Consider the following 115343-nt stretch of genomic DNA (forward strand, 5'->3'; position numbering starts at 1 on the left):
CATTCACATGTACCGCTATTCTCTGAACGAAACGGGACGCGACTTCCTCCGTTTTCACGAAGTCGACTTCGGGCTGGGAGAGCGGGCCATTTTGCGAATGAACGAGGAAAACTCCCGCTTTCTTGAACTGGTATCCACCATCCTGTACTTCAGCCATTTGCCCTACGAAGAAATGAAGGGCAAAATTTTTACTTTTAAGAGCAAGCAGCGCTACACCGAGGAGGAAATCCAGAAGGGTCAGGCGTTTATTGAGGAATTGCGCTCATTGGTGCAAGGAGACGGCACGAAACCGATGTAGCCGATTATGCATAGACCGACCAGCACGGCGTACGAACTTACTACAGTTGTGGTACGTCATTTTTTTTGTCTTTTTTCAACAGAATCCGTTTTTTTCTTGCAGTCGACCACATCGCGGGTCGGCTTTTTTTGTCTCAGGGCGTCGCTGCATAATACGAGCATCGTTCTTTGACAAAAGCATAGCGATCATTTTTGTGCTGATTCAGTAGTATCTAGGGAGGGAAGATGATGAAAGGAAGCAAGCAATTGTGGCGGTGGAGCCTGTTTTGCGGCGTTTTTGTGCTTGTCGCGCTGGCCTGGCTGGCCGTTGCCAGCGCGCGGGAGGCGAGGATCGTTTACGTTTTTAGCGAAAACTGTGGGTATTGCACGGCGTTTACACCTACATTCGATAAAGTGATGGCTGACTACCCCGACTGGCAAGTAGAAAAGCTGGATGTAAATAAACAAGCAGATTTGGATAAAGCGACAGAAATGGGGGCTACAGCAACTCCAACAGTTTTTTTGCTCAAAGATGGGAAAGTGATCGATAAGCTGGAGGGCGACGTCCCAGAGAGTGCGTTCCGGGAATACTTGGAAAGGAACATGCGCGATTGACCATGCAGTATTGTCCGAACTGCGGTTCCAAACTGAAGAATGAATTGAGAGCTTTTGCTTACTATGGCTGCCACTTGTGCAATGCGATCGGTTCAATTCATATATTTCCGGATTGAAAAAGATGGTAAAATAAGGAATGGGGGGAGTGTTCAATGCTGAAAAGAAGATGGGTGTCCTGCCTGTTCGCAAGTGTACTCACGTTTACGAGTGTTACTGGCGTCGTCTTTGAAAATTCCGTGCAAGCTGCTGCGACAAATAAAGACTATGAATCGCATGCTGCTAAAGCGGCTATTGATTTCGGCATACAGAAAGGCTACTTGTGGTTGAGTGGCGGTAAGTTCTATCCCAATAATCAAATTACGCAAGGTCAGTTTGTGGCCAGCCTGGTTGCCATCAGAGGCGTAAAGGAAACGGCAGCAGTACCGCAACTACCTGCAGGGCACTGGGCCAAATATAGCTATGAAAGAGCTGTAAAGGCAGGCATACTGAACAATGTAAAAATTGATCCGAATAAGCCGCTCACCAAAGAAGAAGCAGCTCTACTTGTTTTTAATACTTGGAGGCCATATAGAGGTGAAAAAAGTCCCGATTTAACAAACACTGGTGCTTTGATAACATGGGGCTGGATGAAGCCCGCACCAAGAGGCCAACCGAAATTTCGCGAGGATCTGCCTGTGCTGCGAAGTGACGCTGCTGAAATCTTACAATTCATGTGGCAGGATAAATGGCAACTTGAACAAGGAAAAAAATACGCCGATGAGTTCCATAAAAGCTTGAAGGTGGTCAATGGAAAAATCACTGGAAAAGTTCCGAAAGGAGATGGAAACTTTCTGATAAGAGCCATGTTTAACACAAAAGCTGATGGATTAAACGGATTTTTAAATAATGAATCATTCGCGGTTCCTGTCAATTCAGTGAAATCATTAACCTTTCAAGTAATTAACGCGAAGGACTCAACATCAGCGGGTGGATATTGGTATCCCAACCTCCCCAAATTTGATCGGGAAAATCGCACAAAAAAATTCTATCGCTAGTTGAGGGTGCTGACATGAGAAATATTATGTGGAGGCATAGGAGAATCATTTTTTCTATACTTTCTTTTTGTCTTTTCATAGGGCTATTGGGTATACAACCATCAATGACAGAAGCTGCGCCTAACTTACACGGAATCAAACTAGCAACTATTGATTCCTACAAGCGACTTGCTCCAAAAAATGGATTCACTATAGTTTCTATTGAAGGGATCCCAGGGCAACTAGGAGCAACATTGGCACAAGTTGAAGTGAATGGGAGTGTTGATGGGCAATCCGTTTTAGGATTTGCAGATATAGACGAAAAAGCGGATAAGGGTTGGTATTTCGTAGATGGTGATGAAGCTCCACGCTGGATACAGCGGTTTGGAGGAAATCCCAACTTTATTCTCGGTGGATCAGCTAATGTGTACAGTAAAAAAGTAACCAATGAAACAAATTATGAAATCCCACCCTATCAAGCCTACAATCTCGCGGAACTGGCTGCTGCATCTGGTGGTGCCGGTTATACCAAAGGCGATAACCTGATACCAGATGGAAATGGCGGTTACAAGTCACTAGGCCACTTCCGGACAACGCCGCAGCCGACAGGCGCGGTAACGACCGACAAAACAAAATACAACGTCAACGAAACAGTGACGATCAGTGCAAATGCCACGGACTATTCTTACTATGACCGCGGCATTTTTGTTTGGTCGTTAAGCGTAATCAATAAAACGACAGGCCGTGGCTATAAAAGCTTCCTGTCCAACAAAGATTTCCGCGATCCAAGCGGCACCGTTCCTACTGTAAGTGAAACGAGCAATCCGCCTGGATACACTTGGACCTACAGAAACACCGAGTATAAGCCGACGGAGCCAGGAGTGTACGAAGTATCTTTGACGATTACCGATTTGCACCAGCGGAGCCGTCAAGGTTCGAGTAGTATAAGCGTTTCTACTCCATATATAGCTCAATTTACCGTTGGGGAAGTAACACCCGGCCCGGAAGAACCTGATCCAGAAGAGCCAGATCCAAATCCATCCTGCTCCATAGAAACAACGAAAACAAAAATGGATATTCAGGTAGTTGGCGACAAAGACATAAAAAATCATACGGCTGTTTCCAGCGGTGGATCGGATATCGTGGTAGAGAAAAATGCAGAGATCACTGTTTTTGCGAAGAAAAACGGCACATTCACGATGAATGGTTCACCAATGGCTACTGGTTCCGGAGGGAACAAAAAGGTCGGAACAGGCAGTATAGGCTCATCTGGACGAGTAAAGGTAGTTTACAGAAGCGACGACGGGACCGAGTGTTGGGAAAAATACTTTCGCGTAGAAGCCAAAGACGGCGAAGATAAATGCCCCATCATCACCCTAAACAATTCTGTTATTCGTAACGGGCATACGATTGAAATATTGCCGATAGACACTCTGTATTTCAAGGCCAATTATACAGATAAGAACGGTGAAACGGGGCCGGCAGAAATCATGTGGGACGTTACGAAACCAAATGGCAGCGTCGTCACTTTGCCTGGCCAGTACGACGATAAAGACAGGTGGCGTCCATACAACGCTGAAAAACTAAATATGCCATATCCTCCTGAAGTCGTGTTTGAAAAAGGAAAAACATACAAACTCAGGTTAAACTACTCCGCATCGCAATGGAATGGTAAACCTGAATGCGACTTCGAAATAACAATCGTTGTAAAAGATGCATCCTGCTCTATAGCTGATCTTCGAAAAGTCGTGTTTTTTGTCCATGGGCAATACCCGAATCCTTTTTCACCCGAAGGAGACGCGCTGGATAGTTCTCCTAACGGTCCAAGCACACTCACTGAACCTGTCTATATGAGGTACTTCACTGATGCAGGAGATCACTACGAGACAAACATGGGCTTCTCCACGAAGCTGTCGGGAAAATGGTACTTGAAACGGGATGGACAAAAGATACCTTTGACCGATCGTGTAGTACCTGCCAATCAAAAGTTCGATCTTAAACTACCAAGCGATGTTGACGTCGGTGATACCATACTCATCATGTTTGAGTCCGAGACTGGATGTGTAGGTGAGTTGACCTTCCCTATCGTATCAGATCGCAAATGCCCGGAAATTCTTGTATCCGTTGAAACGATGTTCCATGACGAAAAATGGAGCAAAAATATAAAGCGAGGTGAAACGATTGAACTGGCTGCGGATGAAACACAAGGCGGGTACAGGTTTCGCATGTTTTTGAGCCAAGATAGCTCGTACATGTTGAAGTGGTTCGATCAAAGCACAGGCAAGTGGGAAAGAACACGAAATGGAAAATCTCTTTCCAGCTCAGGAAAACCTGGCGAGGATCACTGGATTACTTTTCCATCTGAAAACAATTTACTTCTGGATGGACTGTACAAAGTCGAAATCGACTCATACGAAGATGAAAATTGCCACGGATTCTTTTTTGTAAAAATTGGTGAGGGTAGTTCGGGTCCAGATGGAGAGAACCTTTTGATCGTCAAGAGCAGCTTCGACATTGATCCAGGCGATCCGCAAGCGCCAGGAACGGAAGCGACGATTACTTTCAGCGTGAAAAACGCTGGTAAGTTGACACACGATACAAAATTGGCGATCAGATGGGAAAGTTCAACAAAAGAAACAATTCTCGATGTAAATGACTTTAAAGCAGGCGAGGTTCGCAAAATCACTGTACCAACCAAGTATCCGCAAAAAACAGAGGATTTCATTGCGAATATCAATCCGTCCAAGAACAAACCGGATAACGAAACGATCTGGCCAGATAACCGCGCCCAATGGCCTGTGAAGATCGTCGGCGGAAATATCCCGCAGCCTCCCGGGGGAGGGGAGAATTACGATGGCGGCGAAATCGGGCTGGAGATATACGACAGCGAGAATCGCCAGTTACAAAAGCTGCCGGTACAAGCAGATGGCGTATGGGAACGCGAGCCAGCCAAAATTCGCGTAGTGATCGATCAGGCGAAAATCAACGAAGGCTTTCAAAAGACGCAGCAGCAGATCAATCAAAAAATTACGGAATACAAGCTGCAACTGGAGCAGGCGGTCAGCGGGGAGGACGTCAAAAACATTGCCGTTACGGCCAGCCCCGGCTGGATCACAGACGCCAAAAGCCTTGCTGTCTACACGCCCGCTCTGCTGGATTTACAAGTGACAGGTCCGGGAATCCCGCAGCAATGGCAGGTAGCCAGTACGTCCATGGGGGGAGACTTTTTGTACACGGGCACGCATGTCCCCACCCAAACGACGTGGAGACAAGTGCTGCAAAATCAGCCATACAAAGCGCAAATCAACGGCTTTGTCATTGCCATGGATTACAAAATTGATTTTACGCTGACCTACGATGTGTGTTCCACAAACGAGGAGGACGAGGAAACGTGCGAAGCGCAAACTGCCGTCCGCTCGATGACGGGTCGCTACACGATTACGGTAAAAGGGGGAGAGCGCAGCTTTGAGGTGTTTGAGCCGAATGCGACAAGCTTCATTCAGCATACGCCGGAATGGTCAGAATACCATGCGCGCGACCGTTATAAGGACAGTGCGCCCAACGATTTTTATGCGGGCGAGCGGATTTTGGCGCGCGTGGAACTGCAGGAGCGTCACCGCCATCCGGTCAGCGGCCAGTTTCCGCTGATTGTTTCGGCAAAAGCATGGATATCCGAGACGGGACGGAGGCAGACGCCATTGCAGTCTTTGCTTTCGTTGCAAGCATTTTCAAACCAGCGCTGGGACGGACAGTCCTTTTCAGCGTCCAAGCTGGGGACGCGCGAGGTGGGCGTAGATACACCGTTGATGGGAGACAAGCAGCACGGCTTTGCAAAGGGCGGCTCCTATGCGGTTTACTATCAGGTGCAGTTTCGGTTTGGCGTTGACAAAGGCTTTCCTTATTTGAACAAAACGGCCGGGCAAGGCCATGAGCAGGCGGATTACCGGGTGCCTTTCCGGATTATCGCCAATGCCTGGGAGCGGCAAGGAATCCGCAACCACACGACGCAGTAAATATATTTGCACCCCTTATCTGTCTTTTTTTACTGTTTTAGGTAGATGGAGGATGAGGGGGAGTGTTACGATGAAAACGGCCAAGCGCCTGTCTTATTTCCTTTTTTTGTTGGTGATGTGCTGGACGAATGCTGTCGGGACCGGATGGGCCAGAGAGCGTGAGCTTTTCGTCGAAGCGGCGTGGGCTTGGGTGGAAAAGGGCGAGGTGCGCATTCAGGCGCAATTGTCAACAAGTCCTGAGCGGATCGAGCTGGAAATTGCCCAGGATGGCGAAAACAAGAGCCGCACCTTTCGCAACGATTCACGTATATCCGCCGCTGTACAGCCTACAGGAGACAGCCCTTTACTGATAAGCCTGCGCGAGCCGGATGAGGACGAGCCATTGGTAAGCTGGCAGCTTGATCTGGCTGGTAGAGACATGACTTACGCGGAAAAGCTGACGGTGAAGAAGGCGTCCTGGGGCAGACGTGCAGAGGTGAATGCGGAGTTGCTGGCGTTAACCACGCTTTTCGAGCAGAGGCAAGGGCAAACGACAAGCCAGGCAGACGAGGTTGAAGCAGTCAGCCACAACGAGGATGAGTCCGGCATAGACGAGTCTGACTCCAACGATGCCGACCAGACGCTGGACGAGTTGGCGCAAGAGTTTTACGCCGACTTTGCAGCCAGCGGCAAGCCGGAAGAAATCGAGCTGCGCAGCAGAGAGGTTATTTTTGAACTGGAGCCTAACGATACGTTTGGAAAAGCCGACTGGCTGTTTGACGGAAAGGATGCCAGAGGGAAGATCGGGGCGGTAGGCGACGTGGATTATTGGAAGATCAAAGGGACGAAGCACGGGCGGATGAATGTTTCCTTGCGCGAGATTCCATACGGTCAAGACTATCAACTGTACGTATTTGATGCAGAGCAAAACGAGCTTGGCCGTTCCGAACGCCCAGAAGAGAGCGACGAGTCCGTCGAAGGCATCGGACTGGAAAAAGACCAATGGTATTACATCGCAGTAAAAGGGCAGCGGGAATCCCACCATAAAGATTTCTACTACCGTCTGCGGGCTGATTTTCTGGCTGACCAGTCGGATGCAAAAGCCGATGGGTACGAGCCTAACAACACGCTACAGGAGGCGCATGAGCTGCCCGCCGATTTTTCCGCGTCGCTCACGGGGAATCTGCATGCGAACACAGACGTCGATTACTACCGCTATTCCTTTTCGCTGACATCGACTTTCATGGTCGATCTAAAAGACATTCCCGCGGGGATGGACATGGACCTGTATGTGCAGGATGAACAAGGCAAAGTACTGGCGAAATCAGAAAAACCGAAAAACGCCAACGAGCAAATCATCATGAACGTCAATCCCGGAAGCTACATCATCAAAGTAATGGCCAGCAAGCGATCCGGCTTCACGCCCAATTCCTACAAGCTTAACGTGGCTGCGAAGACGATTCCGGTCATCTTGATCCCGGGGATAGGTGGCTCCCGTCTGGTTGCAGAGGAAAACGGCAAAGCCTCAGAAATATGGCTTGGCCTTGGCGACAGTCTGCTTGGAATCAATGACCCTAAGCATCGGCGCCTGCTCTCCCTGGAGCCGACGAGGCCGAACAGTGTCGAGGTGCGGCCGAGGGAAACGGGCGTCACTATTTACCCGGAACGTGACGATGAAGGATTCAGCGCCATTGAGTATCTTTCCTATTCTCCGCTGGACCCTGTCCGCAATATGACGGAGCAGTATTACAGCATGGTAAAGGAACTGGAGAGGATGGGCTACAAAAAGCACCGCACCATTTTCGCCATGCCGTATGACTGGCGATACAGCAGTACGAAAAATGCGACCGAACTGAAGAAAAAAATCGATCTCGCCCTGGAGCGGTCAGGGGCACGGCAGGTTCATTTGGTCGCGCACAGCATGGGCGGCTTGCTGACGAGAGAGACGCTGCTTGCAAACGTTTCGTATCAGCCAAAAATCAATCGCATCGTCTACATGGGTACGCCGTTTCTCGGTTCCCCGCGAGCTTATCAGGCGATCAAGTACGGGTACAATTTCTCGATTCCGTGGATGGATGAGGAGACAGGAAAAATCATTTCGGAATACGCTCCGGCTGTGTACGAACTGCTGCCGTCCAAAAAGTACTTTGAAACGGCTGGTTTCCTGAGAAAAAACCGTAACGATACTTACAGCTACACAGAATTTTTGCAGGACAAAAAAATTCGCCTGGATTACGCTCCGCTGGTCAAGCAAGGCGGCTCGCTCCATGAAAAATGGGACAAAAAGACGATCAATGTGCCGCAGTATTCCATTGTCGGCACAGGTCAAACGACTTTTTTAGGCTACTTCTTCGACGCGTACCACAACGAATGGGTGCCTTATTACGACCAGGGACTGGGAGACGGAACCGTCCCCTATATCAGCGCCAACTACGCCCAAAAAGACATAAAGAAAAGGTATTATGTGACAGGAGAGCATGCCAAGCTGCCGACCATTCCGGAAGTCATGAAGCAAGTGACCCAACTGCTGAAAGGAATCGAGGAAACACAGCCTGGGCTGCGCAATCAAGTCCCGGGGAAAAGCGCCAAGTATTTGTACTACATTATTTCCAAAGAGGACGGAACGTTTCCTGAGCTGACGTTCCACAAAAATGGCAGTATCATCACCCTTGCTGCCGACGAAAAGGAAGTGCGGGACGATCTCGCTATCGAGTACCACGGCAACATTGTCGTCATCCATGTGCTCGACCAAGAGGAGCTGGAGTTTGAAACGCCTCCACCGCAACAGGATGAAAACTCGCCGAAGTTTATCATCAAACGTTTTTCGTCAGAAGATTCGCGAGACGATGAGGAACACGGCAAGCGCTACCGCCTGGACGAGCATTGCCTGTCGCAAGAAAAGCACTCAGTAGACTAATCGCATTCCATAGAACGAAGCGGAGAACCACTCATACACAACAAACGAAGCTAATACAACGAACACAGAGAACCATTCGCAAGCAACAAATGGTGCCCAGTAAAATAACGCAAACAGCTACAATCCGCAACCGCAACAAGCGACAACATTGCGCCGGGAGCGGACGACAGGATCGTCCACCAGTATCAGGCGACAGCCAAAAAGTAAAGCCAAAAAGTAAAAGTTTAGAAAGGACCTGAAAAATGGACAACTTATTTGTCTGGCTATTTCTCGGCCCGTTTATGTATTCCATTGAATTGGGAGGACCGATCATCGGGCTGATTGTGACAGGCTACATGTGGGCGGTGTTTGGGTTTCGCGGCTGGCCGACGTTTGGCGCGGCGTTTCTCACCAGTTTTTTGTACTACATGATAGCCGTTCCTTCCAATACGATGCTGGGCTCGCTGCTGATTATCAAAGCCGCGATGGCGGTTCATTCTGCTCTGCTTCTTACCTTGATAATGTGGCTATTCGACAAGGTCATGAAGCGATACCGAAGAAAGCAGGCGGCGGGCAACGAACCGCTCGAAAAATGAACGGGAAATAACCGGGCACATGGGCAAATTGCGTCGCTGTTGGTTTCCGAGTAGAATAAAGAAAGGAGAATCTGTGTCTGGAGGGCGTGTAAATGGATATTTTTGATAACAAAAAAGGCGGCTTTACGATCATGAGCGGCAAAACCGATGTTCATGGCGGGTTTGGTCAAGGTGTACTCGACTTGAATGCGGTATCGTCGGTCATCATCGACGGCGACGAGGCGTACATCGACATGGGCGCTTTGCATGCGAAAAGCTCGGTTGAAAAAGGGATCAAATGGACGACGAACAAAGAAGAAGTGCCGAACGGAAAGCCTTATTGGCTCGTTTGGGTAACCGTTGACCGCAACGAAAATGGCCCGTACTATGCTGGTGCGACTGCGTGCTATATGGAAATTGATCGGGAAGCGCGCCGCGGATACAAAATTTTGGCGGATCATGTGAATCGGATGGACTACTCCATGAAGCGCCGTATCATGCTCGAAGAACTGGGCGAAAAGGAAAAAGCGGCGCTGAAAAAATTGTTGATCGACAACAATGCGGCCATGTTTGAAAATTCTTCAGAGGAATTAAAGCGAAGTTTGTCCTAATGCTGGAAATCGTGAACGGTCTGTGAACAAATTGTGAAATCAATTGTTACCAGAATTGAAGTCAGGTAAACTTATTTCTATATCTGTGTACATGTACACTGGGTCAACAAACAGGGAAAGAGCCGTCACTCTTTCCCTGTTTGTGTTCATGCTGCCGTTGTGATTCAAGCCAATGGCGCAAGCATGCTCCCCTCAGCAAATACACATTGGAGTAAATACACATCAGGCTTTTTTTACAGGTCATGCTTTGTGGCGAACGCGGAACACTAATGAGGCTCGAACCAAACTGTCTGACGGAAGGGGCGGTACGAATGAGTGAAAATCCGCGTGAGCAGGAGCAGTCCCATGACCATTTTGTGAAGCACGGCGGCGTCCATTTCCGCACGCATGTGTCACCTGTTGAAATCAACAACTTCGTCCGGAAGCTCCCGGCGGGCAAACGGGAAAGCTTGTTTGAAGTATTGGAGCAACTCGATCAGGCCGGGCTGATTACGGTCGTCAACGACCACGTCTTCGCAGATGGAGACGGCGTTGTAGGCGGCGGAGACAACAACCAGTCGTTTTCGTGAATGAAAAAAAGGACGCAACTCCTCGCGAGTGCGTCCTTTTCCTTGTGCGCCCTTATTGCTCAGGCTTCCACCAACTGCCCATCCGCTGCCAAAACGTCGACGAATCAGGTGGAGTGAGCGGTGTAGGCGCCTGGTGGTCGGCCGGAATGTGATCGGTGCAGTAATCGTGCGGTTCTGTTCCGCTGGCGAAATAAAACAACTGGGGGTTCGGGCAATGCTCGGTCGCCAATTTCCCGGATGCCGGATCAATGTAGACGGACACGACGCCTGCCGGCATGTCAAAGAGGGCGGGTGGTTGTCCTTTTAGCGCGCTTTCCATGAAGCTGGCCCAAATTTTTTTGGACATATAGCCTTCTTTTACATCGTCCACTTTTTGATTTTTGTCGTATCCTACCCAGACCGTCGCTACCAGTTGAGGCGTGAAGCCGCTCAGCCAGGCATCATAATCGGTAGAGCCTGTCTTTCCGGCCACGGGCCGATTCAACTCGTTTGCGACTCGATACCCGGTTCCGCCGCGCTCAAATACGCTTTGCATCATATTGACCAAGAGCGCTGAGGCGACTGGATCGGCTACACGGGTTTTTTCCGTCTTTTCTTCGAGCAAAATGTTGCCTTCGCTGTCCTCAATCGAGGTGATTGCGATTGGTTGAACAGCTTCTCCCTTGTTGACGATGGCCGCATAAGCCGCATTCAGCTCCAGCGGGGAGACGGGAGACGTTCCCAGCGCCAGAGAAGGTACGGCTTGCATCGGGCTGGTAATGCCCAAGCTTTTGGCTTGCTCGACGACTTTTTGCGGACTGAGAAAATCAATGGTTTTCACTGCGTAAATGTTGTCGGAAGTTTTGATGGCTTCGCGCATGTTAATCATCGCGTTTGCATACCGTCCGCCGAAATTGCTCGGAATGTACTGCTTGTTATTGTCGTAGGTGAACACGGTCGGCTCGCTTTTCATCATCGTCAGCGGCGTGTAGCCGTTTTGCAGGGCTGCCAGGTACATGATCGGCTTGAAGGAAGAGCCCGGCTGTCTTTTGCCGAGTACGCGATTGTACTGGCTCGTTTTGTAATCCCGTCCCCCGACCATTGCTTTGATATGACCGGTAGCAGGGTCCATCGCAACCAATGCGGCTTGCAGGTTCGGATTGTCCTTTGGCAGCGTCGAAGCGATGATTTCCTCCGCCTTTTTTTGCATGACCGGGTCGAGCGTCGTATGGATTTTCAAGCCGCCGTGGATGAATTTTTCCTCGTCAATGCCGTACTTGTTTTTCACCAGATTCGCGATGTAATCACGGAAATACGGGGCCTGCTCGGCGATATTTTCCGCAGTGCGCTGTTTCAGCTTGATCGGCTCCGCATAAGCTTGTTCGGCTTCTTTGGCCGTGAGCATCCCGTCGCGTTCCATCGCTTCGAGAATGAGCTTTTGCCGCGATTTTGCCCGCTCAAAATCAACGAAAGGAGAGTAGTAAGTAGGGCCTTTCGGAATGCCTGCCAGCATCGCGCTTTCGGCTACGGTCAAGTTTTTGGCGTCCTTGCCGAAATACGTTTGGGCGGCCGCCTGGACTCCATAGGCAGAGTGACCGTAATAAATTTGGTTCATGTACATTTCCAAAATTTCATCTTTGCTATAATTCAGCTCCAACTGAATAGCGAGCAGCGCTTCCTTGATCTTTCTTTCCCATGTCTTGTCCAACGTCAAATACAGATTGCGCGCCAACTGCTGGGTAATCGTGCTGGCTCCCTGGCGCATGTCCATGTTGATGACGTCGACGTAGGCGGCCATGGCCAGCCGTTTCCAGTCGAAGCCGTAATGCTCCCGAAACGAACGGTCTTCGATGGCGATTGTCGCGTTGATGAGCGCAGGCGATATTTCCTGGATCGGGACAGAAATGCGGTTTTCTCCCCGATGCATCGTGTCCAGCACTTCTCCATTAGAGGCGTAAATCGTTGTCGTCTGCTTCACGAATGTCTCGGGAAGCGGTTGGGAACGCAAGTACAAAATCAACAGCAAAATGGCAAAAGATAAGCATAATAGGCTGAGTATGGAAAATTTTACAAATTTCTTGACCCAGCGTAAATAACGGAGCAGGGAGTGCTCGCGCATGACTTCCATTTTGCCTCTCCTCCTTTCTATCGTTTGAATGAGCAAAACGGTGATGGTCGTTTTGCTGACTGACTGGCGGTCCCATCTCCTTTTTTTGAAAAAACAGCGAGACGTTTTTCGCCCAAAAGAGGACATACTAAAGGACGCATGATACTTCTAGTATGGGTAAGCCGTTTGCTGGATAAACTTGCCTGTCGCCTGAAAAACGGCAGGGAGAGCAGCTTTTTCGGCCGCACAGAAAAAAAACTTGCTTTTTGATTGGCAGCTACTATAATTTTCTTGTTATATTGTATTTTCATGCGGTTAATTGAAGGAGGTTACATAACCATGAATATGGAATTGTGGTACACCGAAAAACAAACGGAAAATCACGGGATAACAACGAAAATTACTGATACCCTATACAGTGAGAAATCCGAGTTTCAACAAATCGACGTCATTACTACGAAGCAGTTTGGTCGCATGTTAGTACTTGATGGCATGGTTATGACCACCGATGTCGATGAGTTTGTTTATCACGAGATGATTTCTCACATCGCTCTCAATACGCACCCAAACCCGAAAAAGGTTCTGGTTGTCGGTGGCGGCGACGGCGGTGCAATCCGTGAAATCGTGAAGCATGCGGCTGTGGAAAAAGCAGTTCTGGCCGAAATCGACGGTGGCGTAATTGAATCCTGCAAAAAATACTTCCCTGAAATTGCAAGCGCACTGACCGGCAATCCAAAGGTCGACGTGCAAGTAATTGACGGGATCAAGCATATCCATGACCACAAAGGCGAGTACGATGTGATTATGGTTGACTCGACAGAGCCAGTGGGACCAGCGGTAGGTCTGTTCGAAAAAGGCTTCTACCAAGGCATTCACGATGCGCTGAAACCGGACGGCATCATGGTGGCGCAAACCGAATCTCCATGGTTCAACCGCGATCTCATCAAACGCGTATTCAAAGACCTGAAATCCATCTTCCCGGTTACTCGTCTGTACACTTGCAGCATCCCTACTTATCCATCCGGTCTGTGGAGCTTCACCATCGCTTCCAAGCAGTACGATCCGTTGGAAGTAGATCCGGCGAAAATCAAAGACCTGGGTACCAAATACTACAATGCGGAAGTTCACCACGCTGCTTTCAAACTGCCAAACTTTGTGGCTGAGCTGACCCGCGACTAATCGGAGGAGGACAACCCTGATGCGTTTTGACGAAGCATACTCCGGCAATGTCTTCATCCGCAGCCACAGCAGCTATGAAGAAAGCCAAGCAGTGATTTACGGCATGCCGATGGACTGGACAGTCAGTTTCCGTCCGGGGTCCCGTTTCGGCCCTGCCCGTATCCGCGAAGTGTCGATCGGTCTGGAAGAGTACAGCCCGTACTTGGACAGGCTGCTCGAAGACATCAAATACTTTGACGCAGGCGACATTCCGCTTCCTTTTGGAAACGTCGAAGGCAGCCTGGATGCAATCCGCACGTTCGTGGCAAAAGTGCTGGAAGACGGCAAGTTCCCACTCGGACTGGGCGGCGAGCATCTCGTGTCTTGGCCGGTATTCCAGGCCGTTTATGAAAAGTACAAGGACATGGTAGTCTTCCACTTTGACGCGCATACTGACCTGCGCGACAACTATGAAGGATACCAGTATTCCCACTCCACGCCAATCAAAAAGGTGTGCAACCTGATCGGCGGCAAAAATGTGTATTCTTTCGGCATCCGCAGCGGCATGAAGGAAGAGTTCGACTGGGCGAAGGAAAACATGCACCTGTACAAATACGATGTGCTGGAGCCAGTGAAGCAAGTGCTGCCGACGATCGGCAACCGTCCGATCTATCTGACCATCGACATTGATGTTCTGGACCCGGCGCACGCACCTGGCACGGGCACAACCGAAGCAGGCGGCATTACTTCCCGCGAGCTGTTGGACACCATCCACTACATGGCGAAAAACGGCGCCAATGTCATCGGCTGCGACCTGGTGGAAGTGGCTCCTGTGTACGATCACAGCGAGATGACGCAAATCGTGGCATCGAAAATCGTGCGCGAGCTGCTGCTCAGCTTTGTAAAATAACAATACGAACAACAGACAAGCCTCCGGTTTTCGCAAAAAGCCGGGGGCTTTTTTCATGCTGTCCCGCCTGGAGGTAACTGGAGGCAGTCCTATCATCCAGCCACTTAAACAACATTTTTATTTACAAAGTATATAAAAATAGATAAAATTGCCATACAGAGTAAAAAGCTGCCGAAGCTTTTTTCAAGGGAGTTGTTTCGTATGAGAGAGGTTTTTGCTCACGTCCAGTTTCGCAAGCTGTTTTTCTCCAATCTTTTTTCCGGCTTCGGTCAGGGCATGACGATGATCGGGATTGCCTGGTATTTGGTGGAGACGACAGGCTCTGCACAGCTTTTGGGTTCTACCATGTTCAGCTCTGCGGTCCTGATGTTTTTCATCGGGCCGTACATCGGGACGCTGATTGACCGTTTTTCCCGCAAAAAAATGCTGCTCGTGGAAAACCTGATCGGCTTCGGCGTGCTCGGGATATTGGCTGCCTGGGGATTTTTCGGAGAGTACTACGAGTGGATGCTGATTACGATTTACCTGGTGACGACCTTCATGTACCAGATTCACTATCCGGCACAGTCTGCGCTTGTCCAGGAAACGTTTGAGCCAAGGCACTACAGCGATATCAATAGCCTGCTGGAGATCGAGGGGCAGACGGCGTCTGTACTGGCAGGGGCTTTTTCCGGCATTTTGCTCGGCCACTATGGCTTGCACATCGTCATTTTGTTCAACGCGCTGACGTATCTGTTTGCCTTCTGTCTGCTCTCTACGATGAAATACACGTTCACGCTGGAGGGCGAGGCGAAGCTGAGCCAGGGCGTATCCTGGGTCAGCCAGTTCGGCCAAAGCTGGCGCTACATAAAGGAGAAAAAAGGCTTTCTCGTCTTCGGGATTTGTGCGCTGATGCCGTTTATCGCCGTCATGGCGAGCAATCTGCTGAAGCCTGTCTACGTCAGCCAAACGTTGAAGGCGGATGTCTCGGTGTATTCCTTCGGGGAGATGGCGTATGCGCTGGGAGCGGTCGCAGCCGGCATCCTGGTGTCGGTCGTTGTGCGCAAAATGGGACAGCTTGCGGCCATGGTCGGAAATACGCTGCTGTTTGCCGTAGTGATTGTGGCGATGGTGGCTTTGCCCTACGGCTGGGCTTTGATCGCTGCCTACACGTTTTACGGCTGGAGCAACGCCTCTGCCCGCCTCATCCGGCAGTCGCTCTACATGACCGTCGTGCCGAAGCAGTTTATGGGGCGAGTGATGAGCTTTTTCAACTCGCTTGGCATGATGATGCGCCTTGTGCTCATCGGCGTCTTTACCGTCATGATCGACTACACGGGAGCAGGTGCAGGCTACCTCGTTCTCGCGGGATTGCTCTTGCTGGCGGCGATCGGTGTCGCGGCGACGATGCGCTTCCTTTTGGCTGACGCAAAAGAACAGGCGGTTGCAACCCACGAGGGATGATCGTAAAATGAATGGATGATTTGCGGACAGAAAGTAGAAATCATGGAGTGTGGAAGTCGTCATGCAAGAAGTACAGATGAAGCTGTCAGCCAGACATCGCGTCAACGGCGAATGGGATGAATCGACGCATCAGTACGAAGGGAAGCTCGTGCAAAAAGCCAGCGCCTGGTATTTGACGTACAAAGAACAGTTGGAAGGCGTGGGGGAAGTCAGCACGACGCTCAAGCTGACGGACAGAGCCGTTACACTCGTGCGCCAGGGAGGCGTGTCGACCAGACAGCATTTTGAAAAAGGGGCCAGCACGCACGGTACCTACCAAAGCCCGTACGGCCCGTTTGCGATGGAGACGCACACGAGCAAGCTGCGCATCCGCTATGCGGAGGAAGCGCCGGTGCAGGTGGAAATTTTTTACCAGACCTGGATGAACGAGCAGTACGCGGGCGAGCACGAACTGAAAATCGAACTTGGAAAATAAGCCGCTCTTTGCAAGGGCGGTTTTTTGCACGTACAATAGAAGGACTCGCGGCAGGATATGGAAGGAGGGCACAGGCGTGTTCGTACTCGTAAATGGCCTCATTGCCGGGCTTGGTTTGGCTGCCTTTTTGGCGCTGGGGGACGGTTTGTTCGAAACCAGTACGTTTCCTGTGCTGATCGATGTCAGCTACGTCCCGGGCATGGAAAATTTGCCGTCGATTGCAGAGCTGTTGATTCACCTTTTCATCAGTGTCATCATCGCCTTTTTTCTCATGTATTTTTACCCGCGGGATAATCGCGGCAAAACCATCCGCTATTTGCTGTGCTGGATGCTTGCGTTCGCGGTCGCCTTTTTGCCTTTTAGCCTGCTGAGCAAGGTGCAAATGACGTGGACCGCGTTTTTTATATGGGTTTTGGGACATTTGCTGTACACGATGATGCTCTCGATTCAGGTCGCGCGAAATCGGTAGGCTGATGCGCATTTGCCGAATTTTCGGCATAGTGATGGTTTTTTGGCAGCAAGGTTGAAAGGAGTGGAGGCCAGCATGCCGTTGTCTGATACGGTGGAAATGTTGCAGGCGATACTGGGGGCAATTGATGAGGGGATTCACGTAGTCGATGCGGATGGAATCACGATTTTCTATAACCACGTCGCGGCCAGGCTTGACGGGCTTACGCCAGAGGAAGTGCTCGGAAAGCCGCTTCTGGAGGTGTTTCCGTCGCTTGATCGGCATTCGAGCACGCTGCTGCGCGTAATCGAGAGCGGGGACGCGATCTACAATCAGACACAGACGTATAAAAACTGGAAAGGGATGCGGGTCGAGACGGTCAACACGACGCTTCCGGTACGCGTCGGCAAAAGGCTGGTCGGCGCAGTCGAGGTCGCCAAAGATATCGGCAAGCTGAAAGAGCTGTCGGAGCGCCTCGTCGACTTGCAGGCGAAGATCAGCAAGCCGAAGCGCGCCAAGCGGGGAGCGGAGGAGCTTGCCTTTCACTTCGACGACATTTTGACGAAGAGCGAAAAGATGAAACGGCTGAAGGAACGGGCGAAAAAAGCGGCGCGAACGACTTCGCCCGTGCTGATTTACGGCGAGACGGGGACGGGGAAGGAGCTGTTTGTCCAGTCCATCCACCAGGCGTCTTCGCGCAGCGGCAAGCCGTTTATCGCGCAAAACTGTGCGGCGCTTCCCGCGTCTCTCCTGGAGAGCCTGTTGTTCGGCACGGTGAAGGGAAGCTTTACGGGAGCGGACGATCGCCCCGGGCTGTTTGAACTGGCAGACGGCGGCACGTTGTTTTTGGATGAGTTGAACAGCATGCCGCTCGATTTGCAGGCAAAGCTGCTGCGCGTGCTGCAGGATGGGCAGATTCGGCGAATCGGCGGAAGCCAGTCGACCAAAGTCGACGTCCGCGTCATTGCGGCCGTCAACGAAGCTCCGCAATCGCTTGTGGAGCGCGGCCTGATGCGAACCGACCTGTACTATCGGATCAATGTCGTTTCCTTTGAATTGCCGCCGTTGCGCGAGCGCAGAGAAGATGTGGAACTGCTGGTGGAGCACTTTTTGAGCAAATTCAACCGCGAGTTCGCCATGAATGTGCGCGGAGTCAGCCAGGAGGTGGCCCAACTGTTTGCGCGCTACGACTGGCCGGGTAACGTCCGGGAGCTGGAGCACGTCGTCGAGGCTGCGATGAACATGGTCGAGGGCGACATGTTGCTGCTGGAGCATCTGCCCGCTCATATGCTGGAGCGTGCGCTGCCGGAAACGCCTCTGCACACACTCTCGTCAGACCCGGTTTCCTTGCTCGCGGAAAAGGAAGGCTGTACACTGCCCGAGCTTCTGCGCGAGCTGGAGGAGCGGATCATCGGGGACGCACTGAAAAAGACTGATGGCAACGTACTGCGCGCGGCGAAGCTTTTGGGAATCCCCAGGCAAACGCTGCAATACAAGCTTTCGCAACGGATGATCCCGCCCTGTTGAATGCCGAAAATTCGGCAGCCCAAACAGACGGACTAGACGAGCGAAACGCTTACAAAACGATCTATTTCTTATTTTCTAAATCTTTAGATTTGATTGGCACGACCCTTGCATCTTTACTTGGTCGAGTGAAACGCATGAGGGTTCACTACAGACGAGAGGAGATGTGAAGCAGATGACAGTAGCGACAAGACGTGACTGGCGTTCCATTGAGCTTTGGAAGGACGTGCCGGAAGAAAAGTGGAATGACTGGATGTGGCAGTTGACCCACACCATCAAGACCGTAGATGATTTGAAGCAGGTCATCAACCTGACGCCGGAAGAGGAAGAGGGCGTGCGCATTTCGACGCAAACCATTCCTTTGAATATTACGCCGTACTACGCTTCCCTGATGGACGTGGACGATCCGAAAGATCCGGTGCGCATGCAATCCGTACCGCTGTCTTCGGAAATGGTGCGCACGAAGTACGACATGGAAGACCCTCTGCACGAGGACACCGATTCTCCGGTTCCCGGCCTGACGCACCGCTATCCGGACCGCGTGCTTTTCCTTGTCACGAACCAATGCTCGATGTACTGCCGCTATTGCACGCGCCGCCGCTTCTCCGGCCAGATCGGGATGGGCGTGCCAAAAAAACAGCTCGACGCCTGTATTGAATACATCCGCAGCAGACCGGAAGTGCGTGACGTGCTTCTCTCTGGCGGAGACGGACTGTTAATCAACGACCGCGTGCTGGAATACATCATCAGCAGCCTGCGCGCGATCCCGCATGTGGAGATCATCCGCATCGGTACCCGTGCGCCTGTTGTATTCCCGCAGCGGATTACGGAAAACTTGTGCAACATCCTGAAAAAATACCATCCTGTATGGCTCAATACACACTTCAACCATCCTAAGGAAATTACGCCGGAAGCGAAGCAGGCTTGCGAAATGCTGGCAAACGCGGGCGTGCCTCTGGGCAACCAGGCCGTCATTCTCGCCGGAATCAACGACTGCCCCAACACGATGAAAAAGCTGGTGCAGGATCTGGTAAAAATTCGCGTCCGTCCGTACTACATCTATCAATGCGACCTGTCTGAAGGGATCGGCCACTTCCGCGCTCCCGTCAGCAAAGGAATCGAAATCATCGAGCACCTGCGCGGCCATACTTCCGGCTACGCCGTACCGACCTTCGTGGTGGATGCTCCGCACGGCGGCGGGAAAATTCCGGTCAGCCCGAACTACATTATTTCCCAGGCGTCCGACAAAGTGGTGCTGCGCAACTTCGAAGGCGTAATCACTTCGTATCCGGAGCCGAAGCAGTACCATGAGCACGACGAGGAAAACTGCGAATACTGCATCGCGGCAAAAGGCAAGGCAGTCGGTATCGCCGCGCTCATGCAGGATGAAGCAGACAACCTGGAGCCGGCCGACCTGCCGCGCAACAAGCGCATCAAGGCGACAAAAGTCAAGTCGCTGGCCGATGTGCGCATGGAGCAAAAGGCGAAAAAGGAACAAAGCGCAGTAGAAACAAAAGAAGCGTCCGGCAAATAAAGAGAGCAAAAAGGAACGTAAAGCGGCTGCCTGCTACGAACAGGCGGCCGCTTGTTTTTTGTACATCCGAAAAAAAGGGCAGCATAGCGAGAGCGAGACTTCCGAACTCCGAACTCCACACTCCGCATGAAGTGAGACAGCAATGCCGGTACGAAGGCTGCGCTAAACAGCCTGGCGCCGCCCACTTTTCTAATGAGAATATTTCCAACTTTATTTGGAGGATGGTTGATTTGCCACTTATGTGATAAGATCAGATTACAGCAGTATGAGCGAACGTTCAGTCGGTTTTATTTCATTCTTTTAAAAAATCAAACTTACCGACTGAATAGTCATTCATTTTTCTTTTTGATTCTGATAAGATAGAAAGTAAAGACAACTCGTGAAAGTGGGGGAGTAGAAACATGCTGGCACTTATCAATCTGATCGCGTTTTTCCTGGTGCTCGCTTACGGGCTGTATCTGGCCGGACATGTTGTGTACAGCAGATATTTGTTCATCAAGCTGGGCAAAAAGCCAGATGTGAAAGATGACTTTGGCGCACGTATCAACCTGATGCTGGACAACGTCATTTTCCACAAGAAGCTGTTGAAGGACAAAAAGAGCGGGATCATGCACGTCGTGATGTTTTACGGCTTCATTATCCTCCAGTTCGGCGCGATTGAGCTGGTTATCAAGGGGCTGTCCAAAGGCTTCGAGCTTCCGTTTGGCAGCGCTCACAAATATTTTTCGCTCATGCAGGAGATTACTACGTTTCTGATCCTGGCCGCCGTCGGGTACGCCTTTTACCGCCGCTATATCGAGAAGCTGAAGCGGTTGAAGCGCGGCTTCAAGTCAGGGATCGTCCTGCTTCTGATCTCTTCCCTGATGGCGACCGTGCTGCTTTCCCTCGCCTTCGAGCAAATCTGGCTCGGCCATGAAGCATCCGTCTTTGCGCCGATTTCCTCCGTGATCGCGATGGCGTTTTCCGCGATTGGCGTAGGGACGACAGGTGGAGCGGTTCTGTTTTACGTATTCTGGTGGGCGCATCTGATTATTTTGCTGGGCTTTGCCGTCTACGTGCCGCAGTCCAAGCACGCGCACTTGCTGTTTGCTCCGGTAAACGTCTGGTTCAAAAAGCTCGACCCGCCCGGCAAGCTGTCCAGCATCAACTTCGAGGACGAGACGCAGGAAGTGTTCGGCGTAGGCAAGATCGAGGACTTTACGCAAACGCAGTTGATCGACCTGTACGCCTGTGTCGAGTGCGGACGCTGTACGAATATGTGTCCGGCATCCGGTACCGGAAAAATGCTTTCGCCGATGGACCTGATTACGAAAATGCGCGACCATTTGACGGAAAAAGGGGCGGCTGTCACCTCCCGCACGCCGTGGATGCCGAACTTCGCGTTTTCGCAAACGACGGCCAACCAGATCGCTTTGCAAGCGTCCGAAGTAGCGGCCACAGCCGAAGAGGCGACATCTGTCTACGAGAAAAACTTGATTGGCGATGTGATTACCGAGCAGGAGCTGTGGGCTTGTACGACCTGTCGCAACTGCGAGGATCAATGCCCGGTCATGAACGAGCACGTGGAAAAAATCATCGACATGCGCCGCTACCTGGTGATGACGGAAGGCAGCATGCCAGCCGAAGCGCAACGCGCCTTGAACAATATCGAGCGCCAGGGCAACCCGTGGGGAATCAACCGCAAAGACCGGATGAAGTGGATCGAAGGTCTGAACGGGCAATACGAAGTGCCGACGGTCAAACAGGTCGAGGACTTCGAGTATTTGTTCTGGGTAGGCTCGATGGGGTCGTTTGACTTGCGCAGCCAAAAAATTTCCCAGGCGTTCGTGAAGCTCATGCACGAAGCAGGCGTCAAGTTCGCCATCCTCGGCAACGAGGAAAAGAACTCGGGAGACACAGCGCGCCGCATCGGAAACGAGTTTTTGTTCCAGCAGTTGGCGCAGGAAAACATCGCGCTGTTCGAAGGCTACGAAGTCAAAAAAATCGTGACCTGCGACCCGCATGCGTACAATACGTTCAAAAACGAGTATCCGGAGTTCGGTCTGACTGCCGAAGTGTACCACCACTCCGAGCTGCTCGCCCAGTGGGTGAAGGAAGGCCGCCTGAAGCCGGCCAAGGAAGTCAAGGAGCGCATTACGTATCACGACTCTTGCTATTTGGGGCGCTACAACGAGATTTACGACAAGCCGCGCGTCATTCTGGAAGCAATTCCTGGCGTGGAAGTAGTCGAGATGAAGCGCAGCGGCTGCGACAGCATGTGCTGCGGAGCGGGCGGCGGTCTGATGTGGATGGAAGAGCATGAGGGCACGCGGGTCAACGTGGCGCGCACAGAGCAAGCGTTGGAGGTCAATCCGACCGCAATCGCCAGCGCCTGCCCGTACTGCCTGACCATGATAAATGACGGCATCAAGACCAAGGAAAAGGAAGACGACGTCAAGACGCGCGATGTAGCGGAAATTTTGGCGGACGCGATCTAAAACAGAGAGGATCGGCACCGCGAAAACAGCCTGATACGAGGGAAAACTCAGGCTGTTCTTTTTTTCCTAATTCATTGACTAATCGAACAGAAGACGGCAAAATGAAGATAGCAGATAAAATGAACGAACGCTCGATCAATTTATTTTTCGTTAATAAGCTACGAAAAAGCCGAATGGAGGGCATGCGATGAAAACGGTGATTGTAGGGGCGGCACGTACCCCGTTTGGTAAGTTTGGCGGCTCTTTGAAAGCGTTGTCTGCGGTAGAACTCGGCGCTGTCGTCATCAAGGAGGCAGTGGAGCGCTCCGGCATTTCCGGCGACCAGGTCGACGAAGTCATCATGGGAATGGTCGTACAGGCAGGCGCGGGTCAGGTGCCTTCCCGCCAGGCCGCTCGCAAAGCCGGACTGCCCTGGAATGTGGCGAGCGAGACGATCAACAAAGTATGTGCCTCCGGGATGCGCGCCGTCACGATGGGCGACCAGATTATTCGCGCAGGGGACGGGGAAATCATCGTCGCAGGCGGGATGGAGAGCATGAGCAACGCGCCGTACGCTCTGCCGGATGCGCGCTATGGAATGCGGATGGGCGATGCCACCGTGCGCGATCTGATGATGTACGATGGCCTCACATGTCCGTTTGACCAGGTGCCGATGGCGATTCACGGCAGCAACGTAGCCGAAGAGTACGGAATTACGCGGGAAGCGCAGGACGAGTGGGCGCTGCGCAGTCAGCAGCGGGCTGCCAAGGCAGTGGAATCCGGGCTTTTTGCCGAAGAGATTGTCGCCGTCTCTATTCCGCAGAAAAAAGGAGAGCCAGTGCTGGTCACAAAAGACGAGGGACCGCGCCCGGATACCACCAGGGAAGGACTCGCCAAGCTGCCTCCGGTCTACAAGAAGGACGGCACAATTACGGCAGGCAATGCGCCGGGAATCAACGACGGAGCGGCAGCGATGGTGCTGATGTCCGACGAAAAAGCGAAGCAACTGGGCATCAAGCCGCTGGCGACGATTCTCGGGCATGCGCAGGTGGGGGCCGAAGCGCCCTACATCGCGACAACACCGGGTCTTGCGATCAACAAGCTGCTTGAAAAAACAGGGGTGTCGCTCGGCGAGATTGATCTGTTCGAGGTGAACGAAGCGTTCGCGGCCGTGACGTTGACGAGCGGCAAAATCGTCGGCTGGGACGACGAAAAAGTGAATGTGAACGGGGGAGCGATCGCGCTCGGTCACCCGATTGGCGCGAGCGGAGCGCGGATTATTATGCACCTCGCTTACGAATTGAAGAGACGCGGTGGCGGATTGGGGATCGCGGCGATTTGCAGCGGTGCCGCACAGGGAGACGCTATCCTGATTAAAGTGGAATAGGGAGGCCTTTTACATGAACGTACAAACGATTATGGTCATCGGAGCAGGACAGATGGGCAGCGGGATTGCCCAGGTAGCGGCGCAGGCAGGCTTTCGCGTTTATTTGAACGACGTGCAGCAGCCGTTTGTGGAGAGCGGTCTGGCGACGATTGCGAAAAACCTGTCGCGCAACGTGGAAAAAGGCAAGCTGAGCGAGGACGACAAGCAGGCGATCTTGTCCCGTCTCGTCGTGTCGACGGACTTGGCGGACGCTGCGGAAGCGGATTTTGTCATCGAAGCTGTGACGGAAAACATGGCGGTGAAAACAGGAATTTTCTCCAGGCTGGACGAGGTATGTCCGCCGCATACGATCTTGGCGAGCAATACTTCGTCTCTGCCGATTACGGAGATTGCGGCTGTGACGAAGCGCCCGGAAAAAGTGATCGGCATGCACTTCATGAACCCGGTTCCCGTGATGAAGCTGGTCGAGATCATCCGTGGACTGCAAACCGCAGATGAGGTGTACCAACTGACAGAGGATTTGTCCAAGCAAATGGGCAAAGTGCCTGTAAGCGTCAATGATTTTCCGGGCTTTGTCTCCAACCGGGTGCTGATGCCGATGCTCAACGAAGCGATCTACTGTGTATATGAGGGTGTGGCGACGCCGGAAGTGATCGACGAAGTGATGAAGCTCGGCATGAACCATCCGATGGGCCCTCTCCAACTGGCGGACTTCATCGGTTTGGATACGTGCCTCTACATCATGGAGGTGCTGCACGAAGGCTTTGGCGATTCCAAATACCGTCCTTGCCCGTTGTTGCGCAAATATGTAAAAGCGGGCTGGCTAGGCAAAAAATCCGGTCGAGGATTCTACGTGTACAACTAACTGATGATTCGGCAGAAAGGTAGGACGGACATGGATTTCAGGTTGAATGAAGAACAGGAAATGATGCGCCGCATGGTGCGCGACTTTGCGCAGAAAGAAATTGCGCCGTTTGTTCCGATTATGGAAGAGAAGGATGAGTTTCCCCGCCAGGTCATCAAAAAGATGGGCGAAATGGGGCTGATGGGAATCCCGATCGCCGAAGAATGGGGCGGTGCCGGAGCGGATTTTGTCTCTTACATTTTGGCGATTCACGAAATTTCCAAAGTGAGCGCAACGGTAGGAGTGATTCTGTCCGTGCACACCTCTGTAGGGACCAATCCGATTTTGTACTTCGGAACGGATGAGCAGAAGCGCAAATACGTGACAAAGCTTGCCCGCGGCGAATACCTCGGCGCTTTTGCCTTGACCGAGCCGCATGCCGGATCGGATGCGAGCAGCATCAGGACGACCGCTGTGCGAAAAGGCGACGAATACATCCTGAACGGCAACAAGGTGTTTATCACGAACGGTGGCGAAGCGGATACGTACATCACGTTTGCCGTCACCGATTCCACGAAAGGCACCAAGGGCATCTCCGCCTTCATCGTGGAAAAAGATACGCCAGGTTTTACCGTCGGCAAAAAGGAAAAGAAGATGGGGCTGCACGGCTCCTACACGACCGAGCTTGTTTTCGACAACGCGCGTGTGCCTGCTGCAAACCTGCTGGGGCAGGAGGGAGAAGGCTTCTGTATCGCGATGGCCAATCTGAATACGGGACGCATCGGGATTGCCGCACAGGCGCTGGGCATCGCCGAGGCTGCGGTTCACTACGCGACAGAGTACGCCAAGGAGCGCAAGCAGTTCGGCCAGCCGATTGCCAAGCAACAAGCGATCGCCTTCAAGCTCGCGGACATGGCGACCAAGGCGGAGGCAGCCAGACTGCTCGTGTACCGCGCGGCGTCGCTGTGCAGCCAGGGAATCTCCTGCGGCATGGAAGCCTCTATGGCGAAGCGGTTTGCAACGGACACGGCGATGGAGTTGGCAACAGAAGCGGTCCAGGTGTTCGGCGGCTACGGCTACACCCGGGAATACCCGGTTGAGCGATTGTTCCGCGACGCCAAAGTAACGCAAATTTACGAAGGTACGAACGAAATTCAACGAATCGTCATCGCCAAGCATTTGCTTGCTGATTAATAGAGCCTGTTGTCCGGTCAGAGTTGTGTAGCCTGACAAGGACCGGCGCAAAGCACATGGGGGAGTGAAAAACATGAATTTCCAGCTTACCGAAGAACATGACATGATGCGCAAAATGATCCGCGACTTCGCAGAAAACCAGGTAGCTCCGACAGCAGCCGAGCGCGATGAGGAAGAGCGCTTCGACCGATCCATTTTCGAGCAAATGGCTGAGCTTGGCCTGACGGGCATCCCTTGGCCGGAAAAATACGGAGGCGCTGGCGCGGATTACTTGAGCTACGTCATTGCAGTAGAAGAGCTCTCCCGTGTGGATGCGTCAATCGGGGTAACCTTGTCCGCGCAGGTCTCGCTTGCTAGCTGGCCGATTTACAAGTTCGGAACGGAGGAGCAGAAACAAAAGTTTCTGCGCCCGTTGGCAGAGGGCAAGAAGATGGGGGCCTACTGTCTGACTGAGCCAGGCTCCGGCTCCGATTCGGCAGGAATGCGCACAACAGCGGTGCGCGACGGCGATCACTACATTTTGAACGGCAGCAAAATTTTCATCACCAATGCGGGCGAAGCGGAAATCTACATCGTTTTTGCCGTAACCCAGCCAGAGCTGAAGCACAAAGGAATCACCGCTTTTATCGTGGAAAAAGGCATGGACGGCTTTACGATGGGGAAAAAAGAGAAGAAGCTGGGCATCCGTTCCTCGCCGACGCTCGCTGTCAATTTCGAAGATGTGCGAGTGCCGGTAGAGAACAGGCTGGGCGAAGAAGGCCAAGGCTTCAAAATCGCGATGATGACCTTGGACGGCGGACGGAACGGAATCGCCGCTCAAGCGGTCGGAATTGCCCAGGGCGCCTTCGAGCACGCGCTGAACTACGCGAAGGAGCGCAACCAGTTCGGCAAGCCGATTGCCTCGTTGCAGGCGATCCAGTTCAAGCTGGCTGACATGGCGACCAAGATTGAAGCGGCGCGCCTGCTCACCTATCAGGCGGCGTGGCTGGAAGATCAGGGACTGCCTTACGGAAAAGCATCGGCCATGTCCAAAGTATTCGCGGGCGATATCGCGATGGAAGTTACGACCGAAGCGGTGCAAGTGTTTGGCGGCTACGGCTATACCCGCGAGTATCCGGTGGAGCGCTTCATGCGCGATGCGAAAATCACGCAAATTTACGAAGGCACGAATGAAATCCAGCGTGTCGTCATCAGCAACTACCTGCTGAAAGAGTAGCGAGGCGCCAACCGGCAGCCACGATCAATCCAACTAGCTGAAAGCAAAAAGATTTTTTGATAGGGCCTGCGGAAAAGAAAGGTTTGGCTTTGCGCTCTTCCTCGCGTATAATGGTGTGCGAAAAGATACGCAAGAAGAGCGTTTGCTCCTTTCTTTTCCTGAAAGTGTCTGACTAAACGCTCAGTCGGTTGGAAAGGTGGATTTGTTGTGTCCGAAAAGAGAAAAACCATACCGTCCTTGGTAAAGGACCCGAAACTGATTGAAAAACGGCGAGAGCAAATTATTGAGGCTGCCGTTCATCTCTTTATCAATAAAGGTTTTCACAAGACGACGACAAGGGAGATTGCCCGGGCTTCGGGGTTCAGTATCGGAACCTTGTACGAATATATCGAATCCAAGGAAGACGTACTCTATCTCGTTTGCGATGCGATTCATGCCGAGATGGAGACGCGCCTGCGCGAAGCGATCAATTTTAACGGCACAGGGCTGAAAATTTTAAAGCTCGCCATCCGCAGCTTCTTTCGTGTGATGGATCAGATGAGCGACCGCGTCCTGCTCATTTACCAGGAGTCGAAGTCGTTGCCAAAAGAAACGCTGCGCTACGTTCTCGGACGTGAGGAAGAAATTGCGCAAATTTTTGTCGAGATCCTGCAAAAAGGGATTGCCGACGGCTCGCTGCGCCTCGATGAGAAGCATGTCAAGCTGATGGCTGACAATATCATGGTGTTGGGCGAAATGTGGGTGTTCCGCCGCTGGGCTCTGCACAAGCACTATACGTTGGAGGAGTACACCGAGAAGCAGATTACGCTGCTGCTTCGGGAAATCAGTGTCTCCGACTGACGTCAATTAATTGAATCTCGGGGGAGAGTGGAACGATGGAAACCGAAGTGTATCGTCCGCAAAACAAGGTTCGCTTCGTGACCGCCGCCAGCTTGTACGACGGTCACGACGCCTCGATCAATATCATGCGCCGTATTTTGCAGTCTTCGGGAGTGGAAGTGATCCATCTGGGTCACAACCGCTCTGTCGATGATATCGTGACCGCCGCCATTCAGGAGGACGTGCAAGGCATTGCCATCAGCTCCTACCAGGGCGGCCATGTGGAATATTTCAAATACGTGATTGATCTTTTGCGCGAACGGGGAGCTGGGCATATCCGCGTCTTCGGAGGCGGAGGCGGTGTCATCGTTCCACGCGAGATCCGGGAGCTGGAAGAATACGGCGTCTGTAAAATTTACTCGCCGGATGACGGCAGACGCTTGGGCTTGCAAGGCATGATTAACGACATGATTCGAAACAGCGATTTTCCGACAGTCAAGCAGTTGGAAAACGAAGTCGCTGGCTTGCGCGAGCAAAACCACAAGGCGATTGCCCGCCTGATCTCTGTGGCGGAGTACGCCGTCGATCAGCCGGAGTGGAAGGAACCGCTCAAGGAGTGCGTGCGGGAAGCGCGAGACTCGATTCCGGTGCTCGGGATCACAGGCACAGGTGGGGCCGGAAAAAGCTCGCTGACAGATGAGCTTGTTCGCCGGTTTATGCGCACGTATCCGGAAAAAACTGTCGCGATTTTGTCTGTCGATCCGTCCAAGCAGAAATCGGGCGGAGCGCTTTTGGGCGACCGCATCCGTATGAATGCCAACAATACGCCGCGCGTCTACATGCGCAGTCTGGCGACGAGAAAGTCCGGCATGGAGCTGTCCGCCGCTTTGAAGGACGCGATCCAGGTTACCCGTGCGGCTCAGTTTGATCTCATCATCGTAGAGACGAGCGGGATCGGCCAGGGCGATGCACAAGTGACTGAGGTGTGCGACGTTTCCATGTACGTCATGACCAGCGAGTTTGGCGCGCCGTCCCAACTGGAAAAAATCGACATGCTTGATTTTGCCGACGTGATCGCGATCAACAAATTTGAGCGAAAAGGCTCGGAGGATGCCTTGCGCGAGGTGCGCAAGCAGTACCGCCGCAACCACCAGTTATTCGATCTGCCTGACGAGAAGATTCCCGTCTACGGAACGATCGCCAGCCAGTTTAACGATCCGGGGACAAATGTGCTGTTTGCTGCCCTGATGCATCGGATCGTGGAAAAGACAGGCGTGGATTGGCCTGTGGAGAATCTGGATACGACTCCGGTAAAAATTCATAAAACTTCGTTGATTCCGACAGAAAGAATCAACTACTTGCAGGAAATCGCCAACACGGTCCGCCAATACCGCGCGTACACCGAGGAGCAGTCTGCCATCGCCCGCAAGCTGTATCAGTTGCACGGCGCAAAGGAGACGCTGCTCGCGGCGCAGGAAGAGGCAGCGACAGAGCTGGTTGCGGTGCTCGACAAGCAGATCAGGCTGTTTGAGGAGAAACTGCATCCCGAGTGCCGGCGGATTCTCGACAACTGGCCGAAGCTCAAGGAAGCGTACAGAAAGGACCAGTTTGTCACGAAAATCAGGGACAAGGAAATCATCACGAAACTGTTCACGGAATCGCTGTCGGGTACGCGCATTCCAAAAGTAGCGGTGCCGGACTACGAGGACTGGGGCGAGATTTTGAAATGGTCGCTGAAGGAAAATGTGCCGGGCGAGTTTCCTTACACGGCAGGCGTGTTCCCGTTCAAGCGGGAGGGCGAAGATCCGAAGCGGCAGTTTGCTGGCGAAGGCACGCCTGAGCGCACGAACCGGCGCTTCCATTTCCTTTCGCAAAACGACGAAGCGAAGCGGCTCAGTACGGCTTTTGACTCTGTGACCTTGTACGGCGAAGACCCGGATTACCGCCCGGATATTTACGGGAAAATCGGGACGAGCGGAGTGAGCGTCTGCACGCTGGACGACATGAAAAAGCTGTACGCAGGCTTCGACCTGTGCGCGCCGAGCACGTCTGTGTCGATGACGATTAACGGCCCGGCACCGATGATTTTGGCGATGTTTATGAACACGGCGATTGAGCAGCAGATCGAGAAGTTTGTCCAGCGGGAAGGCCGCCAGCCGACCGAGGAAGAAGCGGAGCAGATCAAGGCGTACACTTTGTCGACTGTTCGCGGAACCGTTCAGGCGGATATTTTGAAAGAAGACCAGGGGCAGAACACTTGTATTTTCTCGACAGAGTTTGCCCTGCGGATGATGGGCGACATTCAGCAGTATTTCATCGACCATAAAGTGCGCAACTACTACTCCGTGTCCATTTCCGGCTACCATATCGCGGAGGCGGGGGCTAACCCGATCACGCAGTTGGCGTTTACGTTGGCGAATGGCTTTACGTACGTGGAGTATTACTTGAGCAGAGGCATGCACATTGACGATTTTGCGCCGAATTTGTCGTTCTTTTTCTCCAATGGCCTCGATCCGGAATATACGGTCATCGGCCGGGTGGCGCGCCGCGTGTGGGCGACTGTGATGAAAAACCGCTACGGCGGCAACGAGCGCAGCCAAAAGCTGAAATACCACATCCAGACCTCTGGACGTTCCTTGCACGCGCAGGAAATGGATTTCAACGACATTCGGACGACGCTGCAAGCGTTGATCGCGATTTACGACAACTGCAACTCGCTGCATACCAACGCCTACGACGAGGCGATTACGACCCCGACAGAGAACTCTGTGCGCCGGGCCATGGCGATCCAGATGATTATCAACAAGGAGATGGGGCTCGCGAAAAACGAGAACCCGCTGCAAGGCGCATTCATCATCGACGAGCTGACCGATCTGGTGGAGGAAGCCGTCATGCAGGAGTTCGAGCGGATCAGCTCGCGCGGCGGCGTGCTGGGAGCGATGGAGACGCAGTACCAGCGCGGCAAAATCCAGGATGAGTCGATGTACTACGAAATGAAAAAGCACACTGGCGAGCTGCCGATCATCGGGGTTAACACCTTTATCAATCCGAACGCGTCCGAAGAAGATTACGAGATCGAGCTGGCGCGGGCGACAGAGGAAGAAAAGGAACAGCAGATCATCAATCTGCGCGCGTTCCAGGAGCGCAACCGCCACGTAGCGCCACAAGCGCTGCGCCGCTTGCAAGAGGTGGCGATGGCAGGCGAAAACATTTTTGCCGAGCTGATGGAGACAGTGAAGGTCGCTTCGCTCGGTCAGATCAGCGCCGCTTTGTACGAGGTCGGCGGCCAGTACCGGAGAAATATGTAACAGGCTAGAGCAAGGCAAAACGATACAAGGACCACTTCTTTTTGCAGAGGCAGTCCTTGTATCGTTTGTTTTTACGGGGGAGCCGCGGAAAAAGGGCCAATGTAAACGCGTATATTCTTCCGTTAAATATTCAAGACTAATGTAGGCACAAATTCTAAATTAAAGTTATTATAATAGAGGTTGACAAACGGAAAGTTTTGAATGATAATTGTTATCAAGTTAGAATTATTACATTTAATAATTCTTAAAACAATCATGTAGGAGGATGTTCACTATGTCCCTTATCGGAAAAGAAGTACTGCCTTTCAAAGCTCAAGCTTACAAAGCAGGCAATTTTGTAGAAGTTACCGAAGCAAACTTTAAAGGTCAATGGAGCATTGTTTGCTTCTATCCAGCAGACTTCACTTTCGTTTGCCCGACTGAACTCGAAGACCTCCAAAACCAATACGAAACATTGAAATCCATGGGAGCTGAAGTTTACTCCGTTTCCACAGATACTCACTTCACTCACAAAGCATGGCACGATACTTCCGAGACAATCGGCAAAATTACTTACACCATGATTGGCGACCCAACTCACACGCTCTCCCGCAACTTCGATGTACTGATTGAAGAAGAGGGACTGGCTGATCGCGGTACTTTCATCATCGACCCAGATGGTGTTATCCAAGCAATCGAAATCAACGCAGGCGGCATCGGTCGCGATGCAAGCGCCATTGTAAGCAAACTGAAAGCAGCTCAATACGTTCGCAACAACCCAGGCGAAGTTTGCCCGGCGAAATGGCAAGAAGGTGCTGCTACCCTGAAACCAAGCCTTGATCTTGTTGGTAAGATCTAAGGAGTGGGATAAATGATACTGGACGCAGAAATTAAAGCGCAACTAGGGCAATACCTTCAGCTTATGGAAGGCGAAGTGCTGCTGAAGTACAGCGCTGGTTCCGATAGCGTATCTCGTGACATGATGCTTTTGCTGGAAGAACTGGCAACCATGTCACAGAAAATAAAGCTTGAAGAAACCTCCATGCAGCGTACACCTAGCTTTAGTGTCAATCGTATCGGTGAAGATACCGGATTAACTTTTGCGGGCGTACCATTGGGACATGAGTTCACTTCCTTGGTGTTAGCTTTGCTGCAAGTGAGCGGCAGACCTCCAAAGGTTGACCAGAAGCTCATCGATCAAGTGAAGAGTCTGAAAGGCGAATATCACTTTGAAACGTATGTCAGCTTGAGCTGCCACAATTGTCCTGATGTAGTTCAAGCACTGAACGCGATGAGTGTTCTCAATCCTGGTATTACACATACTATGATTGACGGTGCTGCGTTCAAAGAAGAAGTCGAAAGCAAAAACGTCATGGCAGTGCCGACGGTTTTCCTGAACGGGGACCCTTTTGGCAGCGGCCGGATGACGCTCGAAGAAATTCTCGCCAAGCTCGGATCTGCTCCAGATGCAGCCGAATTTGCGAACAAAGAGCCGTACGATGTGCTCGTTATCGGCGGCGGCCCGTCCGGAGCAAGTGCGGCCATCTACGCCGCACGCAAAGGCATTCGCACCGGCATTGTGGCTGAACGCTTCGGCGGCCAGATCATGGACACTTTAGGTATTGAAAACTTTATCAGTGTCAAATACACCGAAGGTCCGAAGCTCGCAGCGAGTCTGGAAGAGCACGTCAAAGAGTACAATGTCGATGTCATGAACTTGCAGCGTGCCAAACGTCTGGAGAAAAAAGACCTGATCGAGATCGAACTGGAAAACGGTGCTGTGCTCAAGAGCAAAACCGTTATCCTTTCGACGGGTGCGCGTTGGCGCAATGTGGGTGTGCCTGGCGAGGCCGAGTTCAAAAACAAAGGCGTGGCGTATTGCCCGCATTGCGACGGTCCGCTGTTCGCCGGTAAGCGCGTAGCCGTCATTGGCGGCGGCAATTCCGGCGTTGAAGCAGCGATCGATCTCGCGGGTATCGTCAAGCACGTCACGGTTCTTGAGTTTGCTGCAGAGCTGAAAGCCGACTCCGTCTTGCAAGATCGTCTGCACAGCTTGCCAAACGTAACGGTTATCACCAATGCGCAAACGACGGAAATCACCGGCACCGACAAGGTCAACGGCATTTCCTACAAGGATCGCGAGACGGAAACGGTTCATCACATTGAACTGGAAGGTGTGTTTGTCCAAATCGGTCTTGTGCCGAACACCGATTGGCTGGGAGACACAGTCGAACGCAATCGGATGGGCGAAATCGTTGTCGACAAACACGGCGCTACTTCCGTTCCGGGCGTATTTGCTGCAGGCGACTGCACGAATAGTCCATACAAGCAGATCATTATTTCGATGGGATCAGGTGCAACCGCAGCCTTGGGTGCATTTGATTATCTAATCCGAAACTAATGAACACGAGAGCCGCTTTGCTATCTGTACGGTAGCGGAGCGGCTTTCTTTTTTTGTGCTGCTGTACAGAGCGGACTCGCATGGAAAACGGCCGAGAGGCAAGTGTCGAGAATAAATGGTCTTTTGCGTGTTTGAAAGCCTTGCATTTTCGTCTAAAATAAGGAATACTGTATGTTAGCCTTCGTATGTTGTACGATATACGAGTGAGGCGATCGACATCATTTATGAGTTGCCTAAGCAAAGCCTGCGTCCCCCAGCAAAGGGCGAGGTCGGTATTCAAGCCAATAGTTTTCTAATGGAAAGGACGTGCCCTGGGTGAGTCAATTGTTTGCTCATATTGATCCCGAGAAACTGAGCGAGATGGCGTTGGTTGATATTGCGTATGAAATTTTGCGTGAAACCAATCGCACTTACAACTTCCGCGAACTGATGGATGAACTGGCTGCCGTTCGTAACATGACAAACGAACAACTCATGGCTATCATCGCGCAAGTATACACTGAGATTAATATTGACGGCCGTTTTGTGTGCCTTGGAGACAACGTGTGGGGACTGAAGCGCTGGTACCCAACTGACACGGTGGAAGAAACGCAAGAGGGCGGCGGAACGAAGAAGAAAAAAGTTATTCTCGACGACGACTTCGACGATTACGACACCGAAGACGAAATTGTCGAGGATTACGAAGACGACGACGTGGTCATTTTCGAGGACGAAGAAGAATTCGTGGATGATGATGCGGATATCGAAGACGAAGAGATTGATGCTGAAATCGACGAAGAAGAGCTCGAAGAAGAGGAAGACGAGCTGTTTGACGAGGAACTCGAAGAAGAGGAAGTTGACGAAGAGCTGGAAGATGACGAGGATAAGTGATAAGTCCTTGACTTCCGCCTGAGGGACAGATAAAATACTCCTTGGGCTTCACATGAAGAAGGATTAAATAAGGGAAACTATAAAACAAAAGTGCCCCTACCCCATTGCCAAAAGGGATAGGACTCGCTTTTGTTTTTCTTTTTTTGGGAGCCGTCTTCATACGTTTTTTACTACTACTAAAGGGTTAGGGAAAGAGGGGACGTTAACGATGACGAAGTATATTTTTGTGACAGGCGGGGTCGTATCCTCGTTGGGAAAAGGAATTACAGCGGCTTCTCTGGGCCGACTCCTGAAAAATAGGGGCTTGAAGGTAACCATCCAGAAATGTGATCCATACATCAACGTGGACCCAGGAACAATGAGTCCGTATCAGCACGGGGAAGTGTTCGTCACGGACGATGGAGCGGAAACCGACCTGGACCTGGGGCACTACGAGCGTTTTATCGACATCAACCTGAGCGCCAACTCTAACGTAACGACAGGAAAAATCTATTCGACTGTCATCGCCAAAGAACGTCGCGGCGACTATTTGGGCGGAACGGTTCAAGTAATCCCGCACATCACCAACGAGATCAAAGACCGCATTTTCCGCGCTGGCCGTGAAACCGGAGCAGACGTGGTTATCACCGAGATCGGCGGAACTGTAGGGGACATCGAGAGCTTGCCGTTCCTCGAAGCCATCCGTCAAATCAAGAGCGACATTGGCCGCGAAAACGTCATGTACATTCACGTGACACTGGTTCCTTACATCAAGGCAGCAGGCGAGATGAAAACAAAGCCGACCCAACACAGCGTGAAGGAACTGCGTAGCCTGGGCATTCAGCCAACTGTGATCGTGACTCGTACCGAACAGCCAATGACCCAGGAAATGAAGGACAAGCTGGCACTGTTCTGTGACATCGACAAAAACGCGGTTGTGGAGTGCGTGGATGCGGAAACTCTCTACGACGTGCCGCTGCAACTGCAAGCGCAAGGTCTGGACGACTATGTTTGCCGCCACCTCGGCCTGACTTGCCAGGAAGCAGACATGACCGAGTGGAAGTCCTTGGTAAACAAAATCAAGAACCTGTCGAAAACGACCACGATCGCGATTGTCGGAAAATACGTGGAGCTGCACGATGCTTATTTGTCCGTAGCAGAAGCGCTGTACCATGGCGGTTATGCGAATGATTCCAAAGTGGAAATCAAATGGGTGCACGCAGAAGAAGTGACGCCGGAAAACGTAGCCGAACTGCTCGGCGATGTAAACGGCATACTGGTACCAGGCGGCTTCGGCGATCGCGGTATCGAAGGCAAAATTATCGCGACCCGCTACGCTCGCGAAAACAAAGTGCCGTTCCTGGGCATCTGCCTCGGTATGCAAATTGCCGTTATCGAATTTGCCCGTCACGTGGCAGGCATGGACGGCGCCAACAGCTCCGAGATCAACCCGGACACCGCTTATCCGGTCATCGACCTCTTGCCAGAGCAAAAAGAAATCGAAGACAAAGGCGGAACCATGCGCCTTGGCATCGGTCCTTCCAAAGTGGAAGCTGGCACGCTGACCGAAGCTGCTTACGGCAGCACACTCGTTTATGAGCGTCATCGTCATCGTTATGAAGTCAACAACGAATATCGCGAGCAGTTGGCTCAACTGGGCCTGCGCTTTGCGGGTACATCCCCGGACGGCCGTCTGGTGGAAATCGTGGAAGTGCCAGACCACCCTTGGTACGTGGCTACCCAGTTCCATCCGGAGTTCACTTCCCGTCCGAACCGTCCGCAGCCATTGTTCCGCGATTTCGTCAAAGCTTCCCTGAACCTGAATAAATAAATAGAGACAAAAAGACGCACCGGCGACTGAAACCGTCGGTGCGTCTTCTTTCGGTTGCCGCTTTTTTCAGTGAAAGAGCGGAGACAGCCAGGCAACCCAGTAGGCGGCCGGGACGAGCAGGAGCTGAGCCAGAAGCGTCCCGAAAAAACGGGAAATCATCAGCCACAAATACATGTCCCGGATCGATTCCTGCGTCGCTTTTCCCTGCATGGCTTTCTCGGTCAGGAGGGCCACCTGCGGGTCTACCAGAATCGTCATGAAAATCGTAGCGAAGCCGTTAATCATGCCGGACGACATCAGCACCGTTGCTTTGTAGTCGGGGGCCAGCAACGTCGCGTAGAGCACGGAGAGCACGCTGCTGGTGTAAATCGCCGTTCCCAGGCAGTTGAGCAGCAGCAGGCGCTTGGGAATGCCTTTGAAGCGAAAACGGGAGATGACTTGCCAGCTCGGGATTCGCACGTGGTGGCGGACGCGGCGGAGGCTGTCTACGGTGACGGCTGTGCGCAGCATTTGCGGAATCGAGCCGGCCAGCTCAAGGTGCGAGATCACTCGTCTGGAAATCTGGACGAACGTGGGAAACAGCGCGATGGCAGCCAGCGTCCCGACAGAGGAAGCCGCTATAATCATATGTAGCTGCCAACTCGGGTCGGTATGCAAAAGGGCCGCTTGATCCATCAGCCCTCCGGTAAACGGCCCTTGAATCAGGTTGGAGGTGCGGGAGAGAAGCAGCGTGATGCCGACGAGCGACATGGCGACTGCGATTCTTCCTGTCTTGACCCCTGCGAAGCGAATGGCGTAGGAAAGTGTCTCTGTCGTATGGATAATAAACGTCAACAGGCAGATCAACCAGAGCGCATCCATCTTGTTTTTTGGCTCCTTGCTTGGTGCGAAAATAGTATCCCTATTATACTCGAAATGGACATCGCGGGAAAATTTCAGCAGCAGATACGCAAAATGTGCAGGAGTTTCCTGTTTTTAGGCGAAAACCTAATAAATTAAGGAAATGGATTCGTCAAGGGGGAGTAACCGTGTTCGACAAACATGATAAAAAGGTGCTGGTTGTCGATGACCAGTATGGTATTCGCATTTTGTTGTATGAGGTACTGGGAAAAGAAGGGTACAAAACCTTCCAGGCCGCAAACGGGAAAATGGCCCTGGAGATCGTGGAAAAAGAGTCGCCAGATCTGGTCATTCTCGACATGAAGATTCCAGGCATGGACGGCATTGAGATTTTGAAGCACATCAAAAAGATCAATCAGGATATCAAGGTAATCATGATGACGGCTTACGGTGAGCTGGACATGATTAAGGAAGCGACCCAGTTGGGAGCGTTGACCCATTTTACCAAACCGTTTGATATTGACGAGCTGAGAATGGCCGTACAGCAGCAACTCGCCTGCTAGTCCTTTTGGTAACGGATGCGTGGGGACAAGCGTACCTGTTAACAAACGCCTGTCTGTGATATAATAAGCCTCGTGATTGAAGCTAGCAGAGGAGGATTTACCAAATGCCACTGGTACCTATGACCGCTTTTACCGAAGACGTCAAATTGCATAAATACGCCGTCGGACAATTTAACCTGAACAATCTGGAGTTTACTCAAGCGATTACCGAAGCTGCGATGGAAGAAAAATCGCCTGTGATTTTCGGTGTTTCCGAGGGAGCACTCAAATACATGGGACTGGACTACACGGTCGCCATTGCAAAAGTGGCGGCGGAGCGCGCAGGAGTACCTGTTGCCCTGCACCTCGATCATGGCAGCAACTTTGATATCGTAATGAAGTGCATTCGCGCAGGATTCTCTTCTGTCATGTTCGATGGTTCCCATCACTCGTTTGAAGATAACCTTCGCTTGACCAAACAGGTTGTTGAGGCTGCTCACGCTGTTGGCGTTTCTGTAGAAGGTGAACTCGGTACCATCGGCGGGGTAGAGGACGACCTGTCTGTTGACGAGGAAGACGCTACGCTGGCAAACCCTGAGGAAGCGATCCGCTTCTGGGAAGAAACAAAAGTAGACTACCTGGCGATTGCAGTGGGCACAGCTCACGGCATGTACAAAGGCGTGCCAAAAATCCGCTACGACATCATCGAAAAAGTAGCGAACAACATTGGAGCGCCAATCGTTCTGCACGGCGGTTCCGGCGTACCGGACGAAGCGATTGTAGAATCGATCCGCCTGGGTGTCGGAAAAATTAACGTAAATACAGAAAGCCAAGTCGCATGCACCGAAACGGTTCGCAAAGTGCTAGCTGCGAAGCCTAACGAAATCGACCCGCGCAAATACCTGGGCCCTGCTCGCGACGCGATCAAGGAAGTTGTAAAAGGAAAAATGCGCCTGTTCGGTAGCAGCAACCGCGCGTAACTAGGAGGCTAATCATGCGTTTTTTGATTGATACAGCAAACGTTGATGAAATTCGCGAGATTCACGAATGGGGAGTCCTGGCCGGAGTAACCACGAATCCTTCGCTGGTTGCCAAGGAAGGCCGCGACTTCATCGAGACATTGAAGGAAATCATCGACATCGTAGACGGTCCGATCAGCGCCGAAGTTATCAGCACCGATGCAAAAGGCATGATCGAAGAGGGCGAGAAGCTCGCTTCCCTCTCGAAAAACATCGTCATCAAGCTGCCGATGACTGCCGAAGGTTTGAAGGCGACCAAGTATTTTGCCAAGCGCAAAATCAGAACAAACGTCACGCTGGTGTTCTCCGCAAACCAGGCGCTGCTCGCAGCTCGGGCAGGAGCGAGCTTCGTGTCTCCGTTCCTGGGACGTCTGGATGATATCGGACAAGACGGCATGCAGTTGATCGAAGACATTGCAGAGATTTTCTCTGTGCATGGCATTGATACCGAAATCATCGCGGCATCTGTTCGTCACCCTGTGCACGTGACAGAAGCTGCCCGCCGCGGTTCTCACTACGCGACCATCCCGGCGAAAGTGTTCAAGCAACTGATTGCCCATCCGCTGACTGACAGCGGCCTGGAGAAGTTCCTCGCTGATTGGGCAAGCATGCAAAAATAAGGACAAGGATCGAAAGTTCAAGCACCTTTTCCATTGGGGAAGGTGCTTCTTTCCCGATTACACCTGAGGAGAGCGATGCATGGATAAGCTGATTATCAATGGTGGAAAACCGCTCGCGGGGACGGTAACCATCAGCGGAGCCAAAAACAGCGCAGTCGCACTGATTCCAGCCGCGTTGCTGGCGGATGGACCTGTAGTTATTGAAAATCTGCCCCGTATTCAGGATGTAGATATTTACCACGGGCTTCTGAGGGAAATGGGAGCTGACGTGCTGTTTGAAGATGACTGGATGGAAATCGATGGGCGCCTGATGAAGCTGATGCTCATGCCCAATGGCAAGATCAAAAAGCTGCGCGCCTCTTACTATTTGTGGGGAGCCTTGCTCGCCAAATTCGGAGAGGCACAGGTCGGATTGCCTGGCGGCTGCGATCTGGGGCCACGACCTGTCGATTTGCACATCAAAGGCTTTGAGGCGATGGGCGCCGAGGTGGAGAACAAAAACGGCGTGATGACTATTCGGGCCAAGAACGGTCGTCTGCAAGGCGCGAGAATTTACCTCGATCTCGTCAGCGTCGGAGCGACGATTAACATCATGCTCGCTGCTTCCAAGGCAGACGGCGTGACCATTATTGAAAACGCTGCCCGCGAGCCGGAGATTGTCGATGTGGCGACACTGCTCAACAACATGGGGGCAAACATCAAAGGCGCAGGCACCGATGTCATCCGCATCCAGGGCGTGGAGCGTCTGCGCGGCTGCCGGCATACGATTATTCCGGACCGGATTGAAGCGGGGACGTACATGATTGCCGCAGCGGCGACGAACGGCAATGTACTGGTCGAAAACGTGATCCCCAAGCATCTGGAGTCGCTGACGGCGAAGCTGCGCGAAATTGGCGCGCAAGTGATGGAAATGGATGACTGCATTCAGGTGGTCGGACGGGATTCCTATCGTCCCATTGATGTGAAAACAAGTCCGTACCCTGGGTTTCCGACCGATTTGCAGCAGCCGATCACGACGCTGTTGACTCTTGCCAAAGGGTCGAGCATCGTGACGGACAACATCTACAGCTCGCGTTTTCGCCATGTAGATGAGCTGCGGCGCATGGGAGCGACGCTCAAGGTAGAGGGACGTTCCGCTGTCATCGAAGGCGGAAGCAAGCTGAACGGAGCCAAGGTAGTAGCTTCTGACCTGCGGGCCGGAGCGGCGCTGTTTATCGCAGGGCTGGCTACGAGCGGCACGACAGAGCTGGAAGGTCTTGAACATATCGACCGCGGCTATGAAAACTTGGTGGGCAAGCTGCAAATGCTGGGTGCCGATGTGACGCGGGTAGGCTTGCAGCACACAGAAAGCCCGCAGCGTTAACCAATCATCAGGAGAGGAGTCTTCCAGAATGGAACGCAGTTTAACACTTGAACTGGTACGCGTAACCGAAGCGGCTGCTTTGGCTTCCGCCAGTTGGATGGGGCTTGGACGAAAAGACGAGGCCGACGACGCGGCGACGACCGCCATGCGCAAGGAATTTGAAAAAGTGCCAATGGACGGCGTAGTCGTAATCGGGGAAGGCGAAATGGATGAAGCGCCGATGCTCTATATCGGCGAGCGTCTCGGCCAAGGGGTAGCGCCAGCAGTAGACGTGGCTGTCGACCCGTTGGAAGGGACGAATATCCTGGCAAAAGGCACATGGGGCGCAATCTCTGTCATTGCGATTGCGGACCGCGGAAATTTGCTGCATGCTCCTGACATGTATATGGAAAAAATGGCAGTAGGGCCAAAAGCGGTTGGCAAGGTCGACATCAACGCGCCGATTCGCGACAACCTGAAAGCCGTTGCTGCGGCACAGGGCAAAGACATCAGCGACCTGGTGGCGATCGTGCTTGATCGTGACCGTCATTCTCGCATCATTCACGAGATTCGCGAGGCAGGTGCCCGCATTCGCCTCATTTCCGACGGGGACGTGGCGGCTGCGATCAACACGGCATTCCCGGACACGGGCGTAGACATTTTGTTCGGTTCCGGCGGAGCGCCAGAAGGTGTATTGGCTGCGGTGGCGTTGAAATGCCTCGGAGGCGAAATCCAGGGCAAGCTGTTGCCGCAAAGCGAAGAAGAAATTCAGCGTTGTGTCAAGATGGGTCTCAGCAACCCGCACCAGGTGCTGTTTATGGATGATTTGGTCAAGGGCGACGATGCCATTTTTGCGGCAACGGGCGTAACAGATGGGGAATTGCTGAAAGGGGTTCGCTTCCAGGGAACTCGCGCTACTACCCATTCTGTCGTCATGCGGGCAAAAACGGGTACGGTTCGCTTCATTGAAGGAAACCACCGCCTGGAACGCAAACCGTCACTCGGTTTGTAGGAAAACGAACAGCTTGGCTTTATATCATGCTTTCCAAGAGTAAATAAAGAGTGGTGGATGTATGTTACTTTCTGAACTCGAAGAGAAGAAACTGACCGATCTCTATAAGCTGGCCAAGGAGTACCATATCCCGTATTACTCCCAACTGAAGAAGAAGGAATTGATCTTCGCAATCCTTCGGGCACGAGCGGAGCGGGATGGCCTGATGTTTATGGAAGGGGTGCTGGAAATCTTGCCGGAGGGCTACGGCTTCCTCCGACCGATCAACTATCTCCCCAGCTCGGAAGACATCTACATCTCCCAGTCGCAGATTCGCCGTTTTGATCTGCGCATGGGGGATGTGGTGTCGGGCAAGGCTAGGCCGCCAAAAGAAAACGAGCGTTATTTTGGACTGTTGCAAGTAGAAGCAGTGAACGGAGAAGACCCGGAGACTGCTTCAGAGCGTCTTCATTTCCCCGCCTTAACACCGCTATATCCTCAAACCAAGCTAGTGCTGGAGACCGCGCCCGAGCGTGTTTCCACCCGCCTGATGGACCTTCTTGCCCCTGTTGGGCTGGGTCAGCGTGGATTGATTGTCGCTCCGCCAAAAGCGGGCAAAACCATGCTCCTGAAAGAAATCGCCAACAGTATTACGGAAAGCCGACCGGATATTCATCTGTTTGTGCTGCTCATCGACGAGCGTCCGGAAGAGGTTACGGATATGCAGCGTTCTGTCAAAGGCGAGGTGGTCGCCTCTACGTTTGACGAGTTGCCGGAGAATCACATCAAGGTGGCGGAGCTTGTATTGGAGCGGGCAAAGCGTCTGGTTGAGCACAAAAAGGATGTCGTCATCCTGCTCGATTCGATTACCCGTCTCGCTCGCGCCTACAACCTGGTGATCCCGCCGAGCGGCCGGACGTTGTCTGGCGGTATTGATCCGGCGGCGTTCCACCGTCCTAAGCGCTTTTTCGGTTCGGCGCGCAACATCGAAGAGGGCGGTAGCCTGACGATTCTCGCGACGGCTCTGGTCGAGACCGGATCGCGCATGGACGATGTGATCTACGAGGAGTTCAAGGGAACGGGCAACATGGAGCTTCATCTGGACCGCAAGCTGGCAGAGCGCCGTATCTTCCCGGCGATCGACATTCGCCGTTCGGGAACGCGCCGCGAAGAATTGCTGCTGTCCAAAGAAGAGCTGGATAAGCTGTGGATGATCCGCAAAAACATGAACGAAACGAACGAGTTTGTCGATTCGTTTATCAAAAAGCTGGCGGACACGAAAACAAACGAAGAATTTTTGCAGACCCTGGAAAGCAAGCAGCAAGGCCGGGGGAAAACGGCTGGCACGACGGTGAGTTCATGACTCGCCGTCATTTTTTTTGCCTGTTTTGCATACCGTAAGGAGAGTTGGAAGAGAGGGAGGAGAGAGTCAGTGGAGTACGTGCAGGTTCCTGTGCCCATCGAGAGCCAGACGGAAGCGAAAAAGGCTGTCGTGGAGCAAGCGTTGTTTCAAGCGTTCAATCCGTACGCGAGTTTGACAAAGCAAGCGCCTGCTGCCAAAAGCAATACGATGGTGTACGCAGTGCGCCAGGGCGACACTCTTTCCGGAATTGCCGAACGCTACGGCCTTACGCTGAAAAAGCTGGTGGAGATGAACAAAATCAGCAATCCGCATCTGCTTTCTGTCGGGATGAAGCTGATTATTACCAAAGACGAAGTGACACATATGGTGAAGCGCGGAGAGACGCTCGATTACATAGCGAGAAGGTACGGAGTCAGCCGTGAGCTAATGCTGGAACGCAACCCGCTTTTAAAATGGCTGTCGGACAACCTGTATGTGGGACAGGTTGTGTACATCCCTGTTGCCGGAGGGCCGCCGATGCAGGCAGAAGAGCTGCAGCAAAAGCGAAACACTACCCAGGCGGCAAGCAGGCAAGTGGTGGCGCGGATTCGCGGCCGAATGGATTGGCCTGTAGAGGGAGCGACGATTACAAGCGGCTTCGGAACACGCTGGGGCAAGGTGCATAAAGGCGTGGATTTGTGGAACGAGCAGGAGGCCAAAACGCCGATTTTGGCCGCGAAAGCAGGGAGGGTGGTCGAAGCGGGCGCCAACCGCTCCGGATACGGGCGGATGGTCGTACTGGACCACGGAGACGGCCTGCAAACCTTTTATGCCCATATGCGCACGATTTTGGTCACGCCCGGCCAGAGCGTAGAAGCGGGCGACGTCCTCGGATACATGGGCCAGACAGGCGATTCCACCGGGTATCACCTGCATTTTGAAGTCAGGCAGGACGATGTGCCGGTCAACCCGCTCCCGTACCTCGGCAGGTAACCCTTCACAATTTACATTGCTTTTTCAATGCGTTACAATGGGCAAAGCAAAGAAGCGAGGCGATTTTCCCATGTATTTAGTGTACGCAGATGAAAAGGGCAATGTTTACGACCACCCGGGCTTGTTCGCGGTGGCGCGCAACGGCGATATATTGACAGAAATTCTCGAGGAAGAGCTGATCCCGCTGCCGGAAGGGGCGACGCTGGTCAGCCTGCCGGATACAGTACCGATCGGAATGGACCCGGAGACGGGCGAAATGATTAAGCTGGACGGCTGTACGGCGGTCGGGGCGCTCGTTCCGCAAGGGATTACCCGACTTTTGCTCCCGGGTTATGTGAAAACAAACAGGGAGAGCAAGCTGCCGCTGTTCGGGTATTCGGCAGTCGTATGGAAAGACGACCGTTTTTGGGTAGCAGGCAGAGCGAGCGACGACATTTACAAATGGGACCCGCTGAACTTCCCGATGGATGAGTTGCGGCAGCGAGTGGAAAAGACGTTGGAGCTGTTCCCGAACAACCGGATTTTGCATCACCTGTCGCACTGTGCGCTGGAGTACGAGTGTCTGACGGCCTCCAACAACTTTTTCCACCGCTGGGAAGGCAGCCTGCCTGTTTCCTATACCTGTAATGCCGGTTGCTACGGCTGTATTTCCGAGCAACCAGACGACAGCGGCTTCCCGTCTCCGCAGACGCGGATGAATTTCAAGCCGACAGAGGACGAGCTGGTAGAGGTCATGCTGCACCATTTGCAGACGCCGGAGAGCATTATCAGCTTCGGCCAGGGCTGTGAAGGCGAGCCTTCGACCATGGCCGGGATCATCGTTCCGGCGATGCGCCGCGTGCGAGCGACGACCGACATGGGCTTTATCAACATCAATACAAACGCAGGCTTGACCGACCATATCAAAGGGATCGTCGACGCGGGGCTGGACTTGATGCGCGTCAGCATCATCAGCGCGATTGACGAGCATTACAACGCCTACTACCGCCCGCGCAACTACACGCTGGAAAACGTAGCGCGATCTGCGGAATACGCGGCCTCCAAGGGCGTGTACACCTCGATCAACTACTTGTGCTTCCCGGGTGTTTTTGACCGCGAAGAAGAAATGGAAGCGATGATTAACTTCATCCGCCGCACAGGTATCAAGCTGATTCAGATGCGCAACCTGAACATTGATCCGGAAAGCTATCTGGCGATGATTCCAAAAGCGCAGGGCGAAGTCTTCGGCATGAAGCAGGCGATTGAAATCTATCAGCAAGAGCTGCCGGATGTCGTGATCGGGTCGTTTACGCACATTCCGCCGGCAGAGCTGCGCCGCAGGAAAAACATGGCCTGAGCGGTCAACCTGTTGCATTTCGGCTGACAGCATGCTACTATCTTGTATGTGTTTATATAACTCTGTTTCGGCAAACGATTCAGGGCGGAAAGAGGTGTAGCGAGATGAAACAAGGTATTCATCCTAAGTACAATGTAGTAACCGTTACATGTGCATGCGGTAACGAATTTGAATCCGGTTCCGTGAAACAAGCGCTGAAAGTGGAGATCTGCTCCAACTGCCATCCTTTCTTCACTGGAAAACAAAAATTCGTGGATGCTGGCGGCCGTGTAGACCGTTTCAAACGCAAATACAATCTGTCCTAATCAGACGGGATTGGAGCAACCAGGTAGAGCGATCTGCCTGGTTTTGTCTTTTTCTGGAGCAAAAATCATCTCGGGCAGCAAGGGGGCAAACGATGACGGCCATCGGGGGAATCCGGCTGACGTGCTCTGCCAGCTCGCTCGCGAGACGGGCTATCCGATTGTCGATGCCGCGATGAAGCAGTTGAACGAAACGGGCTGGATGCACAATCGGTTGCGGATGATTGCGGCGGCTGGCAATGGAGCGCCTCTACCGGGACGGACCCGCAGCCGTACTTCCGCATTTTCAATCCGGTTTCGCAAGGGGAAAAATTCGATCCGGACGGAACCTTTGTCAAAAAATATCTTCCCGTTCTGCGGCAAGTCCCTCTACAATATATCCATAAGCCTTGGGAGATGCCTGAGCATGTGCAGGAAAAAGCGGGATGCAGGCTAGGAATTGACTATCCCGTTCCGCGCGTCGATCATGCGAGCAGACGGAAGCTGGCTATGTCTTTGTTTCAAGAGGCAAAAGACCGCTACGCCATGACGCGAAAATGAATCAGCTTTAGGCAAAGGGAGATAGAGACGTGGCACAATTATATTTTCGTTACGGGGCAATGAATGCCTCCAAATCTATTCAGTTGCTGACAGTCGCTCACAACTACGAGCAATCCGGCAAAAAAGTAGTGGTGTTCACGCCAGCCGTCGATGATCGGTATGGGGTGGGAAAAGTGGCTTCGCGGGTAGGCATCAGCAGAGAGGCAATTCCGATCAGCGAAGAGACGAATTTGTACGAAATAGTCGCAGCCGAGACGGTAAAGCCGCACTGTGTGCTGGTCGACGAGGCGCAGTTCATCAGCCGCCATCACGTGGATCAGCTCGTGGCGATTGTCGATCAGTTGGGCATTCCCGTCATCGTCTACGGCTTGCTGAAAAACTTCAAGAACGAGCTTTTCCCCGGCAGCGCCGCCTTGCTCTGTGAAGCGGACAAAGTCGAAGAGATCAAAACAGTGTGCGTGTACTGCAACAAAAAAGCGACGCATATTCTCAAATTCAAAAACGGACAACCTGTCTACACCGGAGAGACGATTGAAATTGCTGGCAACGACACGTACAGCAGCGTCTGTCGCAAGCATTACTACCATCCCCCGGCAAATCGCTGACGAAAATCAGCAGGAAAAAGCCACCCCTGGCTGCAGGTGTGCATGAGCCTGAAAGGCACTGCGCAGACTAAGCAAAACAGGAGGTGGCTTTTTCGTGCGAATGAAGCCTTTGGGAAAAAGCGCGCTGACAGTGCTGGGCATCCTCGTGCTTTCCTCTGCCTTGACTGTCGGGTGTGGCCGGAACGCGACTCAGGAGAAAGGGACCAATACACAGGCGATGGATGGGCAGTATCCGGCGGCGATCAGAGGCGAGCGCAGCGGGGATATTCTCCATCGTCCTGCTCCGCCTGCGGCCGATCGTGATTCGCTGATGGGGCGCAATCAAAATCCAAACGTCATCATCGGCCAATCCAATGTGCGCAATACGCAAATCGACATGAACAACATGGAGATGATGGCCAAGTCCGTAAAAGGCGTCGAGGACGCCCGCATCACACTGAATGGCGGCAATGCATATGTTACTCTTGACCTTGTGCATAACATTACGGCGAGTCAGGCGCGAGCGGTGGAGCAGGAGGTAATTGCGCTTCTCCAGCAAAAAATTCCGCGCTATGACTTCCACGTCACCTCCAATGAAGGCTTTCACCGTTGACAGGCGACGCAAGAACTGGTATGACAAGGCTCGGCATTGCCGGGCCTGTTTCGCATCGAAAAAAGAACAAATTTCCATTGAAATAATGCGCTTTGACTTATTTTCGCTTTCCTCCTATAATTTATCTGTTATAATCGTTTCTTAGTATTCTTTGCGATGGGGTGAAGTACAATGTTTGCACGCTTATCCGCAGTTGAAGAGCGTTTTGAAGAAGTAACGAATCTCCTATGTGACCCCGACGTCATCAGCGATACAAAACGCTTGCGTGAGCTGTCCAAGGAACAGGCTTCGTTGGAAGAAACAGTGACGACCTACCGTGAATATAAATCAGTTGTGAGTCAAATAGATGATGCCAAAGCCATGCTGGAAGAAAAGCTGGACGATGAAATGCGTGAAATGGTCAAGCTTGAAATCAGCGAATTGACTGGGCGCAAGGAGCAGTTGGAAGAACGCCTGAAAATTCTTCTGCTGCCAAAAGATCCAAACGACGAGAAAAACGTGATCGTGGAGGTGCGCGGTGCAGCAGGCGGCGATGAAGCGGCTCTGTTTGCGGCTGTTTTGTTCCGCATGTACACCCGTTTTGCCGAGCGTCACGGCTTTAAAATCGAAGTGCTGGAAGCAAGCCCGACAGACATCGGCGGCTACAAGGAAATCGTCTTCTCGCTGTCCGGCCGCGGCGCCTACAGCAAAATGAAGTTCGAGAGCGGTGCGCACCGCGTACAACGCATTCCGGCGACAGAATCCGGCGGACGCATCCACACGTCTACGGCTACCGTACTGGTACTGCCAGAGGCAGAAGATGTGGAAGTGGAAGTTCACGAAAAAGACATTCGCATTGATACGTTCTGCTCCAGCGGCGCTGGCGGACAGAGCGTCAATACGACCAAGTCTGCCGTTCGCGTAACGCACATTCCGACAGGGATCATGGTGTCCTGTCAGGATGAGAAATCCCAGCACTCCAACAAAGACAAGGCGTTGCGCGTACTCCGCGCGCGTCTGTACGACTACTACATGCAACAACAAAACGCGGAAGCAGATGCTACGCGCAAAAGCCTGGTGGGTACCGGCGACCGCAGCGAGCGCATCCGCACGTACAACTATCCGCAAAGCCGCGTGACCGACCACCGCATCGGTCTGACCTTGCACCGTCTGGAATCGGTGCTGGAAGGCGAACTGGATGAAGTGATCGACAACCTGATTTTGCATGAACAGACGGAGCTTCTGAAAAGCCATGCACACTCAGCTTGATTGGTCTGATGTCACGACGATTCGAGAAGCCCAGGTACGGGCTTCTTCCTTTTTGCGGGAAAAAGGGGCAAAGGACCCGCTGTTCGAAGCGGAGCTGATGATTCGCCACTGCCTGGGCTGGGACCGCACGCGCTATTTGATCTCGATGGCAGAGCCGATCGCCGCAGAGACACTGGCGAAGCTGGACGAGCTGTGCCAGCGCCGCAGCAGGCACGAGCCGCTGCAGTACATGTTTGGCGAGCAGGAGTTTTTCGGACGCGCCTTCACGGTGCGGCCCGGAGTCCTGATCCCTCGGCCGGAGACAGAAATACTCGTCGAGCAGGTGCTGGCTGCGGCAGCGGCTATTTGGCCGGAAAGCGAAGCGCTCGCCGTGGCGGATATCGGGACAGGCAGCGGGGCCATCTGCATCACGCTTGCTCTGGAGAAGCCGCACTGGCAGGTGACGACCGTCGATTTATCGCCGGATGCGACAGCGGTCGCGCGGGAAAACGCAGAGCGTCTGGGTGCCTCCGTGCGCTTTTTGCAAGGCGACCTGGTGCAGCCGTTGCTTGCAGCCGGGGAGAAGGTAGATATTCTCGTCTCCAATCCCCCGTATATTCCGAGCCGGGATGTGGACGAGCTGGACGAAGAGGTTCGCCTGCATGAACCGCGTCTGGCGCTGGACGGAGGCGACGACGGGCTGGATTGCTATCGCCGCTTGTGCGAGGCGCTGCCAGCTCTGCTCAAGGACAAAGCAGTCGTCGCTTTCGAGGTAGGCATCCATCAGGCGCAGGATGTGGCGACGTTGCTGCAGGCATCTGGCGTAATCGAGCAGGTGCAGATCGTGCCGGATTTGGCGGGAATCGAGCGGGTCGTTATCGGCGTAAGGCGGTAATGGCCCGGGCGTCTCGCCTTTTTTGCTAAAATTGTATGAATGTTTGTGCTTTGAGGTTTGGATTTTCGGCTCCTTGTCCATACTGAGGCTATAGAGAGAAGAGAAAAGGCTCGAAAGACTCAGTAGAGAGGGAGACGGTTTGATATGAAACGGATGCTGTTGATCGCGTTCAGTTTGTTTATGCTTATGATGTGCTGGGAGGGACAGCTTACTTCGGCCAATGTACTCGATAATGGGCCGATCCCTCAGGAATCAATTCGTCTGCGCATTATCGCCAACAGCGACTCTGTTCAGGACCAGTGGCTGAAGCGTGAAGTGCGCGATGCGCTGATCGCCCAGATGAACACGTGGGCGGAAGACATCAAGTCGTTTGAGGAAGCAGAGCAAATGGTCGCGTCCCAGTTGCCTGTTTTGCAAGAGGTTGTGGATAAAACGATCCGCGAACGCGGCTTTTCCTATAAAGCAGTCGTCGATTTCGGGCAAGTGCCTTTTCCGACAAAGCTGTACGGCTCTTATGTGTATCCGGCTGGCAACTACGAGGCGCTGCGGGTGCAAATCGGCGAGGCGAAAGGGCAAAACTGGTGGTGCGTACTGTTTCCTCCGCTCTGCTTTATCGACATGGCAAACGGAGATGCCGTACAGGCGGCAGAACCAACAGCGGAGACCGGGACAGAGCAGCTTCGGCCAGTGATGAATCCGGAGCCGACTTCCGCAGCTTCCGTATTGAAGCTCGACCAGGAAGTCGCAGAGCGCAAGGAATGGCAAGAATGGCGGCAAGAGCGTCTGGAAAGAGAAGACGCTGCGGACCGTAACGATCAGGCTGCGAGCGTTTCCCGGGCGGGACATGCAGTGGCCGTAGACGATGAAACAAAAGAGGAAGGAAACGAGCAGATCGAGGGGCAAGGGATGAGCGAGCCGGCAGCCCCTGCGCCGCAAGTAGAGGTGCGCTTCTACCTGTGGGAAAAGCTCGAAAGCTGGTTCTCCTGAGCCTTTAAAGTCTTTCCGTAAAAAAAACGACACCCCGCTGTCATGGCGCAGGTGTCGTTTTGGATTGAAAAACGGCTTACTTCTGAGTCAGGGCAGCGAGAATTTCCGGCTTCAGCAAGCTGTGGAAGCGATGGGCAGGGATGGTGAAGGCAGGCATTCCTGCTGCGTATGGGGCAATTTCGTACTGTCCGAAATGAATGACGAGATTGCCGTTTTCAAACGAGAAGCTCTGGTCGTCTGTAATGCTCTCAAAGCTGTACGGATTGTAGCCGTCCGCTGCTGTTTGTGCTTTGATCTGCTGGCTGATGAGCTGGTTGATAATGCTGCGGTAGTCGTAGCCGGACTGGAACAGGTCGGCGAGCTTGAGCGTTTTCGCTTTGGCCTGGTTGTCGATCGTGTAGTAGGTGACGTCGGTCATGCCGTGCGCTCCGCCAGTATAGATGTACGACTGGATGGAGAAAGACACGAGCTTGCCAGCCTGGTGTACTTCATAGGAAATATCGAGTGCGTGCGGCCGCGGCTCCCAGCCGTATTTTTTCGCTTCTGCCGCATCTTGCTTGCCTGCTTTTTGGCCTTCGGCAAGACCTGTCTGTGCTTGCTTGAGCAGGTCGGCGTTCAATTTGGCTTCAAAAGCTTTATCCTTCAACCCGCTAATGACCGGGATCGTCACCTTGCCCTCGAACTCTTTTGATTTGACGGTCAAAGTTTTCGGGGTGAACACCACTCCGGCTGCTTGCGGCTTTTGCGCTTGTACGGCAGGCACAGGCTTGGCTGTCGCGGCAGGAGAAGCTGCCAGGACGGGTGCAGTAGCGGCGGTCAGCAATACGGCTGTGCCGAGCAGGCTGGAAGTAACGGATTTCAACAATGTCATATTCATTCACGATCCTTTCGATCTAAGGGAAAATGTTCCTCGCTTGTATGGACTTATTCTACTACATCGTTTTGACGGATGATGTTAAGAATTGGTAACAAAGACTTTTCCCAACACTTTTCCAAAAGTTATTCACAAGTTACCCACAGCCTGTTGAAAACTTCTGGATGCACATCTATACTAAAGGCACTTATTACAAAAGAAACGAGCTAGAGAAAGGATTTTTTTACGATGGAAATCAATTTAGTGACAAAGGTGTGGTCTGTGGATAACGATGTGGAAAACATCCCTAGTTGTACACAGATTGTGGATGCAGCCCGTTTGCTACGCGCCGGGGAAGCGGTCGCTTTTCCAACAGAGACGGTGTACGGCCTGGGCGCGAATGCATTGTCTGATGCAGCAGTGGAGAAAATATTTGCAGCGAAAGGCAGACCGAGCGATAATCCGCTGATTGTGCATGTCGGAGAACGGGAGCAGTTGTCCACAGTCGCAGGCACCGTCCCGGAAAAAGGCCAGAAGCTGATGGACGCATTTTGGCCGGGGCCGTTGACGATCATCCTGCCGAAAAACGATCAGGTCGCATCGCTGGTGACGGCAGGGCTGGATTCAGTCGGGGTGCGCATGCCGGACCATCCGATCGCTCTCGCACTTATCAAGGAAGCGGGCGTGCCGATCGCAGCTCCCAGTGCGAATCGCTCCGGCCGTCCGAGTCCGACCACGGCTGCACACGTGTTTGCCGATCTGGACGGACGGGTAGCGGGGATTGTGGATGGCGGAGCTACCGGAGTCGGTGTCGAGTCGACGGTAGTTGACGTGACGGTCGACCCGCCTGTCATCCTGCGGCCTGGAGGCATTACCCGCGAGCAGATGGAACGCGTGATTGGCCCAGTCGAGCTCGATCCTTCTTTTCAGGTGGGCGCGGTAGAGACGCCGCGTGCGCCAGGGATGAAATATACGCATTACGCCCCTGAGGGGGAAATGTGGCTGGTGACAGGCGACGAAGCACAGGTTCGCGCGAAAATGGCGGAGTTGCTCGCCGAAGCAAAACGGCATGGGCAAAAAACCGGGGTGCTGGCGACAGAAGAGTCGGCTGCTTACTGGCAGGAACAGGCGGCGGTGGACGTCGTCTTGTCCGTAGGCTCCCGGCACGATCTGGAGAAAGTCGCCCAGCAGCTTTACGCAGTGTTGCGCGAGTTTGACCATCAGCGCGTTCAGTTCATTGTCGGGGAAACTTTTTCACGCGAAGGCTTGGGCATGGCCGTGATGAACCGTCTGGAGAAAGCGGCGGGCGGACGTATCCTGTCCGTCTAAAACAGTCTAAACTCCTCCTTGTCCGCATAAGGTGAAGAGACGGGGGGGAGGCGGCTTGGACCAGGTGTTGTTTCAGTGGGGGCAATTTTTGACGTTGCTCATTATTGCCTTTGCTTTGAGCATGGATGCCTTTTCGCTTGGGATCGGCGTAGGCATGGTTGGAATACGCTTGCGGGAAATTGTAAAAGTGAGCATTACTATTGGGCTTTTTCATATTATGATGCCTGTCGTCGGGATTGCTGTCGGCACTTATTTGTCCGATTTGGTTGGGGATATCGCCGTTTTCATCGGCGGAGGAGTCCTGATGCTGATCGGCTTGCATATGCTGTGGAACGGACTGATTCACGGCGATCAAAAAAGCGTCTTGAAGACAAGAGGAATCGGGCTGCTGCTGTTTGCATTTAGCGTCAGTCTCGACGCGTTGACGGTCGGTTTTTCATTTGGTCTGATCGAAGTAAACAAAATTCTCGCGATCTCCCTGTTCGGCATCATGGGGGCGGCCATGTCCTATTTTGGGCTTTTGCTCGGCAGAAGCGTGGGAGGATGGTTGGGCGATTACAGCGAATTAGTAGGAGGACTTATTTTGTTTTGCTTCGGGTTGAAGTTTGTCATCTAGGAGACGGATGCTGACAGAAAGGAGGGGCGATCATTGAAACGAATCTTATTCGTCTGCACGGGAAATACTTGCCGCAGCCCGATGGCGGAGGCGATGTTTCGCGCCAAGACAGCCGGACAGGAATTTGAAGTGCGTTCGGCCGGAGTGGCGGCATATGCAGGACAGCCTGCTTCCGCACACGCCCAGGCGGTGCTGGCGGAGCGGGGCATTGAGCATGCGCATGAGTCGAGCCAGCTGAATGAGGAGCTGATCGGGTGGGCTGACCTCATTTTGACGATGACGAACAATCACAAGCACGCCATCCTGAGCTTTTTTCCGGCGGCTGCTGACAAGGTGCATACGCTGCAGGAGTTTGCCGGAGTGGAGGGCTTGCAGGATATTGCAGATCCTTTCGGCGGAGCGCTGGAGGATTACCGTCGTTGCGCCGAGGAAATCGAGGAGTCGCTGGACAGGCTTTTGGAGCGGTTGATGGAAGTTCGTTTTCGTAAATAACGGGACATAGGAGGTGCTGGTTGGTAGCCAGGACCTTGTTTCTTGTGAGAGTACGAACATTTTTTAATCAATCAACCTAAATGTTCACTTTTTACTTACGGCTTTTTGATGTATAATGAGTGAGATCATGAAACAAGCGAGGGATGGCAGAATGAAAGTGGCGATTGCTGCAGATCACGGTGGATACAAGCTGAAAGAGGAAATCAAGACTCTGCTCACCTCCATGAACATCCAGACGGAAGACTTCGGTTGCTCTTGCGAGGATTCGGTAGATTACCCTGATTACGCCTTGCCCGTAGCGGAAAAAGTGGCAGCAGGCGAGTTCGACCGGGGCATCCTGGTTTGCGGAACCGGCATCGGCATGTCGATCGCAGCCAACAAGGTTCCTGGCATTCGCTGTGCGCTGGTGCACGATACCTTTTCTGCACGTGCTACCCGCGAGCATAACAACACGAACGTTTTGGCTATGGGTGAGCGGGTGATTGGCCCTGGCCTGGCGTTGGATATCGTGAAAATTTGGCTGGAGACGGAGTTCCAGGGCGGCCGCCACGAGCGCCGTGTGGAAAAGATCACGCAAATCGAAGCGAAGCACGCGGGAGTGAAGTAAGTGGACCTATCCGCTATCGAACAAGAGGTTCGTCAGTTGGTGGAGGAAGTGGCCGGGCTGGCCGAGCTTCGGGCCGGACAAGTCATGGTGATCGGGTGCAGTACAAGTGAAGTGCTGGGCAAGCACATTGGAAAAGCTGGCAGCCGGGACGTGGCCGCCGCCATTTATCGCGGCATCCGCACTGTGCAGGAGCAGCGCGGATTTGCTGTGGCCTTTCAATGTTGCGAACATTTGAACAGAGCGCTGGTGCTGGAGCGCGAAGTTATGGAACGCTACGGGCTGGAAGAGGTTTCGGTCGTTCCGGTGCCGACTGCTGGCGGCTCCATGGCTGCGCACGCTTTTACGCAGCTTGCCGATGCGGTTGTGGTGGAGCAGATTCGCGCCCATGCTGGCATTGATATCGGCGACACGTTGATTGGCATGCACCTGAAGCAAGTGGCCGTGCCTGTGCGCCCCTCGCAGCGGACTGTGGGAGAAGCGCACGTCACAGCCGCGCGGACTCGCCCCAAGCTGATCGGCGGCGCGCGAGCTGTCTATGAAGTTGTACCCCAAAATGAAAGCTGTACCTAAAAAGAATGTGGGACAAGCCCATTTTCAAGGAGGAGAATAAATCATGCTAGAATTTTTGCGTAAACAGGACCCGCAAGTATTGGAAGGCATTCAACTGGAGCTGGGAAGACAGCGTGACAAAATCGAGCTGATTGCATCCGAAAACTTCGTTAGCCGTGCGGTTATGGAAGCGATGGGAACGGTACTGACCAACAAGTACGCCGAAGGCTATCCAGGCCGTCGCTACTACGGCGGTTGCGAATACGTCGACATCGTGGAAAACATTGCGCGCGATCGCGTAAAAGAAATCTTCGGTGCCGAGCATGCGAACGTACAGCCACACTCTGGCGCGCAAGCTAACATGGCGGTTTACTTCACCATTTTGCAGCCAGGCGACACTGTACTCGGGATGAACCTGTCCCACGGCGGCCACCTGACGCACGGAAGCCCTGTGAACTTCTCCGGTACGCTGTACAACTTCGTAGAGTATGGCGTAGATCAAGACTCCCACTTGATTAACTACGAGGATGTGCGCGCAAAAGCTCTGGAGCACAAGCCTAAGCTGATCGTAGCGGGAGCAAGTGCTTATCCGCGCACGATTGATTTTGCCAAATTCCGTGAAATCGCGGACGAAGTGGGCGCGTACTTCATGGTAGACATGGCGCACATCGCTGGTCTGGTTGCGGCTGGCCTGCATCCAAACCCGGTTCCGCACGCGCACTTCGTCACCTCCACTACGCACAAAACATTGCGCGGCCCTCGCGGCGGTCTGATCCTCTGCAAAGAAGAGTTTGCAAAAGCGATCGACAAATCCGTGTTCCCAGGCGTGCAAGGCGGTCCGTTGATGCACGTGATCGCGGCAAAAGCCGTTTCCTTTGGCGAAGCGCTGCAACCTGACTTCAAAGACTACGCAAAACGCATCGTGAACAACGCCCGCGTCTTTGCGGAAGCGCTGCAAGCAGAAGGCCTGACACTCGTCTCCGGCGGAACCGACAACCACCTCGTACTGGTTGACGTAAGCAAAATCGGCCTGACTGGTAAAGTAGCCGAGCACCTCCTGGACGAAGTGAGCATCACCACCAACAAAAACACCATCCCTTACGATACGCAAAGCCCATTCGTCACAAGCGGTATCCGCATGGGTACCCCAGCCGTCACCAGCCGCGGCTTTGACGAAGAAGCGATGAAAGAAGTAGCAGCCATCATCGCGCTGACCTTGAAAAACCCGGAAGACGCAGCCAAACACGACGAAGCCCGCCAACGCGTAGCCGCGCTGTGCCAACGCTTCCCGATGTACGAAGGCTTGACGATTTAATTTTCAAGAAAATTTCTCAAGCAGACAGACCCCGTGAGCAACCTCGCGCGGGTCTGTTTTTTGGCTTTCTTTCTGTCTTTTCCTGACAAACAGCCACGCGGAGAAGACGGTTTCCAGGCGCCGCGACTTGCGAAGTCCGACCCAGCGGTGCGACGAAGCGAGGGAAAAAGGAACGTAACCCTGAATAAACTGCGAAGCGGCTACCACTTTTACGTTCCCCCGCGCTTCGTCGCGTAGCGGACAGTCAATCCCACAGCGGGACGTAGAATGAAGCCTAGCCTGGAAACCGTCTTCTCCCCACTACAGCCCCTCCCAGACAAAGAAAGAAAAAGTACGAAGATTAGGCAAATTGACGGCGACTCTCTCCTTCGCTATGATGGAAAAGATGCATTGATAGGGAAACGGAGGAACGTACATGAGCCGTGTATATGTGTTTGACCATCCGCTGATTCAGCATAAAGTGACGTTTATTCGTGACAAGAATACAGGAACCAAAGAATTTCGCGAACTCGTAGACGAAGTAGCAACCTTGATGGGCTACGAAATCACCCGCGACATGCCGCTTGAGGAAACCACCATCGACACCCCGGTAGCCACCTGTAAGTCTAACGTGATTGCCGGCAAAAAAGTTGGACTCGTACCGATCCTCCGTGCAGGACTTGGCATGGTCGACGGACTGCTCAAGCTGATCCCGGCTGCAAAAGTCGGCCACGTGGGACTGTATCGTGACCCGGAAACCTTACAGCCAGTAGAGTACTACGTCAAGCTGCCTTCCGATGTAGCCGAGCGCGAACTGATCGTGATTGACCCGATGCTTGCGACTGGCGGTTCTGCTGTCGCGGCGATTGCCGCGTTGAAAAAACGCGGAGCGAGAAATCTCAAGCTCATGTGCCTGATTGCTGCTCCGGAAGGCATCAAAATGGTGCAGGACGAGCATCCGGACGTAGATATTTACGTAGCTGCCATTGACGAATATTTAAATGACCATGGATACATTGTGCCTGGCCTCGGCGATGCGGGCGACCGCTTGTACGGCACAAAGTAGGCGGAGAGGGTATTCCAGATGAAAACAGTAAAAGTAATGACGGTATTCGGGACGCGTCCGGAAGCGATCAAGATGGCCCCCCTTGTGCATGAGCTGAAAAAGTACAACGGGCAAATCGAATCGGTCGTCTGCGTGACCGCCCAACATCGCCAAATGCTCGACCAGGTGTTGGGGATTTTCGATATTTCGCCGGACATTGACTTGAACATTATGAAAGACCGCCAGACGCTCGTTGATGTGACCACGCGCGCCCTGCAAAGTCTCGATGCGGCGATCAAGGAAGTAAAGCCGGATATCGTTTTGGTGCATGGCGATACGACGACCACATTCGTTGCGAGCCTGGCCGCTTTTTACAACCAGGTAGCGATCGGCCATGTGGAAGCGGGCCTGCGCACATGGGACAAGTATTCGCCGTTCCCGGAAGAGATGAACCGCCAACTGACAGGCGTGATGGCCGACCTGCACTTCTCCCCGACAAACGGGTCTGCTGACAACCTCAGACGGGAAGCGAAGCCGGAGGAAAGCATTTACGTAACCGGAAACACCGCGATTGATGCGCTGAAAACGACAGTGCGCGAAGATTACACACACCCGGTGCTCGACCGTGTAGGCGACTACAAACTGGTGCTGATGACGGCCCACCGCCGCGAAAACCTGGGCGAGCCGATGCGCCGCATTTTCCGTGCGGTCAGAAGACTGGTGGACGAGCATCCCGAGATTGCCGTCGTGTACCCGGTCCATCTCAACCCGGCTGTGCAGGAAGTAGCGCAGGAAATTTTGGGCGATCACGAGCGCATTATACTGATCGAACCGCTTGATGCGCTCGATTTCCACAACTTCGCCCGCCGTGCTCACCTGATCCTGACCGATTCCGGCGGAGTCCAGGAAGAAGCGCCGTCCCTTGGCGTGCCTGTTCTGGTGCTCAGAGATACAACCGAGCGCCCAGAAGGGATCGAAGCCGGTACGCTCAAGCTGGCGGGTACAGACGAAGAACAAGTTTACGCGATGGCACACGAGCTGCTGACCAACCAGGCAGCCTACGATGCAATGGCGCACGCTGCGAATCCGTATGGGGACGGAGAGGCTTCCCGCCGTATCGTAGAAGCGATCCTGCATCATTTTGGATTGCGTTCCGAGCGTCCTGAGCCGTTCAAGCCGGGACAGTAATCATTTGCCCATACAGCCAAGAGTGACCCGTCCGGTATCGACTGCTATCATCCGGACGGGTTTTTCTGCTGTTTTGGCAGACTGACGATTTGGTTTGTTTTGCCAAAAGAGAATCTGCAAAATTGGCGAAACTATCCACTACTTCGGTGCGTCTAACGAATAGTTACCGACTTACATAGGGAACAGACAGAGTTTGGAAAATGGAGAGGAGTCACCAACATGAGAGCGCAAAGGATAGTGACGCTGCTCACGGCTACGACGATGGCCTGGGGAGCTTTTGTTCCGTTTGTGCCCCTTGCGACGAATGTCGCGCACGCCAGGGCGGAAACCAGTGCATTGAATATGGTGTGGCAAACCCCGATTGGCGAGGGGACCACTTTGCTCAAATATACGAAATCGTTTGCGAATCAGGTCGTGACCATCATGGTTACCAAGGTCGACCTGAACAACCCGTACGTGGAGGTCAAGCCCGTCTACGGGACCGCCGGCAAGCTGACGGAAAGACAGACCGTCACCCAGATGGCGCGCGAAACAGGGGCGGTTGCGGCGATCAACGCCGACTTTTTCAACATGTCCAAGCGGGGCGCGCCGTTTGGCATCGTAATAAAGGACGAGCAGTTGATTTCCTCGATGGGGCTGATCTCGTACTGGTATAGCCTGGGGCTGACCGGGGACAAGGTCGCGATCATCGACAAGTTCGGGTTTGGCGGAAAAGTCACCGCGCCGAACGGGGCTGTCTACTCGATTCAAGGCGTCAACAAAGAAGAGTACAATCCGAGCGACGGCCGCAAAAGCCACCAGAACCAACTGAACGTCTACACGCCTTCCTTTGGCAAAACCAGTCTCGGCGCAATTCCGGGCTACAAGGACGTCGTCGAGATTTTGTTCGTGGACAACGTCGCCAAGGAAGTGCGCGTCAACCAACCGGGAGTCTACATACCTTACAACGGATACGTCTTGTGGGGACACGGCGCGGCAGCGGCCTTCCTCAAACAAAATTTCCCGGTGGGCGCCAAAGCGACCATCGAGTACCAAACAACTCCGCAAACACTCGACCTGAAGCAAGCCGTCGGGGGCAACGTGCTGCTCGTGGATCAGGGCAAAGCTTTGACGTCGTTCCAGGCGGACAAGTCGATCACTTCTGTCAATGCACGCACGGCAGTGGGCGTGTCCCAGGATGGCAAGACGCTGTACATGGTCACCATTGATGCCAGCAAAGGCGTTTACCTGGACGAGCTGGCAAAAATCATGGCAGAGCTCGGCTCCTACCGTGCCGTGAATTTTGACGGTGGCGGCTCTACGACATTGGCTGCGCGCATGCTGGGCGAGACGCATGCCAACCTCGCCAACAAGCCGAGCGGCGGTGCCGAACGCCGCGTGCCGACCGGACTTGCTGTGTACAACACCGCTCCGCCAGGAGAATTGCGAGGATTCCAAATTGACGTGCCAGCGGACATCCTCATCGGCCAAACCGTGACGCTCAATGCCTCCAAAGGGTACGACACGCATTACCAGCCATACGCGATCAATCCGGCGAACGTCACGTGGGAAATCCCGCAAGCCGATGCAGGAACAGTAGAGGGACAACGCTTTACGCCAGCCCGCTCCGGCCAGATTACACTGACGGGTCGCCTGGGCAACGTGGCGCAAAACAAAGAGGTGCACGTCATTGCGGGCAGCGAAGTCCAACAAATCGTCGTCTCCCCGAATCCGGTCACGATCGCACCGGGACAAGCCGTGACGCTTGATGTGAAAATCAAGACGAAAAAAGGAGCGACGATTCAGGCGACGCCGCTCAGCGTCAAAGCGAGCGTAGACTCCGCAGTCGCTACCGTCAACGACAAGCTGCAGTTGATAGCAGGAAGCGAACCGGGAAATGGACACCTGACGATTACGTATGACGGTGTGTCGACAACCGTTCCGTTTGCGGTCGGTCAATTCGAACAGCCATGGCTGACATTTGACAACCAGGTCGGCATGTACCACGCGGCCAACCCGAGCAGCATCAGCTCGGCAGGCTCGTTTGCGCTCGTTCAGGACCAGGTGTTCCGCACGAAAAAAGCGGCGAAGCTCGTCTACAACTTCTCCGGAGCGCCAGCGAACAACATGCGCATCTCTTACGGCGTGCTGGGCGCCCAGCCTGTCGCCATCCCGGGCAAGCCGCTCGGAATCGGCTTGTGGGTAAACGGGGACAACAGCAGACATTGGCTGCGCGCAGAAGTTCTCGATGCCAACGGCAAAACTGTCTACGTCGATCTGGCCAAAGAAATCGACTGGACAGGCTGGAAGCAGGTAAAAGGCTACTTCCCGAGCAATGCCGCCTATCCGTTGAAGCTGAAGAGCATCTACGTAGTCGACCAGCCGAATGACGGCATTACGCATGACAAAGGAACGCTGTACTTCGACGAGTTCTCGCTCCTTTTGCCGAACCAGACAGGCCAGCCGGGCAATGCGGTTGTCGTGCCTGAGCTGCCGGGCAGCACGTCGCTGGGCGCGGAGCTTGACCTTGCCTACTCGTTTGAGAAAACCGCTCCGTTTTTGGACAGCGCTTTGGTGGAAATCGACTCGATCGTCAACCAGCAACTGCCCGGGTATGTCCCTGCGGACTACTCGTTCACGATCAAGCCGGGAGAGCGCAAGGCAGGCACGGACGATGCGATCTCGACTTCCCCGATCAAGCTGACGCTTGTGCCGAAGAAGTGGATTGCCGGAAAAGGAGTCGGACTGCTGTACGTCAACGAAGTCAATCAGACGCTCGACCCGCTCCTGGGCAGCATGAACGCGCAAGGGCAGTGGGTATATGAAGTGAACAGCTACGGCAAATACGTTCCGTACTACATGGACAATGCAGGACTGGGAAGCCCGGCGTTCACCGATATCGCCAACCACCCGGCCAAGAAGGAAATCATGTTTATGGCCGAGAACGGCTACGTAAAAGGATTGACAGAAACGAAGTTCGGTCCGGAAGCTTCGCTCACCCGGGCGCAATTCGTCACCTTGCTGGCGCGCACGTTCAATTGGGAGCTGCCCGACTCGCCGAAGCTCAGCTTCAAGGACAAGGTGCCTGCCTATGCGCAGGGAGCGGTCCAGGTGGCCGTTGCCAAAGGCCTGGTAAAAGGCTACGAGGACAAGACGTTCCGTCCGGACCAACCTGTGACGAGGGCAGAAGCGGCTGTCATCCTGGACCGTCTGGTAAACAAAAAGGGAGCGGCCAAAACGGTTTCCGACAAAGGAACATGGCCGTCCTGGGCTGCCTCGTCCATCACCAACATGGTTGGGCTCGGCCTGATTGATCCAGTCAGCGGAAAATACCAGCCGAACAAGCCGACGACCCGCGCGGTATGTGTCGTGGCGCTCTATCGCATTTTGCAGCAAACCAAATAAAGCGCACAAAGCAAAGACTATGCTTCTCCAATCACGGGGGAGCGTGGTCTTTTTTTGTTTCCCGCTCCAAAGAAAAAATCGTTGTCAAAAATGGTAAACAGAATTAACATTTTAGTTAACAAATATATGTTAACCAAGGATGTGATTTGGTTGTTACATACTTATGACTATGACGAGCTGGCGCAAAAGAACAAGCAATTTTTGTGGCATCCATTTACGCAGATGAAAGACTACAACGCGCAGGAGCCTTTGATTATTGCCAGAGGCGAAGGGGTCAAGCTGATCGACGTCAATGGCAAGGCGTATTACGACGGCTTTTCTTCCGTATGGCTGAACGTTCACGGCCACAATGTCCCCGAGCTGAACCAGGCGATCATGGAGCAGCTATCGCAAATCGCGCACTCGACTCTGCTGGGAATGGCAAACGTGCCGTCCATCCTGCTGGCCGAGCAGCTTGTGCGAATCGCTCCGCCTGGACTCAGCAAAGTGTTTTACTCGGACAACGGCGCGACTGCGGTGGAAATCTCCCTGAAAATGGCGTTCCAGTATTGGCAAAACCGCGGGCAGACGGGCAAGCATTCGTTTATCACGATGAACAACGCCTACCATGGCGACACGATCGGAGCGACCAGCGTGGGCGCAATCCCGCTGTACCATCAGGTTTACAAGCCACTGTTGTTTTCTCCGCACGTCATCCCTTACCCGTATCCGTACCGGGATGGAGGCGAACAGGCGGCCATGGAAGCAACCTTGAGCCAGTTGGAGAGCTTGCTGCAGCAAAAAGCAGGCGAGATTGCCGCCATGATTGTCGAGCCTGTCGTCCAGGGAGCCAGCGGAATGATCGTCATGCCGGACGGCTGTTTGAAACGGATTGCCGAGCTTTTGCGCGCGCATGACGTGTTGCTGATTGCGGATGAGGTGGCGACAGGCTTTGGACGGACGGGAAAAATGTTCGCCTGTGAGCACGACGGCGTAGTGCCAGACATCATGGCCGTTGCCAAAGGGCTGACCGGAGGCTATTTGCCTGTAGCCGCCACGCTTGTTACCGAAAACATCTACGACGCTTTTTACGCGGACTACGAGGAACAGAAGACGTTTTTCCACGGCCACTCGTTTACCGGGAATCCGCTCGGCTGTGCCGTAGCGCTGGAAAACTTGCGGCTGATGGAGGAGCGAAGACTGGTCGATCAGGTGGCAGAAAAAGCGGTCGGTCTAAAGCAGCTTTTGCAGCCGCTAAAGGCAGAGCCGCACGTCGGCGATATCCGGCAAAAAGGCTTGATGGCAGGAATCGAGCTGGTCCGGGACAAGCAAACGAAGGAGCCGTACCACTGGAACGAGCGCATCGGCGTCCGCGTCTGCCAGCGGGCGAGAGAAAAAGGGCTGCTGACCAGACCGCTGGGCAATGTGATCGTCTTCATCCCGCCGCTTGCCTCCAGAATGGGCGAGATTGCGGAAATGGTGCAAATTTTGGCCGAATCCATCCGCGAGGTCACGCTGGAACAAAAGGAGCAGGAAGTGCGATGACCAAGCCATTTGCAGGATTGTTCGTTGCCGGGACGGATACGGATGTGGGCAAAACTGTCGTCACCGCTGGAATCGCGGCGGCGCTGCGCGAGAGAGGCTGCGATCTCGGTGTGTGGAAGCCCGTTCAGTCCGGGGCGTTGGCGCATGAGCAGACGAGCGATGCTTTTCGCTTGCGGGCCTGGAGCGGTGTAGAGGACTTGTGCGAGGAAATTGCGCCTCTGGCTTTTTCCGCGCCGCTGACGCCCTGGCTGGCAGCACAAGCCGAGGGCAGGACGCTCGCGCTCGACGAAGTGGTTGCGGGCGGGCATTCCTTGATGGCGAAGCACGACTGGCTGCTGGTAGAGGGGGCCGGCGGGCTGGCAGTGCCTCTGACGCAAACGGAGATGATGATCGACCTCGCCGTCAGGCTGAACCTGCCGCTGTTGCTGGTCGCCCGCGCAGGGCTTGGCACGATTAACCACACGCTCTTGTCGGTCTGGTATGCGCGCTCCCGGGGGCTTGAGGTGGCCGGCGTGATTTTAAATGAAGCAGCCCCCGCAACGGCGACCGACCAGAGTATCGCCACGAATGCCGCGATGATCGAGCGTTACGGAAATGTGTCTGTCTGGGGAGTGCTGCCGTACATGGGCGGAGCGTTTACCCAACAGCAATTGGCTGAATCGGTGAGGGCGCATGTGAACGTGTCGCCTGTCGAGAGTGTGCTGAAAAAGCAAACTATTAAAGGGGAGATACAAGGATGAACAAGACGGTTGCCGTGAACTGGAACGAGTATGCAGAGAAGGCTGTGCAAAAGGAAGCGCTGACGCAGGAGGAGGCGTTGCGCGTCTTGCAAGCGCCAGACGATGAGCTGCTGCCGCTATTGCACGCCGCTTTTCAGGTCAGGAAGCACTTTTTCGGGAAAAAGGTCAAGCTGAACATGATCCTGAACGCCAAAAGCGGCCTGTGCCCGGAAGATTGCGGGTACTGCTCGCAGTCGATCGTCTCCACAGCTCCTGTAGCCAAGTACACCATGCTCGACAAAGACACGCTGCTGGCAGGAGCGCGGGAAGCGCTGAACCGGAAGGCAGGGACGTACTGTATCGTCGCTTCCGGCCGTGGTCCGACCGAAAAGGAGCTGGGCCAGGTGATCGAAGCAGTCAAAGAAATTCGCGAGACAATGCCGCTGAAAATATGCGCTTGTCTCGGCATCCTGAGCGACGAGCAGGCACAGCGGCTGAAGGAAGCGGGCGTGCATCGCTACAACCACAACCTGAACACAAGCCGCAACCATTACTCGGCGATCACGACGACCCATACATACGATCAGCGGGTGGAAACCGTCGATACGGTGAAAAAAGCCGGGATGTCACCGTGCTCTGGCGTCATCGTCGGCATGGGGGAGAGCGACGAGGAGATCGTCGAGATGGCATTTGCCTTGCGCAGTCTGGATGCGGATTCGATCCCGGTCAACTTTTTGAATGCGATTCCGGGGACTCCGCTGCAAAACCAGGGCCGCACGCCTGCGCAAAAGGCGCTGAAGGTGTTGGCGCTGTTCCGCTTCGTCTGCCCTGACAAGGAAATTCGCGTGGCAGGCGGACGCGAGGTGAATCTGCGCAGCTTGCAGCCGCTGTCGCTCTACGCGGCCAATTCGCTGTTTGTCGGCGACTATTTGACGACGCCGGGACAGGAGATTTCCAGCGATCACAAAATGATCGAAGACCTTGGCTTCGAGATCGAGCTATGTGCGCTGTAGGTAAAGAGGTGTGGCACATGAAACGCAAGTACGAATGGCTGGAGGCGGAGTGGAGCCGGATGCGGGAGCAGTCGCTGGACAGAACGTGGCAGACGGTTGAACCGATAGCCGAAGCAGGCGGCGCATGGATTCGGGTTTGCGGGAAAAAGCTGCTGAATTTGTCCGCCAACAACTATCTGGGGCTTGCTCATGAAGAGCGAATCGTGGAAGCGGGCGAAAAGGCTGCGAGAAAATGGGGCGCAGGCGGCACTGCTTCCCGCCTCGTGCTCGGCAACTACCCGCTGTACGACGAACTGGAGCGGCGCCTGGCCGAGTGGAAGCAGCGCGAAGGAGCGCTCGTGTTTGCCAACGGCTATCAGGCGAATACGGGAGTGATCGCGGCACTGGCAGGCCGGGGCGATGTCGTTTTTAGCGATCGGCTGAACCACGCCAGCATCGTCGACGGCATCATCCTGAGCCGTGCCGAGCACGTCCGGTATCGGCACAACGATCTGGAGCATCTGGAGTTTTTGCTGCAAAAGCATCAGGGAGCGAGACGAAAATGGATCGTGACGGACAGCGTGTTTTCCATGGATGGCGACAAGGCTCCGCTGCTTGCTTTGGCCGAGCTGCGCGAGCGCTACGGCGCCCTGCTCATGGTCGACGAGGCGCATGCAGGGGGAGTGCGCGGGGAACAGGGCCAGGGCTTGTGCCACGAGCTGGGGATGGCCGATCAGGTAGATGTGCTCATGGGCACGTTCAGCAAAGCTTTTGGGGTGTACGGCGCCTACGTCTGTGCCGATCAGCCCGTGATTCGCCATCTGCGCTCGAAGGCCCGCTCGCTCATTTACTCCACCGCTCTGCCGCCTGCCGTCATCGGCTCGACGCTTGCAGCTTTGACGCAGATCGAAACGGACACGTGGAGAAGGCAAGCTCTCCGGCAAAACGCGAGTTGGTTCCGCCAGAAACTGCGCGCGAGCGGCTTTGCCGTAGCGGATGAGGACACGCAAATTATCCCGCTGGCGATAGGAGAAAACGAGCGGGCGCTGCAATTCAGCCAGAAGCTTCTGGAGCGCGGGATTGCCGCTGTCGCCATCCGTCCGCCCACCGTTCCGGACGGGACGGCGCGCATCCGCTTTACCGTGATGGCGACGCATACGCCGGATGAGCTAGCGTGGGCCGTCCAGGAGCTGGCTGCCATTCGTGATGAGCTGGACGGGAGGGAGGCGCTGTGACACCTGCGATACTTTGGCTGACGGGCTGGGGGATGCCGGATTCGTGCTGGGAGCAAGTCCGTCGACAGCTTCCTTGTGCGTTGCACCTGGCACCGGACTTTTCGCACGTGTCCCGCCCGGAAGAGTTTTACGAGGCAGTAGAACAGACAGCTCGCTCTGTCGCCGGAAAAGAGCTGGTTGTCGTCGGCTGGTCCATGGGCGGGCTGCTGGCGCTCAGGCTGGCTGCTTCGCGGCCCGTAGCAGGACTGGTTCTCGTCGGTGCGACAATGCGCTTTGTCCGCGAGTCGGCAGAGCGTGACCGTGGCTGGGGCGCAGCCGTGCTGCAACGGATGAAACGCCTTTTGCCAAAAGACCGCGAGCGGATCATGGCCCAGTTCGCGGAGCAGATGCTGACGGCAAAAGAACGCGGGCAAAACCGGGTGGATACGGGAACAGCCGGGGCGCAGTGGAGCCAGCAAGCGCTGCTCGCGGGTCTCGACTACCTGGCAAGCGAGGACTGTCGGCATAAAGCGGCGTCACTCTCCTGTCCTGCCGTCGTCATTCACGGAACAGATGACCTCATCTGTCCGCTGGCAGCGGGCGAGGAGCTGGCAGGCGCGCTGCCGGCTGCTGAGTTTGTGCGGCTGCAAGACTGCGGCCACGCGCCCCACATTTTTTACCCGGACGTGGTCGGGACAGCGGTAACGAGGATGGTGAAGCAGATTGCACAGAAACACGGTCAAGCATCGGTTCAGTAACAAGGCAGCCTCCTATGAGCAGTACGCTATCGTGCAAAAGGAGATGGCGAATCGACTGAGCGCAATGGTTCAGACGGCTATTCCCCGGGACGCGGTCGCCAGCATCCTCGAGGTCGGCTGCGGCACAGGGGGGCTGACCCGTCTGATTCGGAGCCAGTACCCCCATGCCGATTACGAGGCGATTGACCTCGCAGCAGGGATGATCGCGCAGGCACAGGCCAGTCTTGCCCGTCTCGGCCTGACAGGCAGCTTTTACCAGGCCGATGCTGAGGAATGGGTCTGGACGCAGCCGGCGGCGTGCAAAGACTTGATTGTATCAGGAGCCTGCTTCCAGTGGTTTTTTCGTCCCGAGCAGACCATCCGTGGCTTGTGCCGCTTGCTTGCGCCAAACGCTCCGCTCTATTTTTCCACCTTCGGGCCGGACACCTTTTGCGAACTGCACGATTCGTTTGCCCATGCCCACGCCAGTCTGGGCGAAAAAGGGGTACGGCACGGTCTGTCGTTTCTATCGGCGGAGCAGTGGCTGTCCATGCTGGAGGCGGCGGGAATGAGTTCCCTGCGGGCAACGACGCAAAAGGTGGTGCTGGCCTATCCGGGCGTTTCGGACTTTTTGCACGCGGTCAAGGCAGTAGGCGCCAATGCGAGCGAGGACAAGAGTGCGGGACTGGGCCGAAGGAGGCTGCTGCTGGCGATGATGGACTATTACGAGAGGACGTACGGCGGAGAGCATGGCGTGCGGGTTACCTACGATCTGCTCTACATCAGCGGGGTTCGCCAGCCGCGTCCGTAAGCGGGCCGCATCGGCACTGCCAAGGCAGTCCAATCGCCACCAAACGGGTAGCCGCCCAGATTGCCAAAGCGTGATCGTGCGCTTGAGTAGCACGATCACGAGCACGCCCGTACGCGTATAGAAAAAACGTCTTCCGCTTTTTGCAGCGTTTCCGGAGGCAAGACGCTTTTTCTGCCGTGAAAACGATTTCTTAGCAGGAATCCGTACAAAAATATGGAATTTTAAGAAGGTTGGCTATCCTGTTCATTCGAGGAGTGTATGGAAGATGGGTCAAAAGGAAATCGTTATCGCAAGCGCAGTGCGCACGGCTATCGGCAGCTTTCAGGGCACGCTTGCTGGAATCAGCGCGACAAAGCTGGGCGGAATCGTCCTCGAAGCAGCTTTGGAGCGCGCAGGTGTGTCCAAGGATGCAGTCGATGAAGTGATTATGGGGAACGTGCTGTCCGCAGGTCTGGGACAAAACCCTGCTCGTCAGGCTGCCATTCAAGCAGGCTTGGCGCACGAGGTGCCATCCTTGACGATTAACAAAGTATGCGGCTCAGGACTGAAAGCCGTTCATTTGGCTGTGCAGGCGATTTTGAGCGAAGACGCCGAGGTCGTGCTGGCAGGAGGCATGGAAAACATGAGTCAGGCCCCTTACTTGCTGGAGGGAGCGCGCTCCGGGTACCGCATGGGTGACCAGAAGGTGGTCGACACGATGATCCGCGATGGTCTTTGGTGCGCATTCAACGACTACCACATGGGAATCACGGCTGAAAATCTGTGCGCCAAATACGAGATCGGACGGGAAGAACAGGACGAGTTTGCGGCGTGGAGCCAGCAAAAAGCCCAGAAGGCTCTGGAAAGCGGCCGTTTTCAGGACGAGATCGTGCCCGTCCCGATTCCGCAGCGCAAAGGCGATCCGGTTCTGTTTTCCGTCGACGAGTTTCCGCGTGCCGGCGTGACAGCAGAGATGCTCGCCAAGCTGAAGCCAGCCTTTAAAAAGGACGGAACCGTGACAGCGGGCAACGCATCCGGCATTAATGACGGCGCGGCGGCCCTGTTGATTATGACCAGGGAAAAAGCGGAAGAACTGGGCGTCAAGCCGCTCGCGCGCATCGTGGCCAACGCCAGCGCAGGGGTCGATCCGAGCATCATGGGCTACGGGCCTGTTCCCGCGACCAAGCGCGTTTTGGAGAAGGCAGGACTGTCATTGTCCGACATGGATCTGATCGAAGCGAACGAAGCTTTTGCCGTCCAGTCGCTGTCTGTGGGCAAAGCGCTCGGCATCGACCGCGAAAAGCTGAACGTTAACGGGGGAGCGATCGCGCTAGGTCATCCAATTGGCGCAAGCGGGGCGAGAATTTTAGTGACACTTGTTCACGAATTGCAAAAGCGCGAAGGGGCAAAATATGGTTTAGCAACCTTGTGTATCGGCGGCGGACAAGGGGTTTCGACGATTGTTGAAAAAATGTAGATTTTCAATTGTGAACGCTTTGTGTACAGAACAAGACGAACGTTGACAAAGGGAATAATTCTTCGTTAATATGGATGAGGGCAAAGGGGCACTTGACACCAGCCCTCTCCTTATGTATGAAAGGAGAATGTTGTTCCGTGTCGAAAATTGATAATCCTTGGCGAGCCATCACGTTGGTCACTCTGATTGGTGTCGATATGGCCGTTTGCGTGGTTGCGGGAGTCTTTCTGGGAAAATACCTGGATGGCCTTTTCGCTACCAATCCGTTGTTTTTGATGGTTGGACTGCTCGCGGGATTAGGAATAGGCGTGTACAGCGTCTACCGCATCATTCGCGGTTACCTCTAGGGAGATGGGACATGCAAACGTTTTCTTCGGCAATGCGATACACGTTTCGCTATGCCTTTTTCTGTATGGCAATCGCCGCGATACTCTGGGCGCTGTTGCCATCCTATCGTTTCTTTTTGCAAAGCCTCCTGCTCGGGATGGCTGGCAGTCTAGTGAATGGCACGGTCCTCTTCAGCAAAACTTGGCGAATTGGCCAGATGGCTGTTGATCCAGGCGTGCGGCCCAAAGGGACAGGTATGCTGCAACGATTGGTCGTGGCAGGCTTTGCTGTCTTTTTAACTATGCGCTTCCCTCATTTGTTCGGACTGGCCGGAGTGTTGATCGGCTTGTTCCTCTTTCAGATTCTCAGCTTCCTTTTTGTGTATCGCTCCTTTAAATAGATAGTAGAATTCTTTTTACACATGCACGCTAAGCAATATACTCGCGCGGAAGAAAGGGGTGAAATACATGCATTATTCTCTGCGATTTGAATGGTTGGGCATGGTATTTGACATCTCCACTATTCTCATGATTTTGGTAACCTCTCTGGTGGTGCTTTTGCTTTGTATCGGGATGACTCGCAACCTGACCTCCGCTACTCCAAGCGGCGCGCAAAACGTGATGGAATGGATTGTAGACTTCGTAACCGGTATTACAAAAAGCTATATCTCACCGAAAAAGGCTGCGGGTTTTGTCTCGCTGGCGCTGACTTTGTTCCTCTACATCTTCCTGGGAAACCAACTGGGTCTCGTATTTAACGTAAATACAGCTCACCACAACAGTCCTGACCATCAAGTAAGCGAAAAGGTTAAAGACATGTTGACGGCTTCTACGAGCGAAGAGGCGAAGCAGCAAAAGTTGGCTAAGCTTGAGGAAGAGCTGAACTCAACCGATCCGCATTCACACGGTGTTGTCATCGGCTGGTGGAAATCGCCAACCGCAACTCCGAGCGTAACTTTCGCTCTCGCGTTCATCGTGTTGCTGTACGCTCACTACTTGGGCATCAAGAAGAGCTTCGGTGGATGGTTGAAACATACATTCCTGAATCCGATTCACATTCTGGAGGAGTTCATCATCAAGCCGCTGACGCTGCCTTTGCGTCTATTCGGTAACATCTTTGCGGGTGAGGTTTTGATCGCCTTCCTCTTGGGTGTAGGGATCTTCGGAAGCATTCCGCTGTTCCTGTGGCTGGGCTATTCCGTGTTTGTCGGCTCCGTACAGGCATTCATTTTCACTACGCTGGCGATGGTTTACCTGTCTCAGCAAGTGAATGAAGATCACTAATCAGCATTTCCCCGATTTTATATTCGCTTTTCACAACACTAAGGAGGTTTTTAAACAATGGAAGGTTTGGCTCTTGCAATTGGTATCGTATTTGGTCTCGCTGCTCTTGGCGCAGCAATCGGTAACTCCCTGGTAATCTCCCGTACAATTGAAGGTGTAGCTCGTCAACCAGAAGCACGTGGTAACCTCATGGGTCTCATGTTCCTGGGTCTCGGTCTGGTAGAGGCGGTTCCGATCATCGCTGTAGCGATCGGTTTCATTCTCTTCGGTCGTATGTAGTCAGCGAGCAATTGGTAACAATAGGCGGGCGCTTGATACCCGCCTCTATTTTTGAGCGAGTGGAGGCCTATGCTTTCATTCGACAAGAAGTTTGAAGCTTCGCCGCAAACGTGAAGCCAGTTTTTTGGCAAAGAGCGGTTCATACCGTGATGATACATCTTTCTTTTCGCAGGAAGGAGTGAAACGAATGCTCGACTTTGGAGCGGTGTCCCTGGAGTGGGGAACGCTTTTAACCCAAGCAATTGTGTTCTTGTTGTTGCTCTTGCTGGTTCGTAAACTTGCCATGGGCCCGATCGTTGGCATCATGGAAAAACGTCGTCAGCATATCGAAAATCAAATTTCATCGGCTGAGCGCAACCGTGCGGAGGCAGAGGCTCTCTTGGCAGAGCAACGCCGCGTACTGGACGAAGCTCGCGCTGAATCCAAAGCCATCATCGACCGCGCTACCAAGCAAGCGTCTGATGAAGCAAGCAAAATCGTGGCAGAAGCTCAAGCTGCATCCGAGCGTATGAAAGCGGACGCAAGCGCTGAGCTGGCACGTGAAGTAGAAAAAGCAAAACTCGAACTGCGCGAGCAAATGACAGGTCTTTCCGTTCTCTTGGCTTCCAAGATTATCGAAAAAGAACTGGACGAAGCAGCGCAAAAGTCTACTGTTGACAAATTCCTCGCTCAAGTAGGAGATCGCCTATGAGTAGCGCAGTAGGAAAACGTTATGCTCGCGCTCTCTTTGAAGTAGCGAGCGAGCGTGGCAAGATCGATCAGGTGGAAGCTGACCTTGGTGCGATCGTGCAGGCTGTGGAAGGCAACGAAGATCTGAAAAAGATCATACAGCACCCGCACATCGCGGCAGATGCAAAGGGCAAACTGGTTGAAGAGTTGTTCAAAAGCCATGTAGGGGAAGAGAGCTTCAACTTCCTGAACGTCCTGATTGACAACGGACGGGAAGTTCAACTGTCGGACATCTACAGCTCCTTTGTACAATTGGCAAACGAAGCGCGTGGCTATGCAGATGCTGTCGTCACAAGCGCAAAGCCGCTTTCTGAACAAGAACAGGCGGAGCTCGCTGACAAGTTCGGACAAACGGTAAATAAAAAGCTGCGGATGACAACGGTCGTAGACCCTTCGATTCTCGGCGGCATTATTATCAAAATCGGCGACCGTCTGTACGATGGCAGCCTGAAAACGAAGCTGGAAACCTTTGCGCAAAAAGCGTAAAGCTCGGTCTTTTAAGAAGTTGGATGAATGGGGTGAATTAAGTGAGTGCAATCAGACCAGAGGAAATTAGCTCCCTCATCAAAGAGCGGATCGCTAATTTTAAATCTGAAATCGAAGTTGTAGATGTAGGCACAGTCATCCAGGTAGGTGACGGTATTGCCCGCGTTCACGGTTTGGAAAAGGCCATGCAAGGGGAGCTCCTCGAGTTCCAAAATGGCGTAATGGGTATGGTACTCAACTTGGAAGAAGACAACGTGGGTGTCGTTATTATGGGACCTTTCCGCGACATTAAGGAAGGCGATACCGTAAAACGTACCGGCCGCGTTATGGAAGTTCCAGTAGGGGAAGCGCTGCTCGGCCGCGTAGTAAACCCGCTGGGTCAACCAATCGATGGTCAAGGCCCTATCGCAAACGACGGCTACCGCCCGATCGAGAGCCCAGCTCCTGGCGTAATGGCGCGTAAATCCGTACACGAGCCGCTGCAAACAGGTATCAAAGCGATTGACGCGATGATCCCGATTGGCCGCGGACAGCGTGAGTTGATTATTGGTGACCGCCAAACTGGTAAAACAGCAGTGGCGCTCGACACGATCATCAACCAAAAAGGCAAAGACATGATTTGTATCTACGTAGCGATCGGTCAAAAGCAATCGACCGTTGCGAACATCGTAGAAACCCTGCGTAAAGCAGGCGCTCTGGATTACACCATCGTCGTTTCCGCTACAGCTTCCGACCCAGCGCCAATGCTGTATCTGGCTCCTTATGCTGGTGTTACTATGGCTGAGTACTTCATGTACAAAGGCGGACACGTTCTGTGCGTATACGATGACCTGTCCAAACAGGCTGCTGCATACCGCGAAATGTCCCTGTTGCTCCGTCGTCCTCCAGGCCGCGAAGCGTATCCTGGTGACGTATTCTACTTGCACTCCCGCTTGCTGGAGCGCGCTGCGAAACTGTCTGATGACCTGGGCGCAGGTTCCATTACTGCTCTGCCGTTCATCGAAACCCAAGCGGGTGACATTTCCGCGTACATTCCAACCAACGTGATCTCCATCACGGACGGTCAGATCTTCCTGGAGACAGACTTGTTCAACGCAGGTCAACGTCCAGCGGTTAACACCGGTCTTTCCGTATCCCGTGTAGGTGGTTCCGCGCAAATCAAGGCGATGAAAAAGGTAGCAGGTCCGCTCAAGCTTGAGTTGGCTCAATACCGTGAGCTTGCAGCGTTTGCTCAGTTCGGTTCCGATCTGGACAAAGCTACCCAGGCTCGTCTGACCCGCGGTGAGCGCTTGATGGAAATCATGAAGCAAGGCCAGTTCGATCCAATGCCAGTTGAGAAGCAAGTTGCTTCCATCTACAGCGCGACTCGCGGCTACCTGGATGACATTCCAGTAGCAGATGTACGCCGCTTTGAGAAAGAGCTGCTGTCTTTCCTGGATTCCAACAAACCACATCTGTTGGAGCACATCCGCACTACGAAAGACCTCCCAGATGAAAAAGAACTGAACGCAGCGATCGAAGAGTTCAAAAAAGGCTTTTCGGTAACTCGCTAATCGTTAACCTGATAGACATCAGATGCATGCCGGGCCAATAGCCCGGGCATGCGTTCTCAAGGTGGTGAAAACGAGTGGCAAAAGGAATACGTGAGATTCGACGCAGTATTAAAAGTACCAAAAATACGCGCCAAATCACGAAAGCGATGAAAATGGTGGCGGCTGCGAAGCTCCGCCGCAACCAGGAGAAGGCTGAGGCAGCACGTCCTTACGCTGACAAGATCCAGGAAGTGATTGCGAGCATTGCGAGCGGAACATCTGGTTCCAAGCATCCGATGCTGCAAAAACGTCCGGTGAAAAAGACTGGTTACATTGTCATCACTTCGGACCGTGGACTTGCTGGCGGATACAACGCCAACATGCTTCGCAAAGTGGTTACCACCATCAGCGAAAAACACAAGTCCAAGGACGAGTACGGCATTTTTGTAATCGGACGCAAAGGGCGCGACTTCTTCAGCAAACGGAACTATCCGCTTTTGGAAGAAGTAACGGGTCTGCCAGCCAGCCCGGCCTTTGCTGATATCAAGAAAATTGCCGGTGCGGCCGTCCAGATGTTCGCGAACGAGCAAATCGACGAGCTGTACCTGTGCTACAACAAGTTCCAAAGTGCAATTTCGCAAATACCTACCGTAAAACAATTGCTGCCACTGGAAGCTCCCGAGAGCAACGATGTGCGCACAATCAATTACGAGTATGAGCCGTCCTCGGAAGAAGTTCTGGCTGATCTGTTGCCAAAATACGCGGAAACACTGGTGTACAGTGCGCTTCTGGAAGCGAAGGCTTCCGAAGAAGGTTCCCGTATGACTGCAATGGGCAACGCGACAGACAACGCAACAGATATGATTAACCGTTACACGTTGATCTACAACCGTGCCCGTCAGGCAGCGATTACGCAAGAGATTTCCGAGATCGTTGCAGGTGCAAACGCACAAGCGTAAGTGGCAGCGAATAGCTCCCAATTTAGCTTTACAGGAGGGAAGAAGTAAGATGGCGAATGGACGCGTGGTTCAGGTAATGGGTCCAGTTGTTGACGTCGAGTTCGACCGTGGACACCTGCCTGCCATTTACAATGCGATCAAGATTCAACATAAAGCACAAAGCGCTGGCGAGCGCGACATCGACTTGACAGTTGAGGTTGCGACTCACCTGGGTGACAACCTGGTTCGTACTGTTGCGATGTCTTCTACCGACGGTTTGGTTCGCGGTATGGAAGCCGTTGACACAGGTGCGCCTATCTCCGTTCCAGTGGGTGCGGTAACCCTTGGACGCGTATTCAACGTATTGGGAGAGCCGATTGACCTGCAAGACCTCGGCCAAGTAGATCGTCGCGACCCAATTCACCGCAAAGCTCCTGAGTTCGTAGACCAAGCAACTACTGTTGAAATCCTGGAAACAGGGATCAAAGTAATTGACCTCTTGGCTCCGTACATCAAGGGTGGTAAGATCGGTCTGTTTGGTGGTGCGGGTGTAGGTAAAACCGTTACCATTCAAGAGCTGATTAACAACATCGCGCAAGAGCACGGTGGTATTTCCGTATTCGCTGGTGTAGGGGAGCGTACCCGTGAAGGTAACGACCTGTACCACGAGATGAAAGACGCAGGCGTTCTGCCGAAAACCGCGATGGTATTCGGTCAGATGAACGAACCGCCTGGTGCGCGTCTGCGCGTAGCGTTGACTGGTCTGACAATGGCGGAGTACTTCCGTGATGAAGAAGGCCGCGACGTTCTTCTGTTTATCGACAACATCTTCCGCTTTACTCAAGCGGGTTCCGAGGTTTCCGCTCTCTTGGGCCGTATGCCATCTGCGGTAGGTTACCAGCCAACACTGGCTACCGAAATGGGTCAGTTGCAAGAGCGCATTACCTCCACCAAAAAAGGTTCTGTAACGTCCATTCAAGCGATCTACGTACCAGCGGATGACTATACTGACCCGGCTCCTGCGACTACGTTTGCTCACTTGGACGCGACTACTAACCTGGAGCGTTCCATCGCTGAGTTGGGTATCTTCCCTGCGGTTGACCCACTCGCATCCACTTCCCGTGCTCTGACTCCTGAAGTAGTTGGTCAAGAACACTACGATGTGGCTCGTGGCGTGCAAAAAATTCTGCAACGCTACAAAGAACTGCAAGATATCATCGCGATCCTTGGTATGGACGAGCTGAGCGACGAAGACAAGCAAGTCGTTGGCCGCGCACGCCGCATTCAACGCTTCCTGTCCCAGTCCTTCCACGTTGCCGAGCAATTTACTGGTAACCCAGGCCAATACGTACCATTGAAAGAAACCGTTCGCAGCTTCAAGGAAATCCTCGAAGGCAAGCACGACCATCTGCCAGAGGGCGCGTTCCTGTATGTAGGAACCATTGAAGAAGCGGTAGAAAAAGCGAAGAAAATGGCGTAAGACACCCTGGAAAGGGGAGACGAGTAAGTGAGTAAGATGACAGTTGAAGTCGTAACTCCTGAACGGGTTGTCTACAGCGGTCAGGCTGAAATGGTCATTGCTCGCGGCGTTCAAGGGGATCTCGGTATTTTGCCGAACCACATGCCGCTGGTAAGCCCGCTGAAAATAGCGCCGGTTCGGATCAAGACAGAAGGCGATAACGAAGTAAAGATGGCTGTAAGCGGCGGCTTCATGGAAGTGCGCGGCGATAAAGTAACCATCCTTGCTGAAACGGCTGAATTGCCGGGAGACATCGATGTTGAACGCGCGAAGGCAGCGAAAGCTCGTGCCGAAAAGCGTTTGGCTGAGAAATATGCCGAACTCGACGTCCAGCGCGCAGAGCGTGCGCTACAGCGTGCGATGGCACGTCTCGACGTAAAGAAGTAAGCGTAAGCTTGATATCCCCGCGCCCATGTGGCTGCGGGGATTTTTCGGTTGCACGGCATGTATGGTTATACATGCTTGCGGGGCATGATATTTCCAGTTGGTAATTGCCTATCGTTTCTGTGTATAATAGACCTAATGCCCTGCCGCCGGACGTGGTTTTGTTGCGACAGCATAAGGTGCGGCACTGGCTTTTGGAATTAAAGGAGAGTGTAACTGATGCAAACCATTCGCGATATTCGCCACAATCAGGATGGCGTAGTGATTCCTAGCGGCTTTACGGCCAACGGCTGGTCGAGCGTGCTGTCTCATGAAATGAATGTCCTGTTCCAGTCCCTGTGTTTTGTCGTCACAGAGTACGAAACAAAAGCGGAGATGGAAAAAGGACTCGATGAAATCGAAGCATTGAAAGGCACGTTTTCCGAGCCTGTGAAGGAAGCTTTTAAATCAGAAGCGGACTACGAGGGCTATGTCAACTTGCTGAACCGCTTCAAATCGTTCCTGAAACGCTCCGACTACGATTATCCGACATCCCGTGCGGAAGCGATCCAGCTTTTCGTCAAATGGGGTCTGGTCATAGACAACGAGGATGCGTGGGATATACCGATCCATCCGTTCCCAGATGCATCCCAACTGTTCAAGCTGAGCGAGGTGGAATCGCTGGCTTTGGCGCATGTGAAGCTGGAAGCGCTGGTGCACCCTATTTTCAGCCGCCTGGTCATGATGCTGCATGAACGCGAAGAAAACACGTTCAGCATCTCCAAGGCAGAAATGAAAGAAATGCTGAACACAAACGATCAAATGCTTGCTGAAGTATTGATTAAGCTGACTCCGTACATGGAAGAAGCGATTGAGAACATGCTGGAGCTGCCAGACGATGAGAAGCTGAACTTCACTATCGTATGGGAGCGCATTTACGAGGACTTCCTCGGTCAGCAGTTTTCAAGCAACGTTCAATAATCAACGGAATAAGAGAGCCAGACGGGCATATTCGTTTGGCTATTATATGATGCTGGAAAAACTTAGGGAGATTTCTCTGAGTTTTTCCCTTTATATGGCACTACAGGAAGGCTTTCGTTAGACACCTAATTGGCAATTTGATATAATGATAAAGGTATTTTTTTCTAGCAGTATCGGGCTGCGACAACGTTCATACCTTCATCTGCGATGCTGCGAGCAGTACCCCTTTGATGAAGTGATTACTTCTTCCGGAGGGCAGCGCAAGACAGATTCAAATCTTTCTTACGAGCGGAGGGAACGTGGGTGAATGAGATCTATACCAACAATTATGTTATTGTCGCGATCTTTTTGATTCTGGGTGTGTTGTTGCCCGTTGCTACGGTCAGTTTCGTTGGTCCACTACTGCGTCCAAAGAAACCGACACGGGAGAAGCAAACCACATATGAAAGCGGTAACATTCCTGTTGGTGACAGTTGGGTACGCTTCAACGTGAAGTATTACATTTTCGCCCTCATGTTTGTCATTTTTGATGTAGAAACGCTCTTTCTGTACCCGTGGGCCGTCGCTTACAAAGAGCTGGGGCTGTTCGCCCTGGTCGAGATGGTCATCTTTATATCCTTGCTGGTAGTAGGGTTGATTTACGCGTGGAGAAAGAAGGTGCTGGAATGGAACTAGATCTGACAAGCATTGCGCCTGAATTGCAAGAAGAACTCGATCGCAACGTCATGTTTACGACATTGGAAACGGTAAAAGGCTGGGTCCGCAGCAACTCGCTCTGGCCGCTGACTTTTGGTCTGGCCTGTTGCGCCATCGAAATGATGGGAACAGGTGGAGCGCGTTACGACCTGGACCGGTTCGGCGTGATCTTCCGGGCATCGCCAAGACAATCCGATGTCATGATCGTCGCTGGAACCGTCACGAAAAAAATGGCTCCGCTGCTGCGCCGTTTGTACGATCAGATGCCTGAGCCGAAATGGGTGATCGCCATGGGGTCCTGTGCGACGGCGGGAGGCCCTTACGTACGCTCGTACAGCGTGGTCAAAGGTGTCGATCAGATCGTTCCTGTCGACGTATATATTCCGGGCTGTCCGCCTAACCCAGCGGCCCTGATTTACGGAATCAACAAGCTCCAGGAAAAAATTCGCTACGAAGCGAAGACTGGGAAGCGGGTGACCAGTCAATGAGCGACGAAAAACGCAAGCCAACTCCGGAGGAAAAAGCGAAGGCCGCCGCTGAAGCCCGTGCCAAGGCTGAAGCTTTGCGAAAATTAAGAGAACAGGAAGGGCAGGCTCCACAGCCGGAACCGGAAGCCGAGGAAGCTCCCGCGCAAGCCCGAGCAGCAGAACCGCAAGCAGAGGCCGCAAAGCCCGTCTCGGAAATGACGCCAGAGGAAAAAGCCGCTGCGAAAAAAGCTGCCGCTGCTGAAGCATTGGCGAAGGCAAAAGCCGCGAAAGAAGCCAAAGAGGCTGCCCAGCAAGGTGATGCTGCTCCGACAGCAGACGGTGCCGACGCGGATGCGAAAGCAAAAGCGGCTGCTGCCGCAAAAGCCAAGGCCGCAGCCGCGGCAGCAGCGAAGGCGAAGGCCGCCAGGGAAGCAGGCGGGCAAGCAGCAGAAGGCGGGGATGACGACGCCAAGGCAAAAGCAGCAGCCGCTGCAAAAGCCAAGGCCGCAGCCGCAGCAGCAGCGAAGGCGAAAGCTGCGCAGGGAGATGCTCCGGCTGCGGAGGAAGCGCCAAAAGCTCCTTCCAAAAATCAGCCGTATCTCGACAAGTACGTGCAGCGTATTACAGAAGTGTTTGGCAAGGAAGTACTGGAGGCCGCCTACATTAACGAGCTGGGCAAGGAAGTCCCGACGCTGGTGATCCCGGTAGAGCGCTGGCATGAAATCGCCCGGTTTCTGAAGGAAGACGAGCCGCTGGCATTCGATTACTTATCTGATTTGCACGGTGTCGACTATGAGGACCGGATGGAGGTTTACTACCACTTCTACTCCTACAAAAACCGACAAAGTTTGGCTGTAAAAGTCAAAACAAACCGGGAACAGCCATCTGTCCCGTCTGTCATGGATATATGGCATGGCGCAAATTGGAACGAGAGAGAGACTTTTGACTTGTTGGGGATTCATTTCCCGGGACATAACGATTTGCGTCGAATTTTGCTGCCGGATGATTGGGTAGGCTATCCGCTGCGAAAAGACTATGTGCAATACGACGAGGAGGTTTAACAGATGAACCAAAACATCCTCACAACAAATGTCGATACCTCTTCTGAAACGGGCATTCGCACGGAAGAGATGCTCTTGAACGTCGGGCCACAGCATCCGAGTACACACGGCGTTTTCCGTCTGGTCGTCAAAATCGACGGGGAAACCATCAAGGAAGCGATTCCGGTGATGGGCTACCTCCACCGAGGCACAGAAAAGCTGGCGGAAAACCTGAACTACACGCAAATCATCCCTTACACAGACCGGATGGACTACGTGTCCGCCATGACCAACAACTACGTCCTTTGTCACGCAGTGGAAACGATGATGGGACTGGAAATACCAGAGCGTGCCCAGTTTTTGCGGCTGATTGCCATGGAGCTGAACCGGGTTGCCAGCCACCTGGTCTGGTGGGGAACATACCTGCTTGACATCGGCGCGATGGGCCCGTTTCTGTATGCGTTCCGCGATCGCGAAATGATTCTCGACCTGTTCAACGAGCTGTGCGGGGCGCGGATGACCTTCAACTACATGCGGATTGGCGGCGTCAAATGGGATGCGCCTCCAGGCTGGATCGACAAGGCGAAGGAATTCGTCCAATACATGAAGAAAGAACTAAACAACTACCATCAACTGGTGTCGGGAAATGAAATTTTTATCAGCAGGATCAAAGGCATCGGCACATTCGACACCAAGACGGCGCTCGACTACTCGTTGTCCGGAGTCATGCTCCGCGCCACCGGAGTCAAGTGGGACTTGCGCAAGGATGAGCCTTACTGCATCTACGACCGCTTCGATTTCGATATCCCGACCGCAACAGAAGGAGATTGCATGGCTCGCTACCAGGTGCGGATGGCGGAAATCGAACAGTCGCTGCGCATTTTGGAGCAGGCTCTGGAGCAATTCCCGAGCGAGGGCGAAGTGATCGGCAAAGTGCCGCGCGTCATCCGGCCGCCAGCAGGCGAGACTTATGTGCGCATCGAATCCCCGCGGGGAGAGATCGGCTGCTACATTGCCAGCCAGGGCAAGGATAAGCCATGGAGATTGAAATTCCGCCGTCCGTCCTTTACCAATCTGCAAATTCTGCCCAAACTGTTGCAGGGAGAAAGCCTTGCCAACATGATCGCGATCCTGGGCAGCATCGACATCGTGCTCGGGGAGGTTGACTGTTGATGAATGCGCTTCTGCAGCAAGCCCCCTCATGGGGAAACACGCTCTGGTTTATCGTGGCGGCGGTGCTCCTGCTGGCTGTCCTGCTTGGTTTCGTAACGTACGCCATTTACTTCGAGCGCAAAGTCATCGGCTGGATGCAACTGCGCATCGGACCCAATCGTGTAGGTCCGCTCGGGCTTTTGCAAACCGTCGCTGACGTGACCAAGCTTCTCCTGAAAGAAGATACGCGTCCGAAGCATGCGGACAAAGCGCTGTTTACACTGGCGCCCATTCTCGCCTATGCGCCTGCCTTCGCGGTTTTGGCCGTCATGCCGTTTACGGAAAGCATCCAGTTTGCCGACTTGGGAATCGGCCTTCTGTACTATATCGCCCTGTCGGGAATTACCGTGCTGGGCGTGATTACGGCTGGCTGGGCTTCGAACAACAAGTACTCGCTGATCGGGGGTCTCCGCTCTGCTGCGCAGATGATTAGCTATGAAGTGCCGCTAGTCATGTCCGTGGTGGGTGTCGTTCTGTTGACGGGCAGCATGAATCTCAGGGAAATTGTCGAGGCGCAGCGGGATGTCTGGAATATCGTTCCACAGTTTATCGGCTTCGCCGTCTTTATCGTGGCGGCCCAGGCCGAGCTGAACCGCACGCCGTTTGACTTGCCGGAGGCCGAGTCGGAGCTGGTGGCAGGGTACCACGTCGAATATTCCGGCTTCCGCTTTGCCATGTTCATGCTGGCGGAATACGTCTACATGTTCGGGATGGGTACGTTGATTACGATTTTGTTTTTGGGCGGCTGGCTGCCCATTGTTCCGGCTTTGGACTTTATCCCGGGCATCGTCTGGTTTGTCGTCAAGTTCTCGCTGTATATCTTCCTTCAGTTCTGGCTTCGGGCCACAATGCCGCGCTTGCGGGTCGATCAGTTGATGTCGTTTGCCTGGAAAGTTCTGCTGCCCGTGGCCTTGTTCAACATTTTGCTCACGGCCGTAGTCGTTTCCTACCAGAACGGCATGTTCTAATCTGCTCTACGCGGCAGCGAGGCAACTGCTAGGTGTCCCACGTTTATACGCGCAGGCTTCGCCATCGGCAAGGCGAAAGCCAAGTTCTCAATATCTGAGGGGTGACATACATGCTTGGACTGGCCAAAGGCCTGGGATATACATTTAAGAAGCTTACGGAGAAAAAAATAACCCATTTTTACCCGGATGTGCCCTTTCCCATGCCGCCACGTTTTCGCGGCGTCCAGCACTTTTCCCCGGAAAAATGTATCGTGTGCAACCAGTGCGCGCGCATTTGTCCGACAGAGTGCATCCAACTGACAGGGAAGCCCCATCCGGACCCGGAGAAAAAGGGGAAAATTATTGATACGTACGATATCAATTTCGAATTGTGCATCCTGTGCGACCTCTGTACAGAGGTGTGCCCGACCGAGGCGATTGTGATGACCAACAACTTCGAGCTGGCTGCCTACAGCAGAGACGAATTGTACAAAAACCTGAAATGGCTGGATGACAACAATACGAACGTCAGGGAGGAGAACTAGCATGACTGGCGAATTTGTGGCCTTTTTTATCCTGTCTCTCCTGACGATTGGCGGCGCAGTTTTCATGATTAGTTTTACGCGTGTCGTACACATGGTGATCTCGCTCGGGATTACGTTTATCAGCATCGCCGGACTGTTCGTTTTGCTCGGTGCGGAGTTCGTAGGGGTAGCACAGGTGCTGGTCTACTCTGGAGCTATTTCCATCCTGATGCTGTTCGGTATCATGCTGACTAAGCACGATGCCCAGGATGAAGGAACCGGACGGACGTGGAAAAATCGCTTTATCCTGCTCTTTGTCGTCGGCTTGTTCGGTCTGTTGTTCTGGGGTGTGCAAAACACGCCGTGGCCGGCACCGCCGCCGCCAACCGCATCGCCTGTGAGCAACGCCAAAGAAATCGGGCTTGAAGTATTCACCAAGTACGTCATTCCGTTCGAGCTGTTGTCCGTACTGCTGCTGGTCGCATTGGTCGGTGCGATCATCATGGCGAAAAAGGAGGGGGATAACGAATGACGGTAAGCATCACCTCCTATTTAATGGTCGCGCTGATTCTGTTTTGCGTCGGATTGTACGGAGCGCTGACAAAGCGCAACGCGGTTGTCGTGCTGCTCTCGATCGAGCTGATGCTGAATGCGGTCAATATCAACCTGATCGCCTTCTCCAAATACGGCTTGTATCCCGCTGTAGCCGGACAAATTTTCACGCTGTTCACCATGACGGTGGCGGCAGCCGAGGTCGCAGTGGGTCTGGCGATCCTGATCGCGCTCTACCGCAACAGAGAAACGGTCAACGTGGATGAAATGGACCAAATGAAACGATAGATGGAGACCTGATAAGGAGGACAAAGATGGATACTTTTTTGCACTACGCCTGGCTGATCCCTCTGTTTCCGCTTCTTGCTTTCATCGTGATCGTTTCATTTGGTCGCCAGTTGAAAGAAGGAGCGGCCATCGTCGGCATCGGGCTGACGGCTGTTTCTTTCGGGATCGCAGTGCTCGCCTTCTGGCAGAGATTCCGGGATGGGGGAGCAGACTACAACTACGTGGTAGAGTGGCTGCACGTCGGTGACATTGTCATCAACATGGGCTTCGAGGTAACGCCGCTCAATGCAATGATGCTGGTCATCGTGACCTTGGTCAGCCTGCTGGTTCAGATTTATTCCAAAGGCTACATGCACGGCGACGAGCGTTTTCCGGTGTTTTACCAGTACCTGGCGCTGTTCACGTTTTCCATGCTTGGTCTGGTGATTTCGCCGAACCTGCTGCAAGTGTACATTTTCTGGGAGCTGGTCGGTGTCTGCTCCTTCCTGCTCGTCGGCTACTACTACTTCAAGCCGGAAGCGAAGGCGGCGGCCAAAAAAGCGTTTATTGTCACGCGGATCGGCGACCTTGGACTGTTCATCGGGATCTGTCTGTTGTTCTGGTGGACAGGAAGCTTTGAGTACGGGGCGATTTTTGAGAGTGTGGCGCTCGGACGGCTGGAGCCGTGGATGATTACCGTTGCCGCGATTCTGATTTTTATCGGGGCGATGGGCAAATCAGGCCAGTTCCCGCTGCATACGTGGCTGCCTGACGCGATGGAAGGTCCTACGCCAGTGTCTGCCCTGATTCACGCGGCGACGATGGTTGCTGCCGGCGTGTATCTGGTGGCGGCTACTTATCCACTGTTTATCGCCTCAGAAACAGCGCTGACGGTGGTGGCTTATGTGGGCGGCATCACGGCGATTTTTGCCGCTTCCATCGGTTTGACACAGCGGGACATCAAGCGCGTGCTGGCGTATTCGACAGTCAGCCAGTTGGGCTACATGATGATGGCGCTCGGCGTCGCCGGAGCTGCCGGTTATGTGGCTGGATCGTTCCACCTGATGACACACGCCTTTTTCAAAGCGTTGCTCTTTCTCGGAGCGGGCAGCGTAATCCACGCTGTACATACGCAGGACGTTTTCGAGATGGGTGGTTTGTGGAAAAAAATGCCAGTTACGGCGTTGACCTTTTTGATCGGATGTCTGGCAATCGCGGGGATTTTTCCGTTCGCCGGATTCTGGTCGAAGGAAGCGATATTGGGCGCTGTGTATGGGGCGCATCGCTACGATCTTTTGGTCATTGCGCTCGTTGCAGCTTTCTTTACCGCATTCTATATGTTCCGATTGTTTTTCCTCACGTTCGCCGGAAAGGCCAGAGGCAAGCACGAAGCGCACGAGTCTCCAGGCGTCATGACTGGTCCGCTGCTAATTTTGGCGCTGCTTGCGGTTGTGGCTGGTTTTGTGAACACGCCATACGCTCCGCTGCTGTCTGACTGGCTCCTGTCTACGAGCACGGGAACGGCGATCACAGGCATTTTTGGAGAGGGAACAGAGCATGCGGCGTCCTGGCTGCAAATCGTGGCGCTGCTCATCTCGGTGCTCGGAGTCATTTTGGCCTACTTCATGTACGGCAAAAAGTCGATTTCCCCGGACAGCATTCCCGAAACGCTGCCGTGGCTCTATCGACTCTCTTACCGAAAATACTATGTGGATGAGCTGTATCACTATGTCGTTGTGCGGCCGCTCGGCTGGCTGGGCATTTTCCTGAACGGGTTTGACAAGTACGTGGTGGATGGCCTGGTTGGGCTGACAGCCAAGATTGCACAAGGGATCGGCTCCCTGCATGCGCGAGTGCAAAGCGGTCAGATCCAGTCTTACGGGGCGATGGTCCTGTTCGGTCTGCTGCTGTTGATTATCGCCATCAGTTTGACGGTCGAGGGAGGTGGACTCTTTGGATTCGGGCGCTAATATCCTTTTGTCGTCGCTGGTGTTTTCGCCGCTCCTGGCGATTCTTATCATCGCCTTCATCCCGAGCCGCCGATTCGGGGCAATCAAGCAGGTGGGGGTACTGGGAACCTTGCTGCCGCTGATTTTGGCCTTCTGGATGTTTGGAGCTTTCAATTACGATACGTCCAATCTTCAGTTTGTCGAGCGCCACGACTGGATTTCCATCCCGATCGGACTTGCGCAGACGGGGACGGTTTTTGCGTTTGAAATCAACTACGAGCTGGGCGTGGATGGCATCTCGATGCCGCTGATTTTGCTGACAGCGATTATCGGCACGATGGCAGCGGTCGCTTCCTGGCAGATCAAAAAGCGGCTGAAGGAATTTTTCATCCTGTTCCACCTGCTGCTGATCGGGATGCTGGGTGTGTTTGCCGCCGATAACCTGTTTTTGTTCTTCATCTTCTTCGAGCTGACGCTGGTGCCGATGTACTTCCTCGTCGGCATCTGGGGCTATGGCGAGCGGGAGCATGCGGCGAACAAGTTCCTTTTGTACAACGGAATCGGCTCTGGCATCATGCTCCTGGCTTTCATCATGATTTTCGTCGTGATGCGGACGCTGAATATCGATCAGATTTCCGCGATCCTGACGACACCGGAGCATCCGGTCACTGCCGCGCTGACGCCAGCGATCCGGTTCGGGCTGTTCCTGGCGCTGTTTGTAGCCTTTGCCATCAAGCTGCCGGTATTCCCGTTCCATACGTGGATGCTGAAGGTGCACGTACAGGCTCCGCCTTCCATCGTCATGATCCACTCCGGCATTTTGCTGAAGATGGGGGCTTATGGACTTTTGCGGATGGGCATCGGATTTTTCCCGGAGCAAGCCTATCAGTTCTCGACGTGGCTGGCGGTTTTGGGAATCATCAACGTTTTGTACGGAGCAGTTCTCGCTTTTGTGCAAAAAGATTTGAAGATGGTTCTGGCCTATTCCAGTATCAGCCACATGGGGATCGTACTGCTTGGCTTTGCGGCGATGAACTCGATCGGCTTTCAGGGAGCGATGTTCCAGGTCGTTTCCCACGGCTTTATTTCGGCGCTGTTGTTCTTCCTGATCGGCGTCATTTGGGACCGGACGCAGACTTCGATGATCGACGAGCTCGGCGGCTTGGCCAAATCCATGCCGTTTGTCAGCGGGATTTTCCTGGCTGGCGGGATGGCGTCGCTGGGACTGCCAGGCATGTCCGGGTTTATCAGTGAGTTTTTCGCTTTCCTCGGGCTGTTCGGCCGGATGCCAGTGTTGGCCGCGGTCGGGGCGCTCGGAATCGTGCTCACAGCCGTCTATTTGCTACGGGCGATCCTGCGGACGACATTTGGCCCTACGCCAAGCCGTTTTACGGGTCTTGCGGACGCACAGCCAATGGAAGTGATTCCGATGGTCGTGCTGCTCGGCTTCATTATACTCATCGGGGTGTACCCGGCTATTTTGGGCAATCCGATGCAGCAGGCCCTGAAAACGATCGTACCGATCGTAACGGGAATAGGAGGGTAATCCATGGACGTAAAAGATATTTTCTCATATGACTGGAGCTACCTTCTGCCCGAATTTATCATTCTCGGATTTGCGACGATTCTGTCGCTCCTGGACCTGTTTGCGGGCAAGCGCCTTGGCAGGCAGGTGATCGGCTGGCTGTCCCTGGTGGGGGTAGTGCTGGCGACAGTCTTTGTCTTCGTCAACGTCAATGTGCTCGACAAGCCCTACAGCTACATGGCGGACATGATCCGCATTGACGACTACGGCAACGCGTTCAAGCTGCTTTTCCTGGGCGGGACGGCATTTGCGATCCTGATCTCTCTCTCGTATTTGAAAAAGGGAGAGGTTACCCATACGGGAGAGTACTATTATTTGATGCTGACAGGTCTTTTGGGGGCCATGGTCATGGCGTCCTCTGCCGATCTGATTACGCTGTTCGTAGGTCTTGAGCTTTTGTCCCTGTCGTCCTATGTGCTCGTCGGCCTGCGGAAAAAGTCGCTGCAGTCGAACGAGTCGGCTTTCAAATACGTCGTCTCGGGCGGAATCGCCACAGCGGTTACCTTGTTCGGGATGTCGTACGTGTACGGACTGACGGGAACGACGCATATTTACGAAATCTCGTTCCGCTTGGCAGAGGCCGGAATGGCCGGCTATCAGTTCCTCGTGTACATGGCCTTTGCCTTTTTGGCGGTCGGTCTTGCCTTTAAAATATCCGCGGCTCCCAACCACATGTGGGCGCCGGATGTGTACCAGGGCGCTCCGACTCCAGTCACGGCGTTTTTGGCGGTCGTATCAAAAGCGGCAGGCTTCTCGCTGTTGTTCCGCGTCCTGCTGATCTCGTTCTTTAACGTCAACGACGGGGCAAACCGCTTCTTTTTCCAGGAAGGGAGCCTGTACCTCGGCCTGATGGCGGCAGCCTCGATGATTATCGGTAACACGATGGCGCTGCGGCAAACAAACGTCAAGCGCATGATGGCTTACTCGGGTATCGCGCAAGCGGGTTACTTGCTGGTGCCGTTCGTGCCACCGACGACGCTGTTTTTCGGCGAAGTGATTTTCTACCTGTTCGGCTATTTGCTCGTCAGCTTCGGGGCCTTCGCGGTCATCATGGTTGTCACCCGCGAGCAAGGGACAGAGGAGATCAAAGGCTTCGCAGGCTTGTATCACCGCTCGCCGATTATGGCGATTGCGATGAGCATTTTCCTGCTGTCGCTGGCGGGCATTCCTGTCACCGCAGGATTCTTCGGGAAATTCTATCTGTTCATGGGCGCTCTGGCCCAGGAAAACTACTGGCTGGCAGCGATCATGATCGTCACAAGCGTCATTTCCTATTATTATTACTTCGGGATTATCAGACAGATGTACATGCGTCCGGGGACGAGCGAAGCGCCGCTCGCCGTGCCAAAAGGCATCTGGACTCTCGTTTTCGTCCTGGCTCTTTTGACGGTGTTTTTCGGGGCCTTCCCGGGTCTGGTTACCGATTACGTACAGATTCATTTCAATCCGTCGTTTGACTTTGGGAACATGCTTCCTCCCAACTTTCAGTGATACTCGTAACGGAACGCTACATCATGTACAATAGAAGGGATAGCTCGCTTTCGGGCTGTCCCTTTTTCTTTTTTTGGTTACTGATTTGCAAGAGGAGGAACAACCATGCCGCAAGAAGTGTATGGCGTATTGAGCATCGTCATGTCGATTGTATTCATTGCACTCGCCTGGTGGGCTCTGCAATCATTTCGCTTTGAAAAGATCGTCAAGCATCCGCAGGGGGCGCAAGCCAAGCTGCTGCAAATTCTTTTGTCGATCGTGATCGGCTACGAAGTATCGCGCTTTTTCCTGGATTATTTGGGCTGGTCCATGACTTTCGGCAACCTGTTTTCCTGATTGACCAAACTTCATTGCGTTTGCTGGTATATCTACCCAGTTTCATGTGCAAAATGAGAAGTACAAAGAGATAGCCATGAAACATGGGGAGAGGATTTAAATGGGGAAATGGTCTGGCCTGCTTGTACTTGCTCTATTGCTGGCAGTTTGTGTTGTGTACTGGATGCCTGCGCAGGCGTCGGAAGCAAAACCTGTTGCGAGCAAGCTAATGCAAACGCTCGAAGATTCAGGAGCAACGGGCGTATCCATCCAGGTACGCGCGCGTGTGGCAATGGGAGAAGTGCTGCGTCCGGAAGAAGTCAAAGAGTTGGCACGGACATGGGCAAAAAAGCTGGAGATCCCTCTTTCCCTTGACGGGGAATCGCAGAACAGCAACGTTCTTATGTATCGGACTACATACACGCAAAACGGCGTTTCGGTGCGCTACGAGGTGACAGGCGTTCCTAAAAATGGTTCGTTTGACACATATCTAGTGCTGCAATTATCCGGAAGCCGTGAATCCCTACTATATATTGAGCAGATACAAGAAACCTTCGCGAAAGCCCTGAAAAATGCCGACTTTATTCCGCAAATTAGCACTTGTATTCGCGGATTGTACAATGTTAAGATGAGTGTTGACCAACAGGGGGGTAAAATTATGTCGATTTTTGCTACCCTCCAGGCAACAGAATTGGAACGTTTACAAGATGAGACGGTTGTCAGTATTTCCGGACATACCCCTTTGTGGGAGCCATTCATCGCGTTAAACGGGCAAAAGATGAATCTGCAAGTGGCGACACACCGTGACAGTGGCAATGCTGGCACATGGGTCACTGTAGGTACGCCAATCATCACAGTGGAATATTAGCACGCGGAGGGGTACACATTGGATAAAATTATTGTCCGTGGTGGTAAGGCATTGGCCGGTAATGTGAAAGTATCTGGCGCCAAAAATGCCGTACTCCCTATTATTGCAGCATCTATCCTGGCAGAAGAAGGAACATGCGTGATCTCGGATGTACCTGCTCTCGACGATGTCAGGACGATATGCGACCTCTTGAAATCGATGGGAATCTCCCTTACATATGATCATGAAGTGCTGACAATCCATGCTTCCGAGCTCACCAGCGTGGAAGCATCCTATGAACTGGTCCGCAAAATGCGTGCATCCTTCCTGGTGATGGGGCCGCTTTTGGCAAGAAAAGGACAGGCTCGTGTCGCTCTTCCAGGTGGTTGTGCCATTGGTACCCGCCCGATCGACCAACACCTAAAAGGGTTTGAGGCTATGGGAGCCAAAATCGAGATCGGACAAGGGTTTATTGAAGCGAAAGCAGACGGGCGATTGAAAGGGGCAAAAATCTACCTCGATATCGCAAGCGTCGGCGCAACGGAAAATATCATGATGGCGGCTGCTTTGGCCGAAGGCACGACCGTGATTGAAAACGCGGCAGAGGAGCCGGAGATTGTCGACCTGGCCAACTTCCTGAACAGAATGGGCGCAAAAATCCGCGGTGCGGGAACTGGCTCTATTCGCATTGAAGGCGTGGAAAAGCTGAAGGGCTGCACGCATTGCGTCATCCCTGACCGGATCGAGGCGGGAACGTTCATGGTAGCCGCAGCGATTACGGGTGGCGATGTCTTTGTGGAAGGCGCGATTTGCGATCACCTGAAATCCGTCACTGCCAAGCTGCGGGAAATGGGCGTAGAGGTAGACGAGCAGGAGAACGGCATTCGCGTTCGCCGGACTGGTCCGCTCAAGGCTGTCGATCTCAAGACGCTGCCGTATCCAGGCTTCCCGACTGACATGCAGTCGCAAATGATGGCGCTTTTGCTTGTTTCAGAAGGAACGAGCATCGTGACTGAAACCGTTTTTGAAAATCGTTTCATGCACGTGGAAGAGTTCCGCCGCATGAATGCCAATATCAAAATCGAAGGACGCAGTGCGATTGTGGAAGGCGGCTCCAAGCTGACCGGAAGCAAGGTAGCAGCGACTGATTTGCGCGCAGGTGCCGCATTGGTGCTGGCTGGCTTGGTGTCAGAGGGGGAGACAGAGGTTACGGCTCTCCATCATATCGACCGTGGGTACGTGAACTTTACGGAAAAACTGCTGGCGCTTGGGGCAGATGTAGAGCGCGTAGGCCCAGAGGAGAAAAAGCGCGAAGCGGTAGTACCGGATACGATCAAGGTAAGCTTCTCTCCTAATTTTGCGTAACCAATGTGTCAGCTATATGACAAAAACGAAGATTCTCTGCGAAAGCAGGGGGTCTTTTTTCTTTTCTCGCGACTCTCTTACTCTCTCGTTCTATCGGTCTGCGGCAGTACATAGACTGAAAGTGTCTAGCACTTAACGGGGAGGATCACTTGATGAAACGCTACTTGCTCATAGGGTTTATCACTTTGCCGATCTTGCTCGTCCTGATGCCGGCCGCGCTGGTCTATCTGTTTGCTCCCTCGCACGATTCGGCCGCCCAGCCAGCCGCAGCCGTCCAAGGGCAGGACAAACCCGCAATGGCCGGAACTGCCCCGTCGCTTTCCATCAAGGTCTACCGGACAGAAAAAAAGGTTGTGGAGACACTGCCGCTGGAGACGTACATTGCCGGAGTGGTAGCCGCCGAGATGCCTGCCGAATTTGAACTGGAGGCGCTGAAAGCCCAGGCGATGGCTGCGCGAACGTATATCGTGCGCAGGCTGAAGCAAGGGAAGTTCGACGACGTGCCGGCAGGCGGACAGGTGCTGGATACCGTCCAGCATCAGGTCTATATGGATGAAGCGCAGCGCCGCGAGCGCTGGGGGGATCAATACGAATGGAAAAGCAAGCGTATCGAGCAAGCCGTTCAGGCAACTGCGGGTGTCGTGCTGACGTACCAGGGAGAGCCGATTGATGCGACGTTTTTTTCCACCAGCAACGGTTTCACCGAAAACTCGGATGAGTACTGGGAAAGGCCGATCCCTTATTTGAAAAGCGTAGCCAGCCCGTGGGATATCGAGTCTCCCCGTTATGAAGAAACGGTGGTCAAGTCGACGGCAGAGCTGGAAAAAGAGCTGGGCGTGAAGCTTGCGCAGGAGGCGTCTTCAAATGGGGCCTGGTATCGAATCGAGTCGCGAACGACAGGCAATCGGGTTGGCAAGATCAGTATTGGCGGCAAGGAGTTCAGCGGGCGGGAATTTCGCGAAAAGCTGAATTTAAATTCGTCGTCCTTTTCGTTGGAGCTCAGGGGGAATCAGGTGTTTATTACGACCAAAGGATACGGCCACGGTGTCGGCATGAGCCAGTGGGGAGCAAACGGCATGGCCAAGAGCGGAAAAACCGCCGAGCAGATCGTGAAGCACTTCTATCAAGGAATCAGCCTGCAGGAATACTCGCAAATTTTGCGCGCCTAGCAAAAAAGAACGCAAATTTTTACTTTTCCCTACTCCCTCAGGTTTATACGCCAAAATTCTGGCGATACTGAGGGATGAGGTGATGAATAAAATGGAAGATCAAAAAAATCAAAATCAACCGATTCCATTCAAGAAGGCAAGCTCTTGGAAAAAAGTTTTGGGCAAGAAGTGGGCGTTCCCCGCAATCTACATCGGAACCGCAGCAATCATTCTCGCTTTTGTGATGTGGTATCAGGGCAGCGTCGTGGACACGGTCTCCAAAATGACGAATGTCGGGGATAACGTGGCAGTGACAACTCCAGCGGCTCCTGAGACACCAGAGCAAAGCGAAGAAGCGGTACCTGTAACAAGTGGCGTTCAACCGTTGGCATGGCCTGTAGGCAAAAACGTTCAGTATGAGCTGGGAATGGGCTACTACGATGAGCAGGCGTCCAAAGACGAGCAGCAAAAAGCGCTCGTCAAGTACGGCAATTCCTTCTACCCGCACACGGGAATTGATTTGAAGGCAACCGACGGCAAGAGCTTTGATGTTGTCGCTGCGCTCGCCGGAAAAGTGACCAAGGTGGAGAATGATCCGCTCGTCGGCAAAACCGTTGAGGTAGAGCACGCTGACAAAATGGTCACCGTTTATCAAAGCCTGGAAAACATCACAGTCAAACCGGGCGATGAAGTGACACAGGGCCAGGTCATCGGATCGGCCGGCCGCAACGAGTATGAAAAAGACTTCGGCGTCCACCTCCACTTTGAAGTACATGTGGACGGCAAGCCGGTCAACCCTCAGCAATATTTGCTGCAGGCGGAAGCAAAAAATCAATAACAGGCGAAATCATGGAAAACACCTGCAAAATCAAGCGTCTTGCGGGTGTTTTTTTGCTGTTGGTACAAACTGTGGAAAAAAGATGCGGCCGTGCTGGCTTGTCAGGCTTGGAAACGTAGAATATGTGTCCCTACGCACCCATATATTGTATCAGACAATGTAGATACAAGGAGGCGAGTAATGTGCACGACTACATCAAAGAGCGGACCATCAAGATTGGCCGATATATTGTAGAGACGCGAAATACGGTTCGGATGATCGCCAAAGAGTTCGGTGTTTCCAAAAGCACAGTGCACAAGGACTTGACGGAAAGGCTGCCTGAAATAAATCCGGAGCTGGCTAACCAGGTTAAGGAAATTTTGGAATATCACAAAGCCATCAGACATCTTCGGGGAGGCGAAGCGACCAAGATCAAGTACAAGCGGCGCAGTAAAAAAGTCCGCGTGGAACAGGAGGAAAGTGTCCAATAAAGAATTTCCTTGTCCTCTCACGTAGAAGAGCCTATGATATTAGGTAGAAATGTAACTGGTAACAGGGAGGACCTTTCATGTTTGGCAAAGATATCGGGATCGACTTGGGGACGGCCAATGTCTTGGTGTATGTAAAAGGCAAGGGGATAGTCCTAGACGAACCATCTGTCGTGGCAATAGATAATAATACAAGAAAAGTATTGGCCGTGGGGCACGAAGCGCATCGCATGGTGGGCCGCACCCCAGGTAATATCGTAGCGATCCGACCTTTGCGCGAAGGGGTCATTGCGGATTTCGAGATTACGGAAGCGATGCTGAAGCACTTTTTGAACAAAATCGGCGGGAAAAGCATGTTTGCGCGCCCACGTATTCTGATCTGCTGCCCGACGAACATTACGTCTGTCGAGCAAAAAGCGATTCGCGAAGCAGCAGAGCGCAGTGGCGGCGCAAGACAGGTATTTATCGAAGAAGAACCGAAAGTTGCCGCAGTAGGGGCAGGGATGGATATTTTTCAGCCGTCGGGCAATATGGTAGTGGATATCGGTGGGGGTACGACCGATGTTGCGGTACTGTCTATGGGCGATATTGTCACGTCTTCCTCCATCAAAATAGCTGGAGACACATTCGATGTGGCCATTATGCGGTACATAAAAAATAAATACAAACTGCTGATTGGAGAGCGTACGGCTGAAGATATCAAGGTTCAGATCGGAACCGTATCCGGCGGGCGCCAGGACGAAATGGACATTCGTGGTCGAGACATGGTAAGCGGCTTGCCGCAAACAATTACCATTCAATCGGGCGAAGTCCAAGAAGCCCTGGCCGAGTCGGTGAGCGCGATTGTACAAGCCTCCAAATCTGTTTTGGAACGAACACCTCCGGAGCTTTCTGCCGATATTATTGATAAGGGTGTTTTCCTGACCGGCGGCGGCGCACTTTTGCACGGTATCGACGAGATTTTGGCAGAGGAGCTGAAGGTTCCTGTGCTGGTAGCGGAAGAGCCGATGATGTGTGTAGCCAAAGGAACCGGAATGATGCTGGACTATTTGGACAAAGTACCGGCTCACTCGAATAGGCGATTATTCAGGGGGTAAGATGACGTGATAAGAGGCTTGTATACGTCTGCATCTGGCATGCTGGCCTTGCAAAACAGGCAAGAATCGCTGGCGAATAATCTGGCTAACATCAATACGCCTGGTTACAAACAGGACGTGGGTGTGATGCGAGCGTTTCCGGAACAGCTACTCTCGCGCATGCGCGATTCCGAAGGGCCTGAATTTCCTGGCATTCCGAATATGCCGGGACAGCCTGCGGTAATCGGACGGTTGAACTCCGGCGTGTACATGTCGGAAGCCATCCCGAATTTTACACAAGGGGACATCGAGGAGACGCGCAATCCGTACGATGTCGCTCTGTTGGACAACCTGCAGCCCGATCAGGACGGCAATGAACGCCGGCTGTTTTACAGCGTGGCACGAATTGAGGACTTGACGCAGCCGGCTCAGCAAGAGGATATCCGCTACACGAGGAACGGCAACTGGAGCGTAAATGCGGATGGATACCTGGTGACGCCGGACGGATACTATGTGCTCGACAATCAAAATCAGGCGATTCGGCTGAACGATCCGGACACCGGCATCAATGTCGGCCAGGACCTGAAAATCAATCAGGCTGGCGAGCTGCTCTACCGTGATACGGCGAGCGAGGAGTACCAGACGCTTGCCGCCCATCCGCGACTGGGCTTGAGCGTCGTGACTGATCCGCAGAAGCTCGTTCGCGAGGGAACAAACGTCTTTCGCTATGAAGGAGACGCAGAGGTACAAGCAATCGACATCGTGGAAGCAGAAGATCAGGCTGCACTGGCAGCCGGAGAGTACGATACGCCTGCCGTTGCAGGGCGATACGGCACGCAGCAGGGCTGGAGAGAGCGCTCCAACGTAGACCCGGCGCAAACCATGACAAGCATGATGAGCGTGCTGCGCGCGTATGAGGCGAATCAGCGGGTGATTACGACAATTGATGGCACGCTGGACAAGGCCGCTAATGAAATCGGACGGGTAAATGGATAATAGGAGGTAGGAAGGATGCAGTCGCTTAACATCTCGACATCGGCCATGCGCGGCATTCAGCAGGCGTTGGACAATACCGCCAACAACCTGGCGAATATTGATACCATTGGCTACAAGCGCAGAGTGGCATCGTTTTCCGAGCTTCTCGCCGATTCGATGACCGAGCAGCCGGCAGTGGACAATCAAAACCGCAATACGCCTGCAGGCTTGCGTGTGGGCAGTGGCGCCCGCCTCGGCTTGACCAAGCTCGATCTCGGTCAGGGCAGCGTCAAGCTGACGGATGTGCCGACGAATGTGCTGATTGAAGGGCCGGGCTATTTTCTGGTCACGCACAAAATCAAGGATGCAACCGGAGCGGTAATTCAGGAAGAAAGTCGCCTTACGCGCGACGGCTCTTTCAAGGTACAATACGATGATGACGAGGGCGGCTATGTGCTGCACACGACATCCGGCCACATTCTCACGGACAATAACGGTGTGAACATCGTTTTGCCTGAGCCGGTGCAAGACATTCAAATTACGCCAGAGGGCGAGCTTTCTGCCAATGGAGTCTCCTATGGCACGATCGGCGTCTGGAAAGTGGACAATCCGGATCAATTGCAGCAGGTGGGACAAAACTTGTTCGACGCCGAGCTTGCTTCCGGGGAAAACCCGATGACCAAGTATGCCAACGCCATTGAGGAAGGCATTGCTTCACTGCGCCAGGGGGCACTGGAAGGCTCCAACGTGACGATGACAGAGGAAATGTCGCAACTGGTGAACATTCAACGCGCTTATCAACTGAATTCGCGGGCCATCGGCATCAGCGATCAGATGATGGGAATTGCCAATTCGCTGCGCAGCAGATAATTCATTCAATCAGTGACGACGGAGGAGAGGAGCATGGAACAAGGGAAGGGTAGAAGGTTCCCGCGTGATACCGAAGAGGTTAGGAAAAAGCCAAAAGAGCGGGAACGGAGCGGCAGAAACTGGCGAGTGACGGTCGCCAAGATTGTGCTGGTCCCACTCCTGTTGTTTTTCTCTCTCGTCATCGGTTTGGTAATTGGCTACGGAGTAGTGGGACACAAGCCGACAGCGGAAGTATTTGATCTCGGGACATACAAGCATATGTGGGACTTGCTTTTTGCAGATACGTAAGCAACGAAAAGAGAAGAGCAAGCTGGACAAGCCCGAACCGGATGGTTGGGGCTGCCTGTTTTTTAGAGGGACTTGTTGCGCAGATTGTCCACAGAGTATAATAGATCGAGTGGTTGAAAAAGGAAGCGACGATTCTTGCTACGGAGGGATGTCCGTGAATCTTCCCAATTTGCTTACGATCTTTCGCATCGTGCTCATCCCTTTGTACCTGTATGTCTTTTTCTCCGGGATTCCTTTTCACGTCGAAATCGCTTTGGGCATATTGATTTTGGCGGGAGTCACGGACATCGCAGATGGGTACATCGCGCGGAAACATAAGCTTGTGACCACAATCGGAATGATGTTGGACCCTCTGGCAGACAAGTTAATGATGTTGGCGGTGATCGCCTCATTGTTTTTGACAGAGCGGATCAGCGTGTGGGCCGCCCTGTTTTTCTTTATGCGTGATCTGGCCATGATAATAACAGGAGCTATTTACCACTTCCGGGGCAAAAAAACGGTACCAGCAAATGCATATGGCAAGTTGACAACAGTTCTTTTGTATTTGGTCATACCGCTTGTCATGTATAGATATCATTACAGCGAAGCGATATTGTGGACGGTGATCGCGTTCTCGTTCATTACGAGCGCGATCTATTTAGGGAAGTTTCGGCTGTTGAACCGCACGTAAGGGATGGAAAAAGAGCACTTCCCGTTTGGGGAGGAAGTGCCCCTTCTATTTTAACCCCGCTATGCCGACTTGTCGGAGGCGGGAGTTACGTTTATTCTCAGTTTGCCAACTGGTCTTCATGCACGGACAAGCCCAGATAAAGTATGGAAATGGAGCGATCAGACATGGAATTTAAAGCACCGCTTGATATTATGCAAATCCAGGAAATCATTCCGCACCGCTATCCGTTTTTGCTGGTGGACAAAATTGAAGAGCTGGAGCAAGGAAAACGCGCAGTCGGGATCAAGAATGTGACAGTGAACGAGCCGTTTTTCCAGGGGCATTTTCCTGGCTATCCGGTCATGCCTGGCGTCCTGATTGTGGAAGCGTTGGCGCAAGTCGGAGCAGTCGCCATCCTCAGCATGGAGGAGCACCAAGGAAAAATCGGGCTGTTTGCAGGCATTGACGAGTTTCGCTTCAAGGATCAGGTGAAGCCTGGCGACACGCTAACGCTGGAAGTTGAGCTGACGCGCGTGCGCGGTTCGATCGGCAAAGGGCACGGGAAGGCCATCGTTAATGGGAAAGTAGTCGCAGAGGGCGGACTGATGTTTGCCTTGACGGCAGGAAATAAAGCACATTCATGATATCCTTGAATGTGCTTTTCTTTTCGGGTAAAATGGCTAGTGGGCAACTTATATAATGAAGGTGAAAACATTGACCAAACAGGTCGCAAACATCTTGGGTGTGCCATTTTCGACTCGCGGCTTTCGCGAGACAGTCACATATATAGCAGAACGCATTAAAAACGGCCAAAAGACCCATGTCGTAACAGCCAATCCGGAAATCGTCATGCTGGCGAGGGCGGATCGCGCTTTTCAATCGATCGTGGAACAAGCCTATGTCGTTCCCGATGGAATCGGCATCGTCTACGCTGCCAAATGGACGAATCAGCCGATCCGTGAGCGCGTTACAGGCGTGGAGCTGCTGGAAGCGTTGATGGCGGAAGCAAACAAGCACCAGTGGGGAGTCTACCTGCTCGGTGCCAAGCCGGATGTCATCCGTTTGGCCGCGGAAAAGCTGGCTGCTCGCTACCCGAATGCGCGCATCGTCGGATACCGGGACGGATTTTTCCGGGCAGAAGACGAGGAGGGCATCGTGCAGGAGATTGCCGAAGCCAGGCCGGAGCTGCTGTTCGTCGCACTGGGCGCGCCCAGACAGGACGAATGGATGGTGAAGTATCGCGATCGCCTGAACGCCTCCTTGATGATGGGGGTAGGCGGCAGCTTCGATGTCATCTCCGGAAAAGTAAAACGAGCGCCGGAAATTTGGCAAAAATTGCATTTGGAATGGTTTTACCGACTAGCTTCTCAGCCGTCTCGCTGGAAGCGTCAACTGGCTATTCCCCGGTTTGTTTTGACCGTATTAAAAGAAAAATGGAGTAGCCGTTCCTAGATGCATCCGTAGAGAGGAGAACAGTCGATGTCTACATTAATCCTCGGATTTCTGACTTCGCTGATCGTATCGTTTATTGCGACACCATATGTAAAAAAACTGGCTGAAAAGGTCGGGGCAGTAGATGCTCCCAACCAGCGCAAGGTACATACGCGAATTATGCCCCGCATGGGGGGACTTGCTATTTACCTGGGCTATCTGGTGGCTTTCTTCCTGTTCGTTCCTTACGCCAGCATGTCGGAAATGCTTGGAATTTTCATCGGCAGCACCATCGTGATGGCTGTGGGCATGCTGGATGACAAGTACCAGCTCTCGCCGAAATGGAAGCTGCTCGGCCAACTGATCGCCACGGCGATCGTCGTCATCCCGTTCGGACTCAAGATCGGCGTCGTCAATCTCCCGTACTCCGGTAGCATTGACTTTAGCAGCGGCTGGCTTTTCTGGCTGGCCATTCCGATCACGATGTTCTGGATCGTCGGCGTGACCAACGCCGTCAACCTGATCGACGGCCTGGACGGCTTGTCCGCAGGCGTCTCCGCTATCGCGGCAGGAACGATGGGCGTCATGGCCCTGCTGATGGGCGATTACAAGGTTGCGACTTACTGCTTCGTGCTTTTAGGAGCGATCCTGGGCTTTCTGTACTTCAACTTTCACCCGGCCCGCCTGTTCATGGGCGACACCGGTTCGCTTTTCTTAGGCTTCAACCTGGCTGCGCTGTCGATCATGGGCTTCAAGGAAGCGCTCTTCGTTTCCTTCATCATCCCGATCGTCGTGCTCGGCGTTCCGCTTTGGGACACGTTCTTCGCAATCGTGCGCCGCATCGTGAACAAAAAGCCGATCTCCAGCCCGGACAAGGGACACCTGCACCACTGTCTGCTAAACATGGGCCTGTCCCATCGTGCCACGGTCCTTACGATCTACTCGATCAGCATCTTTTTCGGCACAATGGCGATCCTGCTCACCAAAACGACGAAGTGGACGACCATCATCGTCATGGTCGTACTCCTGATCGCCATCCACCTGGGCACCGAAATCGTCGGCCTCGTCAGCCGCCGCCACCGCCCGCTGATTAATGCGTACAGACGGTTGAAGATCAAGCAAGCCGAGCAAGAGCGGCGGACGAATTAAGATCGTAGCCAAATGTAGCCACTGCATGTTTTATGCAGTGGCTTTTTTTCGCCAATTTTTAGGGGGAAGCTCTTAACTGTGGAAAGAAATTAGCCGATAAAGGAAAGGGGAAGGTCTGTCCCATCTCAGCTTAAACAGAGAATGGGACGAAAACTAGATTCAGAATAATAAGGAGAGGTGAAGAAATGAGTAAGCCAATTCAACAATTCCGTCGCTGGCTGGCCATGTGCTTGACGATAATGCTTGTTATGACGGGTGTGCTGCCAGCATTGCCTGTGTCTGCGGCCTTAGGCTCTAATTGGGATACGACGACAGGCGTGGTTGTGCCAGCAGCCTATGTCGCTTCGACAGGAAGTGGCAATGGGCAAAACTATACTACGCCTATTAAGACAATCACAAAATTAGTGCATGGCATTCAATTAACCTATAAAGATAGCTCAAAAGCTGGGCAAGGTGTTGACATTACGGTAGATGGGGTTCTCCTCACCAATAATGTGACTTTTTCTAATAATACCGTCACATTGCCAGATTTTCATCTGAATAGTAGTGGTGCTGTCACTAAAGTTACGGTTAGACCAAAAGTAACGACAGACCCTACGAACGATACGGCAGAATTTTATATTCAGTACGCTCCCAATCCAGCTTCACCTGGAGCAGGTCCGCTAACATTTGATAATTCTGGTCAAGGGGAGCATGCCAGTGATCCGAAAAAGGTAACGAGCCGAACTGTATCTGGTCTTAAATACTCATATAGTGTTTCGACAGCGGTTGACAAAACAAAGGCTGTTGAAGTGCAAGTTAACGGTACGACAGTACGTACCGTATACGGTAGCGGTGGAATACTACCAGATTTTGACTTGTCTCCTGGTCTAAATGCTGTTCAACTTCTTGCTTCCAATACAGGCGAGAGAGATATTATTTATTACGAGTACAACTCGCTGAACAGTCCGATTACCATTACGAACTTCTCTGGCGGAACAACCGCTTACAATCCAGTCGTCTACGGTGATTCTACAATTAACATCGTAGGTACCTTTGGAAGTGGTGTGACGGGAAGTAGCCTGCGTTTGAAAATTTTAACCAATAATGGGCAGACTATTCAAGACTTGAGCAACACAGCGCCATCCATTAGTGGCAGTACCTTTACATTCAGCAATATCGGCCTGAAGCCAGGGTTGAATCAGATTTCCTTCTATGAAAAAGTGGGGAATGTTACGAAAGAACACTATCAATTCTTCGTTCAATACAACAATACCCCTCTCGTTAGCGATTTGAAAATTAACGATACGCCGTTAAACGATCCGAACGTTACAAGCAATCCAACCTATATTACCGTACCGTCTTTAAATCGTCTGAGTTTGAATATGGACGGGAAAGCTCTCAATGCTGATACGGTTGAAGTGAAGAATCTGCGTACTGGCGATGTAGTAAAAACTCAGGTAAATCGTACAGGCTCATTTGGGCTGAGCATTCCATCCCAGCTTGGTGAAAATACGCTGGAAATTCGAGTGTACAACCAGAATAAAGAAGTAGGTACATTTGTGCGAAAATTGCTCGTCACGACTACTTCAGCAGGAAGCTCCGATCAATTTTACAAGGTAAGCTTGGGCGGAGTGGCATTGCAGCCAAATCAGCAAGCGGTGCTTAAAGGAAATGCTACATCTACTGCGATGGCCTTGAACGGTTCGGCATTGTTGAAGTATGTTGACATTGCAGGACAGCAGTTGTTCCAGGAATTCAAGGTGACGATTTACGAAGGGACAAATAAAACAGAATACAAAACCGCTGAAGGAGTAACGTTCACTCCTATTGGCAACCCACAAAGCGGATTTACAGAATATGCGATTAACCTTAATGTACCAGCAGGAGCATTCCAGGACGGGAAAACGTATAAAGTTGCACTGAGCTACCAGTATTTGACCAAAGACTCCAGCGGTTCGGTTACATCTCCGTCGGGCTATATCACGATTGCAAACTACGAGTATGAGTTTAAATATCTGGACAGCTCCAAACCAAGCTTTGAACGAGTAACAAACTTGGCGAATGGCCAAATCTTGTCCCAAACAGCAGCGAACACTATTGTGTCGTCGCCTTTGGAATTGAAGGTGGAAACACAAAATATTACGGCTGACAAGATTGCAATCAAGTATAACAATCAAACATTAACAGCGAATCAAGATTATGTGATTACGTCAGGTTCGAATCAATTTAAACTTACTTTGAAAAAACTTCCACAAGGCACTGGGAGATTGGTTATTGACTATACAGGAAGCCCTGCTGCGTCAACGGCTTATACACTGGATGTCCGAATTACACCGTATGCACAACTGACTTATGTGGACGCATCTGGACAAGTGCGAAGCTTTGAAGATGGATATCAAGTGAAGAGTGAAAATGATATCCGGAACTTGGATGGGAAAGTATACAATTATGTGTTGACATCCACGAATATTGAAGCCACTCTGAATGGCGCCCCAGTTGGGATTACGAGCGTGGATACGAATAAGGGAACGTTTTCGATCCTTAAAGATAAACTGGCTTACAAAAAAGGGAACAACGTCTTGAAAATCACTTTGACGGACGATCCGAAAACGGTTTTTATTTACAATGTTTCGTATAATACCTCAAAGACACCATCTATTGAGGATGTGAAACTGGAGATTATCTCCAACGGTGATACAGAGGAATTGACCAAGAAAGCGGCAGATCCTGCTTATCGTACGGGAGCCAACTTCCTGAGCAGCTTGAGTTTTAGCGTGAATGATGCGACACATGTTTACATCGAGAAAAACGGTAAGCGTATTAACGATTTCCGTTACAAGAGCGGAGACTGGGAGCAAGATACGACGAACCAGGAATACGTGAATGCTCGATTGGAAGCGGCTTTGAATAATGATCTGAGAGACTTGTACGATGACCACAATATCGACTCATTATCTCGAACCAAATTCGAAGGGAAAATGAGTTCGAAGAAGTATGGGGATCTTGTCGAGGAAGTTCAGGATGCGGTAACAGATGCGAGAGAACAGGAACAGAAGCTGGCACTCTTCCCACTGACCCTGAAAAAAGGGGGAACGACGGTTTATACGATCGTCGCAGAAGATGACAATGGTACTGTTATTCGCTATGACATCAATATTGAGCAAAAGTATTCTAGCTGGGAAGTTCTTTCGCCGGTTAAAGCAAAAGAGACAGACCAGTACATCATTGTAAACAGTAATAGTGCTGTTGTAAAAGTATTCGCTGAGAATGCAAACAAAGTATTGTTTGGTAAAACGGAAGCGAAAGTAACAAATACAACCAACCCTGACTTTTATTACGATGATGAACAAGGAAAGACCATTCCAGAAACGTACTATGTATTTACATCTACAGTACCTCTTAAAAAGGGCCTTAATACGGTGAAGTTCTCCGTCGTAGTGGGTGACAGTACGTACAATGACGAGATTAAGATTTACAACGCAAACTCATCTGTAAACGGTGCTGAGTACCGCGACGTGTTGGGTAAGAAAGTATCGTTTAGTGTGTTTGAAAAACAGTTTGAATTGAAGTTCCCTGCAGGTACTGTCCTCCTCTCGCCAGATGATGGACGAGCAGGTCAAGAGGTCAAGAACCCGAATGGAGATATCTTTGTTGATATCCCGTTGTACTTCGGGATTGCCGATCGTACTACTGGTCAAGTAAATATTGCTGACGATAACTTGGAAGACAGGCTGGTTCTCGAATCCAAATTCAACTATGCCAGCCCGCTCTTCTATGTAGACGCAGGAGATACGCAAGCTCCATTTGGCCGTGACCCTTATTACGATGAAGGCGACGCGGAAGATTTCAAGAGCCGTTGGCAAGATAATCTGGTGCCAAGCCGTAGAGGAACGCTTACGATTAAATACGATTCCTCCATCGTAAATGCAGCAAACAACATTCTCACGGTTTATTATCATAACGGAGACGAATGGAAAAACATTGGTGGGGTTGTAAATACCAGTTCCAAGACAGTGCAAGTCCCGTTTGCCGGGTTTGGTTTCTACATGGTCATGAAAACCAGAGAGTCTTATGATGATGTAGTGAACCATGATTTTGCCCGGGATGCGATTGAAACACTGTACGCAAAGGGGATCATGCCTGCATACAGTGGAAGCAGCTTCGGAGCAAACCGTGACATGACTCGTGGTGAGTTTGCAACCATGCTTGTAAAAGCTCTGGCATTGCCAATTAATGCTGGCCCTTATCGCGATAGCAATGAACGTGATCCATTAGAGCCAACATTCTCGGATGTACGTCCAAATCGTGATACATGGGATTATCAGTACAAGTACATCGAGACTGCTGCGAGGGCAGGCATTATTCGGGGGAAACAACCAGGCTACTTCCGACCGGATGACTCCCTGACTCGTGAAGAAGCAGCTATCATGATTGCACGTGCTTTGAACTTGAAACTGGGGACGCTTGAGGCTTCCAAAGTTGCTTTGAACAAGATGTTTACAGATGCAAAAGATATTGGCTACTACGCAGCGCCTTCTGTTCTTGTTGTCAGCAAAGCGAAGCTGATGAACGGCGAACCGAACGAAGTGGATGTGAAAAAGCCAACTTACAGTTTCAAGCCTACAAATAACTTAACTCGTGCCGAGATGGCAGTTATCACAGTTCGGGTTATGGTTCAACTCAAAAAGCTTCCTCAGCAGTAGTTTCAAACTTTCGCATATATAATAGAAGAAAAGCTGAAGACGGCGTCTGCCCCTTCAGCTTTTTTTTGCTTCTGTTACAAAAAAAAATCAACTTCCCCCTACTCATCCCCCACAGCCTCCACAGGCACCTCGACATACTCCTTTTCACCCAAGGTAATCTGCGCCTGTCCATTCGTCAAATCGGTAAACCGCTCCACAAACGCACCTTGTTCACCCTCAGGAATCAACACATGCGCCGTGACCTTGTCCGTAAAATCGGTCCCGCTCACCCGATATTCCCCGATGCGCAGCTCGTTTTCCACCTTGCCCCACCACGTATAGTCCACGCTGACCGAGATAGCCTGGTGCAGAGTATGCACGACAATCTTGGCGGCTTTCAAGGCAGTGACCGTTCCCGCTGTGTAAGCCCGAACAAGCCCGCCAGCGCCCAGCTTGATTCCGCCGAAGTAACGGGTCACGACTACCACAGTATCCTTGACGCCGTTTTTCTTGATGCACTCCAGGATCGGCTTGCCTGCCGTACCACTAGGCTCGCCATCATCACTTGAGCGTTGAATCTGGTCGTTTTCGCCGATGACAAAAGCGGAGCAATTGTGGGTGGCATCCCAGTGCTTCTTTTTAATCATGGCGATAAAAGCAACCGCTTCTTCTTCCGTCGTAACCCGTTGCGCATAGCCAATGAAGCGGGAACGCTCAATGACGATGTAGTCCTCTCCATAGCCAGCGACGGTTTTATATTCTGTAAGCATCGATCAATCACCTCAAGAAAAGGATAGCATGCAAAAATGATGTTGGCGAATCCTGAAATGTTTTTGACACAGAATCGTAGTAATCTATGAGGCAAAGAAGGACTAAATCAGAAAGGGATGATCTATACATGTTAAAGTGCGTGTAATCCCTTATGAAAATGCTGGTAGGGCACTAATTTTTCGTGTGCGAAACATTACTCTGTGATATAGTGATCTTGGGACAAACTGTAATATTTCAAGTAGTGAAAAGTTTTACAATCAATACAAGCAAAAGGAGTGGAATCACGTGAATTTTCCATATTCGAGCAACAAGTGGATGAGCATCAGTTTGGCGGCTGTACTCACAACCGCAATTGGAGCAGGAACCTTGACGGCATCTGCCAATACAGGAACAGAGGCGGCGAAACCGGCGCAGCCAGCACAAACAGTAGCAGCGGAAACAGGCAATACAACGACATCCGAGACTGCTGCACTGGAAGAGCTGACGCTGGAAAAAGCGATTGAACAAGCGTTGCAAACCAACAATACGCTCCAGAATGCACGTATTGACGCGAAAAATGCGGATTTGAACGAATCGCTTTCCTATATTACCTCTGCTGACATGTCCAAAGATATGATTGATTCCCTGGAAGGAACAAAAGAACAATTGAACGCCGCAAAGGCCAAGTACGTAGGGAATGCACAAGCAGAGATCAACAAAAAACTGAATGCACTGATGGTGAAAGCTACAGAATCCAAAATCAGATTGGGTGCGCAAAATGTCTACTACAACCTCATTTTTGCGCAGGACGACTATGAATTGAAAAAACAAAGCCTGACGCGTGCAGAAACGCAACTGAAAGTGGCCAAAGCGGCATTTGATGTGGGAACAAAAGCAAAAACAGACGTCCTGCAGGCAGAAATGGGCGTAGCAGGGGCAAAGGCTGCTTTGACATCCGCAGCAAATGCGGTAGAAGTAGCGCGCATGGATTTGAATGATTTTCTTGGCGTTGACCTGAACAAAAAGTGGAAGATCGTCTCCAGCAACAAACAGGTTGCGCCGATTTCCTTGACTTTGGAGCAAGCACAAGCTCAGGCTCTTTCCAAACGTGTCGAGATGACAAAAGTACAGGAAGAACTGAATTTGGCAGAACTGAACGTCAAATTGATCGAGGAGTATTCGGCATTGTCGACCCTCCAAGGTCGTCAAGCCCGCAATAACGTAGATAAGTCGAAAATGGCGATCGAGGAACAAAAACGCACCATCTCCAAGGAAGTTGCCCAAGCTTATTTGAATCTGAATGCGGCAAGAGAGGCGATTGAGTTCCAGAAAACAGCGAAAAACTCTGCTGCCGAGAGCTACCGTCTGACAAATCTGCGCTTTGAAAACGGCCTGGCGACTACACTTGAAGTGATCCAGGCAGAAGAAGAGCTTTCCGACCGCGAGAACCAGTACCAAAAAGCGATTCTCAACTACAACCTGGCTGTCGTAAACTTTGAAACAGCACTCGGCAACTAGGCTTGTGTGACCAAGAAAGATTTGTAAGGTTTTGAACAGAACTGGAAAAAGGTTCAATGGTGACAGTCCGCCCTGCGTACCCTATAATACGAAGTGTGGCGGATGTCACTTCGTACATAATCGACAGGTGAATACGAACCCACGAAAAAATCTTTAAATTTTTTTCGAAGGCGCCGCAACTTTTGATTGGCTCAGGCGTTTAATAGGATGTCACACGAAATACGGGGAATTGTGTAAAAAAGATTCACGAATTCTAGCACTTGTGTTACACTATTGATTGTTGCATTTTACACAATACTGAATATACTAGATATTTTTAACACAAAAAAGCGAAGCTGGCCTGCGAAAGGAGGTGACACGCGCTTGCAGGATTCGGGCTTTAAAAAGAAAGATAGATTAACAACAAATATTCCCCAAGAACAATTTGTTTATACTAGAGGAGGAGAACACAAGGTTATGAAAAAGGTCGTTAACAGTGTATTGGCTAGTGCACTCGCACTTTCTGTTGCTCCAATGGCTTTCGCAGCAGAAGATGCAACTACAACAGCTCCTAAAATGGACGCTGCAATGGAAAAAACCGTTAAGCGCCTCGAAGCTCTTGGCCTGGTAGCAGGTTATGGCAACGGCGAATACGGTGTAGACAAAACAATCACTCGTGCAGAGTTCGCTACTCTGATCGTTCGCGCTCGCGGACTGGAGCAAGGTGCGAAACTGGCACAGTTCAACACTACTTATACTGACGTTAAATCTACCGATTGGTTTGCTGGTTTCGTAAACGTAGCTTCCGGCGAAGAAATCGTAAAAGGTTTCCCGGACAAATCCTTCAAACCACAAAACCAAGTTACTTACGCTGAAGCGGTAACTATGATCGTTCGTGCACTGGGTTATGAGCCAGCAGTTCGTGGCGTATGGCCAAACAGCATGATCTCCAAAGCTTCCGAGCTGAACATTGCTAAGAGCATCACTACTCCTAACAATGCAGCAACTCGTGGCGACATCTTCAAAATGCTGGACAACGCTCTTCGCGTAGACCTGATGGAGCAAGTTGAGTTCGGAACTGACGTTCGTTACGAAGTTACCAACAAAACTCTCCTGACGAAATACCTGAAAGTAACTGTAGTTGACATGGATTGGGCTCATGAGAAAGATCATGATTCCGACGATCTGCCACTCGTTACTAACGTACCAGCAATCGGCTTGGGTAAACTGAAAGCGAACGAAATTACCCTGAACGGTAAAGAAGCTGGTCTGGGCAACACTACTTACAAAGTTGCTGACGGTATCAACCCTAACGACTTCGATGGTCAACGCGTACAAGTGTGGATCAAAGATGACAGAGAAAACGTAATCGTTTGGATGGAAGGTTCCGAGGACGAAGAAGTAGTATTGGATCGTCTGAGCGAATTTACCCTCAAAGGTAAAACTACTGACGGTAAAAACCTGAGCACTTCCGATCTGGCAGATCTGAAAGTGGAACTGGATGCAAGCGGCAAAACTTACCGCTTCAACAAAAACTCCAAAATTACTTACAACTTCAAACGTTACAGCGATCCAGTTGACGCTCTGAAAGAGATCATCTCTGCTAACGACAGCTTTGGTGTGAAAGTTGTTCTGGACAGCAATAACGAAGTTTCTTACATGCACGTAATTGACGACACCCAAATGAACCTGAACTCCAAAGCGAAATACGGTTCTGAAGTGATCGGCAAAATCGATGTTGAGAAAAAGAAAATCACCAACCTCGACACTGGTAAGTTCAACAAGCTGGAAGACAAAGAAGAAGGCAAGGACTTCCTGGTATTCCTGGATGGCAAACCAGCGAAACTGAGCGACCTGAAAGAAGGCGACGTATACTCTGTATACTACGCTGATGGCGATGAAGACAAACTGTTGGTATTCGCTAACCGCACAGTAGTAGAAGGTAAAGTTGACAAAGTAGTTAGCCGCAGCACATCTGACTTCCGTCTGACTGTTGGCGGCAAAACTTACCGTATCTACCCAGGTGCCACTTACTCCGATAACGGAAACAAAGACGTTAAAGATCTCGATGACAAAAACTGGGATTTGGTATCCAACCTGGATTCCGAAACAGTGAAGCTGGTACTGGATGCTTCCGGCCGCGTTCGTCACATTGAAACGAAAGATCCAATCGACGATCGTAAACAAAAAGCAATCGTTACCAAAGGTGTTGTTTACAACACTGCGAAAGACACTTACGACTTCACTGTGTTGACTCAAAAAGGTAAAAAACTGGCTCTGTCCCTGGAAAAAGAGGACATTTACAATGCTGAAGGCAAACACTACGGCCGCGACAACATGGAAGCTGATGAGCTGGAAGACATCCTGCAACCAAGCAAAGATGAGTCCATCGCTCTGCTGGAAGTAACTTTGGATTCCAAAGGCGAAGTTGACAAAGTTCAAATTCTGGATTCCAAACTGCGTAAATCGTCCGGTTCTGCTTGGGATAAACTGGCAGACGAAACCGACGATGTTGTTGGCGACTTCGAAGTAACCGACAAAACTGCCATCTTCAAAATGACTGGCAAATTGGATACGTCTTCCAAACGCGCTGAACTGAAAAACCCAGGCATTGCTAAGTTCAAAGATATCGCTGACGAGGACGATCTGACAGTTTACTACTCCGTTGATGAAGATAAAGACGAAGTAGAAGCGATCTTCGTAGTAGAAGGCGACGGTCTGACTGGCGACACTTACTACGGTGTAGTTACAGAATACGGTTCTTCCAACAGACAAGACACCATCAAAGTTATCACTAAAGATGGCGACTCTGTAACAACAAAAGAGTACAAATTGGACGATGATCGTGAAGAGTTGCAAGATCGTGGTATCAAACGCGGCGACTTCATCGCATTCCAATTGAACTCCGATGATGAAGTAGTTGTTGATGACGTTATCGAAGTTGTTAACAACAAAGCAATCAATCTTAAAAACAACGTACAACTGGTGGATAAATCCGAGTGGAAAAATGCTAGCATCGAGAAACTGACAGTTGCTCGTGTAGATGATGTTAACGGCAACACCATCACTTACGAAGCTGGCAAAGGCGATACTCGCAAACTGCTGACTAAATCTTCCACTGCTTTCATCGATGTATACGATGATTTCGAAGCTGAAGATGGCGTAGAAGAAGGCGACTACATCGTTCTGCTGGACAGCAGCGAAATCGACGGCGATCGTTATGACTACGTTCTGATCGTAGGTAGCGTAGACTGGGTAGAAAAAGAAGGCGTCGATGAAAAAGCTGTTGAAGACTTCCTGAAACAATCTTTCGGCGGCGATGACAACGGTGACGGCAACGACGACTGGGATGCTGTTCCTACTTCTGTAACTGTAGAAAATGGCAAATTCTCTATCGGTGGTGTTGCGACATCCTATCTGTTCACTGTTGATTTGAACAAAGATGTTGACGCTAGCGAAGTAAAATCTGCAACAGTTACACTCGACGGTGAAACTTTCAATGGAAAAGTAGAAGGAAACAAAATCAAATTTGCTTTCTCTGCTTCTGTTGATGTAACCTCCTTGAAAGTTACAGTAACTAGCCAAGAAGGCGAAACAGATACTACAACTGTAAACTTCAAATAAGTTTTGATAGACAGCGTGTCTGTTCAGCACTAAAGTGAGATGAACGGCGGAGGGAGGGACCTCCTTCCGCTGTTTCTACATACTCACTAAATAAAAATTCCTTATTCAACATACGGAGGGGTAGTACGTGAATAAAAAAGTAACTCTTTCCCTGCTCTCTGCTACAGTATTCGCTAGCATGGCTGCTTCTGCCTTTGCTGCACCAACACAAGGTGTTTACATGGGCGGTAGCGTAGACAAATTTTATAAGCTGGATGATCTGTTCAACCTTACTGCTGAAGCTAAAAAACAATTTGTTACCAACCTGAATACTGCTAATCCAGACGGCGACTTTAACAACCTGGTGTTTGTTGACTTTGACGGCAAAGGCGCTAAGTTCAGTGAAATCTTGGCTAAAGGCACTCTGTCAAAAGCAAAGAGAGACCTGACCAAAACTGATTTTGAAGGTTCTTACGTAACAGTAAACCTGGATGGCTCTAATGGTGTTTCTTACGATCCTCGTAACGATGCAGTTGATGTGCCTACTGGTGATTTGAAAGTTGAGTCGGTAAGTGCTATTAACGCTAAACAACTTAAAGTAGTATTCAACAAGGAAGTTCAAAAAGGAACGGCTGAAGTAGGAACTAACTACACTGCTGCTCCAGTAGGTGGTGCTGCACTTGATAACACCGCTTGGACTCCTGTTCTCCAAGATGATAACAAAACTGTTATCATCACATTGAAAAACGGTGAGGCATTCACTACTACTGCAACTTCTTACGCTATCGGAGTAGCAAATGTACTTGATGCTGATGGAAATCAAATTGATGACTATAGCCAATTGATGACTATCTCCGATACTGCAAGACCAACAGTAGATGGTGAAGTTACTTGGACTGACTCTAAGCATATTAAAGTTTCCTTCACCGAGCCAGTAGACCTCACTAACGGTGGGCTGGCTACCGTTGATACTTATGTTAAACTTCAAAGCAGCACAGGTGCCAATGTAACTCCAGTTGCTGGTGCATTCGCTCCAGCTGCCGATGGTAAATCGGTTACAATTGATGTTTCCACCCTTACTACAGCTGGAGCTTACAAAGTAGTTGTTACTGGACTGAAAGACTTCGCTGGTAACCTTGTATCTCCAAACCCAGTTTCGAAGAATTTCACAGTATCAACAGATACAACTGCTCCGACAGTAGCTGAAGTAAAAGCTGTTAATGCTAAAGTAATTCGTGTAACCTTTAGCGAGCCTCTTGCAGAAGCAACTAATGGCGCTGGTGACTTCTTCACCATCAAGGTTGACGGTGAAACCAAGGCGGCTATTGGTGTTGAGGCAACTACATCCGATAACAAAACATTTGATGTAGATCTGTCTGGTACTAAATATGTTGCCGCTGGTTGGGCTACTGGTCTTCATCGAATTGAAATTGCAGATGCTAAAGACCTAGCTGGTTTGTCCTTGGCAGCTCCAGTAGTTAAATATGTAGACTTCGTAGGAAACCAACCGACATTCAAATCTACTGCAGGTACTTTGAAAAATATCGGTGGAACTAACTACATCGTGTTTGAAGCAGATCGTACAGTAGATGTAACTCCTGCTGCAATTGCAACAGTTAAGTACGTTGATGTTGATGGTGTTGAGCAAACACTTGCAGGTGGAATTGCTTCGGCTGCTGTAACTGCGTATGACAAAGATGGTAATGGCGTAGCAGATGGAATCAAATTGAATGCTGATAATTATGACGGTGCTGGTGCTAAGTTGCCTGCAGGTCAATACAGCTTGACACTGGATGGCTCCAAGATTGCAGATCATCTTGATTCCACTGTAAAAATGGCAAACACTGCTGTAACCTTTACAATTGCTGGTTCTGCTTCTACAACTAAAGTAAATAGTGTAGTAGTTGGTTCTAACCCTAGCGAGTTAATTGTTAACTTCTCTAGCGATGTTGATACTAGCGCACTGAATGTTAATAACTACACTGTAGAAGGTAAAGTAGTTGCTAAATCCGCTAAGTTTGTAGGTAACAAGAAAACTGTTTACCTTACACTGAACCCAGACCAAATCGAGTTTACTTCTAACTACACTGTAGCAGTTTCCGGAATTAAGGATGCTTCTGGTAAAGCCGTTACTGCATTTAATGCAAGTGTACCACTTAACGAGAACGTGAGACCGACTGCAACAGCTAAACTTAGCGATCTCAGCACAATTACTTTGACTTTCAGTGAAGCAATGGATGCTAACACTATCGTTGACGCAACAGATAATGCTCAAGATTTTGTAGTATATGTAAATGGCGTTGCAAAAACTGGTACTGTAGAAGCTGCTGCTGCAGGTGATACTACTGGCACTAAGTTTACAATCGCTCTTGCTCAACCACTGTCCTCTTCCGAAATTAAAACTCCAATTGTTGTGAAATTGGCCGCTGGTGGAGATGCAGCTGACGTGTTGGGTAACGTAACAAACATTCCTAGCGCTGGAGTAACTGTTACAGTAGAATAATCGAAACGTTACTTCGTGGGAATTGGTGCTTGTCACCACCCGCATTAAGTCGAAAGGGTCTACCTCATGAGAGGTAGGCTCTTTTCTTTTTGGCGGGACTTACTGAAAAACGCTACAGAAACTCGCTGAAATAGTTTTCGGCTGATTCGCCATGACTCCCCCCTTCATTTCCAACAAGAATCTTGTCCATTTTACCCTCACTTCAAACTATAAAGAATGCAGTCAGCTCCTCTTTCAGCCCACTCTCCTTCTAAAAAGTCCTTGCAGTTTTGGCCCATTAGGAGTATCATATGGCTACAAAAGATGAATACAACACCATTCAGCACCAGAGCCAGTAGGACAACCTCTAAACTAGCTGAGGATAACCGTAAGGCAGGACGAAGTTATTTGGCAAAACCTATCCGGTTTGGATAATAACGCTGATTACAAAAGTACTTCAATGATCACTTGGAGTGTTTTTGTAATGAGTGTTTTTTTGTGTTCATCAAAATGCCAAAGGTGGGTATGTAAATGAACAATAGTTTGCCAGTAACATCAACCGAATCTAATGCAGTTGTGATACGCGACAATAGTAAGGGCGAAGTAGAGATGGCCAACAACCTAGTGATTTTGAGAAAAGTGGTGGGTTACAACAACGATAGAAGCCTAATTGATGCTATAGATGGCGTCTTTAGTCGGTATGGATTTACGGATCGACAAAAAAAGGCTTGCGAAGTTTTCTTGTTTCAGCCGACAAAGGAAACGGCGTTTAAAGCGCTACAACTAACGCCTAAAGCATGGGTTTTTGTAAAAAATTTCTTGAGCCAGGGTGAAGTAACGGAAGCATTGGTTACAATTGTCGAAAAAGAAAAAGCGAATAGTAGCGCATATTTAAAAGTGCTAACGGGTAATGAGTTCCTGAAAGATCCGGTTGATCTACTTCTACAATCCCCTTGTGCTGCCAAGCTAGAGAAATATCTCAAGATTCGTGAAATGAATCAATATCTAAAGAAATAGGCTGTTCTGCCCTTCCTGAGTCTATCGTGTTAAAGCGATAGGCTCTTTTTTCTTTCATGGAATTTAACTGAACACCGTAAACCAGCCGACACTGAAAACGCAGCAGTCAAGAACGTACGTTTCTATCTGAAAATCAAGCTTATATTATTATTGAGAATATAAAGAAAGGAGTTGTTGTACATGCTTTTTCCGAACCTACCGACCAAGACATTAGGGGGCAGTTTTTTCTGGGACACTTTGGACAAGAGAAGAGGATGGAAGCTCCAGAAGAACATCATCACCGAACATTACCGCATTCTCGACCCGGAGAATGTCCGTCAGGCGTGGGGTAACGATGAGGTGGAGATGTGGCACGCTTTTCGAAAGTTCACGTCTGGAAGTCGAGAATAGTACGCCATGCGCACATCAAATGGCTGCGGGCATCTTTGCGTTTCAGGGGGAAAAGGAAAATATATACGGGGAGGCATCCAATGAATCTAACTAACAAGCTGCTCTTGGACATGTTGAAATTAGGGGCTGCTATGAAGGGAGACGAAGATTCGTATCAGGATCTTTGGATCTTGGCTGTTGCTGCTCAATCATTCGATGAGATTGAAAAAAGTTCTCCATTGCTTGCTTACAAGGAAGATGACGAGAGTAGGCGGTCTGACGGGGATGTATGTCTGCCAACACACATTGTCAGAATGGTTTTGAAAAGGAAGCAATCAAATCTGGTCAATGTCATTGATATCTACGTAAACCTCCCGCAAGAGACAGGAACCGTAGATTTGGTCTGGGAGGATGTGTGGGATGGTGAGGGGCCGGGAGAAATTCAAGCTGCTCTCAGATGGGTCAGTCAATTGGCTGAGCCTTTTTACGTTCAATTGGATAATCCATTCCGATCAGCCAAGATACCCTGAACAAGAAAACGACTGGAAGTAGCGAGTAATACCGCCCTGCGCCCATCAAAGGCTGCGGGGCATTTTTCGTTTCAGGAGGGAGAATGAATGCAGCTAATCGAGGAGTTTGAGCAGTCACTTGTAGAAAACGGGATCGCATCGAAAACAATCGAATCCTACGTGGGCGACGTGAGGGGTTTTTGTGCGTTCCTGTTCGGCATGGGCGTAAGCGATCCCACCGACCTCAAACGCTTCTACGTAGTCAGCTACAAGAATCACCTTGTCGAGCAAAACTACGCCATCGCGACCATCAACAAGAAGATCAATTCCCTGCAAGCCTTCAACCTGTTTCTCATCGAACAAGGAATGGCGAAGGAAATGGCGGTCACGCTTCGAAAAGATCGGATCAAAGTGGCGGCGGGAAGTGAGGGCGAAGTGGAGGTCTTTTCGGAACAGGAAGTGAGCCAGCTGCTGT

Annotated in this window: 105 protein-coding genes (2 of these 105 cut by a window edge); 101 read left to right on the forward strand and 4 right to left on the reverse strand. The window is 52.2% G+C overall.

Going from position 1 to position 115343, the window contains the following annotated elements; all coding sequences use genetic code 11:
• The 8 genes from AC3WJN_RS05300 to AC3WJN_RS05335 all read left to right on the forward strand — a co-directional run.
• Positions 1–298, forward strand: the 3' portion of a protein-coding gene (locus AC3WJN_RS05300) for a YwgA family protein (protein WP_005830274.1). 227 nt of this gene lie to the left of the window's left edge; only the last 298 of its 525 coding nucleotides appear in the window; its start codon lies off the left edge, out of view; its stop codon occupies positions 296–298.
• A 227-nt stretch (positions 299–525) separates the two neighbouring features.
• Entirely contained in the window at positions 526–891 is a 366-nt protein-coding gene (locus AC3WJN_RS05305; RefSeq protein WP_007786134.1) for a thioredoxin family protein, read from the forward strand.
• 152 nt (positions 892–1043) lie between these two features.
• Positions 1044–1925, forward strand: coding sequence for an S-layer homology domain-containing protein (locus AC3WJN_RS05310; protein WP_007786132.1), 882 nt, complete (start codon positions 1044–1046; stop codon positions 1923–1925).
• A gap of 104 nt (positions 1926–2029) precedes the next feature.
• Positions 2030–5917 (forward strand): ABC transporter permease, encoded by a 3888-nt coding sequence (locus tag AC3WJN_RS05315; RefSeq protein ID WP_237716686.1) that lies wholly within the window; start codon positions 2030–2032, stop codon positions 5915–5917.
• Between the two features lie 70 nt (positions 5918–5987).
• Complete coding sequence (locus AC3WJN_RS05320) at positions 5988–8813, forward strand: lipase/acyltransferase domain-containing protein (protein WP_007786128.1); 2826 nt, start codon at positions 5988–5990, stop codon at positions 8811–8813.
• Positions 8814–9055: 242 nt separating this feature from the next.
• Positions 9056–9388: a hypothetical protein gene (locus AC3WJN_RS05325; RefSeq protein ID WP_005830265.1), complete on the forward strand. Its 333-nt coding sequence runs from the start codon at positions 9056–9058 to the stop codon at positions 9386–9388.
• 92 nt (positions 9389–9480) lie between these two features.
• Positions 9481–9978 (forward strand): YwhD family protein, encoded by a 498-nt coding sequence (locus tag AC3WJN_RS05330; RefSeq protein WP_005830262.1) that lies wholly within the window; start codon positions 9481–9483, stop codon positions 9976–9978.
• 311 nt (positions 9979–10289) lie between these two features.
• On the forward strand, positions 10290–10547 hold the full coding sequence (locus AC3WJN_RS05335) for a hypothetical protein (RefSeq protein ID WP_005830260.1): 258 nt from the start codon (positions 10290–10292) through the stop codon (positions 10545–10547).
• A 52-nt stretch (positions 10548–10599) separates the two neighbouring features.
• Here AC3WJN_RS05335 and AC3WJN_RS05340 read toward each other — a convergent pair whose 3' ends face one another.
• On the reverse strand, positions 10600–12654 hold the full coding sequence (locus tag AC3WJN_RS05340; RefSeq protein ID WP_007786125.1) for a transglycosylase domain-containing protein: 2055 nt from the start codon (positions 12652–12654) through the stop codon (positions 10600–10602).
• A gap of 324 nt (positions 12655–12978) precedes the next feature.
• On the opposite strand from AC3WJN_RS05340, the gene speE reads away from it, so the two are divergent.
• The 18 genes from speE (at position 12979) to pyrG (ending at position 36409) form a co-directional block, all read left to right on the forward strand.
• Positions 12979–13812 carry a polyamine aminopropyltransferase gene (gene speE, locus AC3WJN_RS05345; protein WP_005830256.1) on the forward strand — a complete coding sequence of 278 codons (834 nt, stop codon included), beginning with the start codon at positions 12979–12981 and terminating at the stop codon, positions 13810–13812.
• A gap of 19 nt (positions 13813–13831) precedes the next feature.
• On the forward strand, positions 13832–14701 hold the full coding sequence (gene speB / locus AC3WJN_RS05350) for an agmatinase (protein ID WP_005830254.1): 870 nt from the start codon (positions 13832–13834) through the stop codon (positions 14699–14701).
• Between the two features lie 201 nt (positions 14702–14902).
• On the forward strand, positions 14903–16144 hold the full coding sequence (locus AC3WJN_RS05355; RefSeq protein WP_007786121.1) for an MFS transporter: 1242 nt from the start codon (positions 14903–14905) through the stop codon (positions 16142–16144).
• 61 nt (positions 16145–16205) lie between these two features.
• Entirely contained in the window at positions 16206–16619 is a 414-nt protein-coding gene (locus AC3WJN_RS05360) for a YwiB family protein (RefSeq protein ID WP_005830251.1), read from the forward strand.
• A 76-nt stretch (positions 16620–16695) separates the two neighbouring features.
• Entirely contained in the window at positions 16696–17088 is a 393-nt protein-coding gene (locus tag AC3WJN_RS05365) for a hypothetical protein (RefSeq protein WP_005830249.1), read from the forward strand.
• 75 nt (positions 17089–17163) lie between these two features.
• On the forward strand, positions 17164–18594 hold the full coding sequence (locus AC3WJN_RS05370; RefSeq protein ID WP_007786118.1) for a sigma-54 interaction domain-containing protein: 1431 nt from the start codon (positions 17164–17166) through the stop codon (positions 18592–18594).
• A gap of 172 nt (positions 18595–18766) precedes the next feature.
• Entirely contained in the window at positions 18767–20125 is a 1359-nt protein-coding gene (kamA, locus tag AC3WJN_RS05375; RefSeq protein ID WP_005827844.1) for a lysine 2,3-aminomutase, read from the forward strand.
• A gap of 401 nt (positions 20126–20526) precedes the next feature.
• Positions 20527–22602 carry a (Fe-S)-binding protein gene (locus AC3WJN_RS05380; RefSeq protein WP_007786116.1) on the forward strand — a complete coding sequence of 692 codons (2076 nt, stop codon included), beginning with the start codon at positions 20527–20529 and terminating at the stop codon, positions 22600–22602.
• Positions 22603–22789: 187 nt separating this feature from the next.
• Entirely contained in the window at positions 22790–23968 is a 1179-nt protein-coding gene (locus tag AC3WJN_RS05385) for an acetyl-CoA C-acetyltransferase (protein ID WP_007786114.1), read from the forward strand.
• Between the two features lie 13 nt (positions 23969–23981).
• Positions 23982–24833, forward strand: coding sequence for a 3-hydroxybutyryl-CoA dehydrogenase (locus tag AC3WJN_RS05390; protein ID WP_007786112.1), 852 nt, complete (start codon positions 23982–23984; stop codon positions 24831–24833).
• A 30-nt stretch (positions 24834–24863) separates the two neighbouring features.
• A complete protein-coding gene (locus AC3WJN_RS05395) occupies positions 24864–26006 on the forward strand; it encodes an acyl-CoA dehydrogenase (protein ID WP_007786110.1) in 1143 nt (380 codons plus the stop codon).
• 73 nt (positions 26007–26079) lie between these two features.
• Entirely contained in the window at positions 26080–27222 is a 1143-nt protein-coding gene (locus AC3WJN_RS05400; RefSeq protein ID WP_005827839.1) for an acyl-CoA dehydrogenase, read from the forward strand.
• 207 nt (positions 27223–27429) lie between these two features.
• Entirely contained in the window at positions 27430–28062 is a 633-nt protein-coding gene (locus AC3WJN_RS05405; protein WP_005827837.1) for a TetR/AcrR family transcriptional regulator, read from the forward strand.
• 35 nt (positions 28063–28097) lie between these two features.
• Positions 28098–31349 (forward strand): fused isobutyryl-CoA mutase/GTPase IcmF, encoded by a 3252-nt coding sequence (icmF, locus tag AC3WJN_RS05410; RefSeq protein WP_005827834.1) that lies wholly within the window; start codon positions 28098–28100, stop codon positions 31347–31349.
• A gap of 274 nt (positions 31350–31623) precedes the next feature.
• The gene (gene ahpC / locus AC3WJN_RS05415) at positions 31624–32187 is read left to right on the forward strand and encodes an alkyl hydroperoxide reductase subunit C (RefSeq protein WP_005827833.1); all 564 of its coding nucleotides are present in this window, start codon (positions 31624–31626) and stop codon (positions 32185–32187) included.
• A gap of 12 nt (positions 32188–32199) precedes the next feature.
• Positions 32200–33729, forward strand: coding sequence for an alkyl hydroperoxide reductase subunit F (gene ahpF, locus AC3WJN_RS05420; protein WP_007786105.1), 1530 nt, complete (start codon positions 32200–32202; stop codon positions 33727–33729).
• A gap of 315 nt (positions 33730–34044) precedes the next feature.
• Positions 34045–34599, forward strand: a complete 555-nt coding sequence (gene rpoE, locus AC3WJN_RS05425; RefSeq protein ID WP_005827829.1) for a DNA-directed RNA polymerase subunit delta — start codon at positions 34045–34047, stop codon at positions 34597–34599.
• A gap of 208 nt (positions 34600–34807) precedes the next feature.
• Positions 34808–36409: a CTP synthase gene (pyrG, locus tag AC3WJN_RS05430; RefSeq protein ID WP_005827826.1), complete on the forward strand. Its 1602-nt coding sequence runs from the start codon at positions 34808–34810 to the stop codon at positions 36407–36409.
• Positions 36410–36475: 66 nt separating this feature from the next.
• On the opposite strand, the gene AC3WJN_RS05435 is transcribed toward pyrG, so the two are convergent.
• Positions 36476–37270, reverse strand: coding sequence for a lipid II flippase Amj family protein (locus AC3WJN_RS05435; RefSeq protein ID WP_005827824.1), 795 nt, complete (start codon positions 37268–37270; stop codon positions 36476–36478).
• 167 nt (positions 37271–37437) lie between these two features.
• Between AC3WJN_RS05435 and AC3WJN_RS05440 the strand changes: the two genes are divergently transcribed.
• From AC3WJN_RS05440 to spoIIR, 15 genes are all read left to right on the forward strand, one after another.
• Positions 37438–37812, forward strand: a complete 375-nt coding sequence (locus tag AC3WJN_RS05440) for a response regulator (protein WP_005827822.1) — start codon at positions 37438–37440, stop codon at positions 37810–37812.
• Positions 37813–37916: 104 nt separating this feature from the next.
• Positions 37917–38771, forward strand: a complete 855-nt coding sequence (gene fba / locus AC3WJN_RS05445; RefSeq protein ID WP_005827820.1) for a class II fructose-1,6-bisphosphate aldolase — start codon at positions 37917–37919, stop codon at positions 38769–38771.
• Between the two features lie 14 nt (positions 38772–38785).
• The gene (gene fsa / locus AC3WJN_RS05450) at positions 38786–39430 is read left to right on the forward strand and encodes a fructose-6-phosphate aldolase (RefSeq protein ID WP_005827818.1); all 645 of its coding nucleotides are present in this window, start codon (positions 38786–38788) and stop codon (positions 39428–39430) included.
• 79 nt (positions 39431–39509) lie between these two features.
• The gene (gene murA, locus AC3WJN_RS05455; RefSeq protein WP_005827816.1) at positions 39510–40793 is read left to right on the forward strand and encodes a UDP-N-acetylglucosamine 1-carboxyvinyltransferase; all 1284 of its coding nucleotides are present in this window, start codon (positions 39510–39512) and stop codon (positions 40791–40793) included.
• Positions 40794–40821: 28 nt separating this feature from the next.
• Positions 40822–41784 (forward strand): class II fructose-bisphosphatase, encoded by a 963-nt coding sequence (glpX, locus tag AC3WJN_RS05460; protein WP_005827814.1) that lies wholly within the window; start codon positions 40822–40824, stop codon positions 41782–41784.
• A gap of 61 nt (positions 41785–41845) precedes the next feature.
• The gene (rho, locus tag AC3WJN_RS05465) at positions 41846–43126 is read left to right on the forward strand and encodes a transcription termination factor Rho (RefSeq protein WP_005827812.1); all 1281 of its coding nucleotides are present in this window, start codon (positions 41846–41848) and stop codon (positions 43124–43126) included.
• A 69-nt stretch (positions 43127–43195) separates the two neighbouring features.
• The gene (locus AC3WJN_RS05470; protein WP_007786096.1) at positions 43196–44098 is read left to right on the forward strand and encodes a M23 family metallopeptidase; all 903 of its coding nucleotides are present in this window, start codon (positions 43196–43198) and stop codon (positions 44096–44098) included.
• Between the two features lie 70 nt (positions 44099–44168).
• A complete protein-coding gene (locus tag AC3WJN_RS05475) occupies positions 44169–45434 on the forward strand; it encodes a radical SAM family protein (RefSeq protein ID WP_005827807.1) in 1266 nt (421 codons plus the stop codon).
• A 104-nt stretch (positions 45435–45538) separates the two neighbouring features.
• The gene (rpmE, locus tag AC3WJN_RS05480; protein WP_005827805.1) at positions 45539–45739 is read left to right on the forward strand and encodes a 50S ribosomal protein L31; all 201 of its coding nucleotides are present in this window, start codon (positions 45539–45541) and stop codon (positions 45737–45739) included.
• A 195-nt stretch (positions 45740–45934) separates the two neighbouring features.
• Positions 45935–46276, forward strand: coding sequence for an FAD-binding domain-containing protein (locus AC3WJN_RS05485; RefSeq protein WP_242507491.1), 342 nt, complete (start codon positions 45935–45937; stop codon positions 46274–46276).
• 29 nt (positions 46277–46305) lie between these two features.
• Complete coding sequence (locus AC3WJN_RS05490) at positions 46306–46881, forward strand: thymidine kinase (RefSeq protein WP_005827801.1); 576 nt, start codon at positions 46306–46308, stop codon at positions 46879–46881.
• 94 nt (positions 46882–46975) lie between these two features.
• Positions 46976–47473: a hypothetical protein gene (locus AC3WJN_RS05495; RefSeq protein ID WP_007786092.1), complete on the forward strand. Its 498-nt coding sequence runs from the start codon at positions 46976–46978 to the stop codon at positions 47471–47473.
• A 171-nt stretch (positions 47474–47644) separates the two neighbouring features.
• On the forward strand, positions 47645–48721 hold the full coding sequence (prfA, locus tag AC3WJN_RS05500; RefSeq protein ID WP_005827797.1) for a peptide chain release factor 1: 1077 nt from the start codon (positions 47645–47647) through the stop codon (positions 48719–48721).
• Positions 48705–49595, forward strand: a complete 891-nt coding sequence (gene prmC / locus AC3WJN_RS05505) for a peptide chain release factor N(5)-glutamine methyltransferase (RefSeq protein ID WP_007786089.1) — start codon at positions 48705–48707, stop codon at positions 49593–49595. Before prfA ends, prmC begins: the two co-directional genes overlap by 17 nt.
• A gap of 144 nt (positions 49596–49739) precedes the next feature.
• Positions 49740–50582: a stage II sporulation protein R gene (spoIIR, locus tag AC3WJN_RS05510; protein WP_007786087.1), complete on the forward strand. Its 843-nt coding sequence runs from the start codon at positions 49740–49742 to the stop codon at positions 50580–50582.
• 76 nt (positions 50583–50658) lie between these two features.
• On the opposite strand, the gene AC3WJN_RS05515 is transcribed toward spoIIR, so the two are convergent.
• Positions 50659–51453, reverse strand: a complete 795-nt coding sequence (locus tag AC3WJN_RS05515) for a DUF3298 and DUF4163 domain-containing protein (RefSeq protein ID WP_035317500.1) — start codon at positions 51451–51453, stop codon at positions 50659–50661.
• A 231-nt stretch (positions 51454–51684) separates the two neighbouring features.
• On the opposite strand from AC3WJN_RS05515, the gene AC3WJN_RS05520 reads away from it, so the two are divergent.
• The 53 genes from AC3WJN_RS05520 to AC3WJN_RS05780 all read left to right on the forward strand — a co-directional run bounded on the left by AC3WJN_RS05520 (position 51685) and on the right by AC3WJN_RS05780 (position 104662).
• Entirely contained in the window at positions 51685–52764 is a 1080-nt protein-coding gene (locus tag AC3WJN_RS05520) for an L-threonylcarbamoyladenylate synthase (RefSeq protein ID WP_007786081.1), read from the forward strand.
• Positions 52765–52819: 55 nt separating this feature from the next.
• On the forward strand, positions 52820–53380 hold the full coding sequence (locus tag AC3WJN_RS05525; RefSeq protein WP_035317499.1) for a manganese efflux pump MntP: 561 nt from the start codon (positions 52820–52822) through the stop codon (positions 53378–53380).
• 33 nt (positions 53381–53413) lie between these two features.
• Entirely contained in the window at positions 53414–53872 is a 459-nt protein-coding gene (locus AC3WJN_RS05530; RefSeq protein ID WP_007786076.1) for a low molecular weight protein arginine phosphatase, read from the forward strand.
• Positions 53873–54023: 151 nt separating this feature from the next.
• Positions 54024–54479, forward strand: coding sequence for a ribose 5-phosphate isomerase B (gene rpiB / locus AC3WJN_RS05535; protein ID WP_007786074.1), 456 nt, complete (start codon positions 54024–54026; stop codon positions 54477–54479).
• Positions 54480–55049, forward strand: coding sequence for a TIGR01440 family protein (locus AC3WJN_RS05540; RefSeq protein WP_007786072.1), 570 nt, complete (start codon positions 54480–54482; stop codon positions 55047–55049). It begins immediately after the preceding gene.
• Positions 55050–55092: 43 nt separating this feature from the next.
• A complete protein-coding gene (glyA, locus tag AC3WJN_RS05545; RefSeq protein WP_005827782.1) occupies positions 55093–56343 on the forward strand; it encodes a serine hydroxymethyltransferase in 1251 nt (416 codons plus the stop codon).
• 415 nt (positions 56344–56758) lie between these two features.
• A complete protein-coding gene (gene upp, locus AC3WJN_RS05550; protein WP_005827780.1) occupies positions 56759–57388 on the forward strand; it encodes a uracil phosphoribosyltransferase in 630 nt (209 codons plus the stop codon).
• 18 nt (positions 57389–57406) lie between these two features.
• Positions 57407–58555: a non-hydrolyzing UDP-N-acetylglucosamine 2-epimerase gene (gene wecB / locus AC3WJN_RS05555; protein ID WP_005827778.1), complete on the forward strand. Its 1149-nt coding sequence runs from the start codon at positions 57407–57409 to the stop codon at positions 58553–58555.
• Between the two features lie 219 nt (positions 58556–58774).
• Entirely contained in the window at positions 58775–61939 is a 3165-nt protein-coding gene (locus tag AC3WJN_RS05560; RefSeq protein WP_221842713.1) for a phosphodiester glycosidase family protein, read from the forward strand.
• A 126-nt stretch (positions 61940–62065) separates the two neighbouring features.
• Positions 62066–63463, forward strand: a complete 1398-nt coding sequence (gene bioA / locus AC3WJN_RS05565; protein ID WP_035317505.1) for an adenosylmethionine--8-amino-7-oxononanoate transaminase — start codon at positions 62066–62068, stop codon at positions 63461–63463.
• Positions 63460–64203, forward strand: coding sequence for a dethiobiotin synthase (gene bioD / locus AC3WJN_RS05570; RefSeq protein WP_007786062.1), 744 nt, complete (start codon positions 63460–63462; stop codon positions 64201–64203). Before bioA ends, bioD begins: the two co-directional genes overlap by 4 nt.
• The gene (gene bioB / locus AC3WJN_RS05575; RefSeq protein ID WP_005827772.1) at positions 64200–65195 is read left to right on the forward strand and encodes a biotin synthase BioB; all 996 of its coding nucleotides are present in this window, start codon (positions 64200–64202) and stop codon (positions 65193–65195) included. Before bioD ends, bioB begins: the two co-directional genes overlap by 4 nt.
• A gap of 17 nt (positions 65196–65212) precedes the next feature.
• Positions 65213–66409, forward strand: a complete 1197-nt coding sequence (gene bioF, locus AC3WJN_RS05580) for an 8-amino-7-oxononanoate synthase (protein WP_005827770.1) — start codon at positions 65213–65215, stop codon at positions 66407–66409.
• Complete coding sequence (locus AC3WJN_RS05585) at positions 66406–67146, forward strand: alpha/beta fold hydrolase (RefSeq protein WP_007786059.1); 741 nt, start codon at positions 66406–66408, stop codon at positions 67144–67146. The genes bioF and AC3WJN_RS05585 overlap by 4 nt, the downstream gene beginning before the upstream one ends.
• The gene (gene bioC / locus AC3WJN_RS05590; protein WP_005827765.1) at positions 67112–67936 is read left to right on the forward strand and encodes a malonyl-ACP O-methyltransferase BioC; all 825 of its coding nucleotides are present in this window, start codon (positions 67112–67114) and stop codon (positions 67934–67936) included. Before AC3WJN_RS05585 ends, bioC begins: the two co-directional genes overlap by 35 nt.
• A gap of 265 nt (positions 67937–68201) precedes the next feature.
• Positions 68202–69392, forward strand: coding sequence for an acetyl-CoA C-acetyltransferase (locus tag AC3WJN_RS05595; RefSeq protein WP_005827763.1), 1191 nt, complete (start codon positions 68202–68204; stop codon positions 69390–69392).
• Between the two features lie 137 nt (positions 69393–69529).
• Complete coding sequence (locus tag AC3WJN_RS05600; protein WP_005827760.1) at positions 69530–69739, forward strand: AtpZ/AtpI family protein; 210 nt, start codon at positions 69530–69532, stop codon at positions 69737–69739.
• 11 nt (positions 69740–69750) lie between these two features.
• A complete protein-coding gene (locus AC3WJN_RS05605; protein WP_007786055.1) occupies positions 69751–70119 on the forward strand; it encodes an ATP synthase subunit I in 369 nt (122 codons plus the stop codon).
• Between the two features lie 67 nt (positions 70120–70186).
• Positions 70187–71002 carry a F0F1 ATP synthase subunit A gene (gene atpB / locus AC3WJN_RS05610; RefSeq protein ID WP_007786053.1) on the forward strand — a complete coding sequence of 272 codons (816 nt, stop codon included), beginning with the start codon at positions 70187–70189 and terminating at the stop codon, positions 71000–71002.
• A 57-nt stretch (positions 71003–71059) separates the two neighbouring features.
• Positions 71060–71281: a F0F1 ATP synthase subunit C gene (gene atpE, locus AC3WJN_RS05615; protein WP_005831752.1), complete on the forward strand. Its 222-nt coding sequence runs from the start codon at positions 71060–71062 to the stop codon at positions 71279–71281.
• Positions 71282–71468: 187 nt separating this feature from the next.
• Positions 71469–71972 (forward strand): F0F1 ATP synthase subunit B, encoded by a 504-nt coding sequence (gene atpF, locus AC3WJN_RS05620; protein WP_005831754.1) that lies wholly within the window; start codon positions 71469–71471, stop codon positions 71970–71972.
• On the forward strand, positions 71969–72496 hold the full coding sequence (locus AC3WJN_RS05625) for a F0F1 ATP synthase subunit delta (protein WP_005831756.1): 528 nt from the start codon (positions 71969–71971) through the stop codon (positions 72494–72496). Before atpF ends, AC3WJN_RS05625 begins: the two co-directional genes overlap by 4 nt.
• A gap of 41 nt (positions 72497–72537) precedes the next feature.
• Positions 72538–74049, forward strand: coding sequence for a F0F1 ATP synthase subunit alpha (gene atpA / locus AC3WJN_RS05630; protein WP_005831758.1), 1512 nt, complete (start codon positions 72538–72540; stop codon positions 74047–74049).
• A gap of 74 nt (positions 74050–74123) precedes the next feature.
• The gene (atpG, locus tag AC3WJN_RS05635) at positions 74124–74987 is read left to right on the forward strand and encodes an ATP synthase F1 subunit gamma (protein ID WP_005831760.1); all 864 of its coding nucleotides are present in this window, start codon (positions 74124–74126) and stop codon (positions 74985–74987) included.
• 49 nt (positions 74988–75036) lie between these two features.
• Complete coding sequence (atpD, locus tag AC3WJN_RS05640) at positions 75037–76446, forward strand: F0F1 ATP synthase subunit beta (RefSeq protein WP_005831762.1); 1410 nt, start codon at positions 75037–75039, stop codon at positions 76444–76446.
• A 27-nt stretch (positions 76447–76473) separates the two neighbouring features.
• The gene (locus tag AC3WJN_RS05645; RefSeq protein ID WP_007786048.1) at positions 76474–76872 is read left to right on the forward strand and encodes a F0F1 ATP synthase subunit epsilon; all 399 of its coding nucleotides are present in this window, start codon (positions 76474–76476) and stop codon (positions 76870–76872) included.
• 216 nt (positions 76873–77088) lie between these two features.
• Positions 77089–77829: a DUF6042 family protein gene (locus AC3WJN_RS05650; RefSeq protein WP_005831767.1), complete on the forward strand. Its 741-nt coding sequence runs from the start codon at positions 77089–77091 to the stop codon at positions 77827–77829.
• A gap of 303 nt (positions 77830–78132) precedes the next feature.
• The gene (locus tag AC3WJN_RS05655) at positions 78133–78504 is read left to right on the forward strand and encodes an NADH-quinone oxidoreductase subunit A (protein ID WP_005831769.1); all 372 of its coding nucleotides are present in this window, start codon (positions 78133–78135) and stop codon (positions 78502–78504) included.
• The gene (locus AC3WJN_RS05660) at positions 78495–79013 is read left to right on the forward strand and encodes a NuoB/complex I 20 kDa subunit family protein (RefSeq protein WP_005831771.1); all 519 of its coding nucleotides are present in this window, start codon (positions 78495–78497) and stop codon (positions 79011–79013) included. Before AC3WJN_RS05655 ends, AC3WJN_RS05660 begins: the two co-directional genes overlap by 10 nt.
• Positions 79010–80053: an NADH-quinone oxidoreductase subunit C gene (locus AC3WJN_RS05665; protein WP_327953484.1), complete on the forward strand. Its 1044-nt coding sequence runs from the start codon at positions 79010–79012 to the stop codon at positions 80051–80053. The genes AC3WJN_RS05660 and AC3WJN_RS05665 overlap by 4 nt, the downstream gene beginning before the upstream one ends.
• 3 nt (positions 80054–80056) lie before the next feature.
• A complete protein-coding gene (locus AC3WJN_RS05670; RefSeq protein WP_005831775.1) occupies positions 80057–81205 on the forward strand; it encodes an NADH-quinone oxidoreductase subunit D in 1149 nt (382 codons plus the stop codon).
• Positions 81202–82212, forward strand: a complete 1011-nt coding sequence (gene nuoH / locus AC3WJN_RS05675) for an NADH-quinone oxidoreductase subunit NuoH (RefSeq protein ID WP_174435197.1) — start codon at positions 81202–81204, stop codon at positions 82210–82212. Before AC3WJN_RS05670 ends, nuoH begins: the two co-directional genes overlap by 4 nt.
• Before the next feature lie 110 nt (positions 82213–82322).
• On the forward strand, positions 82323–82736 hold the full coding sequence (gene nuoI / locus AC3WJN_RS05680) for an NADH-quinone oxidoreductase subunit NuoI (RefSeq protein WP_005831780.1): 414 nt from the start codon (positions 82323–82325) through the stop codon (positions 82734–82736).
• 1 nt (position 82737) lies between these two features.
• Positions 82738–83247, forward strand: a complete 510-nt coding sequence (locus AC3WJN_RS05685; RefSeq protein ID WP_007778448.1) for an NADH-quinone oxidoreductase subunit J — start codon at positions 82738–82740, stop codon at positions 83245–83247.
• Entirely contained in the window at positions 83244–83555 is a 312-nt protein-coding gene (gene nuoK / locus AC3WJN_RS05690) for an NADH-quinone oxidoreductase subunit NuoK (protein ID WP_005831784.1), read from the forward strand. Before AC3WJN_RS05685 ends, nuoK begins: the two co-directional genes overlap by 4 nt.
• A gap of 26 nt (positions 83556–83581) precedes the next feature.
• Positions 83582–85504 carry an NADH-quinone oxidoreductase subunit L gene (gene nuoL, locus AC3WJN_RS05695; protein ID WP_005831785.1) on the forward strand — a complete coding sequence of 641 codons (1923 nt, stop codon included), beginning with the start codon at positions 83582–83584 and terminating at the stop codon, positions 85502–85504.
• A complete protein-coding gene (locus AC3WJN_RS05700; protein WP_007778452.1) occupies positions 85488–87029 on the forward strand; it encodes a complex I subunit 4 family protein in 1542 nt (513 codons plus the stop codon). The genes nuoL and AC3WJN_RS05700 overlap by 17 nt, the downstream gene beginning before the upstream one ends.
• Positions 87030–87032: 3 nt before the next feature.
• Positions 87033–88559 (forward strand): NADH-quinone oxidoreductase subunit NuoN, encoded by a 1527-nt coding sequence (gene nuoN, locus AC3WJN_RS05705; RefSeq protein WP_005831791.1) that lies wholly within the window; start codon positions 87033–87035, stop codon positions 88557–88559.
• 105 nt (positions 88560–88664) lie between these two features.
• Positions 88665–88895 (forward strand): DUF1146 family protein, encoded by a 231-nt coding sequence (locus tag AC3WJN_RS05710; RefSeq protein ID WP_005831793.1) that lies wholly within the window; start codon positions 88665–88667, stop codon positions 88893–88895.
• A gap of 100 nt (positions 88896–88995) precedes the next feature.
• On the forward strand, positions 88996–89742 hold the full coding sequence (locus tag AC3WJN_RS05715) for a YwmB family TATA-box binding protein (RefSeq protein ID WP_005831795.1): 747 nt from the start codon (positions 88996–88998) through the stop codon (positions 89740–89742).
• An 18-nt stretch (positions 89743–89760) separates the two neighbouring features.
• Entirely contained in the window at positions 89761–91086 is a 1326-nt protein-coding gene (murA, locus tag AC3WJN_RS05720) for a UDP-N-acetylglucosamine 1-carboxyvinyltransferase (protein ID WP_007778456.1), read from the forward strand.
• 152 nt (positions 91087–91238) lie between these two features.
• Entirely contained in the window at positions 91239–92255 is a 1017-nt protein-coding gene (spoIID, locus tag AC3WJN_RS05725; RefSeq protein WP_005831800.1) for a stage II sporulation protein D, read from the forward strand.
• A 91-nt stretch (positions 92256–92346) separates the two neighbouring features.
• Positions 92347–93072: a M23 family metallopeptidase gene (locus tag AC3WJN_RS05730; RefSeq protein ID WP_035316788.1), complete on the forward strand. Its 726-nt coding sequence runs from the start codon at positions 92347–92349 to the stop codon at positions 93070–93072.
• Positions 93073–93254: 182 nt separating this feature from the next.
• Complete coding sequence (spoIIID, locus tag AC3WJN_RS05735) at positions 93255–93542, forward strand: sporulation transcriptional regulator SpoIIID (RefSeq protein ID WP_005831806.1); 288 nt, start codon at positions 93255–93257, stop codon at positions 93540–93542.
• Positions 93543–93619: 77 nt separating this feature from the next.
• Complete coding sequence (locus AC3WJN_RS05740; RefSeq protein ID WP_005831808.1) at positions 93620–94636, forward strand: rod shape-determining protein; 1017 nt, start codon at positions 93620–93622, stop codon at positions 94634–94636.
• A 6-nt stretch (positions 94637–94642) separates the two neighbouring features.
• Positions 94643–95611 carry a flagellar hook-basal body protein gene (locus AC3WJN_RS05745; RefSeq protein WP_007778464.1) on the forward strand — a complete coding sequence of 323 codons (969 nt, stop codon included), beginning with the start codon at positions 94643–94645 and terminating at the stop codon, positions 95609–95611.
• A 15-nt stretch (positions 95612–95626) separates the two neighbouring features.
• Positions 95627–96460 (forward strand): flagellar hook-basal body protein, encoded by an 834-nt coding sequence (locus tag AC3WJN_RS05750; RefSeq protein ID WP_007778467.1) that lies wholly within the window; start codon positions 95627–95629, stop codon positions 96458–96460.
• Between the two features lie 33 nt (positions 96461–96493).
• Positions 96494–96748 carry a DNA-directed RNA polymerase subunit beta gene (locus AC3WJN_RS05755; RefSeq protein WP_005831814.1) on the forward strand — a complete coding sequence of 85 codons (255 nt, stop codon included), beginning with the start codon at positions 96494–96496 and terminating at the stop codon, positions 96746–96748.
• 148 nt (positions 96749–96896) lie between these two features.
• Positions 96897–97418 (forward strand): CDP-alcohol phosphatidyltransferase family protein, encoded by a 522-nt coding sequence (locus tag AC3WJN_RS05760; protein WP_005831816.1) that lies wholly within the window; start codon positions 96897–96899, stop codon positions 97416–97418.
• A gap of 164 nt (positions 97419–97582) precedes the next feature.
• Entirely contained in the window at positions 97583–98041 is a 459-nt protein-coding gene (gene fabZ, locus AC3WJN_RS05765) for a 3-hydroxyacyl-ACP dehydratase FabZ (protein ID WP_005831818.1), read from the forward strand.
• A 70-nt stretch (positions 98042–98111) separates the two neighbouring features.
• Positions 98112–98849, forward strand: a complete 738-nt coding sequence (locus tag AC3WJN_RS05770; protein ID WP_174768820.1) for a WecB/TagA/CpsF family glycosyltransferase — start codon at positions 98112–98114, stop codon at positions 98847–98849.
• Positions 98850–98876: 27 nt separating this feature from the next.
• Positions 98877–99977: a glycosyltransferase family 4 protein gene (locus tag AC3WJN_RS05775; protein WP_005831822.1), complete on the forward strand. Its 1101-nt coding sequence runs from the start codon at positions 98877–98879 to the stop codon at positions 99975–99977.
• 185 nt (positions 99978–100162) lie between these two features.
• Entirely contained in the window at positions 100163–104662 is a 4500-nt protein-coding gene (locus tag AC3WJN_RS05780; RefSeq protein WP_007778473.1) for an S-layer homology domain-containing protein, read from the forward strand.
• 98 nt (positions 104663–104760) lie between these two features.
• Here AC3WJN_RS05780 and AC3WJN_RS05785 read toward each other — a convergent pair whose 3' ends face one another.
• Entirely contained in the window at positions 104761–105411 is a 651-nt protein-coding gene (locus AC3WJN_RS05785) for a YigZ family protein (RefSeq protein ID WP_007778477.1), read from the reverse strand.
• A 286-nt stretch (positions 105412–105697) separates the two neighbouring features.
• Here AC3WJN_RS05785 and AC3WJN_RS05790 point away from each other — a divergent pair, with 286 nt between their 5' ends.
• The 7 genes from AC3WJN_RS05790 to AC3WJN_RS05820 form a co-directional block, all read left to right on the forward strand.
• Complete coding sequence (locus tag AC3WJN_RS05790; protein ID WP_007778481.1) at positions 105698–106909, forward strand: TolC family protein; 1212 nt, start codon at positions 105698–105700, stop codon at positions 106907–106909.
• Positions 106910–107365: 456 nt separating this feature from the next.
• A complete protein-coding gene (locus AC3WJN_RS05795; RefSeq protein ID WP_007778484.1) occupies positions 107366–110512 on the forward strand; it encodes an S-layer homology domain-containing protein in 3147 nt (1048 codons plus the stop codon).
• Between the two features lie 127 nt (positions 110513–110639).
• Positions 110640–112994 (forward strand): Ig-like domain-containing protein, encoded by a 2355-nt coding sequence (locus tag AC3WJN_RS05800; RefSeq protein ID WP_007778487.1) that lies wholly within the window; start codon positions 110640–110642, stop codon positions 112992–112994.
• A gap of 510 nt (positions 112995–113504) precedes the next feature.
• Positions 113505–113990, forward strand: a complete 486-nt coding sequence (locus AC3WJN_RS05805) for a hypothetical protein (RefSeq protein ID WP_007778489.1) — start codon at positions 113505–113507, stop codon at positions 113988–113990.
• A 180-nt stretch (positions 113991–114170) separates the two neighbouring features.
• On the forward strand, positions 114171–114380 hold the full coding sequence (locus AC3WJN_RS05810; protein WP_007778492.1) for a hypothetical protein: 210 nt from the start codon (positions 114171–114173) through the stop codon (positions 114378–114380).
• 80 nt (positions 114381–114460) lie between these two features.
• Positions 114461–114889, forward strand: a complete 429-nt coding sequence (locus AC3WJN_RS05815; RefSeq protein WP_007778495.1) for a hypothetical protein — start codon at positions 114461–114463, stop codon at positions 114887–114889.
• A gap of 87 nt (positions 114890–114976) precedes the next feature.
• A protein-coding gene (locus AC3WJN_RS05820) for a tyrosine-type recombinase/integrase (RefSeq protein WP_007778498.1) crosses the window boundary here: on the forward strand, positions 114977–115343 show its 5' portion. It continues 509 nt past the right edge of the window; the window shows 367 of its 876 coding nt (coding positions 1–367); the start codon lies at positions 114977–114979; its stop codon lies beyond the right edge, outside the window.

The organism is Brevibacillus sp. FW306-2-1A-C05A (genome assembly GCF_058781555.1).

Bases quoted from the DNA above. Each gene is read 5' to 3' on its own strand.
- AC3WJN_RS05390 (WP_007786112.1), top strand. From the start codon at position 23,982: ATGAACGTACAAACGATTATGGTCATCGGAGCAGGACAGATGGGCAGC.
- fabZ (WP_005831818.1), top strand. From the start codon at position 97,583: ATGGAATTTAAAGCACCGCTTGATATTATGCAAATCCAGGAAATCATT.
- AC3WJN_RS05595 (WP_005827763.1), top strand. From the start codon at position 68,202: ATGGGTCAAAAGGAAATCGTTATCGCAAGCGCAGTGCGCACGGCTATC.
- AC3WJN_RS05785 (WP_007778477.1), bottom strand. From the start codon at position 105,411: ATGCTTACAGAATATAAAACCGTCGCTGGCTATGGAGAGGACTACATC.
- atpD (WP_005831762.1), top strand. From the start codon at position 75,037: ATGGCGAATGGACGCGTGGTTCAGGTAATGGGTCCAGTTGTTGACGTC.
- AC3WJN_RS05335 (WP_005830260.1), top strand. From the start codon at position 10,290: ATGAGTGAAAATCCGCGTGAGCAGGAGCAGTCCCATGACCATTTTGTG.
- spoIIR (WP_007786087.1), top strand. From the start codon at position 49,740: ATGAAACGGATGCTGTTGATCGCGTTCAGTTTGTTTATGCTTATGATG.
- atpB (WP_007786053.1), top strand. From the start codon at position 70,187: ATGCATTATTCTCTGCGATTTGAATGGTTGGGCATGGTATTTGACATC.
- AC3WJN_RS05710 (WP_005831793.1), top strand. From the start codon at position 88,665: ATGCCGCAAGAAGTGTATGGCGTATTGAGCATCGTCATGTCGATTGTA.
- AC3WJN_RS05650 (WP_005831767.1), top strand. From the start codon at position 77,089: ATGCAAACCATTCGCGATATTCGCCACAATCAGGATGGCGTAGTGATT.
- upp (WP_005827780.1), top strand. From the start codon at position 56,759: ATGAGCCGTGTATATGTGTTTGACCATCCGCTGATTCAGCATAAAGTG.
- AC3WJN_RS05435 (WP_005827824.1), bottom strand. From the start codon at position 37,270: ATGGATGCGCTCTGGTTGATCTGCCTGTTGACGTTTATTATCCATACG.
- AC3WJN_RS05750 (WP_007778467.1), top strand. From the start codon at position 95,627: ATGCAGTCGCTTAACATCTCGACATCGGCCATGCGCGGCATTCAGCAG.
- glpX (WP_005827814.1), top strand. From the start codon at position 40,822: ATGGAACGCAGTTTAACACTTGAACTGGTACGCGTAACCGAAGCGGCT.
- AC3WJN_RS05755 (WP_005831814.1), top strand. From the start codon at position 96,494: ATGGAACAAGGGAAGGGTAGAAGGTTCCCGCGTGATACCGAAGAGGTT.
- AC3WJN_RS05740 (WP_005831808.1), top strand. From the start codon at position 93,620: ATGTTTGGCAAAGATATCGGGATCGACTTGGGGACGGCCAATGTCTTG.
- pyrG (WP_005827826.1), top strand. From the start codon at position 34,808: ATGACGAAGTATATTTTTGTGACAGGCGGGGTCGTATCCTCGTTGGGA.
- speB (WP_005830254.1), top strand. From the start codon at position 13,832: ATGCGTTTTGACGAAGCATACTCCGGCAATGTCTTCATCCGCAGCCAC.
- bioD (WP_007786062.1), top strand. From the start codon at position 63,460: ATGACCAAGCCATTTGCAGGATTGTTCGTTGCCGGGACGGATACGGAT.
- AC3WJN_RS05560 (WP_221842713.1), top strand. From the start codon at position 58,775: ATGAGAGCGCAAAGGATAGTGACGCTGCTCACGGCTACGACGATGGCC.
- AC3WJN_RS05665 (WP_327953484.1), top strand. From the start codon at position 79,010: ATGAGCGACGAAAAACGCAAGCCAACTCCGGAGGAAAAAGCGAAGGCC.
- icmF (WP_005827834.1), top strand. From the start codon at position 28,098: ATGGAAACCGAAGTGTATCGTCCGCAAAACAAGGTTCGCTTCGTGACC.
- nuoL (WP_005831785.1), top strand. From the start codon at position 83,582: ATGGATACTTTTTTGCACTACGCCTGGCTGATCCCTCTGTTTCCGCTT.
- AC3WJN_RS05775 (WP_005831822.1), top strand. From the start codon at position 98,877: ATGTCTACATTAATCCTCGGATTTCTGACTTCGCTGATCGTATCGTTT.
- fsa (WP_005827818.1), top strand. From the start codon at position 38,786: ATGCGTTTTTTGATTGATACAGCAAACGTTGATGAAATTCGCGAGATT.
- AC3WJN_RS05670 (WP_005831775.1), top strand. From the start codon at position 80,057: ATGAACCAAAACATCCTCACAACAAATGTCGATACCTCTTCTGAAACG.
- AC3WJN_RS05625 (WP_005831756.1), top strand. From the start codon at position 71,969: ATGAGTAGCGCAGTAGGAAAACGTTATGCTCGCGCTCTCTTTGAAGTA.
- AC3WJN_RS05805 (WP_007778489.1), top strand. From the start codon at position 113,505: ATGAACAATAGTTTGCCAGTAACATCAACCGAATCTAATGCAGTTGTG.
- AC3WJN_RS05815 (WP_007778495.1), top strand. From the start codon at position 114,461: ATGAATCTAACTAACAAGCTGCTCTTGGACATGTTGAAATTAGGGGCT.
- bioB (WP_005827772.1), top strand. From the start codon at position 64,200: ATGAACAAGACGGTTGCCGTGAACTGGAACGAGTATGCAGAGAAGGCT.
- fba (WP_005827820.1), top strand. From the start codon at position 37,917: ATGCCACTGGTACCTATGACCGCTTTTACCGAAGACGTCAAATTGCAT.
- AC3WJN_RS05355 (WP_007786121.1), top strand. From the start codon at position 14,903: ATGAGAGAGGTTTTTGCTCACGTCCAGTTTCGCAAGCTGTTTTTCTCC.
- AC3WJN_RS05685 (WP_007778448.1), top strand. From the start codon at position 82,738: ATGACTGGCGAATTTGTGGCCTTTTTTATCCTGTCTCTCCTGACGATT.
- nuoN (WP_005831791.1), top strand. From the start codon at position 87,033: ATGGACGTAAAAGATATTTTCTCATATGACTGGAGCTACCTTCTGCCC.
- AC3WJN_RS05325 (WP_005830265.1), top strand. From the start codon at position 9,056: ATGGACAACTTATTTGTCTGGCTATTTCTCGGCCCGTTTATGTATTCC.
- AC3WJN_RS05515 (WP_035317500.1), bottom strand. From the start codon at position 51,453: ATGACATTGTTGAAATCCGTTACTTCCAGCCTGCTCGGCACAGCCGTA.
- prfA (WP_005827797.1), top strand. From the start codon at position 47,645: ATGTTTGCACGCTTATCCGCAGTTGAAGAGCGTTTTGAAGAAGTAACG.
- AC3WJN_RS05360 (WP_005830251.1), top strand. From the start codon at position 16,206: ATGCAAGAAGTACAGATGAAGCTGTCAGCCAGACATCGCGTCAACGGC.
- atpF (WP_005831754.1), top strand. From the start codon at position 71,469: ATGCTCGACTTTGGAGCGGTGTCCCTGGAGTGGGGAACGCTTTTAACC.
- AC3WJN_RS05520 (WP_007786081.1), top strand. From the start codon at position 51,685: ATGGAAATCAATTTAGTGACAAAGGTGTGGTCTGTGGATAACGATGTG.
- spoIID (WP_005831800.1), top strand. From the start codon at position 91,239: ATGAAACGCTACTTGCTCATAGGGTTTATCACTTTGCCGATCTTGCTC.
- rho (WP_005827812.1), top strand. From the start codon at position 41,846: ATGTTACTTTCTGAACTCGAAGAGAAGAAACTGACCGATCTCTATAAG.
- AC3WJN_RS05395 (WP_007786110.1), top strand. From the start codon at position 24,864: ATGGATTTCAGGTTGAATGAAGAACAGGAAATGATGCGCCGCATGGTG.
- nuoI (WP_005831780.1), top strand. From the start codon at position 82,323: ATGCTTGGACTGGCCAAAGGCCTGGGATATACATTTAAGAAGCTTACG.
- prmC (WP_007786089.1), top strand. From the start codon at position 48,705: ATGCACACTCAGCTTGATTGGTCTGATGTCACGACGATTCGAGAAGCC.
- AC3WJN_RS05400 (WP_005827839.1), top strand. From the start codon at position 26,080: ATGAATTTCCAGCTTACCGAAGAACATGACATGATGCGCAAAATGATC.
- AC3WJN_RS05310 (WP_007786132.1), top strand. From the start codon at position 1,044: ATGCTGAAAAGAAGATGGGTGTCCTGCCTGTTCGCAAGTGTACTCACG.
- AC3WJN_RS05780 (WP_007778473.1), top strand. From the start codon at position 100,163: ATGAGTAAGCCAATTCAACAATTCCGTCGCTGGCTGGCCATGTGCTTG.
- AC3WJN_RS05370 (WP_007786118.1), top strand. From the start codon at position 17,164: ATGCCGTTGTCTGATACGGTGGAAATGTTGCAGGCGATACTGGGGGCA.
- AC3WJN_RS05380 (WP_007786116.1), top strand. From the start codon at position 20,527: ATGCTGGCACTTATCAATCTGATCGCGTTTTTCCTGGTGCTCGCTTAC.
- AC3WJN_RS05330 (WP_005830262.1), top strand. From the start codon at position 9,481: ATGGATATTTTTGATAACAAAAAAGGCGGCTTTACGATCATGAGCGGC.
- AC3WJN_RS05605 (WP_007786055.1), top strand. From the start codon at position 69,751: ATGCAAACGTTTTCTTCGGCAATGCGATACACGTTTCGCTATGCCTTT.
- AC3WJN_RS05730 (WP_035316788.1), top strand. From the start codon at position 92,347: ATGGAAGATCAAAAAAATCAAAATCAACCGATTCCATTCAAGAAGGCA.
- bioA (WP_035317505.1), top strand. From the start codon at position 62,066: ATGTTAACCAAGGATGTGATTTGGTTGTTACATACTTATGACTATGAC.
- AC3WJN_RS05475 (WP_005827807.1), top strand. From the start codon at position 44,169: ATGTATTTAGTGTACGCAGATGAAAAGGGCAATGTTTACGACCACCCG.
- ahpF (WP_007786105.1), top strand. From the start codon at position 32,200: ATGATACTGGACGCAGAAATTAAAGCGCAACTAGGGCAATACCTTCAG.
- nuoK (WP_005831784.1), top strand. From the start codon at position 83,244: ATGACGGTAAGCATCACCTCCTATTTAATGGTCGCGCTGATTCTGTTT.
- murA (WP_005827816.1), top strand. From the start codon at position 39,510: ATGGATAAGCTGATTATCAATGGTGGAAAACCGCTCGCGGGGACGGTA.
- atpE (WP_005831752.1), top strand. From the start codon at position 71,060: ATGGAAGGTTTGGCTCTTGCAATTGGTATCGTATTTGGTCTCGCTGCT.
- rpmE (WP_005827805.1), top strand. From the start codon at position 45,539: ATGAAACAAGGTATTCATCCTAAGTACAATGTAGTAACCGTTACATGT.
- AC3WJN_RS05660 (WP_005831771.1), top strand. From the start codon at position 78,495: ATGGAACTAGATCTGACAAGCATTGCGCCTGAATTGCAAGAAGAACTC.
- speE (WP_005830256.1), top strand. From the start codon at position 12,979: ATGGAATTGTGGTACACCGAAAAACAAACGGAAAATCACGGGATAACA.
- rpiB (WP_007786074.1), top strand. From the start codon at position 54,024: ATGAAAGTGGCGATTGCTGCAGATCACGGTGGATACAAGCTGAAAGAG.
- bioF (WP_005827770.1), top strand. From the start codon at position 65,213: ATGAAACGCAAGTACGAATGGCTGGAGGCGGAGTGGAGCCGGATGCGG.
- AC3WJN_RS05385 (WP_007786114.1), top strand. From the start codon at position 22,790: ATGAAAACGGTGATTGTAGGGGCGGCACGTACCCCGTTTGGTAAGTTT.
- glyA (WP_005827782.1), top strand. From the start codon at position 55,093: ATGCTAGAATTTTTGCGTAAACAGGACCCGCAAGTATTGGAAGGCATT.
- ahpC (WP_005827833.1), top strand. From the start codon at position 31,624: ATGTCCCTTATCGGAAAAGAAGTACTGCCTTTCAAAGCTCAAGCTTAC.
- AC3WJN_RS05320 (WP_007786128.1), top strand. From the start codon at position 5,988: ATGAAAACGGCCAAGCGCCTGTCTTATTTCCTTTTTTTGTTGGTGATG.
- AC3WJN_RS05760 (WP_005831816.1), top strand. From the start codon at position 96,897: ATGTCCGTGAATCTTCCCAATTTGCTTACGATCTTTCGCATCGTGCTC.
- AC3WJN_RS05340 (WP_007786125.1), bottom strand. From the start codon at position 12,654: ATGGAAGTCATGCGCGAGCACTCCCTGCTCCGTTATTTACGCTGGGTC.
- AC3WJN_RS05795 (WP_007778484.1), top strand. From the start codon at position 107,366: ATGAAAAAGGTCGTTAACAGTGTATTGGCTAGTGCACTCGCACTTTCT.
- AC3WJN_RS05810 (WP_007778492.1), top strand. From the start codon at position 114,171: ATGCTTTTTCCGAACCTACCGACCAAGACATTAGGGGGCAGTTTTTTC.
- AC3WJN_RS05315 (WP_237716686.1), top strand. From the start codon at position 2,030: ATGACAGAAGCTGCGCCTAACTTACACGGAATCAAACTAGCAACTATT.
- AC3WJN_RS05715 (WP_005831795.1), top strand. From the start codon at position 88,996: ATGGGGAAATGGTCTGGCCTGCTTGTACTTGCTCTATTGCTGGCAGTT.
- kamA (WP_005827844.1), top strand. From the start codon at position 18,767: ATGACAGTAGCGACAAGACGTGACTGGCGTTCCATTGAGCTTTGGAAG.
- AC3WJN_RS05305 (WP_007786134.1), top strand. From the start codon at position 526: ATGAAAGGAAGCAAGCAATTGTGGCGGTGGAGCCTGTTTTGCGGCGTT.
- wecB (WP_005827778.1), top strand. From the start codon at position 57,407: ATGAAAACAGTAAAAGTAATGACGGTATTCGGGACGCGTCCGGAAGCG.